This window comes from Curtobacterium sp. ME12 (assembly GCF_903970855.1).
GTDB lineage: Bacteria > Actinomycetota > Actinomycetes > Actinomycetales > Microbacteriaceae > Curtobacterium > Curtobacterium poinsettiae_A.
On the sequence record NZ_CAJCKD010000007.1, the window covers coordinates 1 to 111534 of the forward strand.

General features: G+C 70.9%; 106 protein-coding genes and 1 tRNA gene. 49 read left to right on the forward strand and 58 right to left on the reverse strand.

The genetic code is table 11. The annotated features are described in order from the left end of the window. Positions 1-128: 128 nt before the first annotated feature. Complete coding sequence (locus H7A73_RS05310) at positions 129-1490, reverse strand: MFS transporter (protein WP_182064998.1); 1362 nt, start codon at positions 1488-1490, stop codon at positions 129-131. A 229-nt stretch (positions 1491-1719) separates the two neighbouring features. After that, on the reverse strand, positions 1720-2325 hold the full coding sequence (locus tag H7A73_RS05315; RefSeq protein WP_182064999.1) for a hypothetical protein: 606 nt from the start codon (positions 2323-2325) through the stop codon (positions 1720-1722). A 405-nt stretch (positions 2326-2730) separates the two neighbouring features. On the opposite strand from H7A73_RS05315, the gene H7A73_RS05320 reads away from it, so the two are divergent. Next, positions 2731-2946 (forward strand): hypothetical protein, encoded by a 216-nt coding sequence (locus H7A73_RS05320; RefSeq protein WP_027465592.1) that lies wholly within the window; start codon positions 2731-2733, stop codon positions 2944-2946. Here the strand turns inward: H7A73_RS05320 and H7A73_RS05325 are convergent. Then, positions 2943-3680, reverse strand: coding sequence for a YidC/Oxa1 family membrane protein insertase (locus tag H7A73_RS05325; RefSeq protein ID WP_182065000.1), 738 nt, complete (start codon positions 3678-3680; stop codon positions 2943-2945). The two genes, H7A73_RS05320 and H7A73_RS05325, sit on opposite strands and share 4 nt — an antisense overlap. 61 nt (positions 3681-3741) lie before the next feature. After that, complete coding sequence (locus tag H7A73_RS05330; protein ID WP_182065001.1) at positions 3742-4035, reverse strand: hypothetical protein; 294 nt, start codon at positions 4033-4035, stop codon at positions 3742-3744. A gap of 66 nt (positions 4036-4101) precedes the next feature. On the opposite strand from H7A73_RS05330, the gene ybaK reads away from it, so the two are divergent. From ybaK to H7A73_RS05415, 17 genes are all read left to right on the forward strand, one after another. Further along, positions 4102-4587: a Cys-tRNA(Pro) deacylase gene (gene ybaK, locus H7A73_RS05335; RefSeq protein WP_071244681.1), complete on the forward strand. Its 486-nt coding sequence runs from the start codon at positions 4102-4104 to the stop codon at positions 4585-4587. Positions 4588-4683: 96 nt separating this feature from the next. After that, on the forward strand, positions 4684-7293 hold the full coding sequence (locus tag H7A73_RS05340; protein WP_182065002.1) for an ATP-dependent Clp protease ATP-binding subunit: 2610 nt from the start codon (positions 4684-4686) through the stop codon (positions 7291-7293). An 834-nt stretch (positions 7294-8127) separates the two neighbouring features. Next, a complete protein-coding gene (locus tag H7A73_RS05345) occupies positions 8128-8361 on the forward strand; it encodes a hypothetical protein (RefSeq protein WP_182065003.1) in 234 nt (77 codons plus the stop codon). Positions 8362-8616: 255 nt separating this feature from the next. Beyond that, positions 8617-9159, forward strand: a complete 543-nt coding sequence (locus H7A73_RS05350) for an adenine phosphoribosyltransferase (RefSeq protein WP_017887364.1) — start codon at positions 8617-8619, stop codon at positions 9157-9159. Between the two features lie 123 nt (positions 9160-9282). Further along, positions 9283-11304 (forward strand): threonine--tRNA ligase, encoded by a 2022-nt coding sequence (thrS, locus tag H7A73_RS05355; protein ID WP_182065005.1) that lies wholly within the window; start codon positions 9283-9285, stop codon positions 11302-11304. Beyond that, positions 11304-11873 (forward strand): HIT family protein, encoded by a 570-nt coding sequence (locus H7A73_RS05360; RefSeq protein ID WP_182065006.1) that lies wholly within the window; start codon positions 11304-11306, stop codon positions 11871-11873. Before thrS ends, H7A73_RS05360 begins: the two co-directional genes overlap by 1 nt. A gap of 12 nt (positions 11874-11885) precedes the next feature. After that, positions 11886-12806, forward strand: a complete 921-nt coding sequence (gene pdxS / locus H7A73_RS05365; protein ID WP_182065007.1) for a pyridoxal 5'-phosphate synthase lyase subunit PdxS — start codon at positions 11886-11888, stop codon at positions 12804-12806. Further along, positions 12800-13396: a pyridoxal 5'-phosphate synthase glutaminase subunit PdxT gene (gene pdxT, locus H7A73_RS05370; RefSeq protein WP_247737801.1), complete on the forward strand. Its 597-nt coding sequence runs from the start codon at positions 12800-12802 to the stop codon at positions 13394-13396. Before pdxS ends, pdxT begins: the two co-directional genes overlap by 7 nt. A gap of 119 nt (positions 13397-13515) precedes the next feature. Continuing rightward, positions 13516-14283 carry a YebC/PmpR family DNA-binding transcriptional regulator gene (locus H7A73_RS05375; protein ID WP_182065009.1) on the forward strand — a complete coding sequence of 256 codons (768 nt, stop codon included), beginning with the start codon at positions 13516-13518 and terminating at the stop codon, positions 14281-14283. Positions 14284-14285: 2 nt separating this feature from the next. Beyond that, positions 14286-14933, forward strand: coding sequence for a crossover junction endodeoxyribonuclease RuvC (gene ruvC / locus H7A73_RS05380; RefSeq protein ID WP_182065010.1), 648 nt, complete (start codon positions 14286-14288; stop codon positions 14931-14933). After that, positions 14930-15550 (forward strand): Holliday junction branch migration protein RuvA, encoded by a 621-nt coding sequence (ruvA, locus tag H7A73_RS05385; protein WP_182065011.1) that lies wholly within the window; start codon positions 14930-14932, stop codon positions 15548-15550. Before ruvC ends, ruvA begins: the two co-directional genes overlap by 4 nt. Continuing rightward, positions 15547-16590, forward strand: a complete 1044-nt coding sequence (gene ruvB, locus H7A73_RS05390; protein WP_182065012.1) for a Holliday junction branch migration DNA helicase RuvB — start codon at positions 15547-15549, stop codon at positions 16588-16590. The genes ruvA and ruvB overlap by 4 nt, the downstream gene beginning before the upstream one ends. Before the next feature lie 90 nt (positions 16591-16680). Continuing rightward, the gene (locus tag H7A73_RS05395) at positions 16681-17082 is read left to right on the forward strand and encodes a preprotein translocase subunit YajC (RefSeq protein ID WP_051596726.1); all 402 of its coding nucleotides are present in this window, start codon (positions 16681-16683) and stop codon (positions 17080-17082) included. A gap of 91 nt (positions 17083-17173) precedes the next feature. Then, positions 17174-18925: a protein translocase subunit SecD gene (gene secD / locus H7A73_RS05400; RefSeq protein ID WP_182065013.1), complete on the forward strand. Its 1752-nt coding sequence runs from the start codon at positions 17174-17176 to the stop codon at positions 18923-18925. Beyond that, positions 18925-19929 carry a protein translocase subunit SecF gene (gene secF, locus H7A73_RS05405; RefSeq protein ID WP_152377858.1) on the forward strand — a complete coding sequence of 335 codons (1005 nt, stop codon included), beginning with the start codon at positions 18925-18927 and terminating at the stop codon, positions 19927-19929. Before secD ends, secF begins: the two co-directional genes overlap by 1 nt. Further along, entirely contained in the window at positions 19929-20276 is a 348-nt protein-coding gene (locus H7A73_RS05410; RefSeq protein ID WP_182065014.1) for a rhodanese-like domain-containing protein, read from the forward strand. The genes secF and H7A73_RS05410 overlap by 1 nt, the downstream gene beginning before the upstream one ends. 69 nt (positions 20277-20345) lie before the next feature. Then, on the forward strand, positions 20346-22670 hold the full coding sequence (locus tag H7A73_RS05415; RefSeq protein WP_228513657.1) for a RelA/SpoT family protein: 2325 nt from the start codon (positions 20346-20348) through the stop codon (positions 22668-22670). 318 nt (positions 22671-22988) lie between these two features. Here the strand turns inward: H7A73_RS05415 and H7A73_RS05420 are convergent, their stop codons facing one another. The 3 genes from H7A73_RS05420 to deoC form a co-directional block, all read right to left on the reverse strand. After that, positions 22989-23570, reverse strand: coding sequence for a hypothetical protein (locus tag H7A73_RS05420; protein WP_182065015.1), 582 nt, complete (start codon positions 23568-23570; stop codon positions 22989-22991). Between the two features lie 195 nt (positions 23571-23765). Further along, positions 23766-24719, reverse strand: coding sequence for an ROK family protein (locus H7A73_RS05425; RefSeq protein ID WP_182065016.1), 954 nt, complete (start codon positions 24717-24719; stop codon positions 23766-23768). 170 nt (positions 24720-24889) lie between these two features. Further along, a complete protein-coding gene (gene deoC / locus H7A73_RS05430; protein ID WP_182065017.1) occupies positions 24890-25621 on the reverse strand; it encodes a deoxyribose-phosphate aldolase in 732 nt (243 codons plus the stop codon). 43 nt (positions 25622-25664) lie between these two features. On the opposite strand from deoC, the gene H7A73_RS05435 reads away from it, so the two are divergent. Genes H7A73_RS05435 through H7A73_RS05450 form a run of 4 tightly spaced genes read left to right on the forward strand, consistent with a single transcriptional unit; the run spans position 25665 to position 29833 of the window. Then, a complete protein-coding gene (locus H7A73_RS05435; RefSeq protein WP_247737742.1) occupies positions 25665-27197 on the forward strand; it encodes an SDR family oxidoreductase in 1533 nt (510 codons plus the stop codon). Then, positions 27194-27778, forward strand: coding sequence for a GDSL-type esterase/lipase family protein (locus H7A73_RS05440; protein ID WP_182065018.1), 585 nt, complete (start codon positions 27194-27196; stop codon positions 27776-27778). The genes H7A73_RS05435 and H7A73_RS05440 overlap by 4 nt, the downstream gene beginning before the upstream one ends. After that, a complete protein-coding gene (locus H7A73_RS05445; protein WP_182065019.1) occupies positions 27778-28209 on the forward strand; it encodes a DUF6804 family protein in 432 nt (143 codons plus the stop codon). Before H7A73_RS05440 ends, H7A73_RS05445 begins: the two co-directional genes overlap by 1 nt. 49 nt (positions 28210-28258) lie before the next feature. Beyond that, complete coding sequence (locus H7A73_RS05450; protein ID WP_182065020.1) at positions 28259-29833, forward strand: stealth conserved region 3 domain-containing protein; 1575 nt, start codon at positions 28259-28261, stop codon at positions 29831-29833. 570 nt (positions 29834-30403) lie between these two features. On the opposite strand, the gene H7A73_RS05455 is transcribed toward H7A73_RS05450, so the two are convergent. The 5 genes from H7A73_RS05455 to H7A73_RS05475 all read right to left on the reverse strand — a co-directional run bounded on the left by H7A73_RS05455 (position 30404) and on the right by H7A73_RS05475 (position 35786). Then, positions 30404-31363: a phosphodiesterase gene (locus H7A73_RS05455; RefSeq protein WP_182065021.1), complete on the reverse strand. Its 960-nt coding sequence runs from the start codon at positions 31361-31363 to the stop codon at positions 30404-30406. A 167-nt stretch (positions 31364-31530) separates the two neighbouring features. After that, positions 31531-33219 carry a cytochrome b gene (locus H7A73_RS05460; RefSeq protein ID WP_071403835.1) on the reverse strand — a complete coding sequence of 563 codons (1689 nt, stop codon included), beginning with the start codon at positions 33217-33219 and terminating at the stop codon, positions 31531-31533. Then, a complete protein-coding gene (locus tag H7A73_RS05465; protein WP_027465615.1) occupies positions 33219-34283 on the reverse strand; it encodes a ubiquinol-cytochrome c reductase iron-sulfur subunit in 1065 nt (354 codons plus the stop codon). Before H7A73_RS05465 ends, H7A73_RS05460 begins: the two co-directional genes overlap by 1 nt. Before the next feature lie 33 nt (positions 34284-34316). Further along, positions 34317-35126 carry a cytochrome c gene (locus H7A73_RS05470; protein WP_182065022.1) on the reverse strand — a complete coding sequence of 270 codons (810 nt, stop codon included), beginning with the start codon at positions 35124-35126 and terminating at the stop codon, positions 34317-34319. A gap of 21 nt (positions 35127-35147) precedes the next feature. After that, a complete protein-coding gene (locus tag H7A73_RS05475) occupies positions 35148-35786 on the reverse strand; it encodes a heme-copper oxidase subunit III (RefSeq protein WP_027465617.1) in 639 nt (212 codons plus the stop codon). Positions 35787-35856: 70 nt separating this feature from the next. On the opposite strand from H7A73_RS05475, the gene trpD reads away from it, so the two are divergent. After that, a complete protein-coding gene (gene trpD / locus H7A73_RS05480) occupies positions 35857-36912 on the forward strand; it encodes an anthranilate phosphoribosyltransferase (RefSeq protein ID WP_182065023.1) in 1056 nt (351 codons plus the stop codon). Positions 36913-37218: 306 nt separating this feature from the next. On the opposite strand, the gene glpK is transcribed toward trpD, so the two are convergent. Together glpK and H7A73_RS05490 are read right to left on the reverse strand one after the other, a co-directional pair. Then, positions 37219-38730 (reverse strand): glycerol kinase GlpK, encoded by a 1512-nt coding sequence (gene glpK / locus H7A73_RS05485; RefSeq protein ID WP_182065024.1) that lies wholly within the window; start codon positions 38728-38730, stop codon positions 37219-37221. A gap of 83 nt (positions 38731-38813) precedes the next feature. Further along, positions 38814-39539 (reverse strand): MIP/aquaporin family protein, encoded by a 726-nt coding sequence (locus tag H7A73_RS05490; protein WP_182065025.1) that lies wholly within the window; start codon positions 39537-39539, stop codon positions 38814-38816. A gap of 316 nt (positions 39540-39855) precedes the next feature. On the opposite strand from H7A73_RS05490, the gene dhaK reads away from it, so the two are divergent. The 3 genes from dhaK (at position 39856) to dhaM (ending at position 42302) form a co-directional block, all read left to right on the forward strand. After that, a complete protein-coding gene (gene dhaK, locus H7A73_RS05495; RefSeq protein WP_182065026.1) occupies positions 39856-40857 on the forward strand; it encodes a dihydroxyacetone kinase subunit DhaK in 1002 nt (333 codons plus the stop codon). Positions 40858-40944: 87 nt separating this feature from the next. Next, positions 40945-41571 (forward strand): dihydroxyacetone kinase subunit DhaL, encoded by a 627-nt coding sequence (dhaL, locus tag H7A73_RS05500; RefSeq protein ID WP_182065027.1) that lies wholly within the window; start codon positions 40945-40947, stop codon positions 41569-41571. After that, positions 41568-42302, forward strand: coding sequence for a dihydroxyacetone kinase phosphoryl donor subunit DhaM (dhaM, locus tag H7A73_RS05505; RefSeq protein WP_182065028.1), 735 nt, complete (start codon positions 41568-41570; stop codon positions 42300-42302). The genes dhaL and dhaM overlap by 4 nt, the downstream gene beginning before the upstream one ends. A gap of 41 nt (positions 42303-42343) precedes the next feature. On the opposite strand, the gene H7A73_RS05510 is transcribed toward dhaM, so the two are convergent. Continuing rightward, positions 42344-42922 (reverse strand): TetR/AcrR family transcriptional regulator C-terminal domain-containing protein, encoded by a 579-nt coding sequence (locus H7A73_RS05510; RefSeq protein ID WP_182065029.1) that lies wholly within the window; start codon positions 42920-42922, stop codon positions 42344-42346. 54 nt (positions 42923-42976) lie between these two features. Between H7A73_RS05510 and H7A73_RS05515 the strand changes: the two genes are divergently transcribed. Next, a complete protein-coding gene (locus H7A73_RS05515; RefSeq protein ID WP_182065030.1) occupies positions 42977-44197 on the forward strand; it encodes a beta-ketoacyl-[acyl-carrier-protein] synthase family protein in 1221 nt (406 codons plus the stop codon). Here the strand turns inward: H7A73_RS05515 and H7A73_RS05520 are convergent. Beyond that, positions 44184-45017 carry a helix-turn-helix domain-containing protein gene (locus tag H7A73_RS05520; RefSeq protein ID WP_182065031.1) on the reverse strand — a complete coding sequence of 278 codons (834 nt, stop codon included), beginning with the start codon at positions 45015-45017 and terminating at the stop codon, positions 44184-44186. The genes H7A73_RS05515 and H7A73_RS05520 overlap by 14 nt on opposite strands. Positions 45018-45119: 102 nt before the next feature. On the opposite strand from H7A73_RS05520, the gene H7A73_RS05525 reads away from it, so the two are divergent. Further along, positions 45120-45800, forward strand: a complete 681-nt coding sequence (locus H7A73_RS05525) for an SDR family NAD(P)-dependent oxidoreductase (protein WP_182065032.1) — start codon at positions 45120-45122, stop codon at positions 45798-45800. 15 nt (positions 45801-45815) lie between these two features. Here H7A73_RS05525 and H7A73_RS05530 read toward each other — a convergent pair whose 3' ends face one another. Further along, complete coding sequence (locus tag H7A73_RS05530) at positions 45816-46256, reverse strand: GNAT family N-acetyltransferase (RefSeq protein WP_182065033.1); 441 nt, start codon at positions 46254-46256, stop codon at positions 45816-45818. 238 nt (positions 46257-46494) lie between these two features. Between H7A73_RS05530 and H7A73_RS05535 the strand changes: the two genes are divergently transcribed. After that, on the forward strand, positions 46495-47526 hold the full coding sequence (locus tag H7A73_RS05535; RefSeq protein WP_182065034.1) for an alcohol dehydrogenase catalytic domain-containing protein: 1032 nt from the start codon (positions 46495-46497) through the stop codon (positions 47524-47526). A gap of 16 nt (positions 47527-47542) precedes the next feature. Here the strand turns inward: H7A73_RS05535 and H7A73_RS05540 are convergent, their stop codons facing one another. The 6 genes from H7A73_RS05540 to H7A73_RS05565 form a co-directional block, all read right to left on the reverse strand. Next, on the reverse strand, positions 47543-48184 hold the full coding sequence (locus tag H7A73_RS05540) for a copper resistance protein CopC (RefSeq protein WP_182065035.1): 642 nt from the start codon (positions 48182-48184) through the stop codon (positions 47543-47545). A 184-nt stretch (positions 48185-48368) separates the two neighbouring features. After that, positions 48369-48524: a hypothetical protein gene (locus H7A73_RS05545; RefSeq protein ID WP_182065036.1), complete on the reverse strand. Its 156-nt coding sequence runs from the start codon at positions 48522-48524 to the stop codon at positions 48369-48371. A gap of 127 nt (positions 48525-48651) precedes the next feature. Next, entirely contained in the window at positions 48652-48918 is a 267-nt protein-coding gene (locus H7A73_RS05550) for a DUF4190 domain-containing protein (protein ID WP_182065037.1), read from the reverse strand. A 123-nt stretch (positions 48919-49041) separates the two neighbouring features. Next, positions 49042-51435 (reverse strand): ATP-binding cassette domain-containing protein, encoded by a 2394-nt coding sequence (locus H7A73_RS05555; protein ID WP_182065038.1) that lies wholly within the window; start codon positions 51433-51435, stop codon positions 49042-49044. A gap of 91 nt (positions 51436-51526) precedes the next feature. Next, a complete protein-coding gene (locus tag H7A73_RS05560) occupies positions 51527-51979 on the reverse strand; it encodes an NUDIX hydrolase (RefSeq protein WP_182065039.1) in 453 nt (150 codons plus the stop codon). 10 nt (positions 51980-51989) lie between these two features. Next, positions 51990-52751 carry an SDR family oxidoreductase gene (locus tag H7A73_RS05565; protein ID WP_182065040.1) on the reverse strand — a complete coding sequence of 254 codons (762 nt, stop codon included), beginning with the start codon at positions 52749-52751 and terminating at the stop codon, positions 51990-51992. A gap of 154 nt (positions 52752-52905) precedes the next feature. On the opposite strand from H7A73_RS05565, the gene H7A73_RS05570 reads away from it, so the two are divergent. Continuing rightward, positions 52906-53379: an NfeD family protein gene (locus H7A73_RS05570; RefSeq protein ID WP_035808305.1), complete on the forward strand. Its 474-nt coding sequence runs from the start codon at positions 52906-52908 to the stop codon at positions 53377-53379. Continuing rightward, positions 53376-54578 carry an SPFH domain-containing protein gene (locus H7A73_RS05575; RefSeq protein ID WP_182065041.1) on the forward strand — a complete coding sequence of 401 codons (1203 nt, stop codon included), beginning with the start codon at positions 53376-53378 and terminating at the stop codon, positions 54576-54578. The genes H7A73_RS05570 and H7A73_RS05575 overlap by 4 nt, the downstream gene beginning before the upstream one ends. An 80-nt stretch (positions 54579-54658) precedes the next feature. Here H7A73_RS05575 and H7A73_RS05580 read toward each other — a convergent pair whose 3' ends face one another. The 9 genes from H7A73_RS05580 to H7A73_RS05620 all read right to left on the reverse strand — a co-directional run bounded on the left by H7A73_RS05580 (position 54659) and on the right by H7A73_RS05620 (position 65226). Continuing rightward, positions 54659-55009 carry an RNA polymerase-binding protein RbpA gene (locus H7A73_RS05580; RefSeq protein ID WP_027465636.1) on the reverse strand — a complete coding sequence of 117 codons (351 nt, stop codon included), beginning with the start codon at positions 55007-55009 and terminating at the stop codon, positions 54659-54661. A gap of 110 nt (positions 55010-55119) precedes the next feature. Next, positions 55120-56712 carry an apolipoprotein N-acyltransferase gene (gene lnt / locus H7A73_RS05585; RefSeq protein WP_259362722.1) on the reverse strand — a complete coding sequence of 531 codons (1593 nt, stop codon included), beginning with the start codon at positions 56710-56712 and terminating at the stop codon, positions 55120-55122. Positions 56713-56723: 11 nt separating this feature from the next. After that, entirely contained in the window at positions 56724-59162 is a 2439-nt protein-coding gene (locus H7A73_RS05590) for a DEAD/DEAH box helicase (protein WP_182065042.1), read from the reverse strand. After that, on the reverse strand, positions 59159-59911 hold the full coding sequence (gene tatC / locus H7A73_RS05595; protein WP_182065077.1) for a twin-arginine translocase subunit TatC: 753 nt from the start codon (positions 59909-59911) through the stop codon (positions 59159-59161). The genes H7A73_RS05590 and tatC overlap by 4 nt, the downstream gene beginning before the upstream one ends. Positions 59912-60241: 330 nt before the next feature. Beyond that, on the reverse strand, positions 60242-61213 hold the full coding sequence (locus H7A73_RS05600) for a helix-turn-helix transcriptional regulator (RefSeq protein WP_182065043.1): 972 nt from the start codon (positions 61211-61213) through the stop codon (positions 60242-60244). Next, complete coding sequence (locus tag H7A73_RS05605; RefSeq protein WP_182065044.1) at positions 61206-62258, reverse strand: helix-turn-helix transcriptional regulator; 1053 nt, start codon at positions 62256-62258, stop codon at positions 61206-61208. Before H7A73_RS05605 ends, H7A73_RS05600 begins: the two co-directional genes overlap by 8 nt. Before the next feature lie 71 nt (positions 62259-62329). Continuing rightward, positions 62330-63250 (reverse strand): FKBP-type peptidyl-prolyl cis-trans isomerase, encoded by a 921-nt coding sequence (locus H7A73_RS05610; RefSeq protein ID WP_182065045.1) that lies wholly within the window; start codon positions 63248-63250, stop codon positions 62330-62332. A gap of 42 nt (positions 63251-63292) precedes the next feature. Beyond that, positions 63293-64471 (reverse strand): tRNA (adenine-N1)-methyltransferase, encoded by a 1179-nt coding sequence (locus H7A73_RS05615; protein ID WP_182065046.1) that lies wholly within the window; start codon positions 64469-64471, stop codon positions 63293-63295. After that, the gene (locus H7A73_RS05620) at positions 64468-65226 is read right to left on the reverse strand and encodes an HAD family hydrolase (protein ID WP_259362724.1); all 759 of its coding nucleotides are present in this window, start codon (positions 65224-65226) and stop codon (positions 64468-64470) included. The genes H7A73_RS05615 and H7A73_RS05620 overlap by 4 nt, the downstream gene beginning before the upstream one ends. Positions 65227-65373: 147 nt before the next feature. On the opposite strand from H7A73_RS05620, the gene H7A73_RS05625 reads away from it, so the two are divergent. Beyond that, positions 65374-66297 (forward strand): proteasome assembly chaperone family protein, encoded by a 924-nt coding sequence (locus tag H7A73_RS05625; RefSeq protein ID WP_182065047.1) that lies wholly within the window; start codon positions 65374-65376, stop codon positions 66295-66297. Between the two features lie 197 nt (positions 66298-66494). Here the strand turns inward: H7A73_RS05625 and mshC are convergent, their stop codons facing one another. The 3 genes from mshC to H7A73_RS05640 form a co-directional block, all read right to left on the reverse strand. Then, positions 66495-67739 carry a cysteine--1-D-myo-inosityl 2-amino-2-deoxy-alpha-D-glucopyranoside ligase gene (mshC, locus tag H7A73_RS05630; RefSeq protein ID WP_182065048.1) on the reverse strand — a complete coding sequence of 415 codons (1245 nt, stop codon included), beginning with the start codon at positions 67737-67739 and terminating at the stop codon, positions 66495-66497. Beyond that, positions 67736-68566 (reverse strand): undecaprenyl-diphosphate phosphatase, encoded by an 831-nt coding sequence (locus tag H7A73_RS05635; protein WP_182065049.1) that lies wholly within the window; start codon positions 68564-68566, stop codon positions 67736-67738. The genes mshC and H7A73_RS05635 overlap by 4 nt, the downstream gene beginning before the upstream one ends. Positions 68567-68629: 63 nt before the next feature. Continuing rightward, positions 68630-69958: a M20/M25/M40 family metallo-hydrolase gene (locus H7A73_RS05640; RefSeq protein ID WP_182065050.1), complete on the reverse strand. Its 1329-nt coding sequence runs from the start codon at positions 69956-69958 to the stop codon at positions 68630-68632. A gap of 161 nt (positions 69959-70119) precedes the next feature. On the opposite strand from H7A73_RS05640, the gene H7A73_RS05645 reads away from it, so the two are divergent. Next, positions 70120-70205 (forward strand) — tRNA-Leu (locus tag H7A73_RS05645). A gap of 383 nt (positions 70206-70588) precedes the next feature. Here the strand turns inward: H7A73_RS05645 and H7A73_RS05650 are convergent. The 8 genes from H7A73_RS05650 to H7A73_RS05685 all read right to left on the reverse strand — a co-directional run bounded on the left by H7A73_RS05650 (position 70589) and on the right by H7A73_RS05685 (position 80543). Next, entirely contained in the window at positions 70589-71182 is a 594-nt protein-coding gene (locus H7A73_RS05650; RefSeq protein ID WP_182065051.1) for a hypothetical protein, read from the reverse strand. 11 nt (positions 71183-71193) lie between these two features. Then, positions 71194-72333 (reverse strand): zinc-dependent alcohol dehydrogenase, encoded by a 1140-nt coding sequence (locus tag H7A73_RS05655; RefSeq protein ID WP_182065052.1) that lies wholly within the window; start codon positions 72331-72333, stop codon positions 71194-71196. Between the two features lie 141 nt (positions 72334-72474). Further along, on the reverse strand, positions 72475-73956 hold the full coding sequence (locus H7A73_RS05660) for an HD domain-containing protein (RefSeq protein WP_220456592.1): 1482 nt from the start codon (positions 73954-73956) through the stop codon (positions 72475-72477). Between the two features lie 202 nt (positions 73957-74158). Continuing rightward, positions 74159-75487 (reverse strand): NAD(P)/FAD-dependent oxidoreductase, encoded by a 1329-nt coding sequence (locus H7A73_RS05665; RefSeq protein WP_027465651.1) that lies wholly within the window; start codon positions 75485-75487, stop codon positions 74159-74161. Between the two features lie 32 nt (positions 75488-75519). Further along, positions 75520-75729, reverse strand: a complete 210-nt coding sequence (locus H7A73_RS05670) for a hypothetical protein (protein WP_017887301.1) — start codon at positions 75727-75729, stop codon at positions 75520-75522. Positions 75730-75736: 7 nt separating this feature from the next. Further along, on the reverse strand, positions 75737-77527 hold the full coding sequence (locus H7A73_RS05675; protein WP_182065079.1) for a DEAD/DEAH box helicase: 1791 nt from the start codon (positions 77525-77527) through the stop codon (positions 75737-75739). 221 nt (positions 77528-77748) lie between these two features. Beyond that, positions 77749-78993, reverse strand: coding sequence for a DNA polymerase IV (gene dinB, locus H7A73_RS05680; protein WP_182065054.1), 1245 nt, complete (start codon positions 78991-78993; stop codon positions 77749-77751). 386 nt (positions 78994-79379) lie between these two features. Continuing rightward, complete coding sequence (locus tag H7A73_RS05685) at positions 79380-80543, reverse strand: acyl-CoA dehydrogenase family protein (RefSeq protein WP_182065055.1); 1164 nt, start codon at positions 80541-80543, stop codon at positions 79380-79382. Positions 80544-80566: 23 nt separating this feature from the next. Between H7A73_RS05685 and H7A73_RS05690 the strand changes: the two genes are divergently transcribed. After that, on the forward strand, positions 80567-81361 hold the full coding sequence (locus H7A73_RS05690; RefSeq protein ID WP_182065056.1) for an SGNH/GDSL hydrolase family protein: 795 nt from the start codon (positions 80567-80569) through the stop codon (positions 81359-81361). A 26-nt stretch (positions 81362-81387) separates the two neighbouring features. Here H7A73_RS05690 and H7A73_RS05695 read toward each other — a convergent pair whose 3' ends face one another. Beyond that, positions 81388-82722, reverse strand: a complete 1335-nt coding sequence (locus tag H7A73_RS05695; protein WP_182065080.1) for a serine hydrolase domain-containing protein — start codon at positions 82720-82722, stop codon at positions 81388-81390. A 42-nt stretch (positions 82723-82764) separates the two neighbouring features. Next, positions 82765-83997, reverse strand: a complete 1233-nt coding sequence (locus H7A73_RS05700) for a D-alanyl-D-alanine carboxypeptidase family protein (RefSeq protein WP_182065057.1) — start codon at positions 83995-83997, stop codon at positions 82765-82767. A 186-nt stretch (positions 83998-84183) separates the two neighbouring features. Here H7A73_RS05700 and H7A73_RS05705 point away from each other — a divergent pair, with 186 nt between their 5' ends. From H7A73_RS05705 to H7A73_RS05715, 3 genes are read left to right on the forward strand one after another with little or no spacing between them, the layout of a single operon-like run. Further along, entirely contained in the window at positions 84184-84861 is a 678-nt protein-coding gene (locus tag H7A73_RS05705; RefSeq protein ID WP_182065058.1) for a FadR/GntR family transcriptional regulator, read from the forward strand. Further along, entirely contained in the window at positions 84858-85970 is a 1113-nt protein-coding gene (locus tag H7A73_RS05710; RefSeq protein ID WP_182065059.1) for an acetamidase/formamidase family protein, read from the forward strand. Before H7A73_RS05705 ends, H7A73_RS05710 begins: the two co-directional genes overlap by 4 nt. Next, on the forward strand, positions 85967-87616 hold the full coding sequence (locus tag H7A73_RS05715; protein WP_182065060.1) for an AtzH-like domain-containing protein: 1650 nt from the start codon (positions 85967-85969) through the stop codon (positions 87614-87616). The genes H7A73_RS05710 and H7A73_RS05715 overlap by 4 nt, the downstream gene beginning before the upstream one ends. On the opposite strand, the gene H7A73_RS05720 is transcribed toward H7A73_RS05715, so the two are convergent. Beyond that, on the reverse strand, positions 87613-88431 hold the full coding sequence (locus H7A73_RS05720; protein WP_182065061.1) for a TrmH family RNA methyltransferase: 819 nt from the start codon (positions 88429-88431) through the stop codon (positions 87613-87615). The two genes, H7A73_RS05715 and H7A73_RS05720, sit on opposite strands and share 4 nt — an antisense overlap. A 228-nt stretch (positions 88432-88659) precedes the next feature. Between H7A73_RS05720 and H7A73_RS05725 the strand changes: the two genes are divergently transcribed. Genes H7A73_RS05725 through H7A73_RS05735 form a run of 3 tightly spaced genes read left to right on the forward strand, consistent with a single transcriptional unit; the run spans position 88660 to position 90964 of the window. After that, positions 88660-89493 (forward strand): Sir2 family NAD-dependent protein deacetylase, encoded by an 834-nt coding sequence (locus tag H7A73_RS05725; protein WP_182065081.1) that lies wholly within the window; start codon positions 88660-88662, stop codon positions 89491-89493. 52 nt (positions 89494-89545) lie between these two features. Further along, the gene (locus H7A73_RS05730; protein ID WP_182065062.1) at positions 89546-90184 is read left to right on the forward strand and encodes a histidine phosphatase family protein; all 639 of its coding nucleotides are present in this window, start codon (positions 89546-89548) and stop codon (positions 90182-90184) included. A 48-nt stretch (positions 90185-90232) separates the two neighbouring features. After that, positions 90233-90964 carry a hypothetical protein gene (locus tag H7A73_RS05735; RefSeq protein WP_182065063.1) on the forward strand — a complete coding sequence of 244 codons (732 nt, stop codon included), beginning with the start codon at positions 90233-90235 and terminating at the stop codon, positions 90962-90964. 69 nt (positions 90965-91033) lie between these two features. On the opposite strand, the gene H7A73_RS05740 is transcribed toward H7A73_RS05735, so the two are convergent. Both H7A73_RS05740 and H7A73_RS05745 read right to left on the reverse strand, forming a co-directional pair. Next, positions 91034-92104: a glycosyltransferase family 4 protein gene (locus H7A73_RS05740; protein ID WP_182065082.1), complete on the reverse strand. Its 1071-nt coding sequence runs from the start codon at positions 92102-92104 to the stop codon at positions 91034-91036. Between the two features lie 5 nt (positions 92105-92109). After that, positions 92110-93102 carry an alpha/beta fold hydrolase gene (locus H7A73_RS05745; RefSeq protein ID WP_259362725.1) on the reverse strand — a complete coding sequence of 331 codons (993 nt, stop codon included), beginning with the start codon at positions 93100-93102 and terminating at the stop codon, positions 92110-92112. Between the two features lie 114 nt (positions 93103-93216). On the opposite strand from H7A73_RS05745, the gene treS reads away from it, so the two are divergent. Continuing rightward, on the forward strand, positions 93217-94926 hold the full coding sequence (gene treS / locus H7A73_RS05750) for a maltose alpha-D-glucosyltransferase (protein ID WP_182065064.1): 1710 nt from the start codon (positions 93217-93219) through the stop codon (positions 94924-94926). 35 nt (positions 94927-94961) lie between these two features. Then, positions 94962-95708 (forward strand): 3'-5' exonuclease, encoded by a 747-nt coding sequence (locus H7A73_RS05755; protein WP_111223637.1) that lies wholly within the window; start codon positions 94962-94964, stop codon positions 95706-95708. Positions 95709-95888: 180 nt separating this feature from the next. Here H7A73_RS05755 and H7A73_RS05760 read toward each other — a convergent pair whose 3' ends face one another. The 3 genes from H7A73_RS05760 to glgA all read right to left on the reverse strand — a co-directional run bounded on the left by H7A73_RS05760 (position 95889) and on the right by glgA (position 98231). Beyond that, entirely contained in the window at positions 95889-96137 is a 249-nt protein-coding gene (locus tag H7A73_RS05760) for a type B 50S ribosomal protein L31 (RefSeq protein ID WP_017887280.1), read from the reverse strand. A 102-nt stretch (positions 96138-96239) separates the two neighbouring features. Beyond that, positions 96240-97022, reverse strand: coding sequence for an ABC transporter ATP-binding protein (locus H7A73_RS05765; RefSeq protein WP_182065065.1), 783 nt, complete (start codon positions 97020-97022; stop codon positions 96240-96242). A gap of 9 nt (positions 97023-97031) precedes the next feature. Then, positions 97032-98231, reverse strand: a complete 1200-nt coding sequence (gene glgA, locus H7A73_RS05770) for a glycogen synthase (RefSeq protein WP_182065066.1) — start codon at positions 98229-98231, stop codon at positions 97032-97034. A gap of 47 nt (positions 98232-98278) precedes the next feature. On the opposite strand from glgA, the gene H7A73_RS05775 reads away from it, so the two are divergent. Both H7A73_RS05775 and serB read left to right on the forward strand, forming a co-directional pair. Further along, complete coding sequence (locus H7A73_RS05775) at positions 98279-99520, forward strand: glucose-1-phosphate adenylyltransferase (protein ID WP_182065067.1); 1242 nt, start codon at positions 98279-98281, stop codon at positions 99518-99520. Between the two features lie 215 nt (positions 99521-99735). After that, positions 99736-100374 carry a phosphoserine phosphatase SerB gene (gene serB, locus H7A73_RS05780; protein ID WP_182065068.1) on the forward strand — a complete coding sequence of 213 codons (639 nt, stop codon included), beginning with the start codon at positions 99736-99738 and terminating at the stop codon, positions 100372-100374. A gap of 12 nt (positions 100375-100386) precedes the next feature. On the opposite strand, the gene fabG is transcribed toward serB, so the two are convergent. Then, positions 100387-101100: a 3-oxoacyl-ACP reductase FabG gene (gene fabG / locus H7A73_RS05785; protein ID WP_182065069.1), complete on the reverse strand. Its 714-nt coding sequence runs from the start codon at positions 101098-101100 to the stop codon at positions 100387-100389. Positions 101101-101265: 165 nt separating this feature from the next. Here fabG and H7A73_RS05790 point away from each other — a divergent pair, with 165 nt between their 5' ends. From H7A73_RS05790 to H7A73_RS05800, 3 genes are read left to right on the forward strand one after another with little or no spacing between them, the layout of a single operon-like run. After that, positions 101266-101688, forward strand: coding sequence for a DUF3099 domain-containing protein (locus H7A73_RS05790; protein WP_182065070.1), 423 nt, complete (start codon positions 101266-101268; stop codon positions 101686-101688). Continuing rightward, complete coding sequence (locus H7A73_RS05795) at positions 101688-101996, forward strand: hypothetical protein (protein ID WP_371830589.1); 309 nt, start codon at positions 101688-101690, stop codon at positions 101994-101996. The genes H7A73_RS05790 and H7A73_RS05795 overlap by 1 nt, the downstream gene beginning before the upstream one ends. After that, positions 101993-102958: an SURF1 family protein gene (locus H7A73_RS05800; RefSeq protein ID WP_182065071.1), complete on the forward strand. Its 966-nt coding sequence runs from the start codon at positions 101993-101995 to the stop codon at positions 102956-102958. Before H7A73_RS05795 ends, H7A73_RS05800 begins: the two co-directional genes overlap by 4 nt. A gap of 332 nt (positions 102959-103290) precedes the next feature. On the opposite strand, the gene H7A73_RS05805 is transcribed toward H7A73_RS05800, so the two are convergent. Beyond that, complete coding sequence (locus tag H7A73_RS05805; protein ID WP_182065072.1) at positions 103291-104889, reverse strand: ABC-F family ATP-binding cassette domain-containing protein; 1599 nt, start codon at positions 104887-104889, stop codon at positions 103291-103293. Positions 104890-105004: 115 nt separating this feature from the next. Here H7A73_RS05805 and H7A73_RS05810 point away from each other — a divergent pair, with 115 nt between their 5' ends. Further along, positions 105005-105604 (forward strand): biotin transporter BioY, encoded by a 600-nt coding sequence (locus H7A73_RS05810; RefSeq protein ID WP_111023032.1) that lies wholly within the window; start codon positions 105005-105007, stop codon positions 105602-105604. Between the two features lie 345 nt (positions 105605-105949). On the opposite strand, the gene H7A73_RS05815 is transcribed toward H7A73_RS05810, so the two are convergent. The 5 genes from H7A73_RS05815 to sufB are packed head-to-tail and all read right to left on the reverse strand — an operon-like array spanning position 105950 to position 110164. Next, positions 105950-106279, reverse strand: coding sequence for a metal-sulfur cluster assembly factor (locus H7A73_RS05815; protein ID WP_017887270.1), 330 nt, complete (start codon positions 106277-106279; stop codon positions 105950-105952). Further along, on the reverse strand, positions 106279-107052 hold the full coding sequence (sufC, locus tag H7A73_RS05820) for a Fe-S cluster assembly ATPase SufC (RefSeq protein ID WP_071244730.1): 774 nt from the start codon (positions 107050-107052) through the stop codon (positions 106279-106281). Before sufC ends, H7A73_RS05815 begins: the two co-directional genes overlap by 1 nt. Positions 107053-107108: 56 nt before the next feature. After that, a complete protein-coding gene (locus H7A73_RS05825) occupies positions 107109-107435 on the reverse strand; it encodes a non-heme iron oxygenase ferredoxin subunit (RefSeq protein ID WP_371830590.1) in 327 nt (108 codons plus the stop codon). Then, positions 107435-108745, reverse strand: a complete 1311-nt coding sequence (sufD, locus tag H7A73_RS05830) for a Fe-S cluster assembly protein SufD (protein WP_182065073.1) — start codon at positions 108743-108745, stop codon at positions 107435-107437. Before sufD ends, H7A73_RS05825 begins: the two co-directional genes overlap by 1 nt. Then, complete coding sequence (gene sufB, locus H7A73_RS05835; RefSeq protein ID WP_071403757.1) at positions 108746-110164, reverse strand: Fe-S cluster assembly protein SufB; 1419 nt, start codon at positions 110162-110164, stop codon at positions 108746-108748. Between the two features lie 251 nt (positions 110165-110415). Here sufB and H7A73_RS05840 point away from each other — a divergent pair, with 251 nt between their 5' ends. After that, positions 110416-111390: a COX15/CtaA family protein gene (locus tag H7A73_RS05840; RefSeq protein ID WP_182065074.1), complete on the forward strand. Its 975-nt coding sequence runs from the start codon at positions 110416-110418 to the stop codon at positions 111388-111390. The last annotated feature ends 144 nt before the right edge of the window (positions 111391-111534 follow it).

Below are 111534 nucleotides of genomic sequence, written 5' to 3' on the forward strand. Positions count from 1 at the left end.
GAGGGGTCACGAACCGTCGCCAGACGAGCTCGCAAACGACAGTTCGTGCGACCCCGCCGCCCTGCCGACGGCATGTCCTGACCACTCGGCGACCGCGCCCGTGATCCGCGCCGGCGCTCGTGCAGCCCCTAGCGCGTCCGCGGCCGCCGCACCGAACCCGTGGCGACGCCGATCGACCCCGTGACCGTCTGGATCGCCCGCCCGACGACCGGCACCGACGTGGTGACGACCGCGAGCGACGACGTGATGGCCTCGATGGACGACGTCGACAGGTGCTCCTGCGTGTGCGTGTGCACCGGGAACCCACGGCGCGCCAGCACGACGACCCCGAGCGCCCCGATCAGCACCGCGGCACCGGCGAACGGCAGGTACTGCAGCCCGACGATCCCGAGGGCCTGCCCACCGAACGCCGCCCCGCCGGCGATGCCGATGTTCGTGGCCCCGTTGACCAGCGCGCCGGCGATGTCGGGGGAGACGCCCCCGGCACGGATCGCCGCGGCCATGAAGAGCGTGCCGGTCGTGCCGTTCGCGGCCATCCAGACGCCCGCGACGACCATCGTCCCGATCAGGGAGCCGTGCACGAACGGCATCGTCGCGAAGGCCACGGCCATCACGGCGACCGAGGCGATGAGCGTCTGCCGGGGCGCACGGTCGACGAACATGCCGGCGAGCCAGAGCCCGACGACACCGGTGCCACCGAGCACGAGCAGCGCCCCGCTGACCATTCCGGCGTCGAGCCCGGCGTCGATCGCGTACGGCCCGATGTAGGTGTAGACGACGTAGTGCCCGCCGAACAGGAGCATGTCGGCGATCACGACGGACAGCAGTCCGGTGCGCGCCCAGGCCTTCGGCGACCCGATGTGCGGCGACGAGGCACCGCGGACGGCGGGCAGGAACAGCAGGGCGACGACCGCGAGTGCCGCCGCTGCGACACCGACAGAGAACACGGCCTGGCGCCAGCCGATGTGCTGCGCGACCCAGGTCGCGACCGGCACGCCGAGCACGAACCCGAGCGAGCTGCCCGAGTACACGAAGGCGATCGCCCGGCCGGCCAGCCGCGGCGGCACGATCCGGGTGGCGTACGCCGAGGCGACCGAGAAGAACAGCGCGTGCGCGATGCCGCCGACGACGCGTCCGGCGCAGACGACCGCGAAGGACGGGGCGAGTGCGACCATCAGGTTCGACACAGTGTAGCCGACGAGCGTGGCGACGAGCACGGTCTTGCGGGGCAGCTTCGCGGTGAACGCGGTGAGCGGCAGCGCGAGGAGCGCGACGGCCGCGGCGTACACGGTGATGACGATGCCCATGGTGGCCTCGGTCACGCCGAGGTCGGCGCTCATCGTGCCGAGCAGCCCGACGGGCATGAGCTCGGTGGTGATGGCGAAGAACGTGGCCAGTCCGAGCACGGCGATGCCGACGATGGACTGACTGGTGACGGTGATCGGCCGCGTGTGGGTCGACACGGCCGAGGTGGTGGTGTTGGTGGACACGCTGCTGACCTCCTCCGAGGCACGGTGGAGCGCGCGACGATGCCGATCGTTCTGACGGCGGTGACCGGGAGGGTCTGCGGGGCGCGCTCGCTGGCGGATGTGGATGATGTGGGTACGACTCCACGACGAGTGCGCTCATCCAGTGTTGCACGATGGAACGACTCTCGCGAGGGCATCCGGCAAATACATCGGAGCGCTCCAACGAAACACTCAGCTACGCCGTCGCCGCTCAGTACTCGTTCGTCACCCGGCCCTGGACCCCGCCGCCGCGCAGCTCGATCGTCAACGTGCCGCTCCTGGACTGCGCCGACATCGACACCGACCCGTGCAGCGCCGCCTGCCGCGGGAAGCACGCCGTCGACGACTCGATGCGGTCCGCCGTCGCCACCAGGCAGATCGTCGACCGGTCCGTCCCGATGCCGGCCCAGACGTTCCAGGGCGTCTCGGCGGTCCCGCCGTCGAGCGCCCGGTTCGTGAAGACCAGTCGCGTCGTGTGGAGACTCACCGGCGCAGCGACCGGCCCCGGCAGCTGGTCGGCGTACGTCTGCGGGACGTCGAGCAGCTGTTCGAGCGTGATCGTCCCCGCCGTCGGCGTGACGCTCGGTGCTGCGGCGACGTCCGGTCGCGCGGTCCCGACGAGGGTCCCGGCGGCGAACGCGACGCCCACCGCCGCAGCCGCGCCGCCCGCGATCCAGGCCCGTGGCCGTTCCGTCCACAGCCACCGACGCCACCGGCTCCGTCCGGTCGGCTCAGCTTGGAGGCCCGGCTCCTCCCCGCCGCCGCCCCTCGCGTCGGAGACGTGGTCGTCCCCACCGCCGCCGGTCGCCTCCGACACGTCGGCTCCGGCAGGCACCGCCGCCGAACTGGCGGGCGAGGACACGACCGCCGCGTCAGCGGGCGAAGACACGGGCACCGGCGCGGGCCCTGGACCCGACCGCGTCGCGGACGGGACCGACGTCCGGACCGGACCCGGGCCTCCCGGCAGTGGATCCCGCGCCGTCGACCCCGCACGCACGCGGGGTCGTCGTCCGCGTTCCAGGTCCTGCAGGGCGATCCGGGCGCGCGCCGCGTCCGCCGGGCTGGATCCTGCTCCCCAGGCGACGGCCTCGAGCCGTGCCCGTTCCGCTGCCACGTCGTCGTGGGCCATGCGCACTCCCGCTCTGCCGGTCGCGTGGACAGGTCCATCGTGGCACCGCCGAGCCGTGCGCGCGCACCCAGAACGAGGGAGTAGGCGTGGTGCATGAGCACCGATCCCATGCCGCAGCACGACGCCGACGCCGAGACCCTCGAACCGCTGAGCCACGACACCCAGTCCGGCGAGGCCGACTACGTCGCGACCAGCCCCGGCGGCGCCGGCACGGAACGTCACGTGCCGACCGCCGACGAGGAGCAGGGCCGCGGTACCGAGTACGACCCGGTCGACCAGGGACCGCAGCAGGAGGGCCAGGGCGGCTAGCGGACCACGCGTCGCAGCACGGCGCGTTCGCCGTACGTCCAGGTCGCACTCGTCACGACGTAGAGCGCGGCGGCCAGCGGTGCGATCGCCGCGAACACGACCGTGACGAACGGCACGTACCGACCCACGGCGGCGGTTGCGGCGGCGCCGGGGACGCCCGGTTCCGGTGCCGGCACCGGGTTCCAGTGCGCGTTCGACCGGCGGCTGAGCTCGACGACGACCGCCAGTACCGCCAGCAGGACCAGCACCACCCAGGCGTGCACCCACAGCGGCGACGTGAGCGTGACGACGAGCGAGTGGCCGAGCGGGACCCCGACGAGCGTCGCCTCCAGCAGGGCGTTCGTGGTGCCGTCGATCGAGGCGTGCGTGAACAGGGCGTAGACGAGCGACACCACGGGTGCCTGCGCCAGGACGGGCAGGCAGCCGGCCAGCGGCGAGACCTTCTCGTCGGTGTACAGCTGCTGCACCGCTCGCTGCAGGCGCTGGGTGTCGCGGCCGTACCGCTTCCGCAGCGCCGCGAGCTGTGGTGCGAGGCGCCGGCGGTCCCGCTCGGCCCGCACCTGCAGCACGGACAGCGGGACGAGCACCAGGCGGACGGCCAGGGTGAGGAGCACGACGGCGATCGCCGCGGCGAACGAGCCGGCGACGGGGGAGAGCGCCGCGGTGAGGGCGGTGACGAGGTCAGCGCCGCCGTGCAGCAGCGGGCCGATGAGGGGCAGGGTGGACAGGTCCATGACGGTTCCGATCGGTGGTGGGTCAGCGGGGTGCGCGAGCGGCCCGGCCACCGGTCGGTGGTCAGGCCGGGGTCGCGACCCCCGGTGCCCGTGAGCGGACGTGGCCGTCGGCGTCGGGGTGGCTCCACCCGATCCGGGTGACCAGGTCGGGTACCGCCGACCGGTCCGACACGGACGCCGATCCGACCCCGAGGACGGCTGCCAGCACCGCGACGAGCAGCCGGGCGACGACGACGGCCACGGCGACCGCGGTCAGCCCGAGTGCCGCAACGGCCAGCAGGGGCAGCACCCCGGCGGCCGGGTCGCCGAGCACCAGCGCGGCGGTGGCGCGGAGCAGCAGCAGGACGGCGGTCATGGTCCGTTCAGCGTAACGCCCGCGTGCCGTCGAGGACCGGAAGGTGCGGCGGGGGAGGATCACGGCATGACCGCAGGTTCGCCGAGCACCCCAGCGACCGTCGCGCTCGAGGCGGCCGGGGTCCCGTACACGCCGCATGTGTACGAGCACCACGAGAGCGCCACCAACTTCGGAGAAGAGGCGGCCGCCGCCCTCGGGCTGCGCGAGGAGCAGGTCTTCAAGACCCTCGTCGTCTCCGTCGACGGCACCCTCGCCGTCGCGATCGTGCCGGTGGCGAACCGGCTCGACCTCAAGGCGATCGCCGCAGCCGTCGGGGGCAAGAAGGCGACGCTGGCCGATCCCGCCCTCGCCGAGAAGCGCACGGGCTACGTGGTCGGCGGGATCAGCCCGGTCGGCCAGAAGACCCGGCTCCGCACCGTGCTCGACGAGTCGGCGCTGTCGTACGCGAGCATCTTCGTGTCCGGCGGACGTCGAGGCTTCGACGTCGAGGTGGCACCGACGGACCTCGCGCGGATCACCGAGGCGGTCGCAGCACCCATCGCGCGGACCTGAGTCGGGTCGCCGCAAGTTTTTTCGGCACCCGGGAATGACCCGGGCCCTCCTGCGTTGCATTGAGTCGAAGGCACTCAAGTTCCCCAGGAGGTCCCTTTGCCAGAGACGTTCGGCCCGACCGGCGGCAACGACTCGTTCGACGAGTTCCTCGCCCGCCTGCTCGCGGCACAGCGCACCGGTGACCAGCAGCGCGTCCGCGCGTTCGGTCGACCGGTCGACATCACCCGGCTGCTCAGCCGCCGGACCCACGAGCTGCTCCAGCACACCGCCGAGTACGCGGTCGCGCAGGGGCAGCGCGAGATCGACGCACTGCACATCCTGCAGGTGCTCGTCCGCACCGAACCGTTCGACGCCGTCGTGCGTTCCGCCGGGGTCGACCCTCAGCGACTCGCCGAGGAGATCGAGCAGCGCCTGCCGATGGCGCACGAGCCGCTGGCCGAGCAGACCGGCCGCCCGGCACTGACCGGCACCGCCCAGCGCATCCTCGTCGAGGCGACGCAGGCAGCGCGGGGCTTCGGCAGCACCTACACCGACCCCGAGCACGTCTTCTTCGCGCTCGTGATGGACCAGGAGACCGTGACCGGCCAGCTGCTCGCCAGCGCCGGGATCACCCCGCAGGTCATGCAGGACTACGCCCAGCAGGCCGCGGCAGCAGCACGAGAGGGGCGCCCCATGCCAGGAACCGGTGCGACGATCGGAACGGCCGAGTCCGGTTCCGACAGCGACACCCCGACGCTCGACCAGTTCGGCACCGACCTCACCGAGCGCGCCCGTGACGGGCACGTCGACCCGGTGATCGGCCGCGCCGACGAGATCGAGCAGACCGTCGAGATCCTGCTCCGTCGTACCAAGAACAACCCGGTGCTGATCGGTGAGCCCGGCGTCGGCAAGACCGCGATCGTCGAGGGCCTCGCCCAGCGCATCGTCGACGGTGACGTCCCCGCCCTGCTGCAGGGCAAGCGGGTCGTCGCGCTCGACCTGCCCGGCATGCTCTCCGGCACCCGCTACCGCGGCGACTTCGAGGAGCGCCTCACCAAGGCGATGGACGAGATCGCGGCGCACGCCGACGAGCTCATCGTCTTCGTCGACGAGCTCCACACCGTCGTCGGCGCCGGTGGCGGCGGCGAGGGCGGCTCGATGGACGCCGGCAACATCCTCAAGCCCCGGCTCGCCCGCGGCGACCTGCACCTGGTCGGCGCGACGACACTCAACGAGTACCGCCGGATCGAGAAGGACGCCGCGCTCGAGCGCCGGTTCCAGCCCGTCACGGTGGGGGAGCCGAACGTCGAGGACGCCGTCGCGATCCTGACCGGCCTCGCCCCGCGCTACGAGGAGCACCACGGCGTCGCCTACACGCCCGAGGCACTCCGCGCCGCCGTCGAGCTCTCGCACCGCTACGTGACCGACCGGCACCTGCCGGACAAGGCCATCGACCTCATCGACCAGGCCGGTGCACGCCGTCGCCTCGCCCTGTCGGGCGACGTCGACGTCGAGGCACTGCGTGCCCAGGTCACCGACCTGACGGCCCGCAAGGACCGTGCGGTCGCCGAGGAGCACTACGAGGAAGCGTCCGACCTGCGCGACGAGATCGTCGGACTGGAGGCCCGGATCACCGCCGCCTCGTCGGCGGACGCAACCCGCCCCTCCCGTCAGGAATCCGCGGACACGTCGATCACGGAGGCCGACATCGCCGCCGTGGTGTCACGTGCCACCGGGATCCCGGTGACCCGCCTCGGCTCGGCCGACAAGACGCGGCTCGCAGCGCTCGAGTCCGAGCTGCACGACCGCGTCGTCGGCCAGGACGACGCCGTGCGGGCGATCGCCAAGGCGGTACGGCGCAGCCGGACCGGCATGGGCGACCCGCGTCGTCCGGTGGGCAGTTTCCTGTTCCTCGGCCCGACGGGTGTCGGCAAGACCGAACTCGCGAAGGCCCTGGCGTCGTCGCTGTTCGGTGACGAGTCCGCCATGCTCCGCTTCGACATGAGCGAATTCGGCGAACGCCACACCGTCTCCCGCCTGGTCGGTGCCCCTCCCGGGTACGTCGGCTACGACGAGGCCGGCCAGCTCACCGAGCGTGTCCGTCGCAACCCGTACTCGGTGATCCTGCTCGACGAGGTCGAGAAGGCCCACCCGGACGTCTTCAACCTGCTGCTGCAGGTCCTCGACGACGGCCGGCTCACCGACGGGCAGGGGCGGACGGTCGACTTCCGGAACACCGTCGTCATCATGACGTCGAACATCGGCTCGGAGTTCCTGGCCTCCCGCTCGGGAGCGCTCGGGTTCTCCCCGGTCGGTGCCACCGACGGGTACGCCGAGGACGACCTGCGGGCCCGCGTGATGGGCAAGCTGCGCGAGGCGATGCGGCCCGAGTTCATCAACCGCATCGACGAGATCGTGCTGTTCCGCAAGCTCGACCGGTCTCAGATCGCGTCGATCGTGTCCCTGCTGCTGCAGGACACGGCGCTCCGGCTGGTCGCACAGGACATGCTCCTGTCGGTGTCCGACGCGGCGGTCGACTGGCTCGCCGAGCACGGGTACGAGCCGGAGTACGGCGCTCGCCCGCTCCGTCGGCTGATCCAGCGCGAGGTCGACGACCGCATCGCGACCCTGGTGGTCGAGGGCGGGCTCACCGCGGGTGACACCGTGCGGGTCGACGTCGAGGGCGACTCCCTGACGGCGGGCGTCGCGGAGCACGCGGCGGTCTAGTCCGGTCGCACGACCACGAGGGCCCGGTACCGATTCGGTACCGGGCCCTCGGCGTGCACGGACCGCGTTGGGGCGCAGCGCGCCGGCGCCGCCGCGCACCGTGCGTCCTCCGTCACGCGGTGCGAGGTTGCCCGCACCGTGCAGGCCTGCGATCCCGCACCGAGCGCGCAGGCTGCCACCGGTCCGCCGGCGGCGCACGGTGCAGCCGGGAGGCCCGGCGCTGGTGCGCGACGGGAACTCGGCACGCAGCCTGCTCGTCGCCACGAGAACACCAACCTCGCACCGTGATCACCCTGTTCGGGAATGCAATTCCGGATGTTTTCCGGAAAAGGGGTTGCGCTCCGAATTGCGGTGCCGATAGTGTTCACTCGTCGCGAACGGTCGAACATTCGACCCGGACGACTCCGCCAGCTCGAGACCGAAAGGGGGCCGACCATGATGATCTCCGCAACCACTCCGTTCCGTGGAATCCGAGGACGCGTCGGTACCCCGTTCCGCGTCCGCTGACCCGGAGCGTCCCACTCTCCTGACACCCGTGCCTCCGGGCACCGTGCGCTGAGCCGATCAGGCCCGCGCAGCACCGGTTCGTTCATCCGCTGAACGGCTCGACGGCTCGTTGACACGTGCCGCCCGATCTGCGCGGACGACGCCGGAAGAATGTCGGTGGACAGTGTGACGCTCTCGGTGTCGTCGAGCATTCCGCGATCGTTGTCCGAACATTTCCGGACCCTCCCGGAGTGCATTCTCACGCATTCAATTCCTGCTGCCCGCAACCCGGGCGGATTCGTCTGCCCGAGACCCGGGCAGCTCTGCCGTGCCCTGAAGGGGAACACCGTGTCCACGAAGACCACCACCCGTCCACCCGATACCCGCGCGGTGCGCCGCCGGGTCTCACTCGCCGACCGCATCGCACTCCGGGTCGGGATGTCGCTCATCATCTGGAGCCGACGCACCCGCAAGGAGCGGCCCGAGGTCGACCTCGCCACGCTGGCTCGCCTCGAGCGCGAACGCCGGCAGCGCGAGGCCGACTGGATCACCCAGGGCGCCACCATGCGGATGTGGCGCTGACCCGCGGCGCTGCGTCGCCGGCACTGTCGTCGGCGTCACGCCGGCGCCGGCGCCAAGCACGCACAGTGCGTCGTTCCGGAGCCCGTGCGGACTGAACGGCTCGGTGCGAGGAAACGACCTCGCACCGAGCCGCCTTCGGCGGACCGTCCGATGGAACCCGCACGGTGCAGCGAACGGTCGACCCCGCACGAGGAGACCACCCTCGCACCGTGCGGGGCGTCCGGACGCACCCCGGGCCTCCCGTACCGTTGGTGGGTGACCGAAACCGCTGCTGCACTCGTCGAACGCCTCACCGCCCTCGTGCCGGACTTCCCGAAGCCGGGGGTGCTCTTCCGTGACGTGACGCCGGTGTTCTCCGACGCCGTCGCGTTCGGCCGCGTGTGCGAAGCACTCGCGGCACCGTTCGCGGTCGGGGCCGGGTTCGACGCCGTCGCCGGCATCGAGGCCCGGGGCTTCGCACTGGCCGGGGGCATCGCCGCCCAGCACCAGGTCGGCGTGCTCACCGTGCGCAAGGCGGGGAAGCTCCCCGGCGAGGTCCTCAGCGAGCAGTACGCGCTGGAGTACGGCGAGGCCGAGCTCGAACTGCGCCCCGGCCAGCTGCCGGCCGGCACGCGGGTGCTCGTCGTCGACGACGTCCTGGCCACCGGGGGGACCGGCGCGGCGACCATCACGCTGCTCGAACGCGCCGGCTACCAGGCCATCGGGTTCGCCGCCCTGCTCGAGCTCGACGGCCTGAACGGGCGCGAGCGTCTCGAGCCGCGACTGCCCGTCGCGACGCTCGGCGCCGTCCCGGCCTGAGCGCGGGCAACCGCGCGGTCGGGGCGGCATCCGTTCTCTCCACAGGCGCGTCCCCGGCGTCCGCACGCGAGCACGTCTCGCACTAGTCTTGACGCACCATTTCGATCGAGGAGTCCCATCATCGTGACCGAGTCAGTCGCACCCGCGCCCGCCGAGCTTCCCCAGGCACCCGAGCCCCGGACCGCGACGACGACCACGACCGGCACCGAGCTCTTCGACGGTGAGCGCGGCATCGTCGCGATCCGCGTCGACGGTGTCCTCAAGGACCTCGCGGCCGACGTGCAGGCCGGCGAGACCGCCGAGGCCGTCACCCTGCAGGAACAGGACGGGCTCGACATCCTCCGACACTCGGCCGCCCACGTGCTGGCCCAGGCCGTGCAGCAGATCAATCCGGACGCGAAGCTCGGCATCGGTCCGCCCGTCACCGACGGCTTCTACTACGACTTCGACGTCGCCGAGCCCTTCACCCCCGAAGACCTCAAGGCGATCGAGAAGGGCATGGACCGCATCGTCAAGCAGGCCCAGCGCTTCCGACGCGTGGTCGTCACCGACGAGCAGGCGCGCGAGCTGATGGCGGGGGAGCCCTACAAGCAGGAACTCATCGGCCTCAAGGGTGCGGCGTCCGACGGCGACTCCGGCGAGAGCGTCGAAGTCGGTGCCGGCGAGCTCACCGTGTACGAGAACGTCGACCCGAAGTCGGGCGAGGTGCTCTGGCAGGACCTCTGCCGCGGCCCGCACGTCCCGCACACCCGCTGGATCGGCAACGCCGCCAAGCTCATGCGCGTCGCCGCTGCGTACTGGCGCGGCTCCGAGAAGAACCCGCAGCTGCAGCGCATCTACGGCACCGCCTGGCCCGACAAGGACCAGCTCAAGGCGTACCTCGTGCGCCTCGAGGAAGCCGCCAAGCGCGACCACCGCAAGCTCGGTGCCGAACTCGACCTGTTCTCGTTCCCCGACGAGATCGGTTCCGGCCTGGCGATCTTCCACCCGAAGGGCGGCATCATCCGCCGCGAGATGGAGGACTACTCGCGCCGTCGGCACGAGGAGAACGGCTACTCGTTCGTCTACACGCCCCACATCACCAAGGGCGACCTGTTCGAGACCTCCGGGCACCTCGGCTGGTACAAGGACGGCATGTTCCCGGCCATGCACATGGACGAGGCGAGGGACGAGGACGGCAACGTCACGCGGCAGGGTGCCGACTACTACCTCAAGCCGATGAACTGCCCGATGCACATCCTGGCGTACCGGTCGCAGCCCCGCTCCTACCGCGACCTGCCGCTCCGGATGTTCGAGTTCGGCACGGTGTACCGCAACGAGAAGTCCGGCGTGATCCACGGGCTGACCCGGGTGCGCGGCCTGACCCAGGACGACGCGCACATCTTCACCACGCAGGAGAAGATGAAGGAGGAGCTCACCACGACCCTCGCGTTCGTGCTCTCGCTCCTGCGCGACTACGGCCTCGACGACTTCTACCTCGAGCTGTCGACGAAGGACCCGGAGAAGTACGTCGGCGACGACGAGGTCTGGGACGTCGCGACGGAGACCCTGCGTCAGGTCGCCGAGGAGTCTGGCCTCGAGCTCGTGCCGGACCCCGCCGGTGCGGCGTTCTACGGCCCGAAGATCTCGGTCCAGGCCCGCGACGCCATCGGCCGCACCTGGCAGATGTCGACCGTGCAGCTCGACTTCAACCTGCCCGAGCGCTTCGGCATCGACTACACCGCGGCCGACGGCTCCCGCCAGCGTCCGGTGATGATCCACCGCGCGCTGTTCGGCTCGATCGAGCGCTTCTTCGGGGTCCTCACCGAGCACTACGCGGGTGCCTTCCCGGCGTGGCTGTCACCCGTCCAGGTCGTCGGCATCCCGGTCGCGGCCGAGTACGGCGACTACCTCGACGAGGTCATCGCGAAGCTCCGCGCCCACGGCGTCCGCGCCGAGGTCGACCACTCGGACGACCGCATGCAGAAGAAGATCCGCACCCACACCAAGGCGAAGGTGCCGTTCCAGCTCATCGCCGGTGGCGACGACCGTGACGCCGGTGCCGTCTCGTTCCGCTTCCGTGACGGCCGCCAGGACAACGCGGTGCCCGTGGACGAGGCTGTGGACCGCATCCTCACCGCGATCCGCGAGCGCGCGCAGGTCTGATGACCGACGAGCAGGACCCCCTGGTCATCCGGGACGCCGCCACCGCGGCGGCCGTCCCGGATGCCTTCCAGCGTCTGTGGAACCCGCACCGGATGGCGTACATCGACGCCGGCCGCGAGGGCGAGGGCCGCGGCCACCGCGACGACTGCCCGTTCTGCGAGGCGCCGCACAAGACCGACGAGGACGCCCTCATCGTCGCGCGCGGCGAGCACGCCTACGTCCTGCTCAACCTGTTCCCGTACAACAACGGCCACCTGCTCGTCTGCCCGTACCGGCACGTCCCGCTCTACGACGAGGCGACCCCGGACGAGCTGCGCGAGATCGGGGAGCTCACGCAGACCGCGATGCGCGTGCTCAGGCAGGTGTCCCACTGCGACGGCTTCAACATCGGCATGAACCAGGGCGAGGTCGCCGGAGCGGGCATCGCCGCGCACCTGCACCAGCACATCGTGCCGCGGTGGGCGTCCGACGCGAACTTCTTCCCGATCATCGCCCGGACGAAGTCGATGTCGCAGATGCTCGGCGAGACCCGCCGACTCGTCGCCGAGGGCTGGCCCGCACAGCACTAGACTGTCGGCATCATGAGCGACAGCAGCAGCACCCCGAGCACCCCCGGCACCTCGATCACCGGCTCCGACCGCGTCAAGCGCGGACTCGCGGAGATGCTCAAGGGCGGCGTCATCATGGACGTCGTCGACGCAGAGCAGGCCCGCATCGCGGAAGAGGCCGGCGCGACCGCCGTCATGGCCCTCGAGCGCGTCCCCGCCGACATCCGCGCCCAGGGCGGCGTGGCCCGCATGTCCGACCCGTCGATGATCGAGGAGATCATCGCCGCCGTGTCGATCCCGGTCATGGCGAAGGCCCGCATCGGTCACTTCGTCGAGGCCCAGGTCCTGCAGGAGCTCGGCGTCGACTACATCGACGAGTCCGAGGTCCTGTCGCCGGCCGACTACGTCAACCACATCGACAAGTGGAAGTTCACCACCCCCTTCGTCTGCGGTGCCACCAACCTGGGCGAGGCACTCCGTCGCATCACCGAGGGCGCGGCCATGATCCGTTCCAAGGGCGAGGCCGGCACGGGTGACGTGTCCGAGGCCACGAAGCACATCCGCACCATCACCAAGGAGATCGCGGCGCTCCGCAACCTGCGTGACGACGAGCTCTACGTCGCCGCGAAGGAGCTCCAGGCCCCGATCGACGTCGTGCAGGAGGTCGCCCGCACCGGCAAGCTCCCCGTCGTGCTCTTCACCGCCGGTGGTGTCGCCACCCCGGCCGACGCCGCGATGATGATGCAGCTCGGTGCCGACGGCGTGTTCGTCGGGTCCGGCATCTTCAAGTCCGGCGACCCGGCCAAGCGTGCCGCGGCGATCGTCAAGGCCGTCACCTTCCACGACGACCCGAAGGTCATCGCCGAGGTGTCCCGTGGGCTGGGCGAGGCGATGGTCGGCATCAACGTCGCCGACGTCCCCGCGCCGCACCGCCTCGCCGAGCGCGGCTGGTGAGTGCTCGGCCCCGGATCGGGGTCCTCGCGCTGCAGGGCGACTTCCGTGAGCACATCGCGTCGCTGACCGAGCTCGGCGCCGACGTGGTGCCGCTCCGTCGACCGGAGGAGATCGCGTCGATCGACGGCGTCGTGATCCCCGGCGGCGAGTCGAGCGTGATGGACAAGCTGTCCCGCGCGTTCGGCGTCGCCGCGCCGCTGTCCGAGGCGATCCGCGGGGGACTGCCGACGTACGGCACGTGTGCCGGCATGATCATGCTGTCGTCGCGGATCGCCGCCGGGATCCCGGGGCAGCAGACGCTCGACGTGCTCGACACCACCGTGCGGCGCAACGCGTTCGGCGCACAGAACGACTCGTTCGAGACCGACATCCCGATGCCCGACCTCGGCGATGCGCCGGTACACGCGGTCTTCATCCGCGCACCGGTGGTCGAGCAGCACGGCGACGACGTGCACGTGCTCGGTGCCCTGCCGGACGGCCAGGTGGTGGCGGTGCAACAGGGCAACGTCATCGCGAGTGCGTTCCACCCGGAGGTCGCGGGCGAGGACCGCTTCCACCGGCGCTTCCTGGACCTGGTGCGCAGCGCCTGAGGCGTGACCATCCACCCGCCGCACCGGCGGGACGGGAGCCGCGCCGCGCCTCCAGTCCGGTGTTCGGCCCACAGGGCCGCTAAACTGAGCGGGACTTTCCGCAAGACGCAAGGAGAACCGTGTCCGGGCATTCCAAGTGGGCAACGACCAAGCACAAGAAGGCGGTCATCGACCAGCGCCGTGCCAAGTCGTTCGCCAAGCTGATCAAGAACATCGAGGTCGCCGCGAAGATGGGCGGTGCCGACATGTCCGGCAACCCGACCCTGGTCGACGCCGTGCAGAAGGCGAAGAAGACCTCGGTCCCCAACGACAACATCGACCGCGCCGTCAAGCGCGGTGCAGGTCTCACGGGCGAGACCATCGAGTACACGACGATCATGTACGAGGGCTACGGCCCCAACGGCGTCGCGATGCTCATCGAGTGCCTCACGGACAACAAGAACCGTGCCGCGGCCGAGGTCCGGACCGCGATGTCGCGCAACGGCGGCACCATGGCCGACCCGGGCAGCGTCGCCTACAACTTCTCGCGCAAGGGCGTCATCTCGGTCACGAAGACCGACGGCCTCGACGAGGACACCGTGATGGCCGCGGTGCTGGACGCCGGCGTCGAGGACGTCATCGACCAGGGCGGCGGCTTCGAGATCATCACCGAGGCGAGCGACCTGGTCGCCGCCCGCACCGCACTGCAGGACGCCGGCATCGACTACGACTCCGCCGACGCCGAGTTCGTCCCCGGCCTCAAGGTCCCGGTCGACGCCGAGACCGCCCGCAAGGTGTTCCGCCTGATCGACGCGCTCGAGGACTCGGACGACGTGCAGAACGTCTACTCGAACTTCGACATCCCCGCGGACGTCCAGGCCGAGCTCGACGAGGACGAGGGCGAGTAGCCGTGCTCCGTGTGCTCGGGGTGGACCCCGGGCTCACCCGGTGCGGCGTCGGCGTCGTCGAGGTCGCACCGAACCGGCGCGCACGACTCGTCCACGTGACGGTCGTGCGCACCCCTCCGGACATGCCGCTCGAGCAGCGGCTGCTCCGGATCGCCGACGGCATCGCCGCCGAGCTCGACGAGCACCACCCGGATGCGGTCGCCGTCGAGCGGGTGTTCGCGCAGGCGAACGTCCGCACCGTGATGGGCACCGCGCAGGCTGCCGGCCTGGCGCTGCACGCCGCGGCCGCCCGCGGGCTGCCCGTCGGGCTGCACACCCCGTCCGAGGTCAAGGCCGCCGTCACTGGCTACGGCAACGCCGACAAGCGTCAGGTGCAGACCATGATCGCGCGAGTACTCGGGCTGGACGAGGCCCCGAAGCCGGCCGACGCCGCCGACGCGCTCGCGTTGGCCGTGTGCCATGCCTGGAGGCTCGGATCACCCGACGCCGCCGGCTCGCGTGCCACGAACCTCACCCCGGCACAGCGCGCCTGGCGGGACGCCCAGGGCGGCACCGTCGACTCGCCGCTGGCCCGTGCGGCCGCCGCCGCGGCCCGCCCGCAGCGTGGCAGGACGGCGTCGTCGGTGGGCGGCCCTAGGCTCGGAGCATGATCGCGAGTCTCCGGGGTACCTGCATCGACATCGCCGGTTCGGCCGTGGTGATCGAGGTCGGGGGAGTCGGGTACGCCGTCACCGTGACCCCTGCGCACGCGCTGACGATGCGCCACGGTTCCGAGGTGTGCGTGCGGACGGCGATGATCGTGCGCGAGGACGAGCACCTGCTCTTCGGCTTCGAGTCGACCGACGCGCTGCAGGTGTTCGACCTGCTCCGCGGCGTCTCCGGCGTCGGCCCGAAGTCCGCGATGGGCGTCCTGGCCCACATGGACCCGGTACAGATCGCGAACGCCGTCGCGAACGAGGACGACGGCGCGTTCCGCAAGGTCTCCGGCATCGGCCCGAAGACCGCCAAGCTCATCATCGTCGCGCTCTCCGGCAAGCTCGTGGCCTTCGAGCAGGCCGCTGTGGTCGCTGCAGCACGTGGAACCGCAGTCCACCCCGCCGCGGTGGACGTCGTCTCGGCGCTCATCGGCCTCGGCTGGCGCGAAGACGCGGCACGGACCGCGGTCGACGACGCCGTGGCCAACGAGCCGGGTGCCGCCGCGATGGGCACCCAGGCCCTGCTCCGCGCCGCCCTCGGCGCCCTGCGACCCGCGGCAGCCGGCCGGTGAGCGGCATCACGTCCGCCGGCGCCGAGTCGCAGGAGGAACTCGCCTTCGAAGGTGCGCTCCGTCCGCGCTCGCTCGACGAGTTCGTCGGGCAGCGCAAGGTCCGTGGGCAGCTCGACCTGCTCCTCAAGGCCGCGGGCATGCAGGAGCGCACGCCCGACCACATCCTGATGGCGGGTCCCCCCGGCCTCGGCAAGACCACGCTCGCGATGATCGTCGCGCACGAGACCGGGCGACCGCTGCGCATGTCGAGCGGGCCGGCGATCCAGCACGCCGGTGACCTCGCAGCCGTGCTGTCGTCGCTCGTGCCGGGCGAAGTGCTGTTCATCGACGAGATCCACCGCATGGCCCGCTCGGCAGAAGAGATGCTCTACCTGGCGATGGAGGACTTCCGCATCGACGTGATGGTGGGGAAGGGTGCCGGTGCCACGAGCATCCCGCTCGACCTCGCACCGTTCACGCTCGTCGGTGCCACCACCCGGGCCGGCCTGCTGCCGAACCCGCTGCGCGACCGCTTCGGGTTCACCGCCCACCTCGAGTTCTACGAGAAGGACGAGCTCGAGCAGGTCCTGATCCGTGCGGCTCACCTGCTCGAACTCGACATCGACCGGACCGCCCTGCGTGAGATCGCTGGACGCTCCCGTGGCACCCCGCGCATCGCGAACCGCCTGCTCCGCCGGGTGCGCGACTACGCCCTCGTGCACCGCACCACCGACGGCATGGCCGCGGTCCGGGGTGCGCTCGACCTGTACGACGTCGACGAGCTCGGCCTCGACCGGCTCGACCGCGCCGTCGTCGAGACCATGTTGACCCGGTTCGACGGGGGCCCGGTCGGCCTCAACACCCTCGCCGTCAGCGTCGGCGAGGAATCCGAGACGATCGAATCGGTCGTCGAACCGTTCCTCGTCCGTGTCGGCCTGGTGACCCGCACGCCCCGCGGGCGCATCGCGACACCGCGGGCCTGGCGACACCTCGGCCTCACCCCGGGGCAGGGCGACGGGGCGCAGCCGGGGCTCTTCGACGACCCGGAACCCACCGCCTGACCGCCGATCAGTCGGGTGACATGCCACGGACACCGGCGTGCCCTAGACTGCTACGGCCCGAAACCGAGCAACCAGAGAAGGCAACGCATCATGGGTCAAGAAGTCATCCTCATCGTCATCGTCGTGGCGTTCGCGGCCTTCATGTTCTACAACAGCCGCAAGCGCAAGAAGCAGCAGGCCGAACTCGTGGACAAGATGGTCCCGGGCGCCAAGGTCATGCTGTCCTTCGGCCTCTACGGCACGCTCCTCTCCGTGAACGAGGAGAAGGTCACCGCTGACGTCGAGATCGCGCCGGGGACCATCGTCACCGTGCACCGTCAGACCCTGTCGCGCGTCGTCGACGACAACGCGTCCGACGTCGAGACCACCACGACCACCGAGGACGAGCCGAAGCCGGTGGCCGAGCTCAACGGCGAGCCGGTCTACGGCGAGCGGGTCGACACCGACCGTGTCGACGAGACCGACGCCACGAAGCGCAAGTCCGACGACTGACGCCCTCGGCCGCCGGGTCGTCTGACCCGGCGGCTTCCCTCTGCCGTCGCACGGTGTGCCGACGGTCCTGAACAGAAAGACGAGACGACCGGTGGCACGATCGACACCCGTCAAGAAGGCGCTGCGCTCGCTCACCTGGTTGGTGATCCTGATGGCGATCCTCGCCGGCCTGAACACCGCCGCGTCGATCCTCGCCGGCTCTTCGAAGGACGACAGCGACAAGTGGTACCAGGGCGCGAGCTGGGTCCCCGAGCTGGCTCTGGACCTGCAGGGCGGCACGCAGCTGACGCTGGCGGCGCAGAACACCGAGGGTGACTCCGTCACCTCGCAGCAGCTGCAGCAGGCGGTGAACATCATCCGCCAGCGCATCGACGCCACCGGTGTCTCCGAGTCGGAGATCAACACGCAGGGTGCGAACAACATCGTCGTCTCGATCCCGGGCCGCCCGGACAAGGCAACGATCGACCGGATCGAGGCAGCCGCCAAGCTGACCTTCCGCCCGGTGCTCTTCACCGAAGCCGCGACGAACTCCGCCGTCGGTGACGACGGCAAGGGCACCGCGTCGGCCACGCCGTACTCGCCGCCGGCCTCGCTCGCCGCGACGCCGAGCGCGAAGCCGACCAACGCGAGCGACCTCAACTGGGTCACGCCGAAGCTGCAGGACCTGTACACCAACTACAACTGCGCTGCTCCGGACGACGTCACCACGGCGCCCGACGACGAGCCCCTGGTCACCTGTGACCAGGACGGCGCGGGGAAGTACATCCTCGGCCCGGTCGAGGTCTCCGGTGCCGACATCAGCAACGCCACCTCGGGTCTCGCCACCGACTCGCAGGGCACGTCGACGGGCCAGTGGGCCGTCAACCTGACGTTCAACGGTGAGGGCTCGAAGGACTTCCGCACCGTCACGAACCGTCTCGTCTCGCTCCAGCAGCCGCAGAACCAATTCGCGATCGTGCTCGACGGTTCGGTCATCACCGCTCCGACGACGAACTCCGCGATCACGAACGGCAAGGCGCAGATCACCGGCTCGTTCACGGCCGAGTCGTCGAAGACCCTGGCGGACCAGCTCAAGTACGGTGCGCTGCCGATCAACTTCCAGGTGCAGTCGAACGAGAACATCTCCGCGACGCTCGGCACCGCGCAGCTCATCGGTGGGCTCGTCGCCGGCCTGATCGGGCTGATCCTGGTCATCATCTACTCGGTCATCCAGTACCGGGCACTGGCCTTCGTCACCGTGCTGTCGCTCGGGATCGCCGCGGTGCTCACCTACCTGGTGATCGCGATCATGTCGTGGCGCGTCGACTACCGCCTGTCCTTGGCGGGTGTGGCGGGTCTGATCGTCGCGATCGGCATCACGGCGGACTCGTTCATCGTCTACTTCGAGCGCATCCGCGACGAACTCCGTGACGGCCGGGCCCTCGAGAGTGCGGTCGAGTCCGGCTGGAAGCGTGCCCTCCGGACGATCCTGGCGTCCGACGCGGTGAACTTCCTCGCCGCCGTCACGCTCTACGTGCTCGCGGTCGCCGACGTGAAGGGCTTCGCGTTCACGCTGCTCCTCACGACGCTCATCGACATCGTGGTGGTCGCGCTCTTCACCCACCCGATGATGCAGCTCATCGCCCGCAGCCGGTTCTTCGGCGAGGGGCACCGGTTCAGTGGTCTCGACCCGGCAGCACTCGGTGCCGTCTACCGTGGGCGCGCGCAGTTCCGCGCACCCGTCGTGGACGGCAAGCGCCAGCGCAGTGCCGGTGAGGCACAGCGCCGACAGACGATCGCGGAGCGGAAGGCCCAGCAGGCCTCCGGCGACAACGGCTCGACGCCGGACGGGAAGGACGACTGATGGCCAGCTTCAGCCAGTTCGGCAGCGACCTCTACACGGGGAAGCGGTCGTACGACATCATCGGGCGCCGCAAGACCTGGTACCTCATCGCCCTCGCGATGATCGTGATCTCGCTCGTCACCCCGTGGCTCCGAGGCGGGTACCAGCTCGGCATCGAGTTCACCGGCGGCTCGGAGTTCACCATCTCCGACGTCAAGACGCTCGACCAGAACATCGCCACCGAGACCGTCGAGGACGTCGTCCCGGAGTCGATCCCGCGCGTCTCGCAGCTCGGCACGCACGGCATCCGAGTCCAGACCGGGCAGCTCACCGACCGGCAGACGACCGAGGTGCAGGACGCCCTCGCGAAGGCCTACGACGTCCCGGAGAGCCAGGTCGCCGCGACCTTCATCGGCGCGACGTGGGGTGCCGACGTGCTCGCGCAGGCCATCCGTGGTCTCGTGATCTTCCTCGCCCTCGCCGCGGTCTTCATGACGCTGTACTTCCGCACCTGGAAGATGTCGCTGTCCGCGATGGCGGCGCTGCTGCACGACCTGCTGATCACGGCCGGCGTGTACGGCATCGTCGGGCTCGAGGTCACGCCTGCGGCGGTCATCGGGTTCCTGACGATCCTCGGGTACTCGCTCTACGACACCGTGGTGGTCTTCGACAAGGTGCGTGAGAACACCGCGCAGGAATCGATCCGGACGTTCAAGCAGTCGGTCAACCTCGCGGTGAACCAGACCCTCGTCCGATCGATCAACACCTCGGTCGTGGCGCTGCTGCCGGTCGCGGCGATCCTCTTCATCGGGTCGTACGTGCTCGGCGCCGGTACCCTGCGCGACATCTCGCTCGCGCTGTTCATCGGTATCATCGTCGGCACCTACTCGACGATCTTCATCGCGTCGCCGATGTACGCGCAGCTGCGCGAGAACGAGCCGAAGATCAAGGAGTCGGACGCCAAGAAGACCGCGGCGGCCGAGAAGCGCCGGCGTGAGGTCGACGCGGCTGAGGCGAACGTCTGATGCCCATCGAGATCCAGGAGATCGACGTCGCCGAGGCGCAGCGCCGCATCGACGCCGGAGCCCGCCTGTTCGACGTCCGCGAGCAGGGGGAGTGGGACGAGGTCCACGCTCCCCAGGCCACGCTCGTGCCGATGTCGGAGTTCGTGGACCGCTGGCAGGAGATCGACGGTGGCGACCAGCCGGCCATCGTCGTCTGCCACTCCGGCGGCCGTTCGTCGCGCATCGTCGCGGCGCTCGAGCAGTCGGGGGTCCCGGCAGTCAACCTCTCCGGCGGCATGCTCGCCTGGGAGCAGGCGGGGGCACCGGTGGAGCGCGACGCCCAGGGCGAACCGCGTCACGGGCACTGACCAGGGACGCGTAGTCTTGTCGGATCGAGCTCGGATCGAGCTCTCGGACCGAGTCCTGGGAGGCGCATCATGACGGACACCCGCGAAGAGCCGTCCGCGCCGAGCCGCCCGGGATCCGCCCCGCGGCCGTCGAGCCCGATCGGTCCGAACACCACCGGCAACCTCGGTTCCCTCCGCTCGCTGCTGCCCCGCCTGTTCTCGCGTGCGCAGCCGGCCGGTGCCGTGGACACGTTGATCCGCACGGTCCGCTCGCACCACCCCAAGGCCGACGTGACGCTCATCGAGCGGGCGTACTCGGTCGCCGAGCGCGCGCACGACGGGCAGAAGCGCAAGTCCGGTGAGCCGTACATCACGCACCCCGTCGCGGTCGCGCAGATCCTGGCCGACCTCGGCATCGGCACGATCACCATCGCGGCCGCGCTCCTGCACGACACCGTGGAGGACACCGACTACCAGCTCGACCAGCTGCGGGCCGACTTCGGCGACGAGATCGCGATGCTCGTCGACGGCGTCACGAAGCTCGACAAGGTCAAGTACGGCGACAGCGCGCAGGCCGAGACCGTCCGCAAGATGGTCATCGCCATGTCGAAGGACATCCGCGTCCTCGTCATCAAGCTCGCCGACCGCCTGCACAACGCCCGTACGTGGGGCTTCGTCGAGTCGACCTCCGCCACGCGCAAGGCGAAGGAGACGCTCGAGATCTACGCGCCGCTCGCACACCGGCTCGGCATCCAGATGATCAAGCTCGAGCTCGAGGACCTGTCGTTCGCGGTCCTGCACCCGAAGCTCTACGTCGAGATCGACAGCCTGGTCAAGGAACGTCAGCCGAAGCGCGAGCAGTTCGTCCAGAACGTCATCGGGACCCTGAAGAAGGACCTGAAGGCCGCCAAGGTCCGTGGTGACGTCATGGGCCGGCCGAAGCAGTACTACTCGATCTACCAGAAGATGATCGTGCGAGGTCGTGAGTTCGACGAGATCTACGACCTCGTCGGTATCCGCGTGCTCGTGCCGACCGTGCGCGACTGCTACGCCATGCTCGGATCGGTGCACGCCCGGTGGACCCCGCTGCCCGGTCGCTTCAAGGACTACATCGCGACCCCCAAGTTCAACCTGTACCAGTCGCTGCACACCACGGTGCTCGGACCGCAGGGTCGCGCGGTCGAGATCCAGATCCGCACGCACGAGATGCACCAGCGCGCCGAGTTCGGTGTCGCCGCCCACTGGAAGTACAAACAGCGCGCTGCCGGCCGTGACGCCGGCACCTCGTCGACCACGGACGACCAGGACATGGCGTGGCTCGCCCACATCACCGACTGGCAGGCCGAGACCAGCGACCCTGGTGAGTTCCTGGACTCGCTGCGCTACGAGATCGGAGCCAAGGAGACCTACGTCTTCACGCCGCAGGGCAAGGTCATCGGTCTCCCCGCCGGAGCCACCCCGGTCGACTTCGCCTACGCGGTGCACACCGAGATCGGCCACCGCACCATGGGTGCGAAGGTCAACGGCCGCCTCGTCCCGCTCGAGAGCCAGCTGTCGAGCGGCGACGTCGTCGAGATCTTCACGTCGAAGAACCCCGACTCCGGCCCCTCGCAGGACTGGCTGCAGTTCGTCCGCAGCCCCCGCGCGCGCAACAAGATCAAGCAGTGGTTCACCAAGGAGCGCCGCGAAGAGGCGATCGAGCAGGGTCGCGACGCCATCGCCCGGGCCATGCGCAAGCAGAACCTGCCGCTCCAGCGCATCATGAGCCAGGACAGCATCGCCGAGGTCGCCTCGTCGATGCGGTACGAGGACGTCTCCGCCCTGTACGCCGCCATCGGCGAAGGACACGTCTCGACCCAGTCGGTGATCGAGAAGGTCCTCGGCAACGTCCAGACCGAAACCGAGACGGACGAACCGGAACTCGCGTTCCCGCGCCAGGTCACCAGTCGACAGCTGCGCACGAGTGACAGCGGCGTGCTGGTCCGCGGTGCGCCCGACATCCTCGTCAAGCTCGCGAAGTGCTGCACGCCGGTACCGGGCGACCAGATCGTGGGCTTCATCACCCGCGGCCAGGGCGTCTCGGTGCACCAATCGTCGTGCACCAACGTGAAGTCGCTCATGAACGAACCCGACCGGATGATCGAGGTCGAGTGGGCCCCGTCGTCGAAGTCGGTGTTCCTGGTGCAGATCCAGATCGAGGCGCTCGATCGGTCGGGCCTGCTCAGCGACGTCACCCGGGTGCTGACCGACCACCACGTGAACATCCTGTCCGCGACGGTGTCGACCTCGTCCGACCGGCTCGCGCTCAGCCGGTTCGTGTTCGAGATGGGCGACACCATCCACCTCGACCGTGTGCTCAACGCGGTGCGACGCATCGACGCCGTCTACGACGTCTACCGCGTCAGCGCCGGCTAGCGGCGGGGCCGCGCGCGGCCCGTCCGTCGACCGGTCACGCACCGTCGGCTGCGGCCCCGCCAACCGACGGTCCGCGACCACTCGGCGAACGCGAGCGGGGTGTCCTGGCCGCCCCCACGCGCCCGGCCGGAGGCCCGTGGCAGCCCCGCCCCGCGCCTCCCGCCCGTCGACCGGTCACGACCCGTCGCACGGGAACCGTCGACCGGTCACGAACCGTCGGCCGCGGCCCCGCAAACCGACAGTTTGTGACCGTCCGGCGAACGTGAGCGGGGTGTTGTGACCACCCGCGCCCCCAACCCCCAACCCCCGACCACCGCGCTACCGGACCGCACCCCCAGCCGCGTCCTGCAGCCCCTGCGGCCCCCGCAACCGCCGCTCGGCCTGCCGCACCATCGGGATCGTCCCGAGGGACCGCAGGCGCGTCTGCAGCTCCGCAGCGGTGACTGCCCCGATCGCGAGCAGCCCGTGCACGGCCATCGCCTCGGCCACCCCGAACGCACCAGCCGAGGGGCCCGGCGTCCGGAGCAGGTCGACCGCGGTCCGCGCCGGCAGCGTGACCCGCAGCCGCGAGAGCTCGGCGGTGTCGTCGACGTCGATCCGCACCTCCCGCAGGCGGACGTCCGGACCGACGTGCACGCGGACCTGCGGCGGGATGCAAGCCTCGAGCGGCGCCGACGGCCGGGACACCGCACCCCAGATCCACGCGGCGGTCAGGCTGCAGGCGATCAGGCGCGCGTCCCGCAGGACCCAGGCGGCAGCGGCGGCACGCAACGACGGCGTCTGCGGTTCGGCAGGGGAGGCCCAGCAGGGACCGACGGCGACCAGTTCGCCGGCCAGGACGGCCGCACGCAGCTCGGGTTCCGGCCAGTCGTCACTGGTCAGGAGTCGCGGGCGGGGCACCCGCACATCCTGCCCGACCTGCGGACGCGGCCGACAGGCCTGTGGACAAGCCACGGACCGGCCAGGAGGCGCGTGGCAGCCCGCACCGCGCCTCCCGGCCGCCGTCGATCGAGCCCAGGGCGTGAGCCGCGTCGACGACGCGACCACCCGCCGGCCGCGCGCCGGACCGGGCCCGGCCGGGGGCGACGCGCGCGCTCAGCGCAGGACGTCGGGGCGGTGCACGAGCGCCGCCGCACCGATGAGCGGACCGTCCTGGGACAACCCCGTCGGCACGATCTGCACCTTCGTCACGAACCCGAACTCGACGCGCTCCGCCACGGCCTGCCGGGCGTACTCGAACAGGTCCGGCGTGACGTGCGAGAACCCGCCGCCGATGGCGACGATCTCGAGGTCGACCAGGCTCGTGGCGGCGGCGATGGCCTGCCCGAGGGCACGGCCGCTCCGCTTGACCGCGGCGACGGCGATCTCGTCGCCGGCGGCGTACGCGGCCGAGAGCTCCTCGCCGGTCGTGCCGGCGAAGCCCTGACGACGTGCCCAGGCCACCGTCTTCGGGCCGCTGGCGATCGCCTCGAGGCAACCGGTGCCCCCGCAGGCGCAGGGGTCGTCGTAGCCGCCGCACTCGACGTGGCCGATGTGTCCGGCGTTGCCCGTCGGTCCGCTGACGGTGCGACCGTGCAGGATGAGCCCGCCGCCGACACCGGTGGACACGATCATGCCCATGACGTGGTCAGAGCCCTGGGCCGCGCCGACCCAGTGCTCGGCGAGGGTGATCGCCAGGCCGTCCATGCGCAGCGTCACCGGGACGCCGCCGGGCATGAGCGCCGCGATCCGGTCGCGCAGCGGGTGGCCGCGCCAGACCGGCATGTTGAGCGGGGAGACGAGGCCGTGCTCCTCGTCGACGGGCCCGGCGGAACCGATGCCCACGCCGACGAGCGTCGCGTCGGCCGGCAGCGCGCCGAGCGCGGCCGTGACGACCTCGTCGACGGCGGCCTGCAGCTCGTCGGAGGTGCGCTGCGGCCCGGTGGGGCTGCGGAACCGGGTCGCCGGGAGCACGACGCCCTGGTCGGTGACGAGCGCGGCCTCGACCTTCGTGCCGCCGAGGTCGACGGCCAGGGCGAGGGCGGGGGACTGGGGTGCGGTGCTGGACATGCGCGCTCCGATGCGGCGGTCTGGAGGCACGGTGCGGGTCGCCGACGCGTCGTCGCGTCCGGTGGGCACCGGCCTGGTCGTGGTGGGTCGTGCTGGGTGGGGTGGGTCAGGTGGGCTGGACGCGCCGGGTCAGCTCGGTCCGCTCAGCCCGGTCGGCCCAGCCGGTCCGTTCAGTAGGACGATGTGTCGTCGCCGAGCGCCGAGGCGGCACCCGTCTCGGCGCGGTGCGCGACCTCGTCGAGGATGCGGGCGGATGCGCTCGTGCCGATGCGGTCGGCACCCGCCTCGACCATCTCGAGCAGGGTGTCGAGCCCCCGGACGCCGCCGGACGCCTTCACGCCGGTGTCGGCACCGACCGTGCGGCGCATGAGGGCGATGTGCTCGGCCGTCGCGCCGCCGCCGGCGAACCCGGTCGAGGTCTTCACGAAGGCGGCCCCGGCGGTCTGTGCCGCACGCGACGCCGCGACGATCTCGTCGTCGGTCAGGAACGCGGTCTCGAGGATCACCTTGACGACGGTGTCGCCGGCGGCGTCGACGACCGCGCGGACGTCCTGCTCGACGCGCTGCCAGTCACCCGACTTCGCGGCACCGATGTTCTGCACCATGTCGAGCTCGAACGCGCCGTCGGCCAGGGCCTGCAGCGACTCGGCGACCTTCGCGGCGGTGGACGTGGTGCCGTGCGGGAAGCCGATCACGGTGCCGACGCCGACGCCGGTGCCCGTGAGACGCTCGACGGCGTGGGCGACGTCGCTCGGACGGACGCAGACGCTGAAGACGCGGTGAGCGGCGGCTTCGTCGAGCTGGGCGTCGACGTCCGCGCGGGTGAGTTCGGGCTTCAGGATCGCGTGGTCGATGAGGCCGCGGACGGCATCGACGGTGACGGGGAAGGCTGCGTTGTCCACCCGGCAAGCCTACCCGTCAGGCGTGCCGCGTAGCGTGCAGGGCATGCAGGTCCTCGTCACCGGCGCCACCGGGTACATCGGTGGTCGTCTCGTCCCTCGTCTCCTCGAAGCCGGCCACTCCGTCCGGGTGTTCGTGCGCAACCCCCGGAAGCTCCAGGACGTCCCGTGGAGCAGCGACGTCGACGTCGCGGAGGGTGATCTCCAGGACGCCGACGCGGTGCGCGCCGCCGTCGACGGGATCGAGGCGGTCTACTACCTGGCCCACGCGATGGGGGCCGACGGCGACTTCGAGTCGGCCGAGCGCGAAGCCGCCGAGACCATGGCGAGCGAGGCGAACGCGGCTGGTGTCAGCCGGTTCGTCTACCTGGGCGGGCTCCACCCCGACGGCGAGCTGTCCAAGCACCTCCGCAGCCGCAAGGAGGTGGGCGAGATCCTCCTCGGCTCCGGCGTGCCGACGGTCGCGTACCAGGCGGGCGTCGTGATCGGCTCGGGCAGCACCTCGTTCGAGATGATCCGGCACCTGACCGACGTCCTGCCGTGGATGCCCGCGCCGCGCTGGGTCCGCAACCACATCCAGCCGATCGCGGTGCGCGACGTCCTGTACTACCTGGTGGCCGCGCTCGACGTCCCCGCCGACGTCAACCGCACGTTCGACATCGGCGGCCCCGACGTCCTGCGGTACGGCCAGATGCTGAACGGCTACGCGGTCGAGGCGAAGCTGCCCCAGCGCCCGATCACGGTCCTGCCGGTGCTCACCCCGCGTCTCGCCGCGCACTGGTTCAACGCCGTCACCCCGATCCCGCGCAAGCTCGCGACGCCGATCATCGAGTCGCTGCAGTTCGAGTGCGTGCAGCGCGAGCACGACATCGACGACGTCGTGCCGCAGCCCGAGGGCGGGCTCACCTCGTACCGGCGGGCCGTCCGTCTGGCGCTCAACAAGATGCGGTCCGGTCAGGTCGAGACGAGCTGGCGCAGCGCGACGCTCTCGAGCGCCTCGGCCGACCCGATGCCGAACGACCCCGACTGGGCCGGGCACACGGTCTACGTCGACGACCGGAAGCGGCACTCCAGTGCGTCCGCCGAGGACGTCTGGCGCGTCGTCGAGTCGATCGGCGGCGAGAACGGCTGGTACTCGTTCCCGCTCGCCTGGGTGGCCCGTGGCTGGATGGACAAGATCGCCGGCGGTGTGGGGCTGAACCGCGGTCGTCGTGACCAGCAGCGCCTCGAGCAGGGCGACGCGCTCGACTGGTGGCGCGTCGAACGCCTGGAGCGCGGCCGCTACCTGCGGCTCCGCGCCGAGTTCAAGTCGCCCGGCCGTGCGTGGCTCGAGATGACCGTCACGCCGAACCCCGACGGTGGCAGTGACTACCACCAGCGGGCGATCTACTTCCCGCAGGGGCTCGCCGGGCGGCTGTACTGGTACGGCATCCTGCCGTTCCACGGCATCATCTTCCCCGGTATGGTCGAGCGCATCACCGCCGCCGCCGAGCGGGAGTCCGACCACACCGAATCCACGCAGCGCAACCGGACGCAGCAGACCGGGACCCCTGAGCCGGCGCACGAGGAGGCAGCATGACCGACGACCGCAGCCCCGTCCTCTTCCTGGGGGACAGCATCACCGAACAGGGCGACTGGGACACGTGGCTCCCCGACGAGCACACGCTGAACCAGGGCATCGGTGGCGACACGACCGACGGCGTGCTGACGCGCCTCGACGCCGTCGTCGCCGAACAGCCCGAGGTGATCGTGCTGCTCATCGGCACGAACGACTTCGGCAACCACCGCGCCAGCGCCGAGCACGTGGTCCGCAACGTCGAGACCATCCTCGTCACGCTCCGCCGCGAGCTGCCGGGCGTGCGCCTGCTGCTCGTGTCGATCCTGCCCAGGCAGGCCGAGTACGCCGCGAAGATCGAGCAGGCCAACCGGCACCTCCGTCAGTTCGTTGCGACGTGTCACGCGCAGTACCTCGACGCCTGGCCAGCCCTGGCCGACGGCGACCACCTCGACGCCCGTTTCACCGAAGACGGCCTGCACCTGACCGAAGAGGGCTACCGCGCGCTGGTCGGTGAACTGGTGCCGGCGCTCGAGCGTGTCCGTGACCTGCCGCCGATGTCGCGGTCGATCCAGGCGATCGACCTCGACGGCTCCGCGGACTGATGGCCGCACGCAAGGGGCGGCCCCCGGTGGGGTCGTCCCAGCACGGCGTGCCCGCCGGGTCCCCTCGACCCGCAGCCGCCGCACCGGCCAACGGCGCCCGGACCACGCCACCCTTCACCCGCCCCGCACTGGCGCCGTCGATGATCGCGGCGATCGTGCTGCTCGCGTGTGTCGCCATCGTGGACTCGTCGGGCTTCGTCTTCGCCCGCTGGGGTGTCACGGTGCTCGCGCTCATCGTGCTCGTCTTCAGCGTGCGCGGGAAGGCCTGGTGGGCTGCCCTGCTCATGGCCGCCGTCGCCGTCTGCTGGAACCCGCTCGTCACGGTGCCGATCCCCGGACAGGTGTGGGCAGCACTGCAGCTGGTGGCAGCCGCGCTGTTCATCGTGGTGGGCATCGTCGTCAAGGTGCCCCGCGAGTCGGACGGACGGTAGGATCGGCAGGTCGGGTACAGGACCCGACCGCACGACCCGAAGGGCCTGGATGAACGACGAGACCGAGCCGGTGACCGAGAGTCCTCTGCTGAACCCTCGACCGTCCTCCGGCGGTCTCGACCGATCGGACGTCGTCGTCCGCAAGGGGCGCCTGACGCTCATCAACGGACACCTCACACCGCAGCAGTCGATGATCGAGGACCTGCTGTTCCTCGACGACGCGCTCACCGCGGCTGACGTCGACCACCTGCTCATCCGCGGCAACGACCAGCGTCCGGTGATCGCCCTCGACGAACGTGACCGTCAGCGCGCCGAGAGCGCCGTGATGTCCGCGGCCGTCAACGAGCCCTTCTACGCGAAGCCCCCGGGCAAGCCTGCCGTGCTCGTGCAGGACGACGGACTCGGCTCCGTCGAGGAACCCGTGCTCCGCGTGTTCCGACCGCGGCTCGAGCCCCTCGGGCGTCTGCGGTACGGCGCAGAGACGAGCGTCCAGCTCGAGTTCTGGCGGGTCACCGACACCGAGGTCCTCGCACCCGTCGAGAACGCCCTGATGCGGCGCAGTCTGCCGGTCGAGGAGTTCGTCCTCGTCGACATCGAGCGCTACGGCCGCACCTGGCGCACCGTCGAGCACATGTTCGACGACCACGTCTCGGACATCCGCTTCCCGATCGACATCGTCTTCTCGTGGGTCGACGGCAACGCCATCGAGTACCAGCGTGCCCGCCAGGCCGCGCAGTCGAACGCCGTCCTGGGGGAGGGCGACGATGCCCCGGCCCGGTTCCGGCAGATCGACGAGCTGAAGTACGCGCTCCGCTCGGTGCACACCTTCGCGCCGTGGATCCGCCAGATCTACATCGCGACGGACTCCCCGACACCGCACTGGCTCGCCGAGCACCCGAAGGTCCGGATCGTCCGCAGCGAGGAGTTCTTCGCCGACCCGTCGGTGCTGCCGACCCACAACTCGCAGGCCGTCGAGTCGCAGCTGCACCACATCCCGGGCATCAGCGAGCACTTCATCTACTCGAACGACGACATGTTCTTCGGGCGCCTGACCGACCCGTCGATGTTCTTCAGCCCCGGATCCGTGACGAAGTTCATCCTCGCCACCACCCGCATCGGGCTCGGGTCGAACAACCCCGCACGCAGCGGTTTCGAGAACTCCGCCCGCGTGAACCGTCGCCTGCTGCAGCAGCGCTTCGGTGCGGTGACGACCCGGCACCTCGAGCACGCTCCGACGCCCCTGCGTGCCTCGATCATGACCGAGATGGAGCACGAGTTCGCTGACGAGTTCGCGTCGACGGCAGCCTCGCGCTTCCGGGCCGCGGACAACATCTCGGTGACGAACTCGTTGTACCACTACTACTCGCTGCTCACCGGGCGCGCCATCGTGCAGGAGAACGCCGACGTCCGGTACATCGACACGACGATGCAGTCCGGGCTCCGGTCGCTCGACGAGCTGCTGAAGAAGCGGAACGCCGACTTCTTCTGCCTCAACGACGGCAGCTTCCCGGAGGTCAGCGACGACGAGCGCACGCAGCGCGTGACGGACTTCCTGGAGCGCTACTTCCCGTTCCCCGCGCCGTGGGAGCGCCCCAGCGATCAGGACGCGCCAGCGGCCTGCTGAGGCGCTCCGGGCGAGCCTGCGAGCCCGGTCCCACGGGGCGATCAGGACGCGCCAGCGGCCTGCTGAGGCGCTCCGGGCGAGCCTGCGAGCCCGGTCCCACGCCGGAACCCCGCCACCGGGTTCGGGCCCTCCATCGGCCTCGACCGGACGCCACACCCCGCCACCCCCACGCCGACCGGTCACAGACCGTCGCCTCCGCCGCCCCCGAACCAACGGAACGTGACCACGCGTCGCAGGCCGAGCGGTGTGTCGCGACCACCCCGCGTGCCGGGTGGCGCGAGTCGGCGCCGCCACGGGCCTCCCGGCCGTCCTGCGTGCCGTCGGGACGTACATGCCGGCGCGCGGTCAGGGCACCCCGCCGGTTGCCCGCCGAACGGTCACGAACCGTTGCGTGCGGTGCCGCCAGACGACGCATCGTGACCACGCGACGTTGCACGCGTGGGGCGTCGTGACCGCTCGTCGCTCGGGGCCTAGGACGCCCGCACCCGCCTGGTGAGCAGAAGAGGGCGGGTCCGCATGACGGACCCGACCTCTTCTGCACTCGTGGTGCGCGACTCCTCGCGCGCGGCGCTACCGGTGAACGGGGGAGACGGGCACCGAGTCGAGCGTGAACACCGGGATGCTCGAGGTGACCGGTGCCGGCTCGACGGCCGCCGGGATCGTCACGCCGTGCGCGGCGAGTTTCGCTTCGGTTTCGAGCGCAGACACGGGCTGTCCGACGGTGGCGTAGTGGCCGATCGGCACCACCGAGTGGACGACGTTGCGCCCGTAGACGTGCACGAGGTTGAACGACTGCGCACCGTCGCGGCCGCGGGTACCGCCCTGGTACTCGGTGAGGTCCTGGGTGTAGCAGGTGGCGCTGGCGACGGACACCGGGATGCCGGCGAACACGGCACTGGTCGAGTAGTGCAGGTGACCGGCGATGATGGCGAGGACGTCGCTGCCCTCGACGACTTCGGCAAGGGCCTGCTGGTCGCGCAACTCGACGAGGACGGTGAGGTCTTGGACGCTCGGCACCGGCGGGTGGTGCATCGCCAGGATGGTGCCGTGCGGCGCTGCCTCGGACAGGACCTCGGCGAGCCAGTCGAGCTGGTCGGGGGAGACCTCGCCGTGGTGGTGCCCGGGCACGCTCGTGTCCAGCGTGATCACACGGAGACCGTTGACGTCGTACACGAAGTCGACCGGGCGATCGGTGGGCTGCAGGCCGAAGAGCTCCTGACGGAAGGCGCCGCGCTCATCGTGGTTGCCCATCGCCCAGATGATCTGCGCACCGATCCGCTGGGCGGCCGGCTCGAGGATCTCGCGCACACGGGCGTAGGCGCCCGGCTCGCCCTTGTCGGCCACGTCGCCGGTGACGACGATCGCTTCGGGACGCGTGCCCGAGGCTTCGATGTCAGCGACGATCTGCGTGAGCCGAGCGGCGGAGTCGACGTCGCCGTACAGGTCGCGGTCCCCGGAGACGAGGTGCGTGTCGCTGAGGTGGAGGAGGAAGTGGTTCGGCCTGGGGTGTTCGGCCGTCCGGCTGTCCATCGGGGTCTCATTCCGTTGGCGGATGCGTGGTGCAACACGTTGCCACACCGTCCTGGACGAGTCCAGCACGCGAGGGTGAACCAGCCGTGAACTGGGGGCGGCGTGTTGCCCTGTGCACGAAGAAACCCCCGTCACTTCGTGACGGGGGTTGCTTCGTGCGCTACCGATCAGTGATCGCCGGGGCCGACCTGGGGAGCCTGGTGGCCACCCTCGAGGTTCGGGCCGTGGTGCGCCGCGTGCGCTGCCTCGAGCTCGGCCTTCGAGACCGGCTCGATGCGGTCTTCGAAGAAGAAGCGGGAGACGCCGGCGCGGACCTTCTGCAGACCCGTGATCTTGCCCTTGGCGTTCGGGCGGATCATGAGCGGCTTGTACTCGTTGAACTGCAGGAGCTTCCACCGCTCGTACTCGTCGAGCTGCTCGTGCACCTCGATGTACTCGCCGTGGGGGAGTCGGACGATGCGCCCCGACTCGTAGCCGTGCAGGACGATCTCGCGGTCCTTCTTCTGGAGGGCGAGGCACACGCGCTTGGTGATCCAGAAGGCGATGAACGGACCGAGGACCGTCGTTGCCTGGATCACGTGGATCACGTGTTCGATCGACACCAGGAAGTGCGTCGCGATGATGTCCGACGAGGCTGCGGCCCAGAGGCTGGCGTAGAGCGTGATGCCAGCGGCACCGAACGCCGTTCGCGTCGGGGCGTTGCGCGGGCGGTCGAGGATGTGGTGCTCACGCTTGTCGCCCGTGACCCACGCCTCGATGAAGGGGTAGAGCAGGATCGCCAGGATGAGCAGCACCAGGACCGCGATCGGCGCCAGGATGTTGAACGACACCGTGTAGCCGAACCACACGACCTCCCAGTGCGGCGGGACCAGTCGGAGCGCGCCGTCGGCGAAGCCGATGTACCAGTCGGGCTGGGTACCGGCGGAGACCGGGGAGGGGTCGTACGGGCCGTAGTTCCAGATCGGGTTGATCGTGAACAGCGACGCGATGAGGGCCAGGATGCCCGCGACGATGAAGAAGAACCCACCGGCCTTCGCGGCGAACGCCGGGAGGATCGGGACACCGACGACGTTCTCGTTGGTCTTGCCCGGACCCGCGAACTGCGTGTGCTTGTTGATCACGACGAGCACGAGGTGGACACCGAGCACCGCGACGAGGATCGCCGGCAGCAGCAGGATGTGCAGCGTGTACAGGCGGCCGACGATGTCGGTCCCCGGGAACTCGCCACCGAACAGCAGGTAGGCGATCCAGACGCCGATCACCGGGACGCCCTCGATCATGCCGACGATGATCCGCAGACCGTTCCCGGAGAGCAGGTCGTCGGGGAGCGAGTAGCCGGTGAAGCCCTCGGCCATGGCGAGGACCCAGAGCAGGAACCCGAAGACCCAGTTGAGCTCACGCGGCTTGCGGAAGGCACCGGTGAAGAACACTCGGGCCATGTGCAGCATGATCGACGCCACGAACAGCAGGGCCGCCCAGTGGTGGACCTGTCGGACGAAGAGCCCGCCGCGGATGTCGAACGAGATGTCGAGCGTGGACTGCAGGGCCGTCGACATCGCCACACCCTTGAGGGGGACGTACGAGCCGTTGTAGACGACCTCGGTCATGGACGCCTGGAAGAAGAACGTCAGGAAGGTCCCGGAGAGCAGCACGACGACGAAGCTGTACAACGCCACCTCGCCGAGCATGAAGCTCCAGTGGTCCGGGAAGATCTTGCGGCCGACTTCCTTGACGAGGCCCGAGATGCTGGTGCGCTCGTCGATGTAGTTGGCGACCCCGCCGATGATGCGGGATCCGCGCTCCGGCGCCGGCTTGTTCGTCGACGTGTTCGGTGCGGTGGTGGTGGTGCTGGTCATCAGCGTTCACGCTCCCAGAAGGACGGTCCGACCGGCTCGTGGAAGTCGCTCTGGGCAACCAGGTAGCCGTCGTCGTCGATCGCGATCGGAAGTTGGGGGAGGGGGCGTGCTGCCGGACCGAAGATGACCTCGCAGTTGTTCGAGACATCGAAGGTGGACTGGTGGCACGGGCACAGCAGGTGGTGCGTCTGCTGTTCGTAGAGCGCGACGGGGCAACCGACGTGAGTGCAGATCTTGGAGTACGCGACGATGCCGTCGTAGCCCCAGTTCTCGTGACCCTTGGACGGGTTGAGGTCCTTCGGGTCGAGGCGCATGAGGAGGACGGAGGCCTTGGCCTTCTCCTCCAGCATGTGCTCGGACTCGAGCATGCCCTCGGGGATGACGTGGAACACCGAACCGATGGTGACGTCGGAGGCCTTGATCGGCAGACCCGTCGGGTCCTTCGTCAGGCGCAGGCCCTGCTTCCAGAAGGTGTGGCGGAGCAGTTCGTTGGGGTCCTCGGCCGGAGCGAGGTCACGGACCAGGACGATGCCGGGGAGCGGGAACGCGGCCAGGGCACCGATCATCGAGTTGCGGATCAGCTTGCGACGGCTGAAACCCGACTCCTTGTCGGCGAGCTGGAACGCCTCGACCGCCTTGGCACGGGTCGCATCGGTGCCGCGGGTCCCGTGGCGGAGCTCGGTGATCTCGCGGTCGACGACGAGCGACTTCGACCAGTAGACGGCACCGAGGCCGAGGGCGAGGAGCGCGAGGGCGATCGACAGGCCCAGGAAGAGGTTCGCAGTACGGACCGTTCCGAAGTCGCTCGGGTCGATCGGGAAGGCGACGTAGGCCGCGATCGACAGGACGCTGCCGACGATCGACAGGTAGAAGTACGCGGCGACCTGGCGCTCGGCCAGACGCTGCTTCTTCGGGTCGACGTCGGTGCGACGCGGGCGGTGCGGCGGCTCGCCCGGGTTCTCGAACGGGTCGACGGGGAGGACCGCGATCCCGGGGGAGGTGGTCGTGCCGTGCTTCTCGACAGCCGAGGACGAGTTCAGCGTCTCGTCGTCGTGCTCTGCCATGGTGTTCCCTTCAGTGTCGTTCGACACGGACGATCAGTTGGACTTCGCGGTCAGCCAGACGGTCATCGCGACGACCGCGCCGAGTCCGAAGATCCAGATGAACAGACCCTCGGCGACCGGCCCCAGGGAGCCGAGTGCGAAGCCACCGGGGGACTTGTTGTCCTGCACGTACTTGAGGTACGTGATGATGTCGGCCTTCTGCTCCGGCGTCAGGTTCAGGTCGTTGAAGACCGGCATGTTCTGCGGGCCGGTGAGCATGGCCTCGTAGATGTGCTTGCCGGAGACCGTCTCGAGGTTCGGGGCGTACTTGCCCTCGGTCAGCGCACCGCCGGCGCCGGCCACGTTGTGGCACATGGCGCAGTTGATGCGGAACAGCTCGGCGCCTTCGGCAGCGTCGCCGTCCTCACCGTTGGTGAGCTCGGTGGACGGGACCGACGGACCGGGGCCGAGGGAAGCGACGTACTGCGCGAGCGCGTCGACCTGCTCGTCCGTGAACTGGGCGGGCTTCTCTTCTGCCTGCGGGCCCTGAGCGGCCATCGGCATGCGGCCGGTGCCGACCTGGAAGTCGACTGAGGCGGCGCCGACACCGATGAGGGACGGGCCCTCGCTCGTGCCCTGCGCGGAGAGACCGTGGCAGGTGGCGCAGTTCGAGGCGAAGAGCTTCTCGCCCTCGTTCACCTGCGACTGGCTCGAGGCAGCGACGGTGCTCGTGCTGTCGTCGGCGTTCGCCGTGGAGCTGAACAGTGCGTACGCGCCACCGGTGGTCATGAGACCCACGACGATGAGCGACACGGTCGCCATCGGTGAACGGCGGCCCTTCTTGGACTTGGTTCTGTTGAACATGTGCTGGGGGGTGTCCAGTTCCTACTTGAGAAGGTAGATGACGGCGAAGAGGAAGATCCACACGACGTCGACGAAGTGCCAGTAGTACGACACGACGATGGCGGTGGTCGCTTCCTTGTGGCCGAAGTTCTTGGCGGCGAAACCGCGGCCGAGCGTCAGCAGGAAGGCGATGAGGCCACCGGTCACGTGGAGTCCGTGGAACCCGGTGGTCATGTAGAACGCCGAGCCGTAGGCGCTGGAGGAGAGCGTCACGCCCTCGTGCCAGAGGTTGGCGTACTCGAAGATCTGGCCGCAGACGAAGATCGCGCCCATCGCGTAGGTGACGAAGAACCACTCCGTCATGCCCCAGTGGCGCGGGTTCCAGCTCGTCCGGTGCACCTGGAAGCGCTCCGCAGCGAACACCGCGAACTGGCAAGCGAAGCTGGACAGCACCAGGATGATCGTGTTCACGGAGGCGAAGGGCACCTCGAGCTTCGCGGTCTCGGTCGCCCAGAGCTCAGGGGACGTGCTGCGGAGCGTGAAGTAGATCGCGAACAGGCCGGCGAAGAACATGACCTCGCTGCCCAGCCACACGATCGTCCCCACGGCCACGGCGTTCGGCCTGTTGAGGGCCGGACCGCTGGCTGATCTGGAGAGAGAGGTGCTAGTCACGTCCTCCATTATGGCCGAAACCCCCGACAGTGTTTTCGCAGGAGACTGGCGGGTCTCTCGAATTCACTACGATCGAGCCATGCCTGACGCACTTTCTTGGCCAGCGGTGATCAGCGCGCTCATGGCGCGCGAAGACCTGACGATCAGGCAATCCACATGGGCCATGGAGGAGATCGTGCACGGGCGGGCCACCCAGGCACAGATCGCAGCCTTCGCCGTGACGCTCCGCGCGAAGGGCGAGACCGTCGACGAGGTCGTCGGGTTCCGCGACGCGATCCTGGACGCCGCGGTTCCGCTCGACGTCGACCCGATGGCGCTCGACATCGTGGGCACCGGTGGCGACGTGGTCGGCACCGTGAACGTCTCGACCATGGCGGCCATCGTGATCGCGGCTGCCGGGGTCCCGGTCGTCAAGCACGGCAACAAGGCCAGCTCGTCGAAGTCCGGCTCGAGCGACGTGCTCGCCGCCCTCGGACTCGATCTCACGATGGACGCCGCGCGTGTCGCGGACACCTTCCGGCGTGTCGGGCTGACGTTCGCCTTCGCCAACGCGTTCCACCCCGGTTTCGCCCACGCAGGCCCGGTCCGGCGCGAGATCGGCGTGCCGACGGTGTTCAACTTCCTCGGCCCGCTCGTCAACCCCGCGCGGTGTGAGGCCAACGCCGTGGGCGTCGCCCAGCTCGATCTCGTCCCGATCATCACGGGCGTGTTCCAGACGCGTGGCGCGACGGCCCTCGTGTTCCGCGGCGACGACGGTCTCGACGAGCTGACCACCACGGGGCACAGCCACATCTGGGAGGTCACCGGCGGCCGCGTGACCGAGCACGACCTCGACCCGCGCGACCTCGGCATCGCCCGGGCACGCACCGAGGACCTGCTCGGCGGCGACCCGGAGCACAACGCCGCCGTCGTCCACCGGGTGCTCGCGGGGGAGACCGGACCCGTCCGCGACATCGTCCTGCTGAACGCCGCGGCCGGCCTCGTCTCTTTCCGGCTGGCACAGGACCCGAACGAGTCCGACCGGCCGATCCTGCAACGCTTCCGCGAACAGCTCGTCGTCGCCGCCGAGGCGATCGACTCGGGCGCCGGTGCGCGCAAACTGGCTGATTGGGTCGGCGTAGCTCCCGCCGCGTAGTCCGCGCCGCTTCCGCCCGGCTCGCACCATGCGCGGTGCGTCGCCCGGTGCGAGCCTGGCGGCTCGGTGCTGCGCTGCGAGCGCGCACCGATCGGTCAGCGCTGCACCCGGTGAACAACCGCGCACCGCGCCGTACCGTCGACCACCCGAACACCCGACCACTCGACGCCCGGCCGACCGCGACCGGCCCGCAGGAGACGCAACGCACAGGAGGCCCGGTGCCGGTTCCTGGAACCGGCACCGGGCCTCCCGTCGGTGCGATCAGTGCACGCTGTCAGCGTGCGCCTGCAGTGTCACTGCACGTCGTTACTGGACGTCCTCGTCGACCCAGTCGAAGGTCTTCGTGACGGCCTTCTTCCACAGACGGAGCGTGCGCTCGCGCTCGGCGTCGTCGAGCTGGGGCTCCCAGCGCTTGTCCTCCTGCCAGTTGGCACGGAGCTCGTCGAGGTTGGCCCAGAAGCCGACCGCGAGACCGGCAGCGTAGGCCGCACCGAGCGCCGTCGTCTCCGCGACGACCGGACGGACGACCGGCACGTTGAGGATGTCGGCCTGGAACTGCATGAGCTCGCTGTTCGCGGTCATGCCGCCGTCGACCTTGAGCTCGGTCAGGTCCACGCCGGAGTCGGCGTTGACCGCGTCGAGCACCTCGCGGGTCTGCAGCGCCGTGGCCTCGAGGGCGGCACGGGCGATGTGGCCCTTGTTGACGTAGCGGGTGAGGCCGACGATCGCACCGCGGGCGTCCGGGCGCCAGTACGGCGCGAAGAGCCCGGAGAACGCCGGTACGAAGTACACGCCGCCGTTGTCCTCGACGGTCTTGGCCAGGGCCTCGACCTCCGGGGCGCTCCCGATCAGACCGAGGTTGTCGCGGAGCCACTGGATGAGCGAGCCCGTGACGGCGATCGAACCCTCGAGGGCGTAGTGCGTCTCCTGGTCGCCGAGCTTGTAGCCGACGGTGGTGAGCAGGCCGTTCTCGGAGCGGACGATCTCGGTACCGGTGTTGAAGATCAGGAAGTTGCCGGTGCCGTAGGTGTTCTTCGACTCGCCCTGGTCGAACGCGGCCTGACCGAAGGTCGCGGCCTGCTGGTCGCCGAGGATGCCGGCGATCGGGACCTCGCGCAGCAGGCTCGAGGACTCGACGTGGCCGTAGACCTCGGAGGAGCTGACGATCTCGGGGAGCATCGACTTCGGCACGCCGAAGTCGGCGAGGATGTCGTCGCGCCACTGCAGCGTCTCGAGGTCCATGAACAGCGTGCGGGACGCGTTCGTGACGTCGGTCTTGTGGACGCCGCCGTCGACGCCACCGGTCAGGTTCCAGAGGACCCAGGTGTCGGTGGTGCCGAAGAGCAGGTCGCCCGCCTCGGCCTTCTCACGAGCACCCTCGACGTTCTCGAGGATCCACATGATCTTGGTCCCGGCGAAGTACGTCGCGAGCGGCAGGCCGACGATGGCCTTGTACTTGTCGGTGTCGCCGTCGGCGAGCTTGTCGACGAGCGCCTGCGTGCGGGTGTCCTGCCAGACGATCGCGTTGTAGATCGGCTTGCCGGTGGTCTTGTCCCACACGACGGCGGTCTCGCGCTGGTTGGTGATGCCGACGGCTGCGACGTCGTGGCGCGTGATGTCGGCACGCGACAGTGCCTGACCGATCACCTCGCGGGTGTTGTCCCAGATCTCGGCGGGGTCGTGCTCGACCCACCCGGCGCGCGGGAAGATCTGCTCGTGTTCCTTCTGCCCGGTCGAGATGATCGAACCGGAGTGGTCGAACACGATTGCTCGGGTCGAGGTCGTGCCCTGGTCGATGGCGACGATGTAGTCGGCCATTGGTGCTCCTTACGGGTGTGTTCGGTGCGGGTGCGTGTTCGGTCGTGCGGAACGGCCGTCCACGCCTTCGGGGTGGGGGTGGGTCAGCTGACGACGGGCAGCAGGGCGTAGGACAGCCCGGCGGCGAGGGCGCCACCGATCAGCGGTCCGACGACCGGCACCCAGGCGTAGGCCCAGTCGCTCGAGCCCTTGCCCTTGATGGGCAGGAAGGCGTGCGCGATGCGGGGGCCGAGGTCACGGGCCGGGTTGATGGCGTAGCCGGTGGGGCCACCGAGGCTGACACCGATCGCGATCACGAGGAACGCGACGGGGATCGCACCGAGCTCCGACGGGGTCTGCCCGTTGGTGAACGCGATGACGACGAAGACCAGCACGAAGGTGCCGATGATCTCCGTGACGAGGTTCCAGCCGTACGAGCGGATCGCGGGGCCGGTCGAGAAGACGCCGAGCTTGGCGGCCGCGTCGGGCTCCTCGTCGAAGTGCTGCTTGTAGGCGAGCCAGACGATGACCGCACCGATGATCGCGCCGATCAGCTGGGCGAGCCAGTAGAGGAACATCTCGCCGACGGTGATGTTGCCGAGGATCGCCTGCGCGAGGCTGACCGCGGGGTTGAGCTGTCCGCCGGACTTGTAGGACACGGTGACACCGGCGAAGACCGCGAAGCCCCAGCCGATCGTGACCATCAGGAACCCGGCTCCGAAGCCCTTGGACTTCGCCAGCGAGACGGCGGCGACGACGCCGCCACCCAGGATGATGAGCATCGCCGTACCGACGAGCTCGGACAGGAAATTGACGCCGATGCCGTCCATCGGTGACCTCCAGTGCGTGAGGGTGGGGGTCCGGCCGTGCTGCGCCGCACTCCCCGTTGAGTGATTGAGGCCAACCATAGTGATGCGGTTCACGGCCCGGCGATGAATTCGTGAGCGAAGTGCGGCATCGTGCACGAACGTGCAGGACGAGTGTCCCCAGCACGATCCTGACCCGGTGACGCGTCCTCGGCACGCTGCACGAACGTGCATCGTGACCGGACGGCCGCTCGTGCCGCCGATGTAGATTGGGCGCACTCCGGTCGACGACGCGCGGTGTGACCGCCACGGTTCGACCCCGTACCCGTGGAGGCACCGCATGAAGAAGCTCATCAACGACCCGCAGGCCGTGGTCGAGGAGACCGTCCGGGGCTTCGCCCGGGCACACGCCGGGCACGTCGTCCTGGTCGAGGACCCGATCCACCTGCACCGCGCTGACGCACCCGTCGCCGGCAAGGTCGGGATCGTCAGCGGCGGTGGCAGCGGCCACGAGCCGCTGCACGCCGGCTTCGTCGGGTACGGCATGCTCGACGCCGCGGTGCCCGGCCCGGTGTTCACGAGCCCGACGCCCGACCCGATCGTCGCCGCGACGAAGGCCGTCGACGGCGGTACGGGCGTGCTGCACATCGTGAAGAACTACACCGGCGACGTGCTCAACTTCGAGACGGCCGCCGAGCTCGCGGCGATGGACGACGTCCGCGTCGAGTCCGTCGTGGTGGATGACGACGTCGCGGTGCAGGACTCCCTGTTCACCGCCGGCCGTCGCGGTGTCGCCGGGACCGTCGTGGTGGAGAAGTGCGCCGGCGCCGCCGCCGAGCGCGGGGACGACCTGGACGCGGTCGCCGCGGTGGCCCGGCACGTCAACGACGTCACGCGGTCGATGGGGCTCGCGCTGGCGTCTGGCACCGTCCCGCACGCCGGGGAGCCGTCCTTCGTGCTGGCCGACGACGAGGTCGAGCTCGGCATCGGCATCCACGGCGAGCCGGGCCGCGAGCGGATCGCGATGGCACCGGCGGACGAGCTGGTCGACCGCGTGCTCGAGCCGATCCTGACCGACCTCGACGCCCCGGCCGGCTCGTCGCTGCTGCTCCTGGTGAACGGCATGGGCGGCACCCCGCTGTCCGAGCTCTACATCGCCTACCGACGCGCCGCCGAGGTCCTCTCCGACCGCGGCTACCAGGTCACGCGTAGTTTGGTCGGCGACTACGTCACGTCCCTCGAGATGCAGGGGTTCTCGCTCACCGTCACGGTGCTCGACGACGAACTCACTGCCCTCTGGGACGCCCCGGTGGAGACCCCGGCCCTGCGCTGGGGACGCTGACCGACCGCGACTGCGGCCGACCACAGTCACTCGACCACCGGACCACGACACCGGGCCCGCCGGGCCGGACACACGAAGGGAACCGCATTGGCGCTCGACACCGCATGGGCCATCGACTGGGTCCGTCGCACCGCCGCGACGATCGACGAACACCGCGCCGAGCTCGTCACGCTCGACCGCGAGATCGGGGACGGCGACCACGGCGAGAACCTCGACCGCGGGTTCCGGGCCGTGCTCGAGGCCGTCGACTCCGGGTCCTTCGACACCCCGGGTGCCGTGCTCAAGACCGTGGCGACGAAGCTCATCTCCACCGTGGGCGGGGCGGCCGGCCCGCTCTTCGGCACCGCCTACCTGAAGGCGGCGCAGGCCGCCGGTGACGCGGCCGAACTCGACGCGGACACCCTCGTCGCCGTCCTCACCGCCGCCCGCGACGGAGTCGTGTCCCGCGGCAAGGCCACGGTCGGCGACAAGACGATGGTCGACGCGTGGAGCCCCGCGGTCGACGCCGCAGCAGCGGCTGCCGGCGCCGGCGACGACCCGAAGGCCGTCCTCACCGCGGCAGCCGACGCCGCCGCGCAGGGTGCGGCGGACACCGAGCCGCTCGTCGCCCACAAGGGCCGCGCGAGCTACCTCGGCGACCGCGCGATCGGGTACCGCGACCCCGGTGCGCAGTCGACCGCGTACATCCTGCGCGCAGCGGTGGACGCAGCGTGACCGTCGGCATCCTGGTCGTCTCGCACAGCGCGGCGATCGCGACCGGCACCGTCGAGCTGGCCCGGCAGATGGCGGCGGACGTGCCGCTCGTCGCCGCGGGCGGCACGGACGACGGCGGCATCGGTACCTCGTTCGAGGCGATCTCCGCCGGCATCGAGGAACTCGCCCAGGCGGACGCCGTCGTGGTGCTGTGCGACCTCGGCTCCGCCTACCTGACGACCGACACCGCGCTCGACTTCCTGGACGACGACGTCCGAGACCGCGTCCACGTGTCGCCGGCCCCGCTGGTCGAGGGCACGGTGGCGGCTGCGGTCGCCGCCCAGACGGGTGGTGACGCCGACGCGGTGCTGGCCGCCGCGGCATCGGCCGCGGGTTCCGAGGCGGACGCGAGCAGCGCCTCCCTTCCGTCCGGTGACCAGCCTGGAGGCGCGGGGCCGGCTGACGGGGCTGCTCCCGTCGACGGCGCGGCCGGCGCCGACCGAGTCAGCGCATCGGTCGAGCTGGTGAACGAGACCGGGCTGCACGCCCGGCCCGCCGCGGAGTTCGTGAAGACGGCGGCGAAGTACGACGCGAGCGTGCACGTCAACGGCGTGGATGCGAAGAGCCTGCTGGCGATCATGGCCCTGGCGCTGCCGAAGGGTGCGACGGTGTCGGTCGACGCGACCGGGCAGGACGCGCAGGCCGCAGTCGACGCCCTGGTGGAACTGGTCCGGTCCGGCTTCGGCGAGTGACGCCGCCGCCGGGGGAGACCCCGGCGGCGGTGCCCGCCCGGTCACCGGATCGAGATCGTCCCCGCCAGGTCGAGGTCCGAGGGGCCGCCGGTGACCCCGGCGTCCGCGAGCAGGGTGGCACCGAACACGGCGCTCCAGAACGTGCGGGCGTCCCGGGCGACGCCGCTCGGGCTCGTCCAGCCCTGATCGTCGACGACACGTTCCAGGTAGCGCTCGGACTGCCGGAACAGCACGGCGAGCAGCAGTCGCACGCGCTCACGCTGCGCCGGGTCGTCCCCGGCGGCCCCGAGCGCCCGGACCACGAGCGGGGTCGACGGCATCGCGAGGGCGGTGCGAGCGAGGACTTCCCGGAACGACTCCGGCGAGCGGGCTCGCCGGCCGGCCGCCTGCAGTCGCGTGGTGTCGCGGAGGAACAGCGCGAACGCGGCGTCGAGCACCAGGCGGTCCTTCGAGCCGTAGTGGTGCGTGATCTGGTTCGGGTAGACACCCGCGGCCCGGGCGACCTCGCTGACGGTGACGCTCCGAGTGCCCGCACTGAGCAGTCCGGCCGTCGCCGCGAGGATCTTCGCCCGTGTCGCCGCGCCGCGTGCCGTGCCGGAGCCGTCCACCGTGGTTGCCATGTCGGAATTGTACGTGGTACAACTCAACTTGTTCAACGTACAAGAGGAGTTCCCGTGGACATCGTCATCACCGGCTACGGCGCGGTCTCACCCTTCGGCCACGGCGTCACGCCGCTCTGGGACGCCCTGGTGGCCGGTCGCTCCGGCGTCCGCGCCCTGCACCGCGACGGAGCGCTCTGGCAACAGGTGCCGATCCGGGTCGGTGCCGATGCCGCCCTCGACGCCGACGGAGCGCTCGGGCGGGTCCGTGCGAACCGTCTCGACCGCAGTCAGCAGCTGGCACTCGTCGCCGCGGACGAGGCCTGGGCCGACGCCGGTGCCCCCGCGGTGGAGGGCGACCGCCTCGCCGTGGTCATCGGCACCGGGATCGGGGGAGTGGAGACGCTCCTGGACGCCCACGACGTGCTCGGTGCGTCCGGTGCCCGGCGGGTCTCACCGCGCACGGTGCCGATGCTCATGGCGAACGGTGCCGCCGCGCAGATCAGCATCGCGTACGGGGCGCGAGGCGGCGCCTACACGACGGTGTCGGCCTGCGCCTCGGGGGCCGAGGCCATCGCCACCGCCGCACGACTCATCGCCACCGGTGAGGCCGACGTGGTCATCACCGGCGGGACCGAGGCCGCCGTCACCCCGGTGACGATGGCATCGTTCGCCCAGTCACAGGCCCTCGCGAAGCCCGACGGCGACGACCCCACCACCCTGTCACGGCCGTTCGACGCCGACCGCCGCGGCTTCGTCCTCGGCGAGGGCGCCGGCATCGTCGTGCTCGAGCGTGCCGACCACGCCGCGGCCCGAGGACAGCGGTCGCACGGCTCGCTCGCCGGATGGGGGATCACCTCGGACGCGCACCACATCACCGCACCGCTGGCGGACGGCAGCGAGCAGGAGCGGGCCATGCGCGCCGCGATCCGTATGGCGGGACTCACCGGCGGCGACGTCGACCACGTGAACGCGCACGCTACCGGCACCCCCGTCGGCGACGTCGGCGAGGCGGCCGCCATCAGCCGCGCTGTGGGGACCGGCGCCCTGGTCAACGCGCCGAAGAGCGCGATCGGGCACATGTTCGGCGCTGCCGGAGCCGTCGAGGCGATCCTGACCCTGCGGGCGCTCGAGACCGGCACCGTTCCGCCGACCCTGAACCTCGACCGGCTCGACCCCGCGGTGGACCTCGACGTCGTCTCCGGCGCAGCTCGGACCGCGCCGCTCCGTGCCGCGTTGAACAACTCGTTCGGGTTCGGCGGTCAGAACGCGTCGCTGGTGTTCACCGCGGCATGAGCTCCTGCAGGCCCGTGACCCGGAGCAGGTCGAGCTTCGCGGCGTCCTCGGAGCCCGGCACGACCGTGTAGACGACGATCCGCAGGTCACCGCCGGGAACGCTCAGCACGTCGCAGTCGATCTCCACCGGCCCGACGGGCGTGTGCACGACCTTGCGGCTCGCACGGTGCTCGGCGATCCGGCCGGTCTCCCAGCGGCGGGCGAACTCGGGGGACTCCCGCAGCAGCCGTTCGACCAGGTCCGCGAGGTCACGGTCCGCCGGGTAGCGGCCGTACGCCTGCCGCAGGTCGGCGGCGAGGTCGCTCGAGAACTCCTCCTGGTGCTCGTCGTCCCAGTCCACCCCGTCGCGCTCCTGCATGAAGTGCCGCCAGACCAGGTTGCGATCGAGCCCGACGTACCGCGAGGGGTCGCCGTTCACCGCGGCCCACAGCTCGTTCCAGAGCACGATGTCGTGGGTCGCCGTGAACACCGCGAGCGGGACGTCGCCGAGCCGGTCCACCAACCGCTGCACGCCCGGCGTGATGTGCCGCGGCACCACCTGACGCGACGGCGGGGCGACGCCGGCCACCCGGCACAGGTGGTCCCGCTCCTCGGACGACAGCCGGAGCGCCGTCGCGAGGGCCGCGAGCAGCTGCGGCGACGGGTTCGTCGCCCGGCCCTGCTCGAGGCGGACGACGTAGTCGACGCTCACGCCCGCCAGCGCGGCGAGCTCCTCGCGGCGGAGCCCCGGGGTCCGTCTGCCGGGGCCGGCCGGCAGGCCGACCGCCTCGGGACGCACCCGGTCACGCCAGGAACGCAACACGTTCGCGAACTCGCTCATGTCCACCATCATCGCCCCGCGCCTCCTGTCCGTCCTGGTACTGCCGGTCCCACCGTCGCACCGTGCCTGGGGGAGCCGGGTCGGCGGGGGCAGGCTGGACGCATGACAACGACACTGATCACCGGGGCCAACCGCAGCCTCGGACTCGAGACCGCACGCCGACTGCTCGAAGCCGGCCACACCGTCTACGCCGGCATGCGCGACCCGGCCAACGGCGACGACGCCCGCGCCCTCGGCGTACACGTCGTGCAGCTGGACGTCACCGACCAGGCCAGCATCGACGCGGCGATCGCGACGATCCCCGAACTCGACGTCCTCGTGAACAACGCCGGGATCCTCGGCACCTCGTTCGGGGTCGACGACCTCGACGCGAGCGCGATGGCGACCGTGCTCGACACCAACGTCACCGGGATCGTGCGGGTGACCCAGGCCGCGCTGCCCCTGCTGCGACGCTCGGCAGCACCCGTCATCGTGAACGTCTCGTCGGGGGTGGGGTTCCCGCGCTGGCTGACGACGCCGGGGCACGACGAGTACGGGGTGCCGGCGGTGCCGTACGCGGCGTCGAAGGCGGCCGTGATCGCGCTGACCGTGCAGTACGCGAAGAACCTGCCCGGGTTCCGGGTGAACGCGAGCGACCCGGGCTACACGGCGACGGAGTTCAACGGGTTCGGCGGACACCAGACGATCACCGAGGGCACCGATGCCACGGTCATGCTCGCGACGATCGGCACCGACGGGCCGACGGGGGAGTTCCACAACCGCGAGGGCCGGATCGAGTACTGACGGACAGCGCCGGCGTCAGTCGTGCACGTCGGCACCGAACCCCGGCCCGGGGCGCATCATCCAGCCGTCCGGGTCGGGCAGCGGGCGGAACCCGAACCGTTCGTACAGCCCGTGGGCATCCGCGGTGAACAGGGCGAAGCGCTTCAGGCCGAGCGGCTCGACCGCCTCGGTCACGCCACGCACGAGTTCGATCCCGACGCCGCGGCCCCGGGCGTCGGGGTCCACGAACACGTCGGCGAGCCACCCGAAGGTCACGCCGTCGGTGATCACCCGCGCGTAGCCGAGCTGCTCGCCGGTCGTCGCGTCGTACACGCCGAAGTTCCGGGAACCGGCGATGATCGCATCCTGCGTCGCACGGTCACGCCCGCGAGCCCAGTAGGACTCCTCGCTGAGCCAGCGGTGCACGCGGTCGACGTCGAGGTCGGCGGGGTCGGCGGAGAAGCGCAGGTCGGTCACGTGACGAGTCAACCGGCGAACGCGCCTGCGGCGCAACGGCCGATCGGGGTTCCGTGGACCGTTCGGGCGGGCGGGCGGTCGGGAGGCCGTCGACCTGGAGGCCCGTGGGGACCCCGGCGCGCGGGTCGCGTCGGGCGGTTGGTGGCGCTGGTCCGCTGTCGGGCGTCCGGCGTCCGGCGTCCGGCGTGCGACGTCCGGCGTCCGGCGTCCGGCGTCCGGCGTCTGTCAGGATGGCCGCATGCGCGCCGTCCAGTACGCCCAGTTCGGTTCCGTCCCCTCGATCGTCGACCTGCCGGAGCCGGTCGCGCCCGAGCACGGCGTCGTCGTCCGGGTGGCGGCCACCGGTGTCTGCCGCAGCGACTGGCACGCGTGGAAGGGCCACGACGACTCCGTCCGGCTGCCGCACGTGCCCGGGCACGAGTTCGCCGGCGTCGTCGCCTCCGTCGGTGCGGGCGTCCAGCGCTTCGCGGTCGGCGACCGGGTCACGGCTCCGTTCGTGTTCGCCTGCGGGACCTGCGCCGAATGCCTCGACGGCGCCACCCAGGTGTGCACCGCCCAGCAGCAGCCCGGGTTCGACCTGCAGGGCTCGTACGCGGACTCCCTGGTCGTCCCGCACGCCGACCTCAACCTCGTCGCGCTGCCCGACGCCGTGGACTTCGCGGTGGCGGCGGCGCTGGGCTGCCGGTTCGGCACCGCGTTCCACGCCCTCCACGCCCGGGGGCGCGTCGCCGCAGGGGAGTGGGTCGTGGTCTACGGCTGCGGTGGAGTCGGGCTCTCCGCGGTCATGGTCGCCGTGGCCGCCGGCGCGCACGTGGTCGCTGTCGACGTCTCCGCGGCCGCACTCGAACGCGCCGCCGCCCTGGGTGCCGACACCGTGCTGATGGACGCCGATGCCGTCACCACGGTCCGATCCCGCACAGGTGGCGGAGCGCACGTCTCGCTCGACGCCTACGGCAGCCGTGCCACCTCCGTCGCCGCCGTGGCGTCCCTGCGTCCGCGCGGCCGGCACGTGCAGGTCGGGCTGCTGCTCGACGACGAAGCCGCTCCGGCGATCCCGATGGGCCGGGTCATCGCGGACGAACTCGAACTGCTCGGCAGTCACGGCGCAGCGGTCGGGGAGTACGGCGCGATGCTCGACGCCGTCGTGTCCGGGCGACTGCGTCCGGAGCAGACGATCGGCCGCACGATCGGCTTCGACGACCTGCCCGAGGCGCTCGTCGCGATGGACCGACCAGCGACGTCGTCGGGCATGACCGTCGCGGTGTTCTGAGGCTCGGAGCGTCCCGTCAACCCTCGGTCCGCGCGTCCGCGCCCCGGCGGATGCGGAGCACGACCGCGCCGATGACGAGCACTGCCAGGATCCCGACGACCCCGAACAGGAGTGCCGGGCCGCCGTGGCCGTGCGCGTGCGTTCCGGCACCCGTGTTCGGTGCGGCTCCCGCTGCCGCTGTCGTCGGTTCCGAGGATGATGTGGGCGCGGTCGTCGGGCTCGTCGTCGTGGGTGGGACGGTCGGGGATGCGACCGGTTCCACCGAGAACGCGAGCTGCCCCTCGATCGGATGGCCGTCGGGGGAGACGTACCGCCAGACGAGGGTGTGCGGGCCGGGGGAGAGCGACACCGCCTTGGACATCGAGGTGCCGTCGACGGCCACCGCTCCGGAGGACTCGTCGGTCCCGCCGTCGTCTCGGACCTCGATGCGCAGGCCGGCTTGGAGCCCGGCAAGCGGCGCCTCACTGAAGGTGAGTGTCACTCGCTCAAGGTCGGCAGCCACCGTGGCGCCGTCCGCCGGATCACTCGAGGTCAGTGCTGCGTGCGCCGACGCAGGTGTCGTCCCGATCAGCACGAGGAACGCGGACAGGGCGACGGCGAACAGGACCCGGGGCGTCGCAGCTCGTGAGCGGCGTTGGTCATCTCGGTGAGCGTGCACGCGTCCACGCTAGGGAAGCGATGTCGAGCGTCCCGTCAGCCGAGCGGGGCCACTCGCAACCTCTGAGTTGACATAATATGCATTATCGGCGCACGGGTACGACGCCCGAGCACGCTCAGTGAGCAGAAGAGGTCGAGTCCTGTGCACGGACTCGACCTCTTCTGCTCACTGGATGACGACGGCGTCAGTCGGCGGGCTGCGTCGGGACGTCGTCGGCGTCGATCTCGAGCGCTGCCGGCTCGCCGCCCTGTTCCTCCAGGGTGTCCTGGTCGGTGTCGGGCTGCTCCGGCGACTCGGTCTGGGTGGTCTCTTCGGCTGGGTCAGGCTGGCTGTAGCTCATGGGCCGCACGGTACGCCCGCGTCCCTGAACAGCTACACGCTCGGCGCCGGAAACACCTCGTGAGCACCAATGGTCGAGTCCATCCACTGGACTCGACCACTGCTGCTCACGAACTGCCGCAGACCGATCACATGTTCGCGAGAGCCACCGCGTTGATGATGAAACCGATCACGCCGATGACGATGGCGACGATCGACAGGATGATGCCCGCCATGATCATCCCGCGGCTGCCACCACGCTTACGCGCCGAGATGCCGAGCACGAGACCGACGATGCCGCCGATGACTCCGACGATCGGCACGAACAGGCCAACGACGGTCCCGATGATGCCGAGCACCAAGGAGACGATGGCGAAGGTGTTCGACTGCGCCGGTGCGTTGCCGGGGTTGGACATGGTGGAGCTCCTTCTGGTCAGGACGCCGATCCAGGCCGGGTAGCCGATCGTGAGCGTCGTTCAGAACGCTAGTCCTCACACACGGCTGATGCCCAGATTCGCGCCCGGAGCCTGTCCCCCGGCTCAGGCTCCGACGTACGCCGCCAGGTGCTGGCCCGTCAGGGTCGTCCGTGCCGCCACGAGTTCGGCGGGCGTCCCCTCGAACACGATCCGTCCGCCGTCGTGCCCGGCGCCCGGCCCGAGGTCGATGATCCAGTCGGCGTGCGCCATGACCGCCTGGTGGTGTTCGATCACGACGACCGTTCGTCCGGCGTCGACGAGCCGGTCGAGCAGACCGAGCAACTGTTCGACGTCGGCCAGGTGCAGGCCCGCGGTCGGCTCGTCGAGCACCACGACACCGCCGCGGTCACCGAGGTGCGTCGCGAGCTTGAGCCGCTGCCGCTCTCCCCCGGACAACGTGGTGAGCGGCTGTCCGATCGTCAGGTACCCGAGCCCCACGTCGGCGAGTCGGGCGAGGATCGTGTGGGCCGTCGGCAGTGCGGACTCCCCCGCCGCGAAGAACGCCAGCGCGTCGGTGACGGACATGCCGAGCACCTCGCTGATGTCCTTCCCGCCCAGGTGGTAGCCGAGCACGGACTGGTCGAACCGCTTGCCGTCGCACTCGACGCAGGGGCTCGCGACGCCCGCCATCATGCCGAGGTCGGTGTACACGACACCGGCACCGTTGCACGCCGGGCAGGCACCCTCGGAGTTGGCGCTGAACAGTGCGGGCTTGACGCCGTTGGCCTTCGCGAACGCCTTCCGGATCGGCTCGAGCAGGCCGGTGTACGTCGCCGGGTTGCTCCGCCGCGAGCCACGGATCCCGCTCTGGTCGATGGCGACCACGTCGTCGCGCCGGGCCAGCGACCCGTGGACGAGCGTGCTCTTGCCCGAGCCGGCGACCCCCGTGACGACGGTGAGCACCCCGGTGGGCACGTCCACGTCGACGTCGTGCAGGTTGTGGGCGGACGCGCCGCGGATCTCGATCGCCCCGTCCGGACGACGGACCTCGGACTTCACGGTGACGCGGTCGTCCAGGTGCTGACCGGTCACGGTCCCGCTGGCACGCAGCCCGACGACGGACCCCTGGTAGCAGAGCGTCCCACCGCCGGAACCGGCACCGGGCCCGAGGTCGACGACGTGGTCGGCGATCGCGATGACCTCGGGCTTGTGCTCGACGACCAGGACGGTGTTGCCCTTGTCGCGCAGCCGGACGAGCAGCTCGTTCATCCGCTCGATGTCGTGCGGGTGCAGCCCCGTGCTCGGCTCGTCGAAGATGTACGTGACGTCGCTGAGCGAGGAGCCGAGGTGCTTCACCATCTTCACGCGCTGCCCCTCTCCCCCGGACAACGTGCCCGTCGGGCGGTCGAGCGACAGGTAGCCGAGTCCGATCTCGACGAAGGACTCGAGCAGGGCCCGGAGCCCCTCGAGCAACGGCCCCACCCCCGGGTCGTCCAGACCCCGCAGCCAGGTGACGGCGTCGGTGATCTGCATCGCGCAGACGTCTGCGATGCTGCGGCCCGCGATCTTCGACGAGCGGGCGGTGTCGTTCAACCGGGTCCCGTCGCAGGCCGGACACGTCGTGAAGGTCACCGCACGGTCGACGAACGCTCTGATGTGCGGCTGCATCGCCTCGCGGTCCTTCTGCAGGAACGACCGGCGGACGCGGTGCACGAGCCCCTCGTAGGTCATGTTGATGCCGGCGATCTTCTGCTTCGTCGGCTCGCGGTACAGGAAGTCCTGCCGCTCCTGCTCGGTGAAGTCGCGGATCGGGGTGTCCCGGTCGAAGTAGCCCGATTCGGCGTACAGCCGCACGTTCCAGCCGTCGGTCCCGTACCCGGGGATGGTGAGCGCGCCGTCCCCGAGCGACTTCGTGTCGTCGAACAGCTGCGTCAGGTCGATGTCGTTCACCAGCCCCCGGCCCTCGCAGCCCGCGCACATGCCGCCGAGCCGCGTGAACGAGACCCGCTGGGCCTTCGCGTCCGCACCTTTCTGCACCGTGATCGCTCCCCCGGCCGTCACGGTGGCGAGGTTGAACGAGAACGCGTTCGGCCCCCCGATGTGCGGCTGGCCGAGTCGGCTGAACAGCACGCGCAGCATCGCGTTCGCGTCCGTGGCGGTGCCGACGGTGGAGCGCGGGTCGGCACCGATGCGCTCCTGGTCGACGACGATCGCGGTGGTCAGACCGTCGAGCACGTCGACGTCCGGACGCGCGAGCGAGGGCATGAACCCCTGCACGAACGCGCTGTAGGTCTCGTTGATCATCCGCTGGGACTCGGCGGCGACGGTGCCGAACACGAGCGAGCTCTTGCCCGAGCCGGAGACCCCGGTGAACACCGTGAGGCGCCGCTTCGGCAGGTCGACGTCGACGTCGCGCAGGTTGTTCGCGCGGGCACCGCGCACCCGGATCCGGTCGTGCCGGTCGGCAGGGTGCGCGTCGGTGCCGGTGGGGTCGTCGTCGACCGGATCGGTGTGCATGCGGGTCAGCGTACCGACGGGAGGCCCGTGGCGGGGCCGCCACGGGCCTCCCGTCCGGTCCTGGATCGGCCGTCAGGCCGTGGTGCGGTGCTCAGGCACCGTGTCGGCGCACCAGGTCCGGCAGCTCGGCGGGTTCGAAGTCCTCGGCGGTCGCCTCGAGTTCGTCGGCGGTCCACCACCGCGAGGCGAGGATGTCGACGCGCTCGTCGTCGGTCCACTCGGCGTCGGACAGCTCGAAGCCGGGCGTGCGGACGACGTAGAACTCGGCGTGCCCGCGGTCGTGGTCGGCGAGGTCCCACTCGACCGTGAAGTCCCAGGACCACACCGGTTCGCCGGGTTCGTCGATGACGATCCCGGTCTCCTCGCGCAGCTCGCGGATCGCGGCGTCACGGTGGGACTCCCCCGGGTCGACCCCGCCACCCGGCGTGATCCAGCGGTGGGCACCGTCTGACGAGGGCGACTTCGTGTCCATCAGGAACACGCGGCCCTCGGGATCGAGCAGCAGGATGCGGGAGGTGCGGCGCAGGCCGGGCTTGGCGGTCACCCGCCCGACGTTAGCCGACGAAGCCGCTGACGTCGCCGACCAGCTTGGTGTGGTCGGCGGGGATCGGCTCGACGGCGGCCAGGGCGATCTCGGCCGCGAACTCGGACACGCTGTAGAGCTTGCCGACCTCCTGCCGACGGCCCTCGATCGCGCCGGGGTTCAGGCGGTTCAGCAGCGTCGCGGTGATCGTGCCCTCGATCATGTCGCCGGAGACGACGACGAACTCGATGCCGGCGGCCTCGAGCTGCGGGATGAGCTCACGGAGGGCGAGTTCCCCGGCGCGCTTGCTCTTGGCGACCGGGACGTACTCGTCCATCGTCTCGGCGGTCTCGACGAAGTGGGCCTGGTGGCTCGTGACGAACACCACGCGCGACCCGGCGGGCATGTGCGGCACGGCGGTCTGCAGCATGTCGACCTGCGCGTCGCGGTTCAGGCGGAGCGCGTAGTCCTCGCCGACGCCGGACTCCATGCCGCCCGACGCGTTGAGCACGAGCAGGTCGATGCCGCCCCATTCCCGTACGACGGTGTCGACGAGGGCCTGCACGGAGTCGTGCTCGGTGAGGTCGGCGCCGACGGCCAGGGCGGAACCGCCGGCCTCGACGATCTTCTCCGCGATCTGCTCCGCACGCTTGGCCTTGTTGCGGTAGTTCACGACGACCTTCGCACCGGCCTCGGCGAGGTACCCGACGGTGTCGGCGCCGATGCCACGGGACGAACCGGTGACGACGGCGCGCTTGTCGGTGAGGGATCCGGGGGCGAGGGGGTTGCTCACAGTCGTGTTCTCCAGGTCTGGTTGCGGCCGGTCGGGCGCACCGAGCCTACCAATCGCCTGCACGACCGTCGGACGGCCCTGATATGTTGAACGGAGTTGTACCGGCTGTCGCGACGCAGCGAGCCGCCGCGCGCGACCGAGGGAGGGAGATCGCGTGAACGGAATCGATTGGATCCAGAGCACCGTCTGGATCGGCCTGGTGTTGCTCCTGGGCGTGGTCGAGATCTTCACCCTCGACTTCATCTTCATCATGCTCGCGGCGGGCGCCGCCGGCGGGCTGATCGCCGCGTTGCTCGGCGCCCCGTGGTGGCTGTCCGCCATCGTCGCCGCGGTCGCCGCACTCGTGCTGCTGTCGCTCGTCCGACCGCGCCTGCTCGTGGCACTCGGCCGCGGTGCCGACCCGCACCGCACCAACGTCGAGGGGCTCATCGGGCTCCCCGGCACGGTCGCGGTCGCCTTCACCTCCTCCAGCCCCGGCCAGGTGCGCCTGGCCAACGGCGAGACCTGGAGTGCACGGTTCGCCGCGGACTCCGTCGACCGCACACCGCCACTCGGGACCCCCGTGGTCGTCGAGTCGATCGAGGGGTCGACTGCGGTCGTGCGCCTCGCAGAAAGGGCCACCTCGTGACCAGCATCTCCCCGGGGACGATCGCACTGCTCGTGCTCATCCTCGTCGTCGTCATCTTCGTGATCGTCGTCCTGGCGAAGGCGATCCGCATCGTCCCCCAGGCCACCGCAGGGATCGTCGAGCGACTCGGCAAGTACCACAAGACCCTCAACCCGGGCCTGAACCTTCTCGTCCCGTTCATCGACCGCCTGCGCCCGCTGCTCGACATGCGTGAGCAGGTCGTCTCGTTCCCGCCGCAGCCCGTGATCACCGAGGACAACCTGGTGGTCTCGATCGACACCGTCGTCTACTTCCAGGTGACCGACGCCCGCGCCGCGACGTACGAGATCGCGAACTACCTCGGTGCCGTCGAGCAGCTCACCACGACCACGCTCCGCAACGTCGTGGGTGGCCTGAACCTCGAAGAGGCACTGACCAGCCGCGACAACATCAACGGCCAGCTCCGCGTCGTCCTCGACGAAGCCACGGGCAAGTGGGGCATCCGCGTCGGCCGAGTCGAGCTGAAGGCCATCGAGCCGCCTGTGTCCATCCAGGACGCCATGGAGCAGCAGCTCCGTGCTGAGCGCAGCCGACGTGCCGCGATCCTGCAGGCAGAGGGCACCAAGCAGTCCCAGATCCTCGAAGCCGAGGGACAGCGGCAGGCCGCGATCCTGGCCGCCGAGGGTGACGCCAAGGCACAGGTGCTCCGCGCCGAGGGTGAAGCCCAGGCCATCGCGACCGTGTTCGAGGCCATCCACACCGGCGACCCGGACGAGAAGCTGCTCTCCTACCAGTACCTGCAGACCCTGCCGAAGATCGCCGAGGGCACCTCGAACAAGCTCTGGATGATCCCGAGCGAGTTCACCGAGGCCCTGTCCGGCATCGCGAAGGGCTTCAGTGCCAGCCGTGGTGGCGGCGCCGGTCCGGTCGCCGGCGGTGCTGGCGGCACGGACTTCCTGTCACGCATCTCGAAGCTCGCGAACGAGAGCCTGGCGAACACCGCAGCCGCGGACACCACCATGCCGCGTGCAGACGCCACCGCCGCGGACATCGTCCCCGAGTCCGACCTCGACGCCCGCCTGGCCGAGTCGAACCGCAGTGTCGATGCACACCTCGCGGCGGCCGACGACGCGACCGCCGAGCAGGTCGAGGACACCCCGCCCACGCCGGGCGACGACGCCTCCGGTCACCGGACCAGCGACGGTTCTGGCCGGCGCTGACGCTCCGGAACGAACGAACGAACGAACGACGACGCCCGCCCCGGGGAACCGGGGCGGGCGTCGTCGTGTGGTCGGTGGTGTCAGGCGCCGCGTCGTGCGCGGAGCACCTGCAAGCGCTCTTCGAGGAGCTCCTCGAGTTCCTCGCGTGAGCGGCGTTCGAGCAGCATGTCCCAGTGGGTACGGGGCGCCTTCACGTCTTCTTCGGCGACCTCGACGGGGATCCCGTCGTCACCCAGCAGCCGGCCCTCGCGGCCGGAGCGTGGCTCCGACCAGGTCTGGGGGACGTCCGCATCCGCAGAGAAGACGATGTCGAACGTCTCACCCGAATCCGTCTGGTAGACCGCGCGCTTGCGATCCGAGAGCTCGACGCCCTCTTCACTCTGGAGACTCTGACTCCCGAGCCGCATGCCGCGGAGACTCCGATCAGCCATGTGTGTGCTCCTCTCGCTCGTCTGCCCTCCACAACACTGTCCCACGCCCCATCAATCCCGTACCGGCGCATTCACAGTCCGTTCCCAGTGGCTGGGCGCGGCGAGTCGGATCAGGAGCGGGTGCGTCGACCCCAGGGCGCACAGGCGAGGAGCACGAGGAGGCCGCCGAGGGAGAGCAGGAGCGTGATCGAGCCCGACAGGATCGACGCCGGGGTGGTGGAGGTGCCGAGCGGCACATCGGTGACCATCGACGTCGCGGTGTACTCCGGCACCCGGTCGATCGTGTGACCGCCCGGGTCGATGACCTGCGACGCTCCGACGGTCGAGATGTTCACGAGCGACCGGCCGGTCTCGATGGCCCGCATCCGAGCGATCTCGAGCTGCTGCAGGTTCTCGTCGGTGCCCGAGAAGTCAGCGTTGTTCGTCTGCGCGAGGATCACCTGCGCTCCCCCGCGCACCATGTCGGAGGTGAGCCCGTCGTCGACGATGTCGAAGCAGATCGAGATGCCGGCCCGGATCCCCGCGACGGAGAGCACGTTCGGCTTGGTCCCCGGCGTGTAGTCGCGCTGCAACAGGCCGATCAGCGACGGCGCGAGCTTCGAGAAGAACCAGCGGTCGGGCACGTACTCGCCGAACGGCACCGGACGCTTCTTGTCGTAGGACGACTGCCAGCCGTCGGCGGTCCAGACGAACGACGTGTTGTGCAGCACCCCCGACGGCGTCTGCGTGATGGCGCCCGCCACGATCGGGGCGTCGAGCGAGTCGACCACCGAGTCGAGCGCGGCGGCGATGACCGGCTGCTGACGCGGGTCGTACTCCGCCCCTGCCTCGGGCCAGACGACCAGGTCCACGCCCTTCGCGTCCACGTCCGTCGCCGCGACCTGTGCTGCCAGGACGTCGCCGGGCTCCGCACGGTCGAAGTAGCCCGCGGGGCCGTTGCCCTGCACCGACTCGACCCGGATCGTGCCGCTCGTCGCCGTCGGCCACGCCGGCACGGCCAGGACCGCCGCGACGAGCAGACCCGCCGTCGCCACCCGCACGGGCAGCCGGAGCCTGGCACCCGGCACGCGGGGCACCACGAGCGCGAGCGACACCACGACCGCGACGCAGTACACGACGATGAACGTCAGCCCGAGGACGCCGACGTACGCGGCCAGGTGGGTGAACGGCCCCTGCGACTGCGACAGGCCGACCCGACCCCACGCGAAGCCGCCGTACGGCCAGCTCCCCGAGAACCACTCGCGCCCGGTCCAGAGTGCGGCGACGACGGCCGGGAGGCCCCACACACGTCCGGCGGTCGAGGGCACCACGCGTGCGACCCAGCGGTACGCCAGGGCGATGGCGACGCTGCCGAGCGCGAAGAACGCGGCTTCGAGCAGGGCGAGTGCGAACCACGGGACCGGGCCCAGGTAGCGGCCGGCCCATGAGATGGCCGGGATCCAGAAGGCCGCGCCGGCGAGGTAGCCGATCCACGCCGCACGCCGCGCTCGCTGCCCCATCACCGCGAGCAGCATGCAGGCGAGTGCCGGGTAGGCGAGGAACCACCACCCGGGCGACGGGAACGCGAGGGCGAAGAGGATCCCGCCGACGACGGCCAACGGCAGCGCGGTGCCCAGCGGCAACGCGGCGAACGGACCGGTCGCGACCGCCCCGCGGCCGACGCGCGCGGGCAGCCCGCGCACACTGGTCTCCGGAACCGGCACCGTGCCTCCCGTCAGACCGTCGCGTAGGCGACGATGCCGCGGCGGACCGCGTCCGTCGCCCGTCGGGCGGTCTGGGCGAGCTCGTCGTCGCCGGCGTTCCGGATCTGGTCGAGCAGGTCGATGACCTGCTTCGACCAGCGCACGAAGTCGCCGGCCGGCAGGTCGAGGGTGCGGAGGACGTCGTCGAGGGCCGAGCCCGAAGCCCAGCGGAACATGCCGACGGCCATCGCCGGGGTCGGCGGCTGTGAACCGGCCAGACGTGCGGCACGCTCGATGTCGTCGAGGCGCGACCAGATGGTCAGCGTCTCGTCGAGCGCGGGCCGGAACGCACCGCGGGGCAGGGCGTGCTCGGTACCGGGCGCGTCCTCGCGTCGGGGCTGGTAGATGATCGTCGCTGCCATGGCGGCGAGCTGTGCCGGGGTGAGGTCCTTCCAGACCCCCGCCTCGAGGCACTCGGCGACGAGCAGGTCGCGGTCGCCGTAGATGCGCTGGAGGCGACGGCCGCCCGCTGCCACCGTGGCCTCGCCGTCGCCGGCGTCCACCAGGTAACCGAGTTCGAGCAGGACCTCGGTGACACGGTCGAACGTCGTCGCGACGGCGCCCGTGCGGGACCGGATCTGCTGGACGAGTTTGTCGTTGGCGCGCTTGAGCTTCCACCACCGCTCGGACCAGCGGGCGTGGGCTTCGCGTTCCGGGCAGGCGTGGCAGGGGTGGCGCTGCAGCTGGCGGCGGACCGCCGTGATCGCGGCTTGGCGTTCCTGGCGCGCGCCGTGCGACGCCTCGCGGCCGCCGGGCACGTTGGTGCGCTCGAGGTCGGAGAGTTCACGGCGGAGGGCCGAGTACTCGGTGAAGTCGCCGAGGTGGCACTGCATCGCCTGTCGGTAGCCGTCGAGCGACTCCTGCTGCGAGCGGACCTTGCGGGCGAGGTCGACCACCGACCGGTCCGCCTGGAACTGGGCGAACGACGTCTCGAGAACCTCGCGCGTGCGCTGCCGACCGAACTGGTCGATCAGGTTGACGGCCATGTTGTAGGTCGGCTTGAACGACGAGTTCAGCGGGTACGTGCGACGGCTGGCGAGTGAGGCGACGGCCTGCGGGTCGAGCCCGTCGGTCCACTGGATGACCGAGTGTCCCTCGACGTCGATGCCACGGCGCCCGGCTCGACCGGTGAGCTGCGTGTACTCCCCCGGGGTGATCGGCACACGGGCTTCGCCGTTGAACTTCTCGAGCTTCTCGAGCACGACGGTGCGCGCCGGCATGTTCACGCCGAGCGCCAGGGTCTCGGTGGCGAACACGACCTTCAGCAGTTTGCGCTGGAAGAGGTTCTCGACGACCTCCTTGAAGGCGGGGAGCAGACCCGCGTGGTGCGCCGCGACTCCGCGCTCGAGCCCTTCGAGCCACTCCCAGTAGCCGAGGACGGCCAGGTCTTCGTCGAGCAACGTGCGGCAGTGGTACTCCGCCGTCTCGCGGATCTCGTTGCGCTCCTGCACCGTCGTCAGGGACAGGCCCGAGCGCAGGACGTTTCGGACTCCCTGGTCGCAGCCGTTGCGGCTGAACACGAAGAAGATGGCGGGCAGGAGCATCCGCTCGTCGAGCATGTGCGCGATCTGTTCGCGGTGCGCCTTCTCGGTGCGCGGCCCGCGGCGCTCGGGGTAGCCGCCACGACCGCGTCGGCCGCGGTGGCCGCCGCCGTTCCGCTCGCTCCGGGAACCGCCGCCGACCATGCGGAGCAGTTCCGGGTTCACACGGTTCGTCGCCGCGGCGCCGCTCGAGTCGAACAGGTCGACCATCTTCGAACCGACCAGGACGTGCTGCTCGAGCGGGACCGGACGATCCTCGGAGACGATGACGTCCGTGTCGCCGCGGACGGTCTGCAGCCAGTCGCCGAACTCCTCGGCGTTCGACACGGTGGCGCTGAGCGAGACCAGGCGGACCTCGGTCGGGAGGTGCAGGATCACCTCTTCCCACACGGCACCGCGGAACCGGTCGGCGAGGTAGTGCACCTCGTCGAGGACCACCCATGCGAGGTCGTCGAGCAGGTCCGAGTCGGCGTAGATCATGTTCCGGAGCACTTCGGTCGTCATCACGACGACGCGGGCGCGGGGGTTCACGTTCGTGTCGCCGGTGAGCAGCCCGACCTCGGACTCGCCGTAGACGTCGACGAGCTCGGCGTACTTCTGGTTGCTCAGTGCCTTCATCGGCGTCGTGTAGAAGACCTTCGCCGTCGGCTGGCGCATGGCGAGCCAGATGGCGAACTCCGCGACGATGGTCTTGCCGGCTCCGGTCGGGGCGGCGACGAGGACGCTGCGGCCCTGGTCGAGCGAGTCGCACGCGGCGAACTGGAACGGGTCGAGGTCGAACCGCAGGTCGGTCCGGAAGAGCTCGAGGTTGCGCGACCGGTTGCGCACCTTGGCCGCGGCGAAGCGCTCGGCCGCACTCGTGCTGCTCACAGGTCGTACTCCTCGTCGAGCTTCGCCTGGCGCTTGGCGAGACGACGGTCGTGGATCCACGTGACGAGGCACGCGGCCAGGTACAGCACCAACATCGGGACCGCGAGCAGGAACATCGAGATGACGTCGGAGCTCGGCGTGACGATGGCGCAGAAGACCAGGATGCAGAGGATCGCGACGCGCCAGCTCTTGATGATGGCCGCGGCCGAGAGCACTCCGACGAAGTTCAGCAGGACGAGGAACACCGGCAGCACGAAGGCGATGCCCACCGCGACGATCAGCTTGATGACGAAGTCGTAGTACGCCTTCGCGTCGACGATCGAGGTGTCCTGGCTCGACACGAAGCTGCCGAGGATGCCGACCACGTGCGGCAGGATGAACCATCCGAAGTAGCACCCGGCGAAGAACAGCGGGATCGCGGTGCCGAGGAAGCCCCAGACGTACTGCCGCTCGCGCCGGACGAGCGCGGGCACGATGAACGCCCAGATCTGGTAGAGCCAGACCGGGCTCGCGATGACGACGCCGATGGTGATCGCGATCTGCAGCTTGAGGTCGAACGCCCCGGTGATCATCGGGAAGTTCAGCTCGGCCGTGTGGCCACCGACCTTGGCCAGCTCGGTCACCGGTGCGCGCAGCGCGTCGAGCACCCACGGGGTGAGGAACCAGCCGCCGATCGCACCGACGACGATCGCCACGACTGCGCGGAACAGACGGTTGCGCAGCTCGATGAGGTGCTGCCCGAGCGACATGCGGCCTTCGGCGTCGGTCTTCTGGCGCCCCTGCCGCTTCGCTCGCCCGCGCGCGGTCGTCGAAGCCATGTGCTCGATCTTACGGGGTCGGGACCGACAGTCCGCCGGGTGGCGGCGCGGGAGTGTGGTGGCTGTGTGGGTGGGCGGGCGGCTGGCGCGTGGCGAGCGGGCGGGCGGGCGTGAGCGGGCGTCCCTGGCGGGATCGGGCGTACCTGGTCGGATCAACTCACCAGGTACGCCCGGAACGACCAGGTACCCGAAGCCCACCGTGCGGGATCGGGCGTACCCGGTCGGAACGTGCAGCGCTCGGACGTGCCCCAGCGGCAGACGTCAGCCCGCGGCGAGGGCCGCGGCCGCGAAGTCGCGCACGGCCTCACGGGCGGCGGGCGGGTCGAGCACCACGGCTCGACCGGGCAATCCCGCGACGAGACGGACCACCCCGTCGAACCCGTGCGACGCCGCGAGCCGGATGCGCACACGACCTTCCCCGTCGGGCGCGTCGGCGGTGTCGGACAGGAAGTCGGCGACCAGGGGCAGCGACGTCGAGTCGAGCTCCACCGTGACGATGACGTCGTCGGCGGCCTGCTGGAACAGTGTGTCCGGGATGACGACCTGATCGATCGTCTTCTCGGCCGGGCGGTCGTCGACGCGCGCCTCGGACATGCGGTCGAGCCGGAACGTCCGGAGCGCCTGCCGGTCGAGGTCCCACGCGCGCAGGTACCAGTCGGTGTCGATGGACTCGACCCGGAGCGGGTCGACCCGTCGGGTGCCGCCCTGGGTGCGCGGTCCGGCGTACTCGAAGACCAGGCCGCGGCCGTCGGACATCGCCCGGCGGATGGTGGCGAGGGCGACGTCGTGCAGGTCCTGCCCGACGGCGACGGTCGACGCCGCTCCCCCGGCGCCGCGGGACAGCTTGGCCATGAGCGCGCGGATGGCGTCACGGTCGGCGGCCTCGGGCAGCGCGGACAGGTACTGCAGACCGGCGATGAGCGCGGACGCCTCACGAGCCGACAGACGCGGTGAGTCGTCGATCGCCACGAGGTTGGTCAGCACGATCATGTCGTTCTGGTCGAAGTCGTCCCACGCGATGTCGAACAGGTCGCCGTGCTGGTACTGCATCGTCTCGCCGGGCACCCCGGACACCGCGATGAGTTCGACGGCGCGTCGGATGCGGGCCTCAGGCACACCGAAGTGCCGAGCCGCCTCGGCCACCGAGACCCGCTCACGGTCGATCAGGTACGGCACCAGGGCGAGCAGGAACGCGAGCTTGTCCTGCGCCTGCAGGGGTTGGGCGTCAGCCACGAACGGGGTCCTCTCCGGGGGCTGCGGCACGGTCGTCGTCGGTGTGGTCGCGCACGAGTGCACGGAGGCGCTCCCCGACCCGTGACCGCAGGTCGTCGGGCTCGAGTACCCGGACCTCGGGCCCGAACGCGGCGAGCTCCTCGGCGAGGATCTGCGGGTCGACGTGGTGCAGCACGAGCGCGCCGTCGGCATCGGTCTCGGTGTCGCGGCGACGGGTCAGTCGGCGTTCGGCGTCGGAACCGGGCGTCACCGCGATGCGCGCGGTGCGCTGGGCCCAGATCCGCTCGAGCTCGGCGAGGGTGCGCTCCCCAGCGCCGACAGGGGCGGTGTGCTGCCCGACCTCGTACTGCGTGACGGGTCCGACGATGCGGGCCAGCAGGTAGTTCTTGTCCGAGTCCGTCGCGAACTCGTGGGCGGCGAGCATCCACCGGCCGCCGTGCTGCACCAGTGCGAGTGGAGCCACTTCGCGCCGACGGGCGTCGTGCTGCCCCGGCGTGATGTAGTCGAAGCGCACGGCTGCACCGCGGTCGAGCGCGGAACGGAGCGGCTCGAACGAGGCGTCCCGGGCGCGGAGCCGCGGGGCGTAGGCGTCGACGCCGAGCTGCAGGGCGCCGTCGTCGTCCTCGGCACCGGCCGAGCGGACCTTGAGCAGGCCACGGCGGGAGTCGGCGGACAGCGCACCTTCGCGCCAGGCCATCGCGGCCAGGGAGAGCAACGCGGATTCGTCCGGGGTGAAGCGGACGTCGACGGGCAGGTCGTACTCGCCCTTCGGGATCCGGTACCGGAGCGTCTGGTTGTTGCCCGCCGCACCCGGCGTCTCGATGGTCTCGAGGGGGATGCCGAGCTCGCGGACGTCGTCCTTGTCGCGCTCGAACTGGCGCTCGAGCGAGGCGTTGTCGCCACCGTTCGAGAACCGCTGCCGGTACCCCTGCACGTTGGCCAGGATCTCGGCCTTGGTCAGCCCGGACTCCGTCGAGAGCAGCGCGAGCACGAGGCTGAACAGCCGCTCCTCGGCGGGCACACGGGGCACACGGGTCGCTGGCACGAGCCGATCCTACGGCAGCGCGGGTGCACCGGAGTGCACCCGCGCCGCGGTCCGTGGACGGTCGGACCGGGTCAGTTCGAGATCGCCCCGAGGACGTCGATCACGTACGCGTACGCGGTCCCCTGCTGGTTGACGATGGCCAGGACCTGGTCGCCGACGTGGTGCCCGACGATGGCGGTCCGGACGCCCTCGTCGACCTGGCCCTTGGTGAGCGGGATGGCCTGCGCGCCCGATCCGTCGGTCCAGCTGGAGCCGGCGACGGACGGGTCGGCACCCCAGGTGACGGCGGTGTACTTGATGACCGCGGTGTCCTTCGCGGTGAGCTCGCGACCGTCGCCCTTGCGGAGCAGGTGCGACTCGTTCGACTTCGGGGCGCTCCACGACGGGATCGTGATGCCGGGGGCGCCGGACGGCGCGAGCACCACGGCCGGCATCTTGTCGCCGGCGAGCTGCGGGGTGCCCGTGGCGCGGGCGTCGAACGCGCGCTTGACGTCGATGACGGCGATCACGGCGTCCTCGGTCTTCCCCGACGAGGAGCTGCCACCGGTGCCGTCCGTGCTGCTCAGGGCGCTCTTCGGCAGGGCCACCGCCAGGCGGTCGCCGACGCGGGCGCACTGCAGTGAGGCACCGAGGGCCCCGTAGTTGCTCGCACCAGCGGTGATCGGCGCCGTCTGGCCCGAGTAGCCACTCGTCTGGGCGACCTCGCCGGTGGAGCCGTCGACCAGGGTGTACTCGACCAGGACGGGCGTGCCGTCGTCGATCGTACGACCGGAGCCCTGCTCGAGCACGGACACCTGGGTGCCCTTGGTGGTCAGGCCCTTCGGCACGCTGACCTTCGGCTCCGAGCCGAACTTGCCGGTGGCGGTCACCGCTTCGGACGCGGCGCCGGGAGCGGCACAGCTCGAGGGCGTGGTGCCGGCACCGTTCGACGCGCAGGCGGTGAGGGACACCGCGAGACCGATGGTGACCAGGAGTGCGGGGATGGTGCGCACGGACCCTCTTTCCGTTCGATGCAGGACGGGCACGCCGTCAGCCTACCGGTCGTCCTCGACGGCCCCGGACGGTGCCGCAGCGGCATCCGACGATGCCGCAGCGCGCTCGGACGGCGCCGCAGCACCATCCGCCGCCGACGACGCCTCGGCCGCGGCGACCTTGCGCGCCTGCGCAGCCGACTGCCGGGCGACCTTGCGGAGCTTCTTGTCGCTCGTCGCCCGCTCGCCCACGGCACCGGGGGTCCAGGCCTCGACGTCCTCGTCCGAGAACTCCGCCTTGCCCGCGCGGCGCTTCAGGTTCGGCAGCACGGTGCCGTCGGCCAGGCGTCGTGCCGTGATGAGGAACCCGGTGTGCCCGACCATGCGGTGGTCCGGGCGGACGGCGAGGCCCTCGACGTGCCAGGTGCGCACCAGGGTCTCGCTCGGCATCGGGTCGGTGAAGCGCCCGGTGTCGCGCAGGGCCTCGGCCGTGCGGGACAGCTGCGTGACGGTCGCGACGTAGCAGACGATGAGTCCGCCGGGCACGAGGGCGTCGGCCGCGGCGTCCACGCACTCCCACGGCGCGAGCATGTCGAGCACGACGCGGTCGACGCTCTGCGGCTCGGTCGCGTCGGGCAGCGACTCGACCAGGTCACCGACGGTGACGGACCAGTTGTCCGGCACGGCACCGAGGAAGGTGCCGACGTTGCCCTTCGCGATCGCCGCGAACTCCTCGCGGCGCTCGAACGACTGCAGCTGCCCGGTCGGGCCGATCGCGCGGAGCAGGAACAGCGACAGCGCCCCCGAGCCGACGCCGGCCTCGACCACGCGGGCCCCCGGGAAGACGTCCGCGAAGGCCACGATCTGCGCCGCGTCCTTCGGGTAGACGATCGCGGCACCACGCGGCATCGACATGACGTAGTCGTTGAGCAGCGGACGGAGCGCCAGGTACTCGTCACCGGTGCTCGCCCGGATGACGGAGCCGTCGGGCTGCCCGATGACGTCGTCGTGCCGGAGCACGCCGCGGTGCGTGTGGTACTCCCCCGCGGTCTCGAGCGACAGCGTCGTGAGCTTGCCCTTCGGACCGGTCAGCTGGACGCGGTCGCCGGCCCGGAACGGGCCGCGCGGCGGGGTGTGCGGGGCGCCACCCGCGGTGTGCGGGAGCGCTGCGGTCGGGTCCGCGGTCGGACTGGAGGCGCGGCTCGCGTCCGCCTCGTCGCGTGCGTCGTCGGTGTGGCTCATCGGATGACCCCTTCGGTGTCCGCAGCGTGCGCCGGGTCCGGCACCGCGCCTCCCGGGATCCCGGCCCGTGCGGTCAGGGCCGGCGTCGTCAACTCGACCAGCCGGTCGACGTCGACGCCCGCCAGGGTGGTCAGGTGCACGTCGCCGCCGGCGATCTCGGAGAGCGGGACGATGTGCTCGACGGCGACCGTGACGGCGCCGGAGGCGACCGCCGACGCGACGCCGGTGGCGGAGTCCTCGATCGCGACGCACGCGGTCGGCTCGACGCCGAGCTGCGCGGCGGCGGACAGGTACGCGTCCGGGAACGGCTTCGGACGGTCGACGTCGTCGCCGGCGACGACGACGCGGAAACCGCGCTCGCCCAGGGCCTCGGCGGCGACGAGCGCCATCTTGCGACGGGACATCGTGACCAGGGCGGTCGGGATGCCGCGGGCGTGGAGCTCCTCGACGAGCTCACGGGCGCCCGGACGCCAGGGCAGCTCACCGGCGCGCAGGTGCTCCATCACGTAGTCGGTCATCCACTGGATGATCTCCTCGACCTCCATGTCGACGCCCTTGGCGCGCAGGAGCTCACCGGAGCGCTCGAGACCGCTGCCCACCAGGGACAGGCCGTCCTCGTGGGTCCACTCGGCGCCGTAGCGGCTCGTCAGGTCGACCTGGGACCGCTGCCAGATCGGCTCGGTGTCGATGATCGTGCCGTCCATGTCCCACAGCACGGCTGCGGGCGGGACGAGGGCAGGAGGATGCTCGGTCACGGGCGTCGAGTCTACCGGGGCCGTTCCGCTGGGCGCGGACGCGCGCGTGCGCCGACACCCCCTGGGCCTACAGTGGATGCCTGAATCGTGTCCGGCCGGGGGCACCGCTCCCGCCCCGCTCCGCTCCACCACCAGGAGGTCCGCTCCGTGCCACAGCACTCCCCCTTCAGCGACGGTCGCTTGCTCGTCGTCGCCTTCGAGGGCTGGAACGACGCCGGCGAGGCCGCGAGCGGTCTGGCGCGTCGCATCGTCGAGTCGCTCGGGCTCGACGAGCTGCGCGAACTCGACGGTGAGCGGTACGTCGACTACCAGTTCAACCGGCCCACCGTCGGCACCGACGACAACGGTGACCGCGGCGTGCAGTGGCCCCGCATCGTGCTGTACGGGCCCGGTGCCGAGGGGCGTCCGGTCATCGGCGCCACCGGCTCGCCCACCGACCGTGACGTCTTCGTCCTCGTCGGCCCGGAACCCTCGCGCACCTGGCGGGGCTTCTGCTCGGAGATCATCGACCTGGCGGACGTCTACTCGATCGACGCCGTCGTCTTCGTCGGCGCCATGCTCGCCGACGTCCCCCACACCCGACCGATCTCGGTGTTCGTGTCGAGCGAGAACGCCGGGGTCCGCGCCGCCTTCGACGTCGACAAGTCCTCGTACGAGGGCCCGACCGGCATCCTCGGGGTCCTCGCCGACGCGATGGACACGGCCGGGCTGACCACGCTCTCCCTGTGGGCGTCGGTGCCGCACTACGTGCACAACTCGCCCTCGCCGAAGGCCACGCTCTCGCTGCTCGACAAGATCGAGGAACTCACGGACGTCACGGTGCCGCGCGGCTCACTGCTCGACGACGCCACCGAGTGGGAAGAGGGCATCGACGCCCTCGCCGCCGACGACGAGGACATGGCGTCCTACATCGGGCAGCTCGAGCAGGCACGAGACACCGTCGACTCCCCCGAGGCCTCGGGCGACGCCATCGCGCAGGAGTTCGAGCAGTACCTCCGTCGCCGTGAGCGCAAGGACGGCAAGGACGGCGGCACCGCCGGTGGCGAGGGGCCGTGGCGGCCACAGCAGTAGCCGTCACCCGCTGACGGACGGGAGGCGCGGTGCCAGCTGGCACCGCGCCTCCCGTCCGTCGCGAGGTGTGCGATCACGACACGCCGCTCACGTCCGGCGAGTGGTCGCGAACTGTCGGCTGCGGCCCGCCTCGGCGACAGTTTCCGACCCCTCGGCGGCACGCACGCGACGTGTCGCGACCACACGGCGGGCGGGGATCAGGCCAGCCGGATGCCCAGCAGCGCGTCGATCAGGTCGAGGAGCTCCGGCGTGCACGCCGTGCCGCCCGCGATCGCGGTGTCGACCGCGGCGACGGCACCGGGGGTGTCGAGGTCGTCCGACACCCGCGCGCGGATGCGTGCCGCGACGTCCGCAGCGTCGTCGGCGTGCCCGGCGGAGGCTCCGGAAGCCCAGGCGTCCCAGCCGGCGAGCCGCGTCTGGGCGCTCGTCAGCTCGGTGTCGAACCACTCCCAGTCGTCGGAGTACTTGTGCGACAGCAGCGCGAGCCGGATGGCACGGGGGTCGGCGCCGTCGTCGAGCAGCCCGCGAACGGTGACGAGGTTGCCGAGCGACTTCGAGATCTTCGTGCCCTGGTAGGCGATCATCCCGGTGTGCACGAACGCGTTCGCGAGGGGCTGGTGTGCGAGGGCCGCAGCGTGCCCGGCGCTCATCTCGTGGTGCGGGAAGACGAGGTCGCTCCCGCCGCCCTGCACGCTGATCGGCAGCCCGAGGCGGTCACCGGCGATGACGCTGCACTCGATGTGCCAGCCGGGGCGCCCGGGGCCGATCTCGGTGTCCCAGGCCGGCTCGCCGTCACGTGCAGCGCGCCACAGCAGCGGGTCGAGCGGGTCACGCTTGCCAGGACGATCCGGGTCGCCGCCGCGTTCGGCTGCGAGGGCGAGCATCGTCTCGCGGTCCAGGCCGCTCTCGTCGCCGAGGGTCCACGCGTCGGTCGGGCGGTTCACGTCGAAGTACAGGTCGTCGCCCTCGGCGCCGTCGGTCGGGACCTCGTACGCGTAGCCGGACTCCTGCAGGAACGAGACCGCCTCGGCGACGCGCTCGACCTCGTCCGTGACGGCCACGAAGTCGTCCGGCGGCAGGATCCGCAGCGACTCCATGTCGCGGCGGAACAGGTCGACCTGGGAGGCAGCGAGTTCACGCCAGTCGACGCCGTCGCGTGCGGCACGCTCGAGCAGCGGGTCGTCCACGTCGGTGACGTTCTGCGCGTACTCGACGTCGAGCCCCGCGTCACGCCAGGCACGGCCGAGCGTGTCGAACGCCAGGTAGGTCGCCGCGTGGCCGAGGTGCGTGGCGTCGTACGGCGTGATGCCACAGACGTACAGCGCGGCACGGTCCTCGTCGCGGGCGGGGTCCACCGGCTTGCCCGCTGCGGTGTCGTGGACGACCGGTCGGGGCGCGGCGCCGGGGACGTCGGGGACGGATGGGGCCTGCCAGGCCCTCACGGCTGGATCACTCCGAGCGACAACAACACGATGAGCACGATACCGAGTGCGATCCGGTAGAGGACGAACGGCATGAAGCTGCGCTTGCTGATGTAGTTCATGAACGCCGCGATCACGACGAACCCGACCACGAACGCGACGACGGTGGCGATGAGCGTGTCGGCGAGTCCGAACGGCGAGCCGTGGTCGCCGAGGCTCGTCGCGGCCTCGTAGAACCCGGACAGGAACACCGCCGGGATCGCCAGCAGGAAGGCGAACCGTGCCGCCGCCGGACGGGTGTACCCGAGGGCGAGACCCATCGACACGGTCGCGCCGGAACGGGACACTCCGGGGACCAGGGCGAGCATCTGCGCCAGGCCGATGAGCAGGCCACCGCGGAAGGTCATCTGCTCGATGCGCCGCTCCTTGCGACCGACCCGGTCGAGCACCCCGAGCACGACGCCGAACACGATGAGGACGATCGCGACGATCCAGAGCGACCGGAACGTGGTCTCGATCGAGTCCTTGAGCAGGAGCCCGGCGACCCCGATCGGGATCGTGCCGAGGATCACCAGCCAGCCGAGACGGACGTCGGGGTCGCCCTTCGGCACGTCACGCTTGACCACCGAGCGGAACCACCGCCCGATGATCCGGGTGATGTCCTTCCAGAAGTAGATGAGCACCGCGGTCTCGGTGCCGAGCTGCGTCACGGCGGTGAAGGCCGCACCGGGATCCTTCGCGTCGGGCAGGAAGAGCCCCACGATGCGCAGGTGCGCGCTGGAGGACACCGGCAGGAACTCGGTGAGCCCCTGGACGAAGCCGAGGAAGATCGCCTCGAGGATGTGCATCGCACGGGCCTTTCAGGGGTGAGGTCGGTCAGGGCACCGCCACGACGGCGACCATGAACAATATCAGTACGTGGCGAGCAGGTCGGCAAGCACCCGCCGACCGAACGCCAGCGAGTCGAGCGGCACCCGCTCGTCCACGCCGTGGAACATCGCGGGGAAGTCGACACCGGCTGGCAGCTGCAGCGGCACGAACCCGTACCCCGCGATGCCGAGCGTCGAGAGCGCCTTGTTGTCGGTGCCGCCGGACAGCAGGTACGGCAGGACCGGTGCGCCCGGGTCGTGCCGGCCGAGGACGTCGCGGACGGCGTCGACCAGCGGGCCGCCGAAGTCCTGCTCGAGGCCGATGTCGCGGAACGACATGACCACCTCGACCTCGGGGCCGGCGAGCTCCCGCACCCGCTCGAGCACGGACTCCTCGTCGCCGGGCAGGCAGCGGATGTCGACCAGGGCCTCGGCGGCGTCGGGGATGACGTTGTGCTTGTAGCCGGCGGTCAGCACCGTCGGGTTCGACGTGGTGTGCAACGCGGCGTGGATGAACCGCGACGCCGACCCGGTGGCCAGCGCGACCTCGTCCGGGCCGGTGACGGTCGGGTCGACCCCGAGGAACCGCGCCACCTCGGCCACCATCGCGTCCGTCGTGCCCGAGAGCCGGACGGGCCACTCCTCGCTGCCGATCCGGGCGACCGCCGCAGCGAGCTTCGTGACGGCGTTGTCGCGGATCACGTGCGAGCCGTGGGCGGCGGTGCCGCGCGCGATCAGCTTCACCCACATGAGCGCCTTCTCGCCGGTCTGCAGCAGGTAGGCGCGACGGTCACCGAGCGTGATCGAGTACCCGCCGACCTCGCTGATCGCCGCCGACGCCCCCGCGAAGACCTCGGGGTGCTGGTCGACCACGTGGTGGGACCCCAGGACTCCCCCGGCCTCTTCGTCGGCGAAGTACGCGATCACCAGGTCACGCTCCGGCGCCCCGTGCTGCTCGACGACGTCGGCCAGCGACGTGAGCATCATCGCGTCCATGTTCTTCATGTCGACGGCGCCCCGACCCCACAGCGATCCGTCCTTGACCACACCACCGAACGGGTCGACCGACCAGTTCGCGGGGTCGGCCGGCACGACGTCGAGGTGTCCGTGAACCACGAGCGCCGGCTTGTCACGGTTCCGACCGGGCACCCGCGCCACGACGCTCACGCGGTCCGGCTCGGACTCGAACAACTGCGGCTCGAGACCCAACGCGCGGAGCTTGTCCTCGACGTAGTGGGCCGCCTCGGTCTCCCCACGGGACTTCCCCTCGCCCCAGTTCGTCGTGTCGATGCGGATGAGGTCGCGGGCGATCGCCGCGGTGGCCTCGAGCTCGGGCACGGACTGCGGCTCGGAGGGCCCGGGGTTCGTCATGGCTCCACGGTATCGGTCGGCACCGACCCCGTCGCCGAGGCCGGGAACGCAGGACTCGCCCGGGATGCGCGACCGTGTTCATCGCGCGTTCAGACCCGTGCTAGTGTCTTCTCTCGGCAGGAACGCCGGGTTGAACCCGGGAAACAGACGCCAGACACCCTGTCCGGGTGGCGGAATTGGTAGACGCGCTAGCTTGAGGTGCTAGTGCCCGTATTAGGGCGTGGGGGTTCAAGTCCCCCCTCGGACACAGGAAATGCGTGCCCCCTGACCTTTCGGTCGGGGGGCATTTTCTGTTGTGTCTTCCCGGCGAGTGCCGCCATCGCTGCGCTCAGGGCGTCACCGCCTCTGGGGCGCCACTTCGCTTCGCTCAGGTCGACCACGTGCCACTTCGCTTCGGTCAGGGCATTGACGCCGCCGCCTTGCTGCGCTCGGGGCGGTCGGGGTACGGCAGAGGGCGGGCGGTGGACGCGGGACGTGCGGACTGGAGGCGCGGGGCGGGGCCGCAGCGCGCCTCCAGGCCGGAACGTGCGCACGTCACGGGCCGGTGCGACGTTGCGGACTCCGTGTGACGGAACAAGGTCGCACCGAGTGGGCAACGCCGCACCAGGGCGCAAGCCCGGCGCCCGGCGGTCAGCGCGAGCGGCGCGAGCGGCGCACCCGCCGCGCCGCCAGCACGACGGCGCCGAGCGCCGCGAGCCAGCCCCAGTTCGCGACCATCGGGTCGAGCACCTGGTGCCGCCAATCCGATCGACCCGACCCCAGGCGCGACGCAACGGGGTGGTTCCCACGCTCCGCCGCGACACCGGTCTCGCTGATCACCCGGTCCGGCCGACCCCGCAGCGCATCGGTCACCCGGTGCGTCGCGACGTCCAGGCGGTCCGCGACGACGAGCAGCATCCAGTGCGCCAGGCGCCCCTCGCTGGACCTCGCGTACGCCAGGCGCCGCACCGCTCCCGGCACCCCTCGGAGCGGCTGCGCGGTGCCGAACACCGGCGTGACGTGCGCGTGCTCGATCGACCGCTCCCTGCCGGCAGCGCCGGGCTGCTGCGACGGGACGTCCCAGTGCGCGCCGGTCGCGGCGCCGGCCTCGCGTGAGAGCTTCGGGACGGACGGCCGGTCCGCCGGGTCGAGGTCGCTCCCCCACCCCGGGATGCGGGCACGGAGCTCCTCGGAGGACGGCACCCGACGGGGTGGATCGGCGATGTACGGGGTGTGGTCGGACATGTCGGGCCTCCTCACGGCACGACGACGGTCTTGATGCAACCGTCGAGCTTGGACGAGAACAGGTGGTACCCCTCGGCGATGTGCTCGAGGGGGATGCGGTGCGTGATGATGTCGCTCGGCTTGAAGTGCCCGGCCTGGATGTGCTCGAGCAACCGCGGCCACTGGCGCTTCACGTGCGCCTGGTTCGTGTGGATCGTGACGCCCTTGTTCATCGCGTCACCGAACTTCACCGCGCTCGGGATCGGCCCGTACGCGCCGACCGCTGAGACCGTGCCGCCCTTGCGGACGCCGTCGATCGCCCAGTTGAGCGCCGTCGGGGCCCCGCCCTGCAGCTTGAGCTTCGAGGCGGTGACCTGCTGGGTGAAGTTGCCGTCCGCCTCGGCTCCGACGGCGTCGATCACGCTGTCCGCACCGAGGAAGTCGGTCTGCTTCTTCATCTCGAGCACGACGTCGTCGACCTCGGCGAAGTTGATCGTCTCGGCGTGCGCGAAACTCCGGGCCTTCTCGAGCCGGTACTCGAGCTGGTCGACGACGATCACCCGGCCGGCTCCCATGAACCACGCCGACGCCGCGGAGAACAGTCCGACCGGCCCGGCACCGAGTACCACGACGGTGTCGCCCTCGCGGATCGACGCCAGCTGCGCCCCGAAGTACCCGGTGCTCAGTGCGTCCGTCATGAGGAGGGCGTCGTCGTCGTCGAGCCAGTCCGGGATCACCTGCGGTCCGACGTCGGCGAACGGCACCCGCACGTGCTCCGCCTGCCCGCCGTCGTACCCGCCGGTGGTGTGCGAGTACCCGTAGATCCCACCGACCGCGGTCGCGTTCGGGTTCACGTTGTGGCAGTTCGCGAAGAGTCCGCGGGCGCAGAACCAGCACGTGCCGCAGAAGATGTTGAACGGGACCATCACGCGGTCCCCGACCGACAGGGTCTCGACGGACGAGCCGATCTGCTCGACCACCCCGATGAACTCGTGGCCGAACGTGTGCCCGACCCGGGTGTCGGGCATCATGCCGTGGTACAGGTGCAGGTCCGACCCGCAGATCGCGGCCCGCTCCACCCGGACGATCGCGTCGTTCGGGTGCTCGATCCGGGGATCCGGCTTCTCCTCGACGCGGACCCGGTACGGGCCGCGGTAGGTCATGGCGCGCATGGACGCTCCTCTCGCTCGTCCGTCCACGCTGACGCGCGCCACGTTGGAGCGGACACAGGACCGCAGATCGCGGACAGGCGGTGGACGTCCGCACAGACGGACGGGAGGCGCGGTGCCAGCTGGCACCGCGCCTCCCGTCCGTCACCGGCGTGCGTCGACCGCTCGGCGCAGCCAAGCGCGGGCTCCGGCGACGTCATCGAAGACGCCGTCGTCCTGCGCCGCCGCGGACGCCACGAGGAGTTCGCGGAACACCGGCCCCGGGGTGAGTCCCGCGTCGACGAGGTCGCGGCCGGACAGCAGCCGCACGGGTCGACGCGCGACCTGGTCCCGGAGCGCGACGTCGAACCACGACCACGCCGAGGACCGGCTCGCCCCCGGACCACGCCCCTGCGAGTCGGCTTCGCACACCCGGGCCCACGACTCCATCGCGGGCAGGGAGGATCCGAGCCGTCGGAACAGCCGCCGAGCAGCGGGAACGGACGGTGGCGCGCCGTTGGACGAGTGCGGGACCATGTGCTCGCGAACGAGCGGGACGACCCGCTCGACGATGTGGCGTGGCGCGCCGAGGCGACCGAGCAGCACTGCTGCTGCCGCAGCGCCGGACACCTCGTGGCCCAGGCTGCGGATGCGGAACGCACCTGCGTCGTCGGCGAGGACCTGCGTGCCGGAGCCGGCCTTCCCCAGGTCGTGCAGGACGGCGGCGAGCACGATGACGACCCGGTCGTCACCCCGGATCCCGTCCTCGGTGCAGGCGCGGGCGGCAGCGTCCCCCGCCGCTCCGAGGTGGACGTGCACGGGACCCTCCGGGTGCCACCGGGGGTCCTGCGGCACGTCTCGGACCGCGGCGAGCTCGGGCAGGTGTCGCTCCCAGCCGCTGTCGTGCAGCGTTCGGAGGGCAGCCGACACGTGGTCGCCGAGTGCCAGCTTGCGGATCTCGGGCCAGATCCGCCCGGTGGCGATCGACTCGAACCGTGCCGCGATCGACCGCGCCAGACTCAGCGTCGCGGGGTGCACGGCGAAGTCGAACCGGGCGACGAGCTGCACGGCACGCAAGACCCGGAGCGGGTCCTCACTGCAGCGTTCGGAAGCGTGCCGCAGCACGCCGATGACGGCATCGTCGATCCCACCGACCGCGTCGAGGAACACGTTCGTGCGGGGGTCCCAGGCGACGGCGTTCACCGTGAAGTCCCGACCGAGGGCGGACACCGTGACCGGATCGAGCGCACCGGACTCCGCCGTCACTGCGACGTCGACGCGGGATCCGTCGAGCACCACCTTGAGGACCGGGAACCCCGCACCGGCCTCGACGACGATCGCTCCGGCCGCACGCAACGCTCCGACGACCACATCGGTCCTGGTGCCGTGCACCTCGACGTCGACGTCACCGGTGGTGGTCGGTCCGCGCCCGGCTTCCCGAAGCAGCGCGTCGCGGACTGCTCCGCCGACCAGGGAGGGCTGCCCGATCCCGCCCAGGACCTCGAGCACCGTTCGGGCTCCGGCGTCGAGGCCGAAGGCGCGGAGCGGGTCGGCCGGACCGGGGCACCGGTGGACGGTGCTGTCGTGACGCTCGGCGCCGCATCGGAGGCACGATCGGACGGAGGAGGTGGTGGTGGTGGGGCGCACGTGTCGGTCGACTTCCGGGACCTCGTCGCCGTGGGCGCCGAGGGAGTCAGTATGCCGGAGAGCGGCAGGTGGGTGCGAACGCACGTGACGGACGGACGGGAGGCGCGGTGTCAGCTGGCACCGCGCCTCCCGTCCGATCTGTGGGTGCGTCTAGCTCTTCGACGCCTCGACGAAATTGCGGCCTGATGCCGCGTTCGGTTTCCTAGCTCTTCGACGCCTCGACGAAGTTGCGTCGCGGGTCCGTTTCCTTGATGAGCGAGGTCGCGTCGCGACCGGACACCGCACCGGTGATCCAGCCGATGATGATGCGGGCCTTCCGGTTCAGGGTCGGCATCGCGTACACGTGGTACGCGCGGTGCGCGAGCCACGCGAGCAGGTTGGTCATCTTGATGCCCTTGATGTTCGCGGCACCCTTGCCGACACCGTACGACGCGACGGTGCCGATGGAGGGGTGGCGGTACTCCTCGAGCGGCTTGCCGGTGATGGTCGCGACGATGTTGTCGGCGGCCACCACGGCCTGGCGCACGGCGTTCTGCGCGTTCGGCGGGTAGAACGCCGGCTGCTTGTCGGCGGTCAGGTCGGGCACCTGCGCGACGTCACCGAGGCCCCAGACGCCCTCGACGACCTGGTGGGTGTCCTCGGCCTCGACCTGGAGCTTCGCGTTCGCGGCGAGGTGGCCCTTCGGCCCGCGCGGCAGGTCGGATGCGTCGAGGAGCGGGTTCGGCTTGACGCCCGCGGTCCAGACGAGCAGGCCGGTGGCGAACTCGTCGCCGTCGGAGAACTTGACGACACCGCCCTCGGCGCTCGGCATGGTGGTCTTCAGGCGGACGTCGATGCCACGGGCGCGGAGCGACTCGAGCGTCCACTTGGACAGCTCCGGGCCGACCTCGGGCGCGACGCGGTCGAGGGCGTCGATGAGCACCCAGCGGGGCTGCTCACCGGCGAGCGACGGGTAGGTCTTGATGGCAGCCTGCGACACGTCGAAGAGCTCACCGATCGCCTCGACGCCGGTGTAGCCACCGCCGACGAAGACGCTGGTCAGCAGACGGCGACGCTCGTCCTCGTCACGGGTGGCAGCGGCCTTCGCGATGTTGTCGAGGAGCTTGGCGCGAACGTAGGCGGCCTCTTCGACGCTCTTGAAGCCGACGCCGTACTCCTCGAGCCCGGGGGTCGGGAAGGTGCGGGTGACGGAACCGAGGGCGACGACGAGGTGGTCGTAGCCGAGGGTGCGGTCGTCGCCGCCGGCGGTCGCGATCGAGACGGTCTTGTCCGCCGACGAGATCGCGGTGACCTTGCCCTGGATCACCCGGGTCTTGCGCAGTGCACGGCGCAGCTCGACGGTGACGTCCTTCGGCGCGATGTGGCCACCGGCGACCTCGGGCAGGAACGGCAGGTACGTGTAGTAGGTGTTCTGGTCCACGAGCGTGATGCGCATGGGCACCGTGGCCGCGTGCTTCTGGAGCTGCTTGACCGTGGTGTAGCCAGCGGAGCCGCCGCCGAGGACGAGGACGTGGGGGATCGAGTCTGCCATTCCTCCGGTCTACCGGACTTTGGCTTGGCGCGTCATGAGTTCCGCGGCCTGTCGCGGAGCCGCCACCACGCGGTCTCGGCCAGTTCGGGTCCGGTGAACACCCCGTGCGGGGTGCGGCGGGACTCGGTGAGCGAGAACCGGCGCAGTCGGTAGCCGCCGCCGAAGCGGTCGATGATCGCCTCGGGTGACGCCTCGGGGTCGCGCTTGACGTACCAGGTGCGGTCGTCGACCGGCTCGATCACGCCGCGGTCACCGTCGTCCGCCGATGCGGGAGCGCAGGATGTCGATGCGCTTCTGGATCTGCTCGATGCTCGCCTGCGCCACGGCCGGGCCACCGCTGATCCTTCGGAGTTCGGCGTGGATCGATCCGTGCGGTTCGTTCGAGTGGCGGGACCAGATCGACACGAGCCGGGCGAGCTCGGTGCGCTGCTCCTTGATCGTCATGTACATCGGTCGGTCGGGCTCGGGCGCTTTCGGCATGCCGTCCTTTGCCGTGCGGCCCTTGGAGCGCTTCGCCTGCGTCGCCTGTCGCGCGCGCAGGAGGTCGCGCACCTGGTCGGGTTCGAGGAGCCCGGGGATGCCGATGAAGTCGAGCTCCTCGAGGGAACCGACCTCGCCGCCGGTGCCGAACTCACCGCCGTCGTAGAGGACGCGGTCGAAGGACGCCTGCGAGTCGAGTGCCTCGAACGGCTGGACCTCGAGCAGGCTCTCGGACGCGCGGTCTTCCTTGTTGGCCTCGGCGACCATCGCGTCTTCGGGGTTGTACATGCCGTCGTCGGCGTCCTTCGGGCGGTCGAGGGCGTGGTCGCGCTCGAGCTCGAGGGTGGCGGCGAGGGCCATCAGGCCGGGGACGCTCGGCAGGAAGACACTCGCGGTCTCCCCGCGGCGACGGGCACGCACGAAGCGGCCGATCACCTGGGCGAAGAACAGCGGCGTGCTCGCGCTCGTGGCGTAGACCCCGACGCAGAGCCGGGGGACGTCGACGCCCTCGGACACCATGCGGACGGCGACCATCCAGCGCGAGGTGTCCTCGGCGAACGCGCTGATGCGGCTCGACCCGGCGGCTTCGTCGGACAGCACCACGGTGGGACGCTCCCCCGTGATCTGCTGCAGGATCCGGGCGTAGGCGCGCGCCGTGGTGGTGTCGGTGGCGATGACCAGACCGCCGGCGTCGGGCACACCACGACGGACCTCGGTCAGACGCTTGTCGGCGGCGGAGAGCACGGCCGGCATCCACTCGCCCTCTGGCGACAGCGCGGTGCGCCAGGCCTGCGCCGTGATGTCCTTCGTGACCTGCTCGCCCAGGGATGCCGACATCTCGTCGCCCATCCGGGTCTTCCAGCGCATCTGTCCGGCGTAGGCCATGAACAGCACCGGGCGGACGACGCCGTCCTTCAGGGCTCGGCCGTAGCCGTAGTTGTAGTCGGAGATCGAGGTGCGGATGCCCTGCTCGTCGGGGGCGTACTGCACGAACGGGATCGGTGCGGTGTCGGACCGGAAGGGGGTTCCCGACAGCGAGAGCCGGCGGGTGGCACCGGAGAACGCTTCTCGGATGCCGTCGCCCCAGGTCAGGGCGTCGCCGCCGTGGTGGACCTCGTCGAGGACGACCAGGGTACGGCCGCCCTCGGTGATGCGCTTGTGCACCTCGGGGTTCATGCCGACCTGGGCGTAGGTGATCGCGACGCCCTGGTAGTGCCGGCCGAACATGCCGTCGCCGTTCTTGAACATCGGGTCGATCCGGATGCCCACACGGTCGGCGGAGTCGGCCCACTGGCGCTTCAGGTGCTCGGTCGGGGCGACGACGACGATGCGGTCGACGATGCCGCGGGCGAGGAGCTCGGTCGCCAGCCGCAGCGCGAAGGTGGTCTTGCCGGCGCCGGGCGTCGCGGCCGTGAGGAAGTCGCGGGGTTCCTTCTCGAAGTACTTCGTGAGCGCTTCGATCTGCCAGGCGCGGAGCTTCGACGCCGTGCCCCAGGCGGCCCGGTCCGGGAACGCCGGCGACAGGTGCTGGACGGCGGAGTTGCCAGCCGCTTCGGCCAGGGCCGCGGCGTCGGCTTCGTCACGGGCGGCGTCGCCCTGCGCCTGCGCCGTCTGGTGCGCCTGGGTCTGGTGCCCCTGGTTCTCGTGGACCGGGGTGCCGTCGTGCGTCGGCGACGATCCGCCTGCGCCGGACCGGTCGTCACCCGACTCCGCCCACAGCGTGGCGGGCTGCTGGTCTTCGTACTCCGCTGCGCTCACTGAACCCGATTCTACCGCCACCGTCAGTCCTGCCGAGCGTGCGGGACGCCGCCGTCAAGAGTCCGGCGGACCAGGGATGCCGGTCGCAGCACGCCGGCGCCGAAGCGTGCGGCGACCGCGTCGACCGTGGTCTCGGTGTCACGCCACGGCGCGTCGTCGTCCCACAGGGCGTTGCTCGCGGCCGCGGGCACGAGGTTCTCACCACGCACCCCGATCAGCCGGATCCGGTTGCCCGGTCGGTGCAGCACGTCGTACAGCTCGACGGCTTCGCGGTGCAGGCGCTTCGCGACGTCGGTGGGCTCCGCCAGGGTGCGCGACCGGGTGAGGGTGGTGAAGTCGGTGTACCGGACCTTGAGCGCCACGGTCCGGGCCTGCACGTCGGCCTGGCGCAGGCGGACGGCGACCTTGTCGGCCAGGCGCAGGAGTTCGCGGGCGACGTCGTCGCGCTCGGTCAGGTCGCGGCCGAACGTGACCTCGTGCCCGATGGACTTCTCGCCGACGCCGGTGTCGACCACGCGGGGGTCGCGACCCCACGACAGGTCGTGCAGCCGCTGCCCGCCGGCCGGGCCGAGTGCCGACACCAGCGACCCGAGCGGGGTGTTCGCCAGGTCGCCGACCGTGCGGATGCCCCGGCGTTCGAGCGTCTCCTGCGTCTTGCCGCCGACGCCCCAGAGCGCGGACACCGGCTGCGGGTGCAGGAACGCCACGGTGTCGGCGGCGGGGACCACGAGCAGGCCGTCCGGCTTCGACCGGCTGGAGGCGAGCTTCGCGACGAACTTCGTCGATGCCGCACCGACGGAGCAGTGCAGTCCGGTCTCGGCGAAGACCGTGCGGCGGATCGCCTGGCCGATCTGCCACGGAGTGCCGTACAGGCGGAGGGCACCGGCGACGTCGAGGAACGCCTCGTCGATGCCGAGGCGCTCGACCCGCGGGGTGAACCGGTCGAAGATCGCCATCACCGCGGCGGACTTCGCCCGGTACTTCTCGAAGTGCGGCTCGACGATCACGGCGTTCGGGCAGCGGCGTTTGGCGATGGCCATCGGCATCGCGGAGTTGACCCCGTAGCGACGGGCTTCGTAGGTGGCGGCGGTGACGACGGAGCGGTCGGAGTCGTGTCCGACGATGACCGGCAGCCCCACCAGGTCGGGGCGGTCGAGCAGTTCGACGGAGGCGAAGAAGGCGTCCATGTCGACGTGCAGCACGGTCGCCGAGACGTCGTCCACCGGTGCGTCGGAGACGAGGCGGTTCCGTCCGTCCTGCTTGCTCACACCGAGATGATGCCAGGCGCCGCCGACATCGCCGTGCCGGGAGTGCCCACGGCCGCGCGGTGCGAGGTTCGACCCGTCGTGTGCGGTTGCTCGCCCGCCGTCGCACCGTGCGCCCTTCGCAACTCGGTGCCGAGTTGGTTGCACCGTGCGGCGCCACAGCGCAGCACCGAGCGACCAAGCTCGCACCGGCCGACGGACACAGCACCGTGCGCCGCCACGCCACGACGCCGTCGCGCCCACCGCACCGTGCGCCCTTCGCGACTCGGTGCCGAGTTGGTTGCACCGTGCGGCGCCACAGCGCAGCACCGAGCGACCAAGCTCGCACCGGCCGACGGACCCCGCACCGTGCGCCGCCGCGCCGAGCTCGCACCGTGCGAGCGCAGCGCTCAGCCGAGCGGGCCGAGCACCGACGCGGCGATCGTCCGCGCCGCGGAGTCGCGCGAAGACGGGTGGTACTGCCCCGCCCGGACGTCACGCGCCAGCCGCGCCAGCTCGCTCGACGACCGGAACGCCGAGCCACCGACGACGCGCATGGCCTCGTCCACGACGTGCTGCGCGGTGTCCACGGCCCGGGCCTTCGTCCCGACGAGCAGCGGGAACCAGCGGGCGCCGAGGTCGTCGAGCTCGTCGACCGACCGCGCCAGCGAGTCGACCTGCAGCGTGATCGCGTCGACCGCACCGCGCAGGTCGGCGATCGCCCGGCGCACGTCGGGGTCCTGCGACCGCGGGGTGCCGTCGGCCGCGGTGCGACCTGCCACGGCGGCCGCCGCGAGCGTGATCGCGCGCTCCGCGATCCCCACGTACACCGACGCGATGAGGAGCTCGAACGCCGCGAAGACCCCGAACACGAGCGGGTCCTGGTTCGGCCCGACCGGCAGCGACCGGACGATGCGGTCGGCGGGGACGTGCACGCCGTGCAGCTTCGTGGTGCGGCTCTGCGTCGCACGCATCCCGAGCGTGTCCCAGTCGTCCAGGTGCTCGACGTCGCCGTCCGACCGCAGGACGAACCCGTGCACGAGCCGTGGCTCCGGCCCCGAGGTGTCCTTGCCGAAGACGCTCATGACGTCCCACGCCGGTGCGAGGGACGTGAAGACCTTCGTGCCGGTGAACCGGAACCCGCCGTCGCCGTCCGGCTCCGCCGTCGTCGACGAATCGAACAGCACGGCGTCGTTGCCGGGTTCGCTCACCCCGAAGGCGAGCAGGTGGTCGTCCGCAGCGTGGTCGGTGACGGCCTGGAGGAACGACCCGCCTCGCGCACGGACGGCGCGGGCCGCCTGCACCCACACCTGGTGCATGCCGAGGCCGAGTGCCGTCGCCGGCGCGGCCTGGGCGAGGGCGCGCTGCACCCCCGCGGTGGCCCGGAGGCCGAGGCCCGCCCCGCCCTGCTCGACGGGCACGCCGATCCGCAGGTAGCCGGCGGCGCGGAGCTCGTCGAGGTCCTCCGTGCAGAACGTGTTCGCGGCGTCGTAGCCGGGGGCTCGCTCGGCGATGCGGCTGAACAGCTCGTCCGGCACCGACCAGCCGACGGCGTCCGTGTTGGCCTTCGTCATGCCACGAGACTAGGGTCCGGAACGTGTCAGATCGTCATCCTTGGACCAGGTACGTCGCGATCGGTGACTCGTTCACCGAGGGCATCGGGGACCCCGACCCCACCGTCCCGGGCGGCAACCGCGGCTGGGCGGACCGCGTCGCCGAGGTGCTCGCACACCAGACCGACGACTTCGCCTACGCGAACCTCGCGATCCGGGGGCGGTTGCTGCAGCAGATCATCGACGAGCAGGCCGAGGCCGCCGTCGCCCTGCACCCGGACCTCATCACGGTGTCCGCCGGCGGTAACGACATCATCCGCCCCGGCTCGGACCCGGACGAGCTCGCCGAGCGCGTGGACCGGCTCGTGGCCGACCTGCGCCGCGACGGAGCCACCGTCGTGCTGTTCACCGGCCCCGACGTCGGGATGACCCCGGTGCTCGGCATGGTCCGTGGCAAGACGGCGATCTACAACGAGAACCTGCACGCCATCGCCCTGAAGCACGGCGCCCTGGTGGCGAACACGTGGGCACTCCGCGTGCTCCGGGACCCGCGGATGTGGGCTCCCGACCGGCTGCACCACTCCCCGATGGGCCACTCGACGATCGCCGCCGCGGTGCTCGACACCCTCGGTGTGCCGCACGGCCTCGAACCGTTCAACCCGGACCCGCTCGAGGCACGGCCGTGGCGTGAGGCCCGCGCCGAGGACCTCGGCTGGGCCAGGGAGTACCTGGTGCCGTGGGTGGTCCGGCGCATCAAGCACACCTCGTCCGGCGACGGGGTGTCGGCGAAGCGGCCCGAGCTGCAGATCGTCACCGAGCATCCCTCCGACACCCCGTAGGCACTGGGCCTCGGAGCCACAGGCCCTCAGTCAGCGGGGCGCCGCAGCGTGAGCGGTCCGTCGTGCAGCGGCTCGGTCTGCCAGCTCGTCGTCGTCGATCCCGTCGTCGGGTCGATCCGCACGTGCGCCAGGTGCGGGGTCTCGACGAACCGCACGTCGACGCGGACCGTCCCGTCGTCCTCGACGGCGCCGCTCGCGGCGAGCGGCCCCGCGACGGCCCACTCCCCCTGCCCGACCGGCACCGACAGGGTGCCGCCGTCGACGTCGAGCGTGAGCCGCCACCCGTCGCCGTCACGGGCCAGCAGACCGACGTCGGCGAGGCCCTGCAGCGGACCACCGTCGACAGCGGGCAGTCCCAGGGAGGCGAGCCGGGCCTCCAGGGCGGGTGCCGAGGCCGCGTCGGACGCGCGGTCGACGGCGGGCAGCAGGTGCCGCCAGACCGCATCGAGGACCGCCTGCATGTCGAGGCTCTGGCCGGTCATCGCGAGCACGACGTCCTGCTCCGGCAGGACGACGCAGAACTGACCGTAGGCGCCGTCGCCGCGGAAGCCGTGGCGGGCCATCCAGAACTGGAAGCCGTAGCCCTGGGACCAGTCGGGGTTGGCCTCGTCCGGGTTGGCGACCTGCGTGCTGGTGGCCTGCTCGACCCAGTCGACGTCGAGGATCCGCTCGCCGTCCCACACGCCGCCCTGCAGGTACAGCTGGCCGAGCTTGGCGACCGCGTCCGTCGGCGCGTAGCACCCGCTGTACCCGAGCTCTGCGCCGGTGTCGTCGCGGCGCCAGGCGAGGTCGTCGATGCCGAGTGGGTCGAGCAGGTGCGGGCGGAGCCACGCGACGAGGGACCCGCCGGTCACCCGCCGGACGATCTCGGCGAGGGTGTACGTGCACGGCTGGTTGTAGGCGAAGACCGTGCCGGGTTCCTCGTCCGGCGGGAGCAGCAGGAACCCGCGCACCGTGTTCGTCGGGTCGAGGGCCTGGGCGCGGTCGATCGTCTCCTCGCGGTGGCCGCTCGCCATCGCGAGCAGGTGCCGGACACGGATGCGGCGGCTGCGTTCGTCCGTGACGTCGGCGTCGAGCTCCGGGAAGTACGACAGCACGGTGGCGTCGAGGTCGATCAGGCCCGCCCGGACGGCGATGCCGACCCCGGCGGCGGTGAAGCTCTTGCTCAACGAGTAGAGCAGGTGCACACGGTCGGCGGCGTACGGCTGCCACCAGCCCTCGGCCGCGACCTGGCCGTGCCGGAGCAGCATGATGCTGTGCGGCTCCACGTCGGGGGTGGACTCGAGGGCGTCGAGCAGGGCGGTCACGCCGCCGGGGTCGATGCCGAGGGCGGCGGGGGTGGTCCGGGGGAACGTCGTCATCGTCGTCACCCGACCGACTCTACGGTCGGCGGCCGACGGGCGTCACGCCCCCTGGAACGGGTTCGTCCAGCGCCACCAGACGCCGGGGTCGTCGATCGTGCGTTCGAGCACGAGCGGCACCGTGACCGGGTCGTGGTCCGAGATGCGGAACCGGACCTGCCCGACCCGTTCGCCCTTCGTGCCGAAGGTCACCTGCTCGAGCTTCGCCTTCGCGGTGACGGTGGTCCTGCCCCACACGAGCACCTCGGCGGCCTTCGTCGTGACCGCGTCGGCCTCGTCCTGCCACGGGGTCGAGAACGTGCCGAAGGTCTGCCCCTGGTGCGTGAGCGTCACCACCTGGAAGTTGTCCGCCACGGACCGCAGCAGCCGCTGCACGTCGACGTCGAGGGAGTCGTGGTCGACGCCGCCGAGCATCACGCCGACGACCGTGACGTCCTTGCCGCCGCGCTCGTACGTCGCCGCGAACAGCAGACAGGCGCCGGCCTCGTCGAGGGTGCCGGTCTTGATCCCCTCGATGCCGTCGAGGCCGAGGAGCTTGTTCGAGTTCTCGATCTCGCCGACCGTCGGGATCGTCACGTCCTTGGTGCCGACGATGTCCTTCACGACCGGGTTCGCCAGCGCGAGCTGTCCGAGCTCGACCAGGTCGGTGGCGGTCGAGGTGTTGTCCGGGTCGAGGCCGGTCGGCTCGTGGATCGTGGTGTCGTCCAGGCCGTGTTCGTCGAGCCAGTCGTTCGCGGCGTGCTCGTAGGCGGCGATCGAGCCGAAGGCCCAGATGGCGAGCGCGCCGGCGTAGTTGTTCGCCGACTTCATGAGCATCACCTGGAACGTCTGGTGCTCGGTGAGCTCCAGGCCGGCCGGCATCGGAGCGACCTCCCCGTTCTGCGCGGCGTACTTGGCGTACAGACCCTCCATCTGCTTCGTGAAGCGGATGGACGGACCGGACTCCCCCGCGGCCATGGGTTTCTCGTCGAGCACCACGAGCGCCGTGACGACCTTCGTGATGCTCGCGATCGACCGGGGCTTCGTGTCGCCGCTGGTGCGCAGGCTCTCCGGGAAGTCGGTCGCCTCGACCGCCGTCGCGCCGTACCCCGGGAAGCTCAGCGCCGGGACGGTCGTCTTCGGTGCCGAGTAGGTGGTGGTGCTGGCGCTCGCCGGGCCGAACGGCACGACGGCCGCGGCGACGAGGTAACCGGCCACCAGGAGCAGGACGGCGACCACCGAGATCGTGACCGGCCTCCGGACGGCGGAGCGGGGGCGGCGGACGACTCGTGACACGGGACCCGAGCGTACCGGTCCGCTCCTCGGCCGAGGCTGCGACGGGCTGGTCGGGCTGGCGTGCCGAAGCGGGAGCCTGGGTGGTCGGGCTGGGGGGGTCCGGAGCGCGACGCCGCGTGTGACGGCCGTGTAAAAGATGGTCGTACCAATCGACCGAGCAGACCAACCGGCCCTACCGTCGAGGGCATGCACCGTGGACGGACCCTGAGCGCGGCGACCGCCGCCCACCTCGGCACGCTCGTGCTCGACGACCTGCAGCCCGGCGACAAGCTGCCGCCGGAACGCACCCTCGCCGAGGACCTCGCCGTGTCCCGCACGACCATCCGCGGGGCACTGCAGGAGCTCGAGCGCCGTCGCCTGGTCTCCCGGACCCCTGGTCGTGGCACCGTCGTGCTGCCGCGGCCAGAGGAGGCGTCCGCCCTGCTCGACCACCACCGCGACGACCTGGACCACCGGGCCGAGCACGTCGCCGAGTTCCGGACCGTCGTGGAGCCGCAGGTCGCCGGACTCGCGGCGGCACGGGCGGGCGAGGCCGACCTGCTCACCCTGGAACGCATCCTCGCCGCGACGCACGCGGGCCTGAGCCCGGAGGAGTCGCTCGCCCAGGACGTCGCCTTCCACGTGCAGGTCGCCCGCACCTCGGGGAACCCCGTGCTCGTGTCCCTGTGCGAGCTCAGCAGCGGATGGGTGCAGGACGTCCGTGCCCGCTCGCACAGCACCAGCGAGGGGCGCCGGTCGTCGTTCGAGTGGCACGAGCGGATCCTCGAGCGGATCCGGGAGCACGACGTCGCGGGCGCGACGCGGGCGATGGCCGACCACCTCGCCGACGTGGCCCACCTGGTCGAACGGAGGACGGAACGATGACCACCACACGCGAGACCACCGCCCCCGCGGTGGCGACCCTGCAGCCCGGCACCGGACCCGTCCGCGGCGACCACTCCCTGCCCGTCGACCCGGAGACCGTCCTGTGGGGCCGACTGCCGAGCGACGGTGACACCCCGGCCCTGACGATCGGCCCCGGCGAGTCGGTCACCATCGACACCGTCAGTCACGAGGGGCTCCTCCCCGACCAGGGCAGCGACCCCGTCGGCTGGTTCGGCGAGCACGGCGTCGCTCCGGAGCACGTCCTCGCCGACGCCGTCGCGATCGCCCGCTCCGGTCACCGCGACCCCGCGGCGGACGGACCGCACGTGGTGTCCGGGCCGATCGCGGTGCGCGGTGCCCGTCCCGGTGACGTGCTGACGATGACGGTCCTCGAGACCCTGCCCCGGGTGCACTACGGCGTCGTGTCGAACCGGCACGGCCGCGGCGCCCTGCACGGTGAGTTCCCGGTCGACGGCACGACGGTGAGCGTCTTCGCCGACGTCGTGGACACCGACCAGGGCCGGCGGGGCCGCATCCCGCTCACCCTCGCCGGCGACCGCTTCGCGCACTTCCCCCTCGCCCCGTTCCTCGGGATCATGGGCGTCGCCACCCCCGGGGAGCGGCTGCACTCCGTCCCACCCGGTCGCCACGGCGGCAACATCGACGTCAACCTGCTGCAGGCCGGGTCCCAGCTGCACCTGCCGGTGCTCGTCCCCGGCGCGCTCGCCCACGTCGGCGACCCGCACTTCGCCCAGGGCGACGGCGAGGTGGCACTCACCGCGATGGAGGCCTCGCTCCGCGCGACGATCCGCTTCGACCTGACCCCGGCCGCCGAGGCCGCCGCGCGCTTCGGGGACCTGGTCTGGCCCGTCGCCGAGACACAGGAGTTCCTCGTGCCCACCGGCATGGACCCGGACCTCGACGAGGCCGTCCGGCAGTGCGTCCGGCACGCCGTCGCGATCCTCGGCGCGCGCTGGGGCATGGAACGCCACCTGGCGTACGCGTACCTGTCGGCCGCGACCGACTTCAACATCTCGCAGGTGGTGGACCTGGTCACCGGGGTCCACGCCCGCATCCGCAAGGCCGACTTCGAGGAGCCCGCCCGATGACCACGCCCGCGGCGTCGCCCGCGCCCGAAGGCCTGCTCGAGGCGCTCCACGCCTACGAGACCGCCCTGCTGGCGAACGACCTCGACGCCCTCGATGCCGCCTTCGTCGACTCCCCCGACACGATGCGCGGCGACGACCGTGGCCTGCTCGTCGGGCACGACGCGATCAGCGCGTTCCGCGGGGCACGGGGTGGGGTCGCGACCCGGTCGCTGACGCACGTCGAGGTCCGCCCCCTGACCGAGGGCCGCGCCCTCGTCGTGTCGGTGTCCCGGTTCGCCGCGGGTGGGCAGGGCCTCCAGACCCAGCTCTGGCGCCGCGACGGCGACAGCACCGAACGCGGGACCGACGACGCCGGCACTGGCGACGACGCCACCAGCAGCGCCGGCCCCCGCTGGCGCATCGAGACGGCCCACGTCACCGGCCGTCCCGAGGCCGTCGACACCACCGTCTGGCGGGCCGTCGGCGACCCGCTCGTCGCCCCCACCGCCTCCGGACCGCTCGACGGCCTGACCGTCGCCGTCAAGGACCTCTACGCCGTCCCCGGCCAGCCCGTCGGCGCGGGCAACCCGACGTACCTGCGCGAGGCCCCCGTCGAGACCGCGCCCGCCGCGGCGGTCGCCGCGCTCCTCGCCGCCGGCGCCTCGATCCGTGGGATCGCACGCACCGACGAGTTCGCCTACAACCTGACGGGCCGGAACGCACACCACGGCACGCCGCCGAACAGCGCGGCTCCCACCCGACTGCCTGGAGGCTCGTCCAGCGGATCCGCGTCGGCCGTCGGCCTCGGCACGGCCGAGATCGGGATCGGCACGGACACCGCGGGATCGGTCCGGGTCCCCGCCTCGTACCAGGGACTCTGGGGCCTCCGGACGACGCACGGCACGGTCTCCCGCGACGGGCTGCTCCCGCTCGCGCCGTCGTTCGACACCGTGGGGTGGCTCACGCGGAGCCCCGGAGTGCTGCTCGCCGCCCTCGACGCCACCGTGCCGCCACCGCCCGCGCCGACAGGATCGCCCGACACGACAGCGCTCGTCGTCCCGGAGGAACTCGTCGCACTCGTCGAACCGGACGTTGCCCGGGCCTTCGCCGCCTTCGTCGAGACGCTCGACGAACCCGTCGCGACCGTCCGGCTGCGCGACCTCGGCATCCCGGACCCGGCAGCACTGCAGCACCAGATGCGTCTCGTCCAGGCCGCCGAGGCGCTCGCCGCCCACGGTCCCTGGATCGACGCGCACCCAGGTGCCCTGAGCACCGTCGTCGGTGACCGGTTCCGCGCGGGACGGGCGGACGATCCCGGCACGACCGCCGACGCCGTGGCACGCCTCGACGAGGTTCGTGCGACGATCCGCCGTGCCCTCACCGGTCGGACGCTGCTGTTCCCGACCGCCCCCGGACCCGCACCCCTGCTCCACGCGGACACCGCGGCGCTCGAGCGCACCCGGACCACCACCACGGCGATGACCGCGCTCGCGAGTGTCGGCGGCCTGCCCGCGGTGAGCGCACCGGCGCTGACCGTGGACGGCGCGCCCGTCGGCGTCTGCCTGGTCGGCGGGCCGACCACCGACCGAGCCCTGGTGATCCGCGCCGGGCGCATGCTGCCCGACCAGGCCGCCCCGGGCCTCCCGACCGTCTCGGTGGTGCGCTAGGAGGCGAGCCGCCGGGCGTGGGTGACCGCCCACAGACCGACGGCGCTCGCCGCGGCCACGTTGAGCGAGTCGACGCCGTGCGCCATCGGGATCCGGACGGTCGTGTCGGCCGACGCGATCGCGGCCGGCGTCAGCCCCTGCCCCTCGGTGCCCATCACGAGCGCGACCTTGTCGGGTAGGTCCGCCACGAAGGCGTCGAGGTCGACTGAATCGTCGGTCAGTGCCATCGCCGCCAGGTGGAAGCCCTGCGCGCGGAGTTCCTCGCCCGCCGCGGGCCAGTCGCCGATGCGGGTCCACGGCACCTGCAGGACCGTGCCCATGCTCACGCGGACGCTCCGGCGGTAGAGCGGGTCGGCGCAGCGAGGACTGACGAGCACCGCGTCGGCACCGAGACCGGCGACGCTGCGGAACACCGCGCCGACGTTCGTGTGGTCGACGATGTCCTCGAGCACGACGACGACCTTCGCGTCCCGCACCACGTCGGCGACGCTCGGCAGCTCGGGACGCTGCATCGCGGCGATCGCGCCGCGGTGCATCCGGAAGCCGGTGAGCTCCTCGAGCAGGGCGTCGGCGCCGACGAAGACGGGGCCGTCGTGCTCCGCGACCAGGGGCAGGACACTGTCGAGCCACTTCTCCTGCACCAGGATGCTCCGCGGCACGTGCCCGGCGCGGACCGCACGCTCGATGACCGTGTTCGACTCGGCGATGTACAGGCCGCCCTCGGGCTCCGAGACCCGACGGAGTGCCACGTCGGTCAGACGGGCGAAGTCGTCGAGGCGGGGATCGTCGAGGGAGTCGATGCGGACGGGGTGCACGGGGCTCGTTTCGGTGTGGTGCGGTGGCGGCGCATGGGTCCGGCGGGCCAGGGCCGGCGCGGGTCCGGCGGGCCAGGGCGTCTCCGGGCTGCCGCCGGGCGGGTCCGCCGAGGATGCGCTCGGCCTGGGAAGCGACCGGGACGGTCGGGTGTTGAGGGTACCGTGAACAGGGTGCTGGATGATGCTGCGTCGACGACCGGACGGACCACCGGGGCGGCCGCCGGGTCGGTGACCGCCGACGACCTGGACCGCGTCGTCGAGGTGCTCGCGGGCAAGCGGATAGCCGTGCTCTCCGGTGCCGGTCTGAGCACCGACTCCGGCATCCCCGACTACCGCGGCGCCGGGCGCGTCGTGCGCAAGCCGATGACGTTCCAGGAGTTCCTGGCCGACCCCGCGAAGCGCCAGCGCTACTGGGCCGGATCGCACCTGGGCTGGCGGAGCTTCGCCGCCGCCGTGCCGAACGACGGGCACCGTGCGCTCGCCGCGCTCGAGGACGCCGGGATCGCCGCCGGGATCATCACGCAGAACGTCGACGGCCTGCACCTGCGCGCCGGGTCCCGCCGCGTCGTCGAGATCCACGGCTCGATGGACCGTGCCGTCTGCCTGCGGTGCGGCCAGGTGTTCTCCCGCTCCGACCTCGCCGCCACCATCGACCGCGAGAACCCGTGGATCGACGAGCCCGGAACCGTGCAGCTGCAGCCGGACGGCGACGTCGAGATCACCGACGTCGAACGGTTCGTCGTGCCCGCGTGCACGGTGTGCGGCGGCGACCTGAAGCCCGACGTCGTCTTCTTCGGCGAGTTCGTGCCGGCCGAGAAGTTCCGCGAGGCCGTGTCGATCGTCGCCGACGCCGACGCACTCCTCGTCGTCGGATCGTCCCTCACCGTGAACTCGGGCGTGCGGCTGGTCGACCACGCTGCACGCCGCAAGAACCCGGTGGTCATCGTGAACCGCGGCGAGACCCGCAGTGACCGCCGTGCGGCCGTGAAGCTCGATGCCGGTACCACCGAGACGCTCGTGCAGCTGGCGGAGCGACTCAGTGCGGCGGCATCGGCCGACTGACCTCCCGCTGTCGCCGGACGGGCCTGCCGGGCGCGTCTGCGAAGATCGTCGGGTGACGACCCTCCTGTACCTCGTCCGACACGGCGAGACCGACTGGAACGCGCAGCGCCGCATCCAGGGCTCCACCGACATCCCGCTCAACGACACCGGACGACGGCAGGCCGCCGAGGCCGCCGAGCTCCTGACCCGCCGACCGTTCGACGCGGTCGTCGCCTCACCGCTGTCCCGAGCGGCCGAGACGGGCGCGATCATCGCGGATCGCCTGGCACTCGACGCGCCGACGGCGTACCCGGGCCTGGCCGAGCGCTCCTACGGCGAGGCCGAGGGCCTGACCGACGACGAGGTGTCGGCACGGTACCCGCACGACGACATCCCCGGTCGGGAATCCCGCTCGGCGCTGCTCGCCCGCGTCACCGAGACCCTCGGCGAGATCGCGGTCCGGTTCGACGGGGGCGTCGTGGTGGTCGCGACCCACGGCGCGGTGATCCGCAGTGTCGTGAACGCCGCCGCCCCCGGTACCGCCGACCGCCGCCACACCCCGATCCGGAACGGGTCCATCCACTCGTTCCGGTGGGACCCCGAGCGCTTCCACGCCGAACTCGTCCGCTTCGACGACCCGATCGACGACGTGTCCGACGCGGCCGGAGGGTCGGCGTTCGAGTACCAGAACCCCTTGGAGCGCAGGGGCTGACCGGGGACTAGGCTCCGACGCACCCGCACACCGGGTGAGGGGAGCCACATGTCCGACGACGGAACCGACCGACACGGTCAGCGTGCCCTCGACCCGCAGGACGACGACCTCGACCGTGTCTTCGGCCCCGAGACCGCGAGCGTCCCCACCCGCACCCGGGCCCGCACCTGGTTCATCATCGGCGGGAGTGCCCTGGCGGTCGCCGCCGTCATCGCGGTGGTGCTCGGCTCGATCATCGGGAGCGTCCAGAACGGCATCGGCGGGGTCTTCCCACGACCGGACGTGGCGCTCGACCGGTTCGACACGCGCGTGCGTGCCCTGCCCGGCGTCACCGACGTGCGGCACCACGCCCCGTCCAAGACCGCGTTCGCGAGCTACGACGCCATCGCGACGGTCCGTGCGGATCCCGCGCTCGACCCCGTTGCCCGGCGTGACCTTGTCGCCGCCATCAGCCGCGCAGCAGACGAGTCCGGCGGCAACGGCGTCCGTGTCGTCGTGGTCGCCGACCTCGGCACCCTGCAGATCGGCGTCACCGGCGCCGGTGCGGTCGCGGCGAAGCGCCTGGCACTGGCGGACACGCTGGACCACATCGGCGGTGTGACGGAGGTCCGCTGCTCGTGGGAGCGTGGCGGGGACCCGTCCGACTCCGCAAGCGACCAGTCGATCGTCGTGCGGACCCCGGGTCGGGGGGCAGCGGTGCCGCCGATCGTGGCGCGGGTCACCGAGGAGACGCAGAAGGTGTTCCCGGGGGCGGACGTGCAGGTGATCGCGCCGGAGTGACGGTGCGGTGGTCGCGCCGTCGAGGCCGGGGAGTGGCACGCCCGACGTGACCGCGGTCCGCGCCGGCCCTCAGCCCCGCCGGTCCCCCACAGCCCGCTCGACGGCCCGGACGACCCGCTCCGCCGAGTCCTGCCACCGGAACCGGCCGGCACGCTCGATCGACTGCCGCGAGGCCTCGTCCCACCGTTCCTCGACCCGCCGGACAGCCGCAGCGACGGCGGACGGCGACGCCGGGTCGAAGTACTCCGCAGCGGAGCCGCCGATCTCCCGGAAGATCGGGATGTCACTGACGACGACCGGGGTCCCGACGCCCATCGCCTCGACGAGCGGGATGCCGAACCCCTCGTCGTACGACGCGGTCGCCAGTGCCGTGGCCGAACGGAGCACGGACAGGTACTCCTCGTCGGTGGCGCCGTCGTGGAACACGATCGATCCCGCAGGAGCCAGCGCCTCGAGCCGTGCCCGGTCGGCGTCGGACACCCGCGACATGCAGTGCAGCGTCCAGTCCGCCCCGAGGAGCGGCAGCGCCGCCGCCAGGGTCTCCACGTTCTTGTACGGCATGAACGAGCCCATGTAGACGAGCGAGCGTTGCCGTGGCGCTCCGGTCGACCGCGGTGTCGCCGGATCGGCCGCGTTGTAGGCAACGGTCACGGGTCGGCGCGTCAGCCGGTGCTCGGCGATCAGCCCGGCGGTCGTCTCCGACACCGTCACCACCCCGTCGGCGCCGTTCAGCAGGAACCGCTGCGGCGCCCACGACAGGTGGAACGCCCGCCAGCCGAGCCGCAGCGGCCACGAGAACTCCCGCGGCGGCGTGCGGTTGCGGTAGTAGATGAGGTCGTGCAGCGTCAGGACGAGCGCGTACCGGCGCCCCCGCGACCCCATCGTCTGCATGGGCGAGAACACCGCGTCGAGCCCGAGCCGGTTGACGCGCCGGGCGACGAGCGGCTCCCCCGCGTCCGTCGGTGCGGGCAGCAGCTCCCACGGCAGGTCGCTCGGCAGCGACTCGAGCTGGCGCTCGTCACTGACGAGCAGTACGTGGTCGTGCCGGTCCGGCAGGTGCGCGACGACGCCGGCGGTGAACCGGCTGATGCCGTCGTGCCGACCGATCCGCACGTACCGGCAGTCGATGCCGATGCGCAGGCGCGTCACGACGCGTCCGCCGTCCGGGAGGCCCGCCCCGACCCCGACCGTCGGCTGTCCGCCGCGGCCGCAACGCGTCCCGTGCGCCCCTGGCGTCCGGCACGTCCGGCCGTGTCCGCCATCCGGCGGAGCACCGCCGCCGCGGCCGGAGCCGGAGTCTCGTAGTGGACGAGGTGGCCGACACCCGGGATCACGACGAGCTCGGCGTCACGCAGACGCTCGGCGAGTGCGCGCTGTTCGGGGACGGCGGTGATGTCGTCGTGCTCGGCCGCGACGAGCAGCACGGGCACCTCGATCCGGTCGGCGTACTCGGAGACGTCGTGGGTGACCGAGGTGCGGAATGCCTCGAGCACGCTCGTGCGGTTCGCGAAGGCCGAGAAGTACCGGTCGTGCTGGTCGTGCACCCATCGGCGGACGGCGGGGTCGCGCGACTTCAGCATCGCGATGCTCATCGCCCGGACGATCGCCCCGTTCCGCAGGATCCCGAGCCCGATCGGCTTCGGCAGCACCGCGCCGGCGCGGTAGTACCCGATCGCGATCGCCGTCCCGACGGCACGCGGACCCTGCAGTGCCGGGGCCGCGATGGGGTTCACGAGCACGAGCAGTCGGGTGTCGAGCCCGGCGGCGACGGTGGCCGACACCACGATCGACCCGAACGAGTGCCCGAGCACGACGGTGTCGCGGCCGAGCCCGAGCGCGGCGTGGAACCCGGCCAACCAGGCCACGTAGGCGTCGACGTCGGACACCGGCAGCGGATCGGACACGCCGAAGCCGGGCAGGTCCGGCACGACCACACGGACACCTTCGAGGTGCGCGGCGATGGTCTCGAGCCCGTGGTGGTCCCCGCGGAACCCGTGCACGGCGAGCACGGTGCGATCCGCATCCTCGGGCCCGTAGACCCAGTAGTGCGTGGTCCGGCCGTCGACCTGGACGGCGCGGTGCACGACCGGGGTGGCGGCCATCAACGACTGGTACGGGGAGAGTACGGGCGGTTGCATCCGCGCCAGTCTAGGGAGCGAACCGCACGAAACCCCGGACACCCGCAGCATCTCGCGCCTATCGTGTCCGGGGCGGGCCGCAAGACCGGTCCGTCGATGACGACGAGGAGCACGGTGACCTTCACAGCCCCGATCCAGCTGCCCGGCCTGACGCTCGACCCGCAGTGGTACAAGCGCTCGGTCTTCTACGAGTGCATGATCCGGTCGTTCGTCGACTCCAACGGAGACGGCATCGGCGACATCCAGGGCGTGATCGGCAAGCTCGACTACCTGCAGTGGCTCGGCGTGGACGCCCTGTGGCTGCCGCCGTTCTTCCAGTCGCCGATGCGCGACGGCGGGTACGACATCTCCGACTACCGCGCGATCCTGCCGGAGTTCGGCACGCTCGACGACTTCCGCGAGCTCGTCACGAAGTCGCACGAGCGGAACATGCGCATCGTGATCGACATGGTGATCAACCACACCAGCGACCAGCACGAGTGGTTCCAGCAGTCCCGCGAGGACCCGGACGGCCCCTACGGCGACTTCTACGTCTGGCGGGACACCGACGAGGACTACTCGAACATCCGCATCATCTTCGTCGACACCGAGGAGTCCAACTGGACCTTCGACCCGGTCCGACGCCAGTTCTTCTTCCACCGCTTCTTCTCGCACCAGCCCGACCTGAACTTCGAGAACCCCGCGGTCATCGAGGCGATCTACGACGTCGTCCGGCACTGGCTCGACATGGGCGTCGACGGGCTCCGGCTCGACGCGATCCCGTACCTGTTCGAGTCCGAGGAGGGCAACGGCGAGGGCGAGCCGGAGACCCACGAGTTCATCAAGAAGCTCCGCGCGATGGTCGACGACGAGTACCCCGGCCGTGTGCTCCTGGCCGAGGCCAACCAGTGGCCGCGCGAGACGGCGGCGTTCTTCGGCACCGACGAGGAGCCCGAGTGCCACATGGCGTTCGACTTCCCGGTCATGCCGCGCATCTTCTACTCGCTCCGCGCCCAGCACGCCGCCGAGCTCAAGGCGATCCTGTCCGAGACCCTCGACGTGCCGGCCAGCGCGGCGTGGGGCGTCTTCCTCCGCAACCACGACGAGCTCACGCTCGAGATGGTGAGCGAGGAGTACCGGCAGGCGATGTACGGCTGGTACGGCTACGACCCGCGGATGCGCTCGAACATCGGTATCCGTCGGCGCCTCGCGCCCCTGCTCGACAACTCCCGCGCCGAGCTCGAGCTCATCCACGCACTGCTGTTCTCGCTGCCCGGTTCGCCGTTCCTGTACTACGGCGACGAGATCGGGATGGGCGACAACATCTGGCTGCCGGACCGCGACTCGTCGCGCACGCCGATGCAGTGGACGCCCGACCGCAACGCGGGCTTCTCCACCGCCGACCCGGGCAAGCTCTACCTGCCCGTCGTCCAGTCGCTCGTGTACAACTACGCGCAGGTCAACGTCGAGGCGCAGCTCGCCCAGTCGCGCTCGCTGCTGCACTGGGTCCGGAACGTCATCCACACGCGCAAGGCCCACCCGGTGTTCGGCCTCGGCTCCCTGCACGTGCAGGAGACCTCGAACGACTCGGTGCTCGCCTTCGTCCGCTCGTGGGAGGGCTCCGGCCAGCAGTTCGGCCCGTCCGCCGAGGACGTCCTGTGCGTGTTCTCGTTCGCGACGAACCCGACCTCGGTCACGGTGTCCGCTCCGGAGTTCGCGGGGCGTCCGCTCTACGACCTGTTCGGCGGCGGCTCGTTCCCGTCGTTCGACGAGGACGGCAACGTCACGCTGACCATGGGCACGCAGTCGTTCTACTGGCTGCACGTCGGCGCGCCGACCCGGTAGCCGGGGGTGTCGGTGCGTCCCGTTAGCCTGACCGCGTGACGTTCCCCACAGCACAGCTCGACGCGCCCGCTCCGTCCCAGGACCTCACCGGTCGGCCCTGGTGGCACGCGCTGGGCGTCTTCGACCTCGAGACCACCGGGGTCGACGTCGAGACGGCCCGGATCGTCACCGCCCACGTCGGGCTCATCGACATGACCGGGGCCTCCATCGTCGAGGGCGCCTGGATCGCCGACCCCGGCGTCCCGATCCCCGAGGGTGCCGCCGCCGTGCACGGCTACACGACCGAGCGTGCCCAGGCCGAGGGGCGTCCCGCGGCCGAGGTCGTGGCCGAGATCATCGCCGCGATCGAGGCCGTGTTCGCCCGTGGCATCCCCCTCGTGATCTACAACGCCCCGTACGACCTCACCGTCCTCGACCGCGAAGCGAAGCGGCACGGGTTCGCCTCCCCCGTCATCGGCAACGTCGTCGACCCGCTGGTGATCGACAAGGCACTCGACACCTTCCGCAAGGGCAAGCGCACGCTCGAGGCCGCGTCGGAGCTCTACGGCGTCACGCTCGACGACGCGCACGACGCCGGTGCCGACGCGATCGCTGCCGGGCGTGTCGCCCAGGCCATCGCGGGCAAGTACCCGGACGAGCTCGGCATCTCCGCCGAGGAACTCCACCGCAAGCAGGTCGGCTGGTGCGCCGAGCAGGCCACCTCGTTCCAGGACTACATGCGCAAGAAGCGCGACCCGACGTTCACCGCCGACGGCCGCTGGCCGCACCGCAACGGCGCCTGACCCCGCACTGCCCCCTCGCAAAGCACCGGTGTTCGCGCGCCGAACACCCGCAGAACGCGGTGTGACGCGCGAACACCGGTGTCTTGCGTCCCTGGGTCAGGGGCAGCTGGAGACACCGCGCAACGCGAACGGGCGGCCCTCCCGGAGGAGGACCGCCCGTGGGCGTTGCGTGGGGGCTGCTTACTTGCTGAAGCCCTTGAAGCGCTGGTTGAACTTCTCGACGCGACCGGCCGAGTCGAGGATGCGCTGCTTGCCCGTGTAGAACGGGTGCGAAGCGGACGAGATCTCGACGTCGATGACCGGGTAGGTCGCACCGTCGAGCTCGATGGTCTTGTCGCTGTTCGCGGTCGAACGCGTCAGGAACGTCTCACCGGAGGCCAGGTCGCGGAAGACGATGGCGCGGTACTCGGGGTGGGTGTCGGTCTTCATGGAGATTCCTCGATAGCGGTGGTGGGATTGCGCGAACTGCGCGGGAAGTCGTCGGCTTGCGCCAGCCGTCCACGATACCAGAGAGACGGCGGGATCGCAGCGCTACGCGGCGCGTGCCGTGTAGCGACCGGCGTCCTTGGTGACCGAGAGGTCGATGCCGAACGCCTCGGTCAGGGTCTGGTCCGTCAGGACCTCGTCGATGAGGCCGGCGGCCTGCACGTGGCCGTCGGCGAGGACGAGCGCGTGGGTGAAACCGGCCGGGATCTCCTCGACGTGGTGGGTCACGATGACGATGGCCGGCGAGTCCGCGCTCTGTGCGTAGCCGCCGAGGGTGCGGACGAGGCTCTCACGGGCGCCGAGGTCGAGCGACGCGGCCGGTTCGTCGAGGAACAGGATCTCCGGGTCCGTCATCACGGCACGCGCGATCTGCACGCGCTTCTGCTCGCCGTCGCTGAGGTCGCCGAACGTGCGGTCGGTGAAGGACCCCAGGCCCCACTCCTCGAGCACGCGCTGCGCACGGCGGACGTCGAGCTCCTCGTACTCCTCGTTCCAGCGCCCCGTCACCGAGTACGCAGCCGTGAGCACGACGTCGATGACCTTCTCCGTCACCGGGATCCGGCGTGCCAGCGCGGTCGACGCGAAGCCGATGCGCGGGCGGAGCTCGAACAGGTCGGCGCCGCCGAGTTCGGTCCCGAGCACCTCGACGTCACCCGAGGTCGGGAACGCCTGGGCACCGGCGACCTGCAGCAGCGTCGTCTTGCCTGCGCCGTTCGCGCCGAGCACGACCCAGCGTTCGTCGTCCTGCACCTCCCACGAGATCGCGTCGAGGATGGTGGCCCCGTTGCGGACCACGGAGACGTCTGACAAGCGCACGACCGAGGGCATGCGACCAGCCTACGGGTTCTGGCCGAGCACCCGGTCGTAGACCTGCCGTGTCCTGGTGGCGATCGCGTCCCAGGTGAACTCGGTCTCGACACGGAGCCGTCCGGCGCGACCCATGAGCTTCGCCAGCCCCTCGTCGGCGAGCACCTCGGTGAGGGTCGCGGCGAGGTCGGCCACGAAACGGTCGGGGTCGGTCGGGGTGCCGGTGCCGTCCTGCACCTGGTCGATCGGGACGATGCGGCCGGTGAGCCCGTCGGCGACGACCTCGGGGATACCCCCGGTGCCGGTGCCGACGACGGGGATGCCGCACGCCATGGCCTCGAGGTTCACGATGCCGAGCGGCTCGTAGACCGACGGGCACACGAACACGGTGCCCGAGGACAGCACGTTCACGATCTCCTCGTGCGCGAGCATCCGGTCGATCCAGACGACGCCCTCGCGCTCGGCCCTGAGCCCGTCGACGAGCTCGGTGACCTCGGCCAGGATCTCGGGGGTGTCCGGCGCGCCGGCGCACAGCACGATCTGCACGTCCGACGGCAGCGACGCCACGGCGCGGAGCAGGTACGGCAGGCCCTTCTGGCGGGTGATCCGTCCGACGAACACGACGCTCGGGCGCGTCGGGTCGATGCCGAGGGCGCGCACGGCGTCCTCGTCGACGGTCGGCTTCCACGCGTCGATGTCGATGCCGTTGTAGACGACGTGGACCTTCGCCGGGTCGATCGACGGGTACGAGCGCAGGATGTCCGCACGCATGGCCTTCGAGACGGCGATGACGCCGTCGGCGTTCTCGAACGCCTCGCGCTCCATCCAGCTGGACAGGCGGTAGCCGCCGCCGAGCTGCTCGGCCTTCCACGGACGAAGCGGCTCGAGGCTGTGGGCGGTCACGACGTGGGGGATGCCGTAGGTCAGCTGCGCGATCCGGCCCGCGGAGTTCGCGTACCAGGTGTGCGAGTGCACGAGGTCGGCGCCCTCGACGTCGGCCGCGATGGCCACGTCGGTGCCGAGGGCCTGCAGCGCGCCGTTCGCGTGGCCGAGGCCGTCCGGGGTCCGGTAGCCCCACACGTCGGGTTCGTCACGGAAGGCCCCGAAGGCCCGGACACGGACTTCCGTGTCCGTTCCCGACCGCAACGCGGCGGTGAGTTCGGACACGTGGACACCCGCTCCGCCGTAGACCTCCGGCGGATACTCCCTGGTCAGCAGATCGACTCGCACTGGTTCAACGTAACCGGTTCCCAGTGCTGACGCCTACTGTGAGCGGCATGGCACCAAAGAAGGTCTTCGGCATCGTGCTCGCCGGCGGCGAGGGCAAACGACTCATGCCGCTCACGGCCGATCGCGCGAAGCCCGCCGTCCCGTTCGGCGGCAACTTCCGTCTCATCGACTTCGCACTGTCGAACCTGGTCAACTCCGGTCTGCAGAAGATCGTGGTCCTGACCCAGTACAAGTCGCACAGTCTCGACCGGCACGTCGCGGAGACGTGGCGCATGGAGGGGCTGCTCGGCTCCTACGTCGCGTCCGTCCCCGCGCAGCAGCGGCTCGGCAAGCGCTGGTTCGCCGGCTCGGCCGACGCGATCCTGCAGTCGCTCAACCTGCTGCGCGACGAGCGACCCGACATCGTGGTCGTCGTCGGGGCGGACCACGTGTACCGGATGGACTTCCACCAGATGGTCGAGGCGCACATCGCCTCCGGCCGCAGCGCCACGGTGGCGGCGATCCGTCAGCCGATCGGGCTCGCCGACCAGTTCGGCGTGATCCAGGTGGCCGACGACGACCCGACGAAGATCGAGGCGTTCCTCGAGAAGCCGAAGGACGCCGTCGGCCTGGCCGACTCCCCCGGCGAGATCCTGGCCTCGATGGGCAACTACGTGTTCAACGCGGACGCGCTCGTCGACGCGGTCCTGCGCGACGGCCAGCACGAGACGTCCGCGCACGACATGGGCGGCGACATCGTCCCCGACTTCGTCAACCGCGGCGACGCCGGCGTGTACGACCTGCAGCGCAACGAGGTCCCCGGTTCCACCGACCGCGACAAGTATTACTGGCGCGACGTCGGCACCATCGACTCGTTCTTCGACGCCCACATGGACCTCATCGCGCCGGTCCCGGTCTTCAACCTGTACAACCAGGACTGGCCGATCTTCAACCAGCAGACGAACCTGCCGCCGGCGAAGTTCGTCCGCGACGCCAACGGCAACACCGGGTCCACGGTGGACTCGCTCGTGTCGCTCGGTTGCCTGGTGTCGGGTGCGCAGGTCGAGCGCAGCATGATCGGGCCCTGGTGCTCGATCGACTCCGGCGCGAAGGTCCTCGACTCGATCGTGTTCGAGCGCGCCACCATCGGCGCCGGGGCGATCGTCAACCGCGCCATCCTCGACAAGGACGTCGTCCTCGCGCCGGGTGCGCAGGTGGGCGTCGACCGCGAGGCCGACGAGGCGCGCGGGTTCACCGTCACCGAGTCGGGCATCACCGTGGTGGGCAAGGGCGTCCGCGTCGACGCCTGATCCGTCACCGAGTCGGGGCTCCGCCCATGGGTCGGCAAGGGCGTCCGCGTCGACGCCTGATCCGTCACCGAGTCGGGGCTCCGCCCATGGGTCGGCAAGGGCGTCCCCGTCGACGCATAAGCAGACACCCGGGGCGCAGCCCCGGACGGACGGCCTGGAGGCACGGCTCGCGTCACGGACGCGGCCGTGCCTCCGTCAGTCGGTACCGTTGGTGCGTGCCCCGCTTCCTCGTCGTCCTCGATGCCGATTCCACGCTCCTCGAGGACGAGGTGATCGAACTGCTCGCCGACAGCGCCGGGACCCGGCCACAGGTGGCGGCGATCACGGAGCGCGCCATGCGCGGGGAACTCGACTTCGCCGAGAGCCTCCGGGAGCGTGTCGCGACCCTGGCGGGCCTCCAGGCTGACGTCTTCGTCCGCGCACAGCAGGCGGTCCGTGTGACGCGGGGCGCCGACCAGCTCGTCCGCGCGGTGCACGCCGCCGGCGGCACCGTCGGCGTGGTGTCGGGCGGCTTCCACGAGGTGCTCGACCCGTTCGCCGAGCAGCTGGGGCTCGACCACTGCCGGGCGAACCGTCTCGAGGTCACCGACGGCGTGCTCACCGGCCGTGTGCTCGGCGACGTCGTCGACGCGCACGCCAAGGCCGTCGCGCTCCGCGAGTGGGCGGACGCGGACGGGGTCGACCCGGCACGGGCGATCGCGATCGGCGACGGCGCGAACGACCTCGAGATGATGCGCGTCGCGGCGCTGTCGGTCGCGTTCGACGCGAAGCCGCGCGTGCGGGAGCAGGCGGACGTCGCGGTCGTCGACCGTGACCTGTCCGCCGTGCTCGCGACGCTCGGCCTGCGCGGCTGAGCCGTCCGGGGGCTAGTGCCCCATCCCGAGGCCACCGTCGACCGGGATGATCGCACCCGAGACGTACCCGGCACCGTCGCTCGCCAGGAACAACGTGGCGTCCGCGACGTCGTCGACCGTGCCGTAGCGGGCGGCCGGGATCGCCTTCTTGAACTCGGCCTGCAGCTCGTCGGAGAGTGCGGCGGTCATGTCCGTCTGGATGAAGCCGGGCGCCACGACGTTGGCGGTGATGCCGCGCGAGCCGAGCTCACGCGTGATCGACCGGGCCATGCCGACCAGGGCGGCCTTCGAGGACGCGTAGTTGACCTGGCCGATCTGGCCGTAGGCGCCCACGACGCTCGACATCAGCACGATGCGGCCGAACTTGGCCTTCATCATGCCCTTCGTCGCGCGCTTGACGACGCGGAAGGTGCCCGTGAGGTTCGTGTCGACGACGCTCGTGAAGTCGTCCTCGGACATGCGGAGGAGCAGCTGGTCGTTCGTGATGCCGGCGTTCGCGACGAGGACCTCGATCGGACCGAGCTCGGCCTCGACCTGCGTGAACGCGGCGTCGACGGAGGCAGTGTCGGTGATGTCGGCCTGTACCGTCAGTGCGCCCTCGGGGCCACCGTGACCGCTGCGCGACGTCACGGCGACCCGGTGGCCGGCCGCGACGAACCGCTCGGCCAGCGCGTGGCCGATGCCGCGGTTGCCGCCGGTGATGAGGACGGTACGGGGGGTGCTCATGGTCGCTCCGTTCGGTGGGATCTGCTCGGCACGCGGTGCCGGGGACCCGGCGGACACGCCCGGACGAGCGTACCCGAGCGGACCACCCCGCCGGTTCGCGCGCGGCGCACCCACGATCGGTCCGGCGGGATTAGGCTTGACCACGGGTAGACGGAGACCATCTGTATGAAGAGCACGCACACGAGCATCACGTCGCTGCCGGACACACCGGAGCAGGACCGGGCGCACCGCCTGTCCCGCTACGTCTGGCAGATGGCCGTCCGAGTGGTCCTCTTCATCTCCGCGGTGCTCGTGTACTCGATCTGGCACTCGTGGCTGGCGGTCATCCCGATCGTCCTGGCCGCGGTGATCCCCTGGGTAGCGGTCGTCATCGCGAACGCGGGCAGCCGGACCGAGAGCGACATGATCTCCCCCGCCGGGTCCATCGAGCTCTACGACGCCGTCGACCCGCGACTCCGCGAACAGCAGGAGGACGCCCGGGCCCAGGCCTACCGCGACGAGCAGGACCGCCTCCGCCAGCAGGCGCAGCACGCGCAGGACGAGTGGCAGCGCAACGGCGACCGATCGAAGATGTGGGGACCCCGCTGATGGGTGCGACGTTCGACCTGCAGACCGAGCCCGGATCCACCCCGGTGTGCTCGCGAGCCGGGTGCGTGTCGACGGCCGGGTGGCGCGTGAACTGGCGCAATCCCCGGATCCACGCGATCGACCGCGTGAAGATTTGGGCCGCGTGCGAAGAACACCGTGACTTCCTCGCCGACTACCTCCGCTCCCGCTCGTTCCCGGTGCGCGTCACCGGGATGCACGAGGACGTCGATCATCTCGACGACGAGCGCGAGTCGACCGCTGCGCCGAAGAACGACGTCGGGGTGCGCTCCACCGGCACCTCGCGATGACCGACGGCTTCGACCCGCAGTCCCGGTACGGCCGCAAGCACGCCGCGAAGCTGCAGCGCGCATCCGCGGGTTCGGGCGCTCCGGCGCAGCAGCACGACCCCGACGAACCCTTCGTCGGCTGGCGCTTCGTCCGGAGTCGCCGCTGGCTCGGCTACTTCGCGATCGCGGTCGCCTTCGCCATCGTCTGCGCGTTGTTCGGCATGTGGCAGTGGGACCGCCGCAACGAGGCCGTCCGGCAGAACGAGCAGGTCGCGCAGAACTACGACCACACCCCCGTCCCCGTCGACCGGGCGCTGCCGAAGCCCTCGAGCTGGCAGGACGAGCAGGAGTGGCTCCGGGTCTCCGTGACCGGCCGCTACGACGTCGACTCGCAGCTGCTCGTGCGCAACCGCGTGCACAACGGCCAGCCCGGGTTCGAGGTCCTGACGCCCCTGGTCACGTCCGAGGGCCGCGCCTTCATCGTCGACCGCGGGTGGGTGCCGACCGGCAACGCCCAGGACGCCCCCGACCACGTGCCGGCTCCCCCGTCCGGCGAGGTGACCGCGATCGTCCGCCTGCAGCAGAGCGAACCGCGCATCCCCGGCCGCTCCGACCCGAAGGACACCGACCAGGTGCAGTCGGTGACCCTCGCCGACGTGGCGGACAAGGTCAACGACCCGATCTGGACGGGCGCCTACGGGCAGCTCGCCTCGGAGTCCCCCGCCCCGACCGAAGCCCGCCCGCTCGGCTGGGAGCGTCCCAATGCCGACACGGGGCTGCACCTCAGCTACTTCATCCAGTGGTTCCTGTTCGCCGCCGGCGGCTTCGGGTTCCTGGCGTACGTGATGGTGCAGGAGTACCGGAACCTCAACCAGGACGACCCGGAGGAGCGCGAGCGCGCCCTCGAGCGCGAGCGTCGGAAGAACGCGAAGCCGAAGACCGACGCCGAGATCGAGGACGAGCTCATCGCGTCACGCCGCTGACGCGTGCGCGTGCGCGTGCGCCAGCGCGCGTCGCCAGCGCGCCGTGCGCACCTCGCGACCCGTGCGCCCTTCGGCGCACCGTGCAGCGCCACAAGCGGGCACTCAGTAAGCAGCGCCGCAGCGGACTGCGGACGCGGCACCGTGCGGACGGGAGGCACGGCGCACGACCGGTGCCGCGCCTCCAGGCCGTACCGTGCCCACCTCGCAACCCCGTGCGCGCTCCCGCGCACCGTGCCGCCCCACAAGCGCGCACCCAGCACGCAACACGGACCGGACCGGACCGCGAACGCGGCGCCGTGCGGACGGGCCTCGCCCGACCGCACGCGCAGCAACTAGGCGAGCTCGATGAGCTCCGCGTAATCCTTGTTCCAGTGGTCCTCGGTGCCGTCCGGCAGCAGCAGCACACGCTCGGGGTTGAGCGCCTCGACCGCTCCGGCGTCGTGGGACACCAGGACGACCGCACCCTCGAAGCCGGCCAGGGCGTTGAGGATCTCCTCGCGCGACGCCGGGTCCAGGTTGTTCGTCGGCTCGTCGAGCAGCAGGACGTTCGCGCCGGAGACCACGATCATCGCGAGCGACAGACGTGTCTTCTCGCCACCGGACAGGACGCCGGCCTTCTTGTAGCCGTCGTCGCCGGTGAACAGGAACGACCCGAGCACGCGACGGGCCTCGGTCTCGTTGAGGTCGGTCGACGCCGACACCATGTTCTCGATCACCGTGCGGTTGACGTCGATGTTCTCGTGCTCCTGCGCGTAGTACCCGATGCGCAGACCGTGGCCCGGCTGGATCTCGCCGGTGTCGGGCTGGTCGGCTCCCGCCAGGATCCGCAGCAGCGTCGTCTTGCCCGCACCGTTGAAGCCGAGGATGACGACGCGCGAACCGCGGTCGATCGCCAGGTCGACACCCGCGAAGATCTCGAGCGACCCGTAGGACTTTGACAGGCCCTCGGCCATCAGCGGCGTGCGGCCGCACGGGGCCGGGGTGGGGAAGCGGATCTTCGCGACCCGGTCGGCGACGCGCTCGTCCTCGAGGCCGGCGAGCAGCTTGTCGGCACGCGCGACCATCTGGTGGGCTGCCGCGGCCTTCGACGCCTTGGCGCCGAACCGGGCGGCCTGGTCCTTGAGCGTGGCGGCCTTCTTCTCGGCGCCCGCGCGCTCCTTGCGGCGGCGCTCCTCGTCGGCGACGCGCTGCCGCTGGTAGAGCTTCCAGCCCATGTTGTAGATGTCGATGGTCTGGCGGTTGGCGTCCAGGTAGAAGACGCGGTTCACGACCTCGTCGACGAGCTCGACGTCGTGGGAGATGATGATGACGCCACCGGGGTAGGTCTTCAGGTGCTCGCGGAGCCACACGACGGAATCGGCGTCGAGGTGGTTGGTCGGCTCGTCGAGGATCATCGTCTCGGCGTCCGAGAACAGGATCCGGGCGAGCTCGATGCGCCGGCGCTGACCGCCCGAGAGCGTCTTGAGCTGCTGGTCGAGGATGCGGTCCGGCAGCTTCAGGTTCGAGGCGATGGAGGCCGCCTCGGCCTCGGCTGCGTAGCCGCCGAGCGCGTTGAACTGGTCGTCGAGGCGGCTGTAGCGGCGCATCGCCTTCTCGGCAACGGCCGCGTCGTCACTCGCCATGTCGAGGGTCGCGAGCCGGATGCCCTCCACGAGCTCACCGAGACCACGGGCGTCGAGGATGCGCTTCCGCGCCGTCTCCTCCGGGTCGCCGGAGCGGGGGTCCTGGGGCAGGTAGCCGATCTCGCCGCCGCGCTCGATCTTGCCGCCGGTGGGCTGCGTCTCACCCGCGAGGGCCTTGGTCATCGTCGTCTTCCCCGCGCCGTTGCGGCCGACGAGTCCGATCTTGTCGCCCTTCTCGACACGGAAGGACACGTCCTCCATGAGGAGACGAGCTCCGACGCGGATCTCGAGTTCGTGCACGGCAAGCACAGTGGACGTCCAATCAGTTGGTGGGTTTGCACAACGGTGTGTGCGTGAGGTGCACCGCTACGCTGACGGGACCGATGGTTCCGAACGGAACCAGCAGTCCATTCTAGGAGAATCCATGACGAACGCCACCGGGTTCGCTCCCCGCGCAGTCCTCGCCGACCGTCTGCGCACGCACGGGCTGGCCACCGACGCCGCCCTCGTCGCCGGCGGAGCCCTGTTCACCGCCGCGATGGCGCAGCTCGAGGTCCCGATGTGGCCGGTCCCGATCACCGGGCAGACGCTCGCCGTCGTGCTCGTCGGCGCGACCCTGGGTGCCCGACGCGGCATGCTCTCGCTGCTCGTCTACGCGGTCGCCGGACTCGCGGGCGCCCCGTTCTTCGCGGACATGCAGGGCGGCCTGCAGGCGCTGGCCCTGCCGAGCTTCGGGTACGTCATCGGCTTCATCCCGGCCGCCGGCCTCGTCGGCTGGCTCGCGCGCCGCAACTGGGACCGCCACGTCGGACGCGCGGCGGTCGCGATGCTGCTCGCGAGCGCCATCCCGTTCGTGACCGGCCTGCCGTACCTGGCCGTGGCGCTCGGCCAGCTCGGCGCCCCGAACGACGTCCAGTCGGTGCTCGCCGCCGGCCTGTACCCGTTCATCGTCGGTGGCATCGCCAAGGCACTCATCGCGGCCGGCATCCTGCCGCTCGCGTGGAAGGCCGTCGGCCGCCGCTGACGCCGCGCACGAGAACGGCCCCGCACCCGATCGGTGCGGGGCCGTTCTGCGTCCGGTGCGGGCCGGCCCTCGGTGCGGTTCGGGTGGTTCGGGCGGTTCGCCGAGATCGCGGGGCACGCCGTGTGCGCGACCCGCCGGTCGGTCACGACTCCCCGCCACCCGGACGCCGGGTGGCCGCGTTCGGTCGCCTGGACCGCGGCCAGCCGACTGAACGCGACCACTCCGCGAACGTGGGCGGGCGGTCCCGACCGATCGGCGGCGCGCCCCGCGCGTGGCGTGCGCACAGACGGACGGGAGGCCCGGTGCCAGCTGGCACCGGACCTCCCGTCCGTCAGGGGGTCGTGACTAGATCGCGAAGCCGAGGGCGCGCATCATCTCGCGTCCGTCGTCGGTGATCCGTTCCGGACCCCACGGCGGCATCCAGACCCAGTTGATCCGGAAGGCGTCCACGATGCCGTCGAGGGCGTTCGCGGTGTCCCCCTCGATGACGTCGGTCAGGGGGCAGCCCGCGCTGGTGAGCGTCATGCTGATGACGAGCGCGTTGGCATCGTCGTCCCAGGCGAGGTCGTAGATCAGACCGAGGTCGACGATGTTCACGCCGAGCTCCGGGTCCTGGACCTCCTTCAGGCCCTCGACGACCTCGTCGAACTTGTCGGGAGCGAGTGCGGCGATCATCAGGCCTGCGCCTCGGCCGCAGCGGCCTGCACGTAGCGGTCGTAGCCCTCGTTCTCGAGGCGGTCGGCGAGCTCCGGGCCGCCCTGCTCCGCGACCTTGCCGGCGACGAACACGTGCACGAAGTCCGGCTTGATGTAGCGGAGGATGCGCGTGTAGTGCGTGATGAGCAGCACACCGAGGCCGGTCGCGGCCTTGGCGCGGTTGACTCCCTCGGAGACGATCTTCAGCGCGTCGACGTCGAGGCCGGAGTCGGTCTCGTCGAGGACGGCGAACTTCGGCTTGAGGAGCTCGAGCTGCATGATCTCGTGGCGCTTCTTCTCGCCACCGGAGAAGCCCTCGTTGACGTTGCGCTCGGCGAACGACGAGTCCATCTTCAGGTCGGCCATCGACTGACGGAGTTCCTTGATCCAGCCACGGAGTGCCGGAGCCTCACCGTCGATCGCCGTCTTGGCGGTTCGCAGGAAGTTCGACACCGTCACGCCGGGGATCTCGACCGGGTACTGCATCGCCAGGAACATGCCGGCACGGGCGCGCTCGTCGACGCTCATCGCGAGGACGTCCTCGCCGTCGAGGGTGATCGTGCCGCCGACGACGTTGTACCGGGGGTGCCCGGCGATCGTGTACGCCAGGGTGGACTTGCCGGAGCCGTTCGGCCCCATGATCGCGTGGATCTCGCCCTCGTTGATGGTGAGGTCGACACCCTTCAGGATCTCCTTGGTGCCCTGGTCGGTGTCGATCGAGACCTTGAGGTCACGGATTTCCAGAGTGGACATTGCGTTCCTTCGGTTGCAGCTGTGTGCGGCGTCAGCCGCGGGAAGTGTTGGTGTGCTCAGTCGACCGGGACGACGTCCTGCACGTCGACGTAGACGTCGCCGTCGCGGACCTCGACCCGGAAGACCGGGACGGGCTCGTAGGCCGGGAAGTTCTGCGGCTTGCCGGTGGTCAGCGAGAAGCGGGACCCGTGGGCCCAGCACTCCAGCGAGTCACCCTCGACGAAGCCCTCCGCCAGCGAGATGTCGCCGTGCGTGCAGGTGTCGCCGATGGCGTGGACCGTGCCGGACGAGTCCTTCACGATCGCGACCGCCGTACCGTCGACGACCACCCGCATCGGGCTGTCCACCGCGATGTCGGCTTCGGCGCAGACCTTCTCGGCCATCAGGCGGTGGCCTCCGCGCCATCGGCCCGCGGGGCGGCAGCCTGTGCGTCGCCCGCCTCGGCCGGTGCGGCGATGACCGAACGGCCCTCGGCCAGCTCCTGCTCGACCGCGGCGATGAGGCGTTCCTCGAGCTCGGGCGCACCGATCTTCTGGATGACCTCGACCAGGAAGCCGAGCACGACGAGACGCCGGGCTTCTTCTTCCGGGACGCCGCGGGACTGCAGGTAGAACAGCTGCTCGTCGTCGAAGCGACCGGTCGCACTCGCGTGCCCGGCACCCTCGATGTTGCCCGTCTCGATCTCGAGGTTCGGGATGCTGTCGGCACGGGTGCCGTCCGTCAGCACGAGGTTGCGGTTCTGCTCGTACGAGTCGGTGCCGTCGCCGGCGCGGCCGATCAGGACGTCACCGATCCAGACGGTGTGCGCGCCCTGACCCTGCAACGCGCCCTTGTAGTTGACCCGACCGCGCGTGTTGGGCGCGTCGTGGTTCACGTAGACCTGCTGCTCGATGTACTGGCCGGCGTCGGCGAAGTACACGCCGTACATCTCCGTGTCGGCGCCCTGCGCACCCAGGTGCGTCGAGGGGTTGACCCGGATGACGTCGCCGCCGAGCGAGACCACGACGTGCTTCAGGAACGCGTCGCGGCCGACCTCGGCGAAGTGCGTCGCGACGTGGACGGCGTCGTCGTCCCAGTCCTGCAGGCTGACGACGGTCAGTCGCGAATTCTGCTGCGCGACGATCTCGACGTTCTCGCTGAGCAGGGCGCTGCCGCGGTTGTCGAGCACGACGATGCCCTGCGCGTTCGGCTCGGCCGTGATGACCGTGTGTGCGGCGCGGGGCTGCGACCCGAAGTCGGAGCGGGTCACGGTGATGAACTCGTGTGCCTCGGTGGCCTTGATCGTGATCGCCAGTACGGCGTCGCGCGCGCTCCAGGCCGCGGCCGAGGCGCGGTCCTCGGGCAGCCCCGCGGAGCCGACGCGGGGGTCGTCGCTGCGGCCCCATTCGACGTCGGCACCCTCGGACTGTCGGGCGAGGTACGGGTAGGCGGATCCGTCGAGTCCGCCGTCCAGCAGCGGCTGGAGCTTGGCGAGCGGTGCGAACTTCCAGTTGACCTCTCGGCCGGTGACCTTCGGGAACGCCTCGACGTCGCCGGACTGGAACCGCTCGGAGCGGGTCTGGACCGGCACCTTCTTGTCGGGGGCGTCCCAGCCGCCGTCGGAGTGGGCTCCGGCGCCGTGCTGGGTGCCACCCTGCGCTGCGGCAGCGGGCTCGATCGGCTGGTCGATGTGGGGAGGGGTGGTGCTGGACATCTAGCCGACGGATCCTTCCATGCTCATCTCGATGAGCTTGTTGAGTTCGAGTGCGTACTCCATCGGGAGCTCGCGGGCGATCGGCTCGATGAAGCCACGGACGATCATCGCCATCGCCTCGTCCTCGGCCATGCCGCGGGACATGAGGTAGAAGAGCTGCTCCTCGCTGACACGCGAGACCGTCGCCTCGTGTCCCAGCTGCACGTCGTCGACACGGATGTCGATCGCCGGGTAGGTGTCGCTCCGGCTGATCGTGTCGACCAGCAGGGCGTCGCAGCGCACGGTGTTGGCGGCGTGGTGCGCAGCCGGGTCGACCCGGACCTCACCGCGGTAGCCCGCACGACCGCCACCACGGGCGATCGACTTCGAGACGATCGACGACGTCGTGTACGGCGCCATGTGGATCATCTTCGCGCCGGCGTCCTGGTGCTGACCCGGGCCCGCGAAGGCGACGGAGAGCGTCTCGCCCTTGGCGTGCTCACCGGCGAGGTAGATCGACGGGTACTTCATCGTGACCTTGGACCCGATGTTGCCGTCGATCCACTCCATCGTCGCGCCCTCGTGTGCGATCGCACGCTTGGTGACGAGGTTGTAGACGTTGTTCGACCAGTTCTGGATCGTCGTGTACCGAACGCGGGCGTTCTTCTTGACGATGATCTCGACGACGGCCGAGTGCAGCGAGTCGGACTTGTAGATCGGGGCGGTGCAGCCCTCGATGTAGTGGACGTACGAGTCCTCGTCCGCGATGATCAGCGTCCGCTCGAACTGGCCCATGTTCTCGGTGTTGATCCGGAAGTACGCCTGCAGCGGGATCTCGACGTGGACGCCCTTCGGGACGTAGACGAACGAGCCACCGGACCAGACGGCCGTGTTCAGCGCGGCGAACTTGTTGTCGCCCGCCGGGATCACGGTGCCGAAGTACTCCTCGAACAGCTCCGGGTGCTCACGGAGCGCCGTGTCGGTGTCCATGAAGATGACGCCCTGCTGCTCCAGGTCCTCGCGGATCTGGTGGTAGACGACCTCGGACTCGTACTGCGCGGCGACACCGGCGACGAGGCGCTGGCGCTCGGCCTCGGGGATGCCGAGCTTCTCGTAGGTCGCACGGATGTCCTCGGGGAGGTCTTCCCACGACTGCGCCTGCTTCTCCGTGGAGCGCACGAAGTACTTGATGTTGTCGAAGTCGATGCCCGTCAGGTCGGCGCCCCACGTCGGCATCGGCTTGCGACCGAAGAGCGACAGCCCCTTGAGGCGGTTCTTCAGCATCCACTCGGGCTCGTCCTTGAGGTTCGAGATGTCGGTGACGACCTCTTCCGAGATCCCACGACGGGCGGAGGACCCTGCCGAGTCGGAGTCGGACCAGCCGAACTCGTATTGGCCGAGCCCTTCGAGCTCGGGACGGTCGATGAGCACGTCGGACATGGTCTCCTCGTTTCCTTCTCGCGGGACAGCGTTACAGGTGTCAACCCGTGGCGTCTGGACGCCATTCCACCGCGGACCGCTGACATGCGGACCCGGTGCTGCTCCCTCGCAACGACAATGGTTCCACGCAGTCCGTGGAGTGATCGGCGATCTCGGCCCATTCGGAGCCGGCGCCTGCCTAGACTTGACTGCTGCTGAACCCTCGAATCCTACAGGTTCACTGCACGGAACAACAGGAAGGCACCACCCTCGTGACACGCGTCGGATCCCCCGTCGAGCAGGATCTCCGGACCGGACGGTGGTGGTCGCTCCCCCGCGTGGTCGACCGTCGCGTCGTGGCGCTGGCCTGGGCGTCCTTCGTGGTCGAGGTCGTGCTGATCGGCACCGGAGGGCTGGTGCGCCTCACCGCCTCGGGCCTCGGATGCCCCACCTGGCCCAAGTGCACGGCGGATTCGCTGGTCTCCACGCCGGAGATGGGCATCCACGGCATCATCGAGTTCGGCAACCGCCTGCTCACCTTCGTGCTCGTGATCGTGGCCGTCGCGATGTTCCTCGCGGTCGTCCGGATGCTCCGCACGCGCCCTGAACTCTTCTGGCTCGCGTTCGCTCAGGGCGTGGCGATCCCCGTGCAGGCCGTCATCGGCGGCATGAGCGTCTGGACGAACCTGAACCCCTTCGTGGTCGGGCTGCACTTCGTCGTCTCCGCCGCGCTCACCTCGGTGACCGCTGCGCTGGTCTACCGGACGACGCACGGCCCGCGCACCGCCCAGCGGCTCGTCCCCGGCTGGTACACGGGTGTCGTCCGCGGCACCGTCGCCGCCGTCGTCGTGACCGTGCTCGTCGGCATCCTGACCACCGGCAGCGGCCCGCACGCCGGAGCCGACGCCGCGGTCGACGGTGGGCGTCTGCACCGGACCGGGTTCGACCCGGCGGTGATGGAGCACGTGCACGCCTGGCCCGCGTACGCCCTCTTCGCCCTGACCCTGGTGCTCGTCATCGGAGCCGTCCGCCTGCGCCAACCGAGCAAGTGGCCGCTGTTGCTCCTCGTCGTCGAGTTCCTGCAGATCGCGGTCGGCCTCACGCAGGCGCGCACGGGTCTGCCCGTCGGACTCGTCGGCACGCACATGGTGCTCGCCGGGCTGCTCGTGGGTGCGGTGACCGCCGTGGTGCTGTCGACGCGGGCCTCTGCCGGCCGAGACGCCGTCCGGGAACCGCTCGACGCCTGACGCCCGGGCGCGTCGCGCGCTCGACACCCGTTCTCCGACACCCCACGAGTCGTTCGACTCGTGGGGTGTCGCGTTCCCGGTGGGCATCGTCAGCGGGCGCACCACGCGCGGTCAGCAACCGCTCGCGTCCGCCCCGCGGCCGAC

Coding starts and splice junctions, on each gene's coding strand:
- H7A73_RS05320 (WP_027465592.1), top strand. CDS start 2,731: ATGAGCACCGATCCCATGCCGCAGCACGACGCCGACGCCGAGACCCTC.
- H7A73_RS05325 (WP_182065000.1), bottom strand. CDS start 3,680: ATGGACCTGTCCACCCTGCCCCTCATCGGCCCGCTGCTGCACGGCGGC.
- H7A73_RS05330 (WP_182065001.1), bottom strand. CDS start 4,035: ATGACCGCCGTCCTGCTGCTGCTCCGCGCCACCGCCGCGCTGGTGCTC.
- ybaK (WP_071244681.1), top strand. CDS start 4,102: ATGACCGCAGGTTCGCCGAGCACCCCAGCGACCGTCGCGCTCGAGGCG.
- H7A73_RS05360 (WP_182065006.1), top strand. CDS start 11,304: ATGACCGACGAGCAGGACCCCCTGGTCATCCGGGACGCCGCCACCGCG.
- pdxS (WP_182065007.1), top strand. CDS start 11,886: ATGAGCGACAGCAGCAGCACCCCGAGCACCCCCGGCACCTCGATCACC.
- ruvA (WP_182065011.1), top strand. CDS start 14,930: ATGATCGCGAGTCTCCGGGGTACCTGCATCGACATCGCCGGTTCGGCC.
- H7A73_RS05395 (WP_051596726.1), top strand. CDS start 16,681: ATGGGTCAAGAAGTCATCCTCATCGTCATCGTCGTGGCGTTCGCGGCC.
- secF (WP_152377858.1), top strand. CDS start 18,925: ATGGCCAGCTTCAGCCAGTTCGGCAGCGACCTCTACACGGGGAAGCGG.
- H7A73_RS05410 (WP_182065014.1), top strand. CDS start 19,929: ATGCCCATCGAGATCCAGGAGATCGACGTCGCCGAGGCGCAGCGCCGC.
- H7A73_RS05415 (WP_228513657.1), top strand. CDS start 20,346: ATGACGGACACCCGCGAAGAGCCGTCCGCGCCGAGCCGCCCGGGATCC.
- H7A73_RS05425 (WP_182065016.1), bottom strand. CDS start 24,719: ATGTCCAGCACCGCACCCCAGTCCCCCGCCCTCGCCCTGGCCGTCGAC.
- H7A73_RS05435 (WP_247737742.1), top strand. CDS start 25,665: ATGCAGGTCCTCGTCACCGGCGCCACCGGGTACATCGGTGGTCGTCTC.
- H7A73_RS05440 (WP_182065018.1), top strand. CDS start 27,194: ATGACCGACGACCGCAGCCCCGTCCTCTTCCTGGGGGACAGCATCACC.
- H7A73_RS05445 (WP_182065019.1), top strand. CDS start 27,778: ATGGCCGCACGCAAGGGGCGGCCCCCGGTGGGGTCGTCCCAGCACGGC.
- H7A73_RS05450 (WP_182065020.1), top strand. CDS start 28,259: ATGAACGACGAGACCGAGCCGGTGACCGAGAGTCCTCTGCTGAACCCT.
- H7A73_RS05455 (WP_182065021.1), bottom strand. CDS start 31,363: ATGGACAGCCGGACGGCCGAACACCCCAGGCCGAACCACTTCCTCCTC.
- H7A73_RS05460 (WP_071403835.1), bottom strand. CDS start 33,219: ATGACCAGCACCACCACCACCGCACCGAACACGTCGACGAACAAGCCG.
- H7A73_RS05465 (WP_027465615.1), bottom strand. CDS start 34,283: ATGGCAGAGCACGACGACGAGACGCTGAACTCGTCCTCGGCTGTCGAG.
- H7A73_RS05470 (WP_182065022.1), bottom strand. CDS start 35,126: ATGTTCAACAGAACCAAGTCCAAGAAGGGCCGCCGTTCACCGATGGCG.
- H7A73_RS05475 (WP_027465617.1), bottom strand. CDS start 35,786: ATGGAGGACGTGACTAGCACCTCTCTCTCCAGATCAGCCAGCGGTCCG.
- trpD (WP_182065023.1), top strand. CDS start 35,857: ATGCCTGACGCACTTTCTTGGCCAGCGGTGATCAGCGCGCTCATGGCG.
- glpK (WP_182065024.1), bottom strand. CDS start 38,730: ATGGCCGACTACATCGTCGCCATCGACCAGGGCACGACCTCGACCCGA.
- H7A73_RS05490 (WP_182065025.1), bottom strand. CDS start 39,539: ATGGACGGCATCGGCGTCAATTTCCTGTCCGAGCTCGTCGGTACGGCG.
- dhaK (WP_182065026.1), top strand. CDS start 39,856: ATGAAGAAGCTCATCAACGACCCGCAGGCCGTGGTCGAGGAGACCGTC.
- H7A73_RS05510 (WP_182065029.1), bottom strand. CDS start 42,922: ATGGCAACCACGGTGGACGGCTCCGGCACGGCACGCGGCGCGGCGACA.
- H7A73_RS05520 (WP_182065031.1), bottom strand. CDS start 45,017: ATGAGCGAGTTCGCGAACGTGTTGCGTTCCTGGCGTGACCGGGTGCGT.
- H7A73_RS05525 (WP_182065032.1), top strand. CDS start 45,120: ATGACAACGACACTGATCACCGGGGCCAACCGCAGCCTCGGACTCGAG.
- H7A73_RS05535 (WP_182065034.1), top strand. CDS start 46,495: ATGCGCGCCGTCCAGTACGCCCAGTTCGGTTCCGTCCCCTCGATCGTC.
- H7A73_RS05545 (WP_182065036.1), bottom strand. CDS start 48,524: ATGAGCTACAGCCAGCCTGACCCAGCCGAAGAGACCACCCAGACCGAG.
- H7A73_RS05550 (WP_182065037.1), bottom strand. CDS start 48,918: ATGTCCAACCCCGGCAACGCACCGGCGCAGTCGAACACCTTCGCCATC.
- H7A73_RS05555 (WP_182065038.1), bottom strand. CDS start 51,435: ATGCACACCGATCCGGTCGACGACGACCCCACCGGCACCGACGCGCAC.
- H7A73_RS05580 (WP_027465636.1), bottom strand. CDS start 55,009: ATGGCTGATCGGAGTCTCCGCGGCATGCGGCTCGGGAGTCAGAGTCTC.
- tatC (WP_182065077.1), bottom strand. CDS start 59,911: ATGTCGCTCGGGCAGCACCTCATCGAGCTGCGCAACCGTCTGTTCCGC.
- H7A73_RS05615 (WP_182065046.1), bottom strand. CDS start 64,471: ATGAGCCACACCGACGACGCACGCGACGAGGCGGACGCGAGCCGCGCC.
- H7A73_RS05635 (WP_182065049.1), bottom strand. CDS start 68,566: ATGCACATCCTCGAGGCGATCTTCCTCGGCTTCGTCCAGGGGCTCACC.
- H7A73_RS05640 (WP_182065050.1), bottom strand. CDS start 69,958: ATGACGAACCCCGGGCCCTCCGAGCCGCAGTCCGTGCCCGAGCTCGAG.
- H7A73_RS05650 (WP_182065051.1), bottom strand. CDS start 71,182: ATGTCCGACCACACCCCGTACATCGCCGATCCACCCCGTCGGGTGCCG.
- H7A73_RS05655 (WP_182065052.1), bottom strand. CDS start 72,333: ATGCGCGCCATGACCTACCGCGGCCCGTACCGGGTCCGCGTCGAGGAG.
- H7A73_RS05665 (WP_027465651.1), bottom strand. CDS start 75,487: ATGGCAGACTCGATCCCCCACGTCCTCGTCCTCGGCGGCGGCTCCGCT.
- H7A73_RS05685 (WP_182065055.1), bottom strand. CDS start 80,543: ATGACGAAGGCCAACACGGACGCCGTCGGCTGGTCGGTGCCGGACGAG.
- H7A73_RS05695 (WP_182065080.1), bottom strand. CDS start 82,722: ATGACGACGTTCCCCCGGACCACCCCCGCCGCCCTCGGCATCGACCCC.
- H7A73_RS05705 (WP_182065058.1), top strand. CDS start 84,184: ATGCACCGTGGACGGACCCTGAGCGCGGCGACCGCCGCCCACCTCGGC.
- H7A73_RS05710 (WP_182065059.1), top strand. CDS start 84,858: ATGACCACCACACGCGAGACCACCGCCCCCGCGGTGGCGACCCTGCAG.
- H7A73_RS05715 (WP_182065060.1), top strand. CDS start 85,967: ATGACCACGCCCGCGGCGTCGCCCGCGCCCGAAGGCCTGCTCGAGGCG.
- H7A73_RS05735 (WP_182065063.1), top strand. CDS start 90,233: ATGTCCGACGACGGAACCGACCGACACGGTCAGCGTGCCCTCGACCCG.
- H7A73_RS05745 (WP_259362725.1), bottom strand. CDS start 93,102: ATGCAACCGCCCGTACTCTCCCCGTACCAGTCGTTGATGGCCGCCACC.
- H7A73_RS05760 (WP_017887280.1), bottom strand. CDS start 96,137: ATGAAGACCGACACCCACCCCGAGTACCGCGCCATCGTCTTCCGCGAC.
- H7A73_RS05765 (WP_182065065.1), bottom strand. CDS start 97,022: ATGCCCTCGGTCGTGCGCTTGTCAGACGTCTCCGTGGTCCGCAACGGG.
- H7A73_RS05775 (WP_182065067.1), top strand. CDS start 98,279: ATGGCACCAAAGAAGGTCTTCGGCATCGTGCTCGCCGGCGGCGAGGGC.
- fabG (WP_182065069.1), bottom strand. CDS start 101,100: ATGAGCACCCCCCGTACCGTCCTCATCACCGGCGGCAACCGCGGCATC.
- H7A73_RS05790 (WP_182065070.1), top strand. CDS start 101,266: ATGAAGAGCACGCACACGAGCATCACGTCGCTGCCGGACACACCGGAG.
- H7A73_RS05795 (WP_371830589.1), top strand. CDS start 101,688: ATGGGTGCGACGTTCGACCTGCAGACCGAGCCCGGATCCACCCCGGTG.
- H7A73_RS05800 (WP_182065071.1), top strand. CDS start 101,993: ATGACCGACGGCTTCGACCCGCAGTCCCGGTACGGCCGCAAGCACGCC.
- H7A73_RS05810 (WP_111023032.1), top strand. CDS start 105,005: ATGACGAACGCCACCGGGTTCGCTCCCCGCGCAGTCCTCGCCGACCGT.
- H7A73_RS05815 (WP_017887270.1), bottom strand. CDS start 106,279: ATGATCGCCGCACTCGCTCCCGACAAGTTCGACGAGGTCGTCGAGGGC.
- sufC (WP_071244730.1), bottom strand. CDS start 107,052: ATGTCCACTCTGGAAATCCGTGACCTCAAGGTCTCGATCGACACCGAC.
- H7A73_RS05825 (WP_371830590.1), bottom strand. CDS start 107,435: ATGGCCGAGAAGGTCTGCGCCGAAGCCGACATCGCGGTGGACAGCCCG.
- sufD (WP_182065073.1), bottom strand. CDS start 108,745: ATGTCCAGCACCACCCCTCCCCACATCGACCAGCCGATCGAGCCCGCT.
- sufB (WP_071403757.1), bottom strand. CDS start 110,164: ATGTCCGACGTGCTCATCGACCGTCCCGAGCTCGAAGGGCTCGGCCAA.